General features: G+C 67.5%; 115 protein-coding genes, 1 tRNA gene and 2 pseudogenes. 49 read left to right on the forward strand and 69 right to left on the reverse strand.

Translation table 11 applies throughout. From position 1 onward, the window contains the following. Positions 1-529: 529 nt before the first annotated feature. The 4 genes from AB0J09_RS01070 to AB0J09_RS01085 form a co-directional block, all read right to left on the reverse strand. Positions 530-1,027: a hypothetical protein gene (locus tag AB0J09_RS01070; RefSeq protein ID WP_360683135.1), complete on the reverse strand. Its 498-nt coding sequence runs from the start codon at positions 1,025-1,027 to the stop codon at positions 530-532. Beyond that, positions 1,024-1,524: a hypothetical protein gene (locus tag AB0J09_RS01075; RefSeq protein ID WP_360683137.1), complete on the reverse strand. Its 501-nt coding sequence runs from the start codon at positions 1,522-1,524 to the stop codon at positions 1,024-1,026. Before AB0J09_RS01075 ends, AB0J09_RS01070 begins: the two co-directional genes overlap by 4 nt. 399 nt (positions 1,525-1,923) lie before the next feature. Further along, positions 1,924-2,925, reverse strand: a complete 1,002-nt coding sequence (locus AB0J09_RS01080; RefSeq protein ID WP_360683139.1) for an ABC transporter ATP-binding protein — start codon at positions 2,923-2,925, stop codon at positions 1,924-1,926. A gap of 167 nt (positions 2,926-3,092) precedes the next feature. Then, complete coding sequence (locus AB0J09_RS01085) at positions 3,093-3,602, reverse strand: TetR family transcriptional regulator (RefSeq protein WP_360683141.1); 510 nt, start codon at positions 3,600-3,602, stop codon at positions 3,093-3,095. A 146-nt stretch (positions 3,603-3,748) separates the two neighbouring features. On the opposite strand from AB0J09_RS01085, the gene AB0J09_RS01090 reads away from it, so the two are divergent. Next, positions 3,749-4,141: a nuclear transport factor 2 family protein gene (locus AB0J09_RS01090; RefSeq protein WP_360683143.1), complete on the forward strand. Its 393-nt coding sequence runs from the start codon at positions 3,749-3,751 to the stop codon at positions 4,139-4,141. Positions 4,142-4,526: 385 nt separating this feature from the next. Here the strand turns inward: AB0J09_RS01090 and AB0J09_RS01095 are convergent, their stop codons facing one another. From AB0J09_RS01095 to AB0J09_RS01135, 9 genes are all read right to left on the reverse strand, one after another. Beyond that, a complete protein-coding gene (locus AB0J09_RS01095) occupies positions 4,527-6,497 on the reverse strand; it encodes a glycosyltransferase family 39 protein (RefSeq protein WP_360683145.1) in 1,971 nt (656 codons plus the stop codon). Between the two features lie 264 nt (positions 6,498-6,761). Continuing rightward, complete coding sequence (gene rplL / locus AB0J09_RS01100; RefSeq protein WP_358099763.1) at positions 6,762-7,154, reverse strand: 50S ribosomal protein L7/L12; 393 nt, start codon at positions 7,152-7,154, stop codon at positions 6,762-6,764. A gap of 71 nt (positions 7,155-7,225) precedes the next feature. Beyond that, entirely contained in the window at positions 7,226-7,750 is a 525-nt protein-coding gene (gene rplJ, locus AB0J09_RS01105) for a 50S ribosomal protein L10 (RefSeq protein WP_360683351.1), read from the reverse strand. Between the two features lie 237 nt (positions 7,751-7,987). Then, positions 7,988-8,809, reverse strand: a complete 822-nt coding sequence (locus AB0J09_RS01110; protein ID WP_360683147.1) for an LppX_LprAFG lipoprotein — start codon at positions 8,807-8,809, stop codon at positions 7,988-7,990. 362 nt (positions 8,810-9,171) lie between these two features. After that, on the reverse strand, positions 9,172-9,891 hold the full coding sequence (gene rplA / locus AB0J09_RS01115; protein ID WP_360683149.1) for a 50S ribosomal protein L1: 720 nt from the start codon (positions 9,889-9,891) through the stop codon (positions 9,172-9,174). Positions 9,892-9,955: 64 nt separating this feature from the next. Then, on the reverse strand, positions 9,956-10,387 hold the full coding sequence (gene rplK, locus AB0J09_RS01120; RefSeq protein WP_127939574.1) for a 50S ribosomal protein L11: 432 nt from the start codon (positions 10,385-10,387) through the stop codon (positions 9,956-9,958). Positions 10,388-10,561: 174 nt separating this feature from the next. Further along, the gene (gene nusG, locus AB0J09_RS01125) at positions 10,562-11,326 is read right to left on the reverse strand and encodes a transcription termination/antitermination protein NusG (protein ID WP_360683151.1); all 765 of its coding nucleotides are present in this window, start codon (positions 11,324-11,326) and stop codon (positions 10,562-10,564) included. Between the two features lie 83 nt (positions 11,327-11,409). Then, positions 11,410-11,655 carry a preprotein translocase subunit SecE gene (secE, locus tag AB0J09_RS01130; RefSeq protein ID WP_360683153.1) on the reverse strand — a complete coding sequence of 82 codons (246 nt, stop codon included), beginning with the start codon at positions 11,653-11,655 and terminating at the stop codon, positions 11,410-11,412. Positions 11,656-11,733: 78 nt separating this feature from the next. Further along, positions 11,734-11,806 (reverse strand) — tRNA-Trp (locus tag AB0J09_RS01135). 171 nt (positions 11,807-11,977) lie between these two features. Here AB0J09_RS01135 and AB0J09_RS01140 point away from each other — a divergent pair. Continuing rightward, positions 11,978-13,186 (forward strand): pyridoxal phosphate-dependent aminotransferase, encoded by a 1,209-nt coding sequence (locus tag AB0J09_RS01140; RefSeq protein WP_360683154.1) that lies wholly within the window; start codon positions 11,978-11,980, stop codon positions 13,184-13,186. Between the two features lie 12 nt (positions 13,187-13,198). Here the strand turns inward: AB0J09_RS01140 and AB0J09_RS01145 are convergent, their stop codons facing one another. The 4 genes from AB0J09_RS01145 to AB0J09_RS01160 are packed head-to-tail and all read right to left on the reverse strand — an operon-like array spanning position 13,199 to position 15,698. After that, positions 13,199-13,705: a hypothetical protein gene (locus AB0J09_RS01145; protein ID WP_360683156.1), complete on the reverse strand. Its 507-nt coding sequence runs from the start codon at positions 13,703-13,705 to the stop codon at positions 13,199-13,201. Positions 13,706-13,737: 32 nt separating this feature from the next. Beyond that, on the reverse strand, positions 13,738-14,274 hold the full coding sequence (locus tag AB0J09_RS01150) for a hypothetical protein (protein ID WP_360683158.1): 537 nt from the start codon (positions 14,272-14,274) through the stop codon (positions 13,738-13,740). A gap of 42 nt (positions 14,275-14,316) precedes the next feature. Continuing rightward, positions 14,317-15,201, reverse strand: a complete 885-nt coding sequence (locus AB0J09_RS01155; protein WP_360683160.1) for a PASTA domain-containing protein — start codon at positions 15,199-15,201, stop codon at positions 14,317-14,319. Beyond that, the gene (locus AB0J09_RS01160; RefSeq protein ID WP_360683162.1) at positions 15,198-15,698 is read right to left on the reverse strand and encodes a SigE family RNA polymerase sigma factor; all 501 of its coding nucleotides are present in this window, start codon (positions 15,696-15,698) and stop codon (positions 15,198-15,200) included. The genes AB0J09_RS01155 and AB0J09_RS01160 overlap by 4 nt, the downstream gene beginning before the upstream one ends. A gap of 69 nt (positions 15,699-15,767) precedes the next feature. Here AB0J09_RS01160 and AB0J09_RS01165 point away from each other — a divergent pair, with 69 nt between their 5' ends. After that, the gene (locus AB0J09_RS01165) at positions 15,768-16,790 is read left to right on the forward strand and encodes an adenosine deaminase (protein ID WP_360683164.1); all 1,023 of its coding nucleotides are present in this window, start codon (positions 15,768-15,770) and stop codon (positions 16,788-16,790) included. Here the strand turns inward: AB0J09_RS01165 and AB0J09_RS01170 are convergent. Together AB0J09_RS01170 and AB0J09_RS01175 are read right to left on the reverse strand one after the other, a co-directional pair. After that, positions 16,779-17,573, reverse strand: coding sequence for a hypothetical protein (locus AB0J09_RS01170; RefSeq protein ID WP_360683165.1), 795 nt, complete (start codon positions 17,571-17,573; stop codon positions 16,779-16,781). The genes AB0J09_RS01165 and AB0J09_RS01170 overlap by 12 nt on opposite strands. Continuing rightward, a complete protein-coding gene (locus AB0J09_RS01175) occupies positions 17,560-18,099 on the reverse strand; it encodes an RNA polymerase sigma factor (RefSeq protein WP_360683167.1) in 540 nt (179 codons plus the stop codon). Before AB0J09_RS01175 ends, AB0J09_RS01170 begins: the two co-directional genes overlap by 14 nt. 124 nt (positions 18,100-18,223) lie before the next feature. On the opposite strand from AB0J09_RS01175, the gene AB0J09_RS01180 reads away from it, so the two are divergent. After that, positions 18,224-18,967 carry a methyltransferase domain-containing protein gene (locus AB0J09_RS01180; protein ID WP_360683169.1) on the forward strand — a complete coding sequence of 248 codons (744 nt, stop codon included), beginning with the start codon at positions 18,224-18,226 and terminating at the stop codon, positions 18,965-18,967. 3 nt (positions 18,968-18,970) lie between these two features. On the opposite strand, the gene AB0J09_RS01185 is transcribed toward AB0J09_RS01180, so the two are convergent. The 5 genes from AB0J09_RS01185 to AB0J09_RS01205 form a co-directional block, all read right to left on the reverse strand. After that, positions 18,971-19,855 (reverse strand): carbohydrate ABC transporter permease, encoded by an 885-nt coding sequence (locus tag AB0J09_RS01185; protein WP_360683354.1) that lies wholly within the window; start codon positions 19,853-19,855, stop codon positions 18,971-18,973. Further along, entirely contained in the window at positions 19,855-20,739 is an 885-nt protein-coding gene (locus AB0J09_RS01190; protein ID WP_360683171.1) for a sugar ABC transporter permease, read from the reverse strand. Before AB0J09_RS01190 ends, AB0J09_RS01185 begins: the two co-directional genes overlap by 1 nt. Positions 20,740-20,805: 66 nt before the next feature. Further along, a complete protein-coding gene (locus AB0J09_RS01195) occupies positions 20,806-22,074 on the reverse strand; it encodes an extracellular solute-binding protein (protein ID WP_360683357.1) in 1,269 nt (422 codons plus the stop codon). 207 nt (positions 22,075-22,281) lie between these two features. Next, positions 22,282-24,153, reverse strand: coding sequence for an acyl-CoA dehydrogenase family protein (locus tag AB0J09_RS01200; protein ID WP_360683173.1), 1,872 nt, complete (start codon positions 24,151-24,153; stop codon positions 22,282-22,284). A gap of 67 nt (positions 24,154-24,220) precedes the next feature. Further along, positions 24,221-25,450, reverse strand: a complete 1,230-nt coding sequence (locus AB0J09_RS01205) for an amino acid permease (protein ID WP_360683175.1) — start codon at positions 25,448-25,450, stop codon at positions 24,221-24,223. Positions 25,451-25,531: 81 nt separating this feature from the next. Between AB0J09_RS01205 and AB0J09_RS01210 the strand changes: the two genes are divergently transcribed. From AB0J09_RS01210 to AB0J09_RS01230, 5 genes are all read left to right on the forward strand, one after another. Then, positions 25,532-25,993 carry an Lrp/AsnC family transcriptional regulator gene (locus tag AB0J09_RS01210; protein ID WP_360683177.1) on the forward strand — a complete coding sequence of 154 codons (462 nt, stop codon included), beginning with the start codon at positions 25,532-25,534 and terminating at the stop codon, positions 25,991-25,993. Positions 25,994-26,068: 75 nt separating this feature from the next. Next, positions 26,069-26,395: a PadR family transcriptional regulator gene (locus tag AB0J09_RS01215; protein WP_360683179.1), complete on the forward strand. Its 327-nt coding sequence runs from the start codon at positions 26,069-26,071 to the stop codon at positions 26,393-26,395. Then, positions 26,392-26,748, forward strand: coding sequence for a DUF1048 domain-containing protein (locus AB0J09_RS01220; RefSeq protein ID WP_360683181.1), 357 nt, complete (start codon positions 26,392-26,394; stop codon positions 26,746-26,748). Before AB0J09_RS01215 ends, AB0J09_RS01220 begins: the two co-directional genes overlap by 4 nt. Before the next feature lies 1 nt (position 26,749). Further along, on the forward strand, positions 26,750-27,076 hold the full coding sequence (locus AB0J09_RS01225) for a DUF1048 domain-containing protein (protein ID WP_360683183.1): 327 nt from the start codon (positions 26,750-26,752) through the stop codon (positions 27,074-27,076). A gap of 106 nt (positions 27,077-27,182) precedes the next feature. After that, on the forward strand, positions 27,183-28,574 hold the full coding sequence (locus AB0J09_RS01230; RefSeq protein WP_360683185.1) for a serine hydrolase domain-containing protein: 1,392 nt from the start codon (positions 27,183-27,185) through the stop codon (positions 28,572-28,574). On the opposite strand, the gene AB0J09_RS01235 is transcribed toward AB0J09_RS01230, so the two are convergent. Beyond that, on the reverse strand, positions 28,531-29,685 hold the full coding sequence (locus AB0J09_RS01235; protein ID WP_360683187.1) for an MFS transporter: 1,155 nt from the start codon (positions 29,683-29,685) through the stop codon (positions 28,531-28,533). The two genes, AB0J09_RS01230 and AB0J09_RS01235, sit on opposite strands and share 44 nt — an antisense overlap. A 54-nt stretch (positions 29,686-29,739) precedes the next feature. Here AB0J09_RS01235 and AB0J09_RS01240 point away from each other — a divergent pair, with 54 nt between their 5' ends. Beyond that, the gene (locus AB0J09_RS01240; RefSeq protein WP_360683189.1) at positions 29,740-30,093 is read left to right on the forward strand and encodes a MerR family transcriptional regulator; all 354 of its coding nucleotides are present in this window, start codon (positions 29,740-29,742) and stop codon (positions 30,091-30,093) included. Here the strand turns inward: AB0J09_RS01240 and AB0J09_RS01245 are convergent. The 3 genes from AB0J09_RS01245 to AB0J09_RS01255 form a co-directional block, all read right to left on the reverse strand. Next, complete coding sequence (locus AB0J09_RS01245; protein ID WP_360683191.1) at positions 30,076-30,699, reverse strand: TetR family transcriptional regulator; 624 nt, start codon at positions 30,697-30,699, stop codon at positions 30,076-30,078. The genes AB0J09_RS01240 and AB0J09_RS01245 overlap by 18 nt on opposite strands. 164 nt (positions 30,700-30,863) lie before the next feature. Then, positions 30,864-31,646 carry a MerR family transcriptional regulator gene (locus AB0J09_RS01250; RefSeq protein WP_360683193.1) on the reverse strand — a complete coding sequence of 261 codons (783 nt, stop codon included), beginning with the start codon at positions 31,644-31,646 and terminating at the stop codon, positions 30,864-30,866. Positions 31,647-31,699: 53 nt separating this feature from the next. Beyond that, positions 31,700-33,211 carry a serine hydrolase domain-containing protein gene (locus AB0J09_RS01255; protein ID WP_360683195.1) on the reverse strand — a complete coding sequence of 504 codons (1,512 nt, stop codon included), beginning with the start codon at positions 33,209-33,211 and terminating at the stop codon, positions 31,700-31,702. 220 nt (positions 33,212-33,431) lie between these two features. Here AB0J09_RS01255 and AB0J09_RS01260 point away from each other — a divergent pair, with 220 nt between their 5' ends. Further along, the gene (locus tag AB0J09_RS01260) at positions 33,432-33,929 is read left to right on the forward strand and encodes a DUF3592 domain-containing protein (RefSeq protein ID WP_360683197.1); all 498 of its coding nucleotides are present in this window, start codon (positions 33,432-33,434) and stop codon (positions 33,927-33,929) included. A 719-nt stretch (positions 33,930-34,648) separates the two neighbouring features. Here AB0J09_RS01260 and AB0J09_RS01265 read toward each other — a convergent pair. The 4 genes from AB0J09_RS01265 to AB0J09_RS01280 all read right to left on the reverse strand — a co-directional run bounded on the left by AB0J09_RS01265 (position 34,649) and on the right by AB0J09_RS01280 (position 37,510). Beyond that, positions 34,649-35,794, reverse strand: a complete 1,146-nt coding sequence (locus AB0J09_RS01265; protein ID WP_360683199.1) for an acetyl-CoA C-acetyltransferase — start codon at positions 35,792-35,794, stop codon at positions 34,649-34,651. 81 nt (positions 35,795-35,875) lie between these two features. Beyond that, positions 35,876-36,529, reverse strand: coding sequence for a hypothetical protein (locus AB0J09_RS01270; protein ID WP_360683201.1), 654 nt, complete (start codon positions 36,527-36,529; stop codon positions 35,876-35,878). A 25-nt stretch (positions 36,530-36,554) separates the two neighbouring features. Next, positions 36,555-37,286 (reverse strand): class F sortase, encoded by a 732-nt coding sequence (locus tag AB0J09_RS01275; protein ID WP_360683203.1) that lies wholly within the window; start codon positions 37,284-37,286, stop codon positions 36,555-36,557. A 44-nt stretch (positions 37,287-37,330) separates the two neighbouring features. Then, a complete protein-coding gene (locus AB0J09_RS01280) occupies positions 37,331-37,510 on the reverse strand; it encodes a hypothetical protein (protein ID WP_360683205.1) in 180 nt (59 codons plus the stop codon). On the opposite strand from AB0J09_RS01280, the gene AB0J09_RS01285 reads away from it, so the two are divergent. Next, positions 37,500-38,063, forward strand: coding sequence for a hypothetical protein (locus tag AB0J09_RS01285; protein WP_360683207.1), 564 nt, complete (start codon positions 37,500-37,502; stop codon positions 38,061-38,063). The two genes, AB0J09_RS01280 and AB0J09_RS01285, sit on opposite strands and share 11 nt — an antisense overlap. A gap of 253 nt (positions 38,064-38,316) precedes the next feature. On the opposite strand, the gene AB0J09_RS01290 is transcribed toward AB0J09_RS01285, so the two are convergent. Both AB0J09_RS01290 and AB0J09_RS01295 read right to left on the reverse strand, forming a co-directional pair. Next, the gene (locus tag AB0J09_RS01290; RefSeq protein ID WP_360683209.1) at positions 38,317-39,102 is read right to left on the reverse strand and encodes a class F sortase; all 786 of its coding nucleotides are present in this window, start codon (positions 39,100-39,102) and stop codon (positions 38,317-38,319) included. Then, positions 39,099-40,454, reverse strand: coding sequence for a hypothetical protein (locus tag AB0J09_RS01295; RefSeq protein ID WP_360683211.1), 1,356 nt, complete (start codon positions 40,452-40,454; stop codon positions 39,099-39,101). The genes AB0J09_RS01290 and AB0J09_RS01295 overlap by 4 nt, the downstream gene beginning before the upstream one ends. Positions 40,455-40,639: 185 nt before the next feature. Between AB0J09_RS01295 and AB0J09_RS01300 the strand changes: the two genes are divergently transcribed. The 3 genes from AB0J09_RS01300 (at position 40,640) to AB0J09_RS01310 (ending at position 43,255) form a co-directional block, all read left to right on the forward strand. Beyond that, positions 40,640-41,785, forward strand: coding sequence for an acyl-CoA dehydrogenase family protein (locus tag AB0J09_RS01300; RefSeq protein ID WP_360683213.1), 1,146 nt, complete (start codon positions 40,640-40,642; stop codon positions 41,783-41,785). 38 nt (positions 41,786-41,823) lie between these two features. Continuing rightward, the gene (locus tag AB0J09_RS01305; protein WP_360683214.1) at positions 41,824-41,985 is read left to right on the forward strand and encodes a hypothetical protein; all 162 of its coding nucleotides are present in this window, start codon (positions 41,824-41,826) and stop codon (positions 41,983-41,985) included. A gap of 223 nt (positions 41,986-42,208) precedes the next feature. Further along, entirely contained in the window at positions 42,209-43,255 is a 1,047-nt protein-coding gene (locus tag AB0J09_RS01310) for a hypothetical protein (protein WP_360683216.1), read from the forward strand. 141 nt (positions 43,256-43,396) lie between these two features. Here AB0J09_RS01310 and AB0J09_RS01315 read toward each other — a convergent pair whose 3' ends face one another. Beyond that, positions 43,397-43,825: a MarR family transcriptional regulator gene (locus tag AB0J09_RS01315; protein ID WP_360683218.1), complete on the reverse strand. Its 429-nt coding sequence runs from the start codon at positions 43,823-43,825 to the stop codon at positions 43,397-43,399. Between the two features lie 20 nt (positions 43,826-43,845). Between AB0J09_RS01315 and AB0J09_RS01320 the strand changes: the two genes are divergently transcribed. Continuing rightward, positions 43,846-44,196, forward strand: a complete 351-nt coding sequence (locus AB0J09_RS01320; protein ID WP_360683220.1) for a MarR family transcriptional regulator — start codon at positions 43,846-43,848, stop codon at positions 44,194-44,196. Here AB0J09_RS01320 and AB0J09_RS01325 read toward each other — a convergent pair. The 3 genes from AB0J09_RS01325 to AB0J09_RS01335 all read right to left on the reverse strand — a co-directional run bounded on the left by AB0J09_RS01325 (position 44,186) and on the right by AB0J09_RS01335 (position 47,999). Next, positions 44,186-44,938, reverse strand: coding sequence for an alpha/beta fold hydrolase (locus AB0J09_RS01325; RefSeq protein WP_360683222.1), 753 nt, complete (start codon positions 44,936-44,938; stop codon positions 44,186-44,188). The genes AB0J09_RS01320 and AB0J09_RS01325 overlap by 11 nt on opposite strands. Before the next feature lie 16 nt (positions 44,939-44,954). Beyond that, positions 44,955-47,171, reverse strand: a complete 2,217-nt coding sequence (locus AB0J09_RS01330) for a SpoIIE family protein phosphatase (RefSeq protein WP_360683224.1) — start codon at positions 47,169-47,171, stop codon at positions 44,955-44,957. 123 nt (positions 47,172-47,294) lie between these two features. After that, positions 47,295-47,999: a metal-dependent transcriptional regulator gene (locus tag AB0J09_RS01335; RefSeq protein ID WP_360683226.1), complete on the reverse strand. Its 705-nt coding sequence runs from the start codon at positions 47,997-47,999 to the stop codon at positions 47,295-47,297. Positions 48,000-48,101: 102 nt separating this feature from the next. Here AB0J09_RS01335 and AB0J09_RS01340 point away from each other — a divergent pair, with 102 nt between their 5' ends. Continuing rightward, positions 48,102-48,719: a UdgX family uracil-DNA binding protein gene (locus tag AB0J09_RS01340; protein WP_360683228.1), complete on the forward strand. Its 618-nt coding sequence runs from the start codon at positions 48,102-48,104 to the stop codon at positions 48,717-48,719. 2 nt (positions 48,720-48,721) lie between these two features. Here the strand turns inward: AB0J09_RS01340 and AB0J09_RS01345 are convergent, their stop codons facing one another. After that, positions 48,722-49,957 carry an MFS transporter gene (locus AB0J09_RS01345; protein WP_360683230.1) on the reverse strand — a complete coding sequence of 412 codons (1,236 nt, stop codon included), beginning with the start codon at positions 49,955-49,957 and terminating at the stop codon, positions 48,722-48,724. A gap of 10 nt (positions 49,958-49,967) precedes the next feature. Continuing rightward, positions 49,968-50,621: a pyridoxamine 5'-phosphate oxidase gene (gene pdxH, locus AB0J09_RS01350; RefSeq protein ID WP_360683232.1), complete on the reverse strand. Its 654-nt coding sequence runs from the start codon at positions 50,619-50,621 to the stop codon at positions 49,968-49,970. A 179-nt stretch (positions 50,622-50,800) separates the two neighbouring features. Between pdxH and AB0J09_RS01355 the strand changes: the two genes are divergently transcribed. Further along, entirely contained in the window at positions 50,801-51,907 is a 1,107-nt protein-coding gene (locus AB0J09_RS01355) for a citrate synthase 2 (protein WP_360683234.1), read from the forward strand. 19 nt (positions 51,908-51,926) lie between these two features. Here the strand turns inward: AB0J09_RS01355 and AB0J09_RS01360 are convergent, their stop codons facing one another. Then, the gene (locus AB0J09_RS01360) at positions 51,927-54,536 is read right to left on the reverse strand and encodes a hypothetical protein (RefSeq protein WP_360683235.1); all 2,610 of its coding nucleotides are present in this window, start codon (positions 54,534-54,536) and stop codon (positions 51,927-51,929) included. A 146-nt stretch (positions 54,537-54,682) separates the two neighbouring features. On the opposite strand from AB0J09_RS01360, the gene serC reads away from it, so the two are divergent. Together serC and AB0J09_RS01370 are read left to right on the forward strand one after the other, a co-directional pair. After that, positions 54,683-55,795: a phosphoserine transaminase gene (serC, locus tag AB0J09_RS01365; protein ID WP_360683237.1), complete on the forward strand. Its 1,113-nt coding sequence runs from the start codon at positions 54,683-54,685 to the stop codon at positions 55,793-55,795. 137 nt (positions 55,796-55,932) lie between these two features. After that, on the forward strand, positions 55,933-56,517 hold the full coding sequence (locus tag AB0J09_RS01370) for a TIGR00645 family protein (RefSeq protein WP_360683239.1): 585 nt from the start codon (positions 55,933-55,935) through the stop codon (positions 56,515-56,517). 3 nt (positions 56,518-56,520) lie between these two features. Here AB0J09_RS01370 and AB0J09_RS01375 read toward each other — a convergent pair whose 3' ends face one another. The 8 genes from AB0J09_RS01375 to AB0J09_RS01410 all read right to left on the reverse strand — a co-directional run bounded on the left by AB0J09_RS01375 (position 56,521) and on the right by AB0J09_RS01410 (position 63,672). Further along, positions 56,521-57,141 (reverse strand): rhomboid family intramembrane serine protease, encoded by a 621-nt coding sequence (locus AB0J09_RS01375; RefSeq protein WP_360683241.1) that lies wholly within the window; start codon positions 57,139-57,141, stop codon positions 56,521-56,523. A gap of 126 nt (positions 57,142-57,267) precedes the next feature. Continuing rightward, the gene (locus AB0J09_RS01380; RefSeq protein WP_360683243.1) at positions 57,268-58,032 is read right to left on the reverse strand and encodes a crotonase/enoyl-CoA hydratase family protein; all 765 of its coding nucleotides are present in this window, start codon (positions 58,030-58,032) and stop codon (positions 57,268-57,270) included. A gap of 7 nt (positions 58,033-58,039) precedes the next feature. After that, positions 58,040-58,813 carry an SDR family NAD(P)-dependent oxidoreductase gene (locus tag AB0J09_RS01385; protein ID WP_360683245.1) on the reverse strand — a complete coding sequence of 258 codons (774 nt, stop codon included), beginning with the start codon at positions 58,811-58,813 and terminating at the stop codon, positions 58,040-58,042. 49 nt (positions 58,814-58,862) lie between these two features. Further along, positions 58,863-59,201 (reverse strand): STAS domain-containing protein, encoded by a 339-nt coding sequence (locus AB0J09_RS01390; RefSeq protein WP_091080528.1) that lies wholly within the window; start codon positions 59,199-59,201, stop codon positions 58,863-58,865. 95 nt (positions 59,202-59,296) lie between these two features. Next, entirely contained in the window at positions 59,297-60,046 is a 750-nt protein-coding gene (locus AB0J09_RS01395) for an ABC transporter ATP-binding protein (protein ID WP_360683247.1), read from the reverse strand. After that, the gene (cbiQ, locus tag AB0J09_RS01400; protein ID WP_360683249.1) at positions 60,028-60,783 is read right to left on the reverse strand and encodes a cobalt ECF transporter T component CbiQ; all 756 of its coding nucleotides are present in this window, start codon (positions 60,781-60,783) and stop codon (positions 60,028-60,030) included. Before cbiQ ends, AB0J09_RS01395 begins: the two co-directional genes overlap by 19 nt. 3 nt (positions 60,784-60,786) lie before the next feature. Further along, positions 60,787-61,788: an energy-coupling factor ABC transporter permease gene (locus AB0J09_RS01405; RefSeq protein ID WP_360683251.1), complete on the reverse strand. Its 1,002-nt coding sequence runs from the start codon at positions 61,786-61,788 to the stop codon at positions 60,787-60,789. A gap of 69 nt (positions 61,789-61,857) precedes the next feature. Beyond that, positions 61,858-63,672 (reverse strand): glycosyltransferase family 2 protein, encoded by a 1,815-nt coding sequence (locus tag AB0J09_RS01410; protein ID WP_360683360.1) that lies wholly within the window; start codon positions 63,670-63,672, stop codon positions 61,858-61,860. A gap of 317 nt (positions 63,673-63,989) precedes the next feature. Here AB0J09_RS01410 and AB0J09_RS01415 point away from each other — a divergent pair, with 317 nt between their 5' ends. The 3 genes from AB0J09_RS01415 to AB0J09_RS01425 all read left to right on the forward strand — a co-directional run bounded on the left by AB0J09_RS01415 (position 63,990) and on the right by AB0J09_RS01425 (position 65,889). Then, positions 63,990-64,331, forward strand: a complete 342-nt coding sequence (locus AB0J09_RS01415; protein ID WP_360683253.1) for a hypothetical protein — start codon at positions 63,990-63,992, stop codon at positions 64,329-64,331. 18 nt (positions 64,332-64,349) lie between these two features. Beyond that, the gene (locus AB0J09_RS01420) at positions 64,350-64,715 is read left to right on the forward strand and encodes a ClpX C4-type zinc finger protein (RefSeq protein ID WP_360683255.1); all 366 of its coding nucleotides are present in this window, start codon (positions 64,350-64,352) and stop codon (positions 64,713-64,715) included. Positions 64,716-64,944: 229 nt separating this feature from the next. After that, positions 64,945-65,889, forward strand: a complete 945-nt coding sequence (locus tag AB0J09_RS01425) for a D-2-hydroxyacid dehydrogenase family protein (RefSeq protein WP_360683257.1) — start codon at positions 64,945-64,947, stop codon at positions 65,887-65,889. Here the strand turns inward: AB0J09_RS01425 and AB0J09_RS01430 are convergent. After that, a complete protein-coding gene (locus AB0J09_RS01430) occupies positions 65,883-66,452 on the reverse strand; it encodes a CGNR zinc finger domain-containing protein (RefSeq protein ID WP_360683259.1) in 570 nt (189 codons plus the stop codon). The genes AB0J09_RS01425 and AB0J09_RS01430 overlap by 7 nt on opposite strands. 72 nt (positions 66,453-66,524) lie before the next feature. Here AB0J09_RS01430 and AB0J09_RS01435 point away from each other — a divergent pair, with 72 nt between their 5' ends. The 4 genes from AB0J09_RS01435 to AB0J09_RS01450 are packed head-to-tail and all read left to right on the forward strand — an operon-like array spanning position 66,525 to position 70,518. Continuing rightward, a complete protein-coding gene (locus AB0J09_RS01435; RefSeq protein ID WP_360683260.1) occupies positions 66,525-67,283 on the forward strand; it encodes a class I SAM-dependent methyltransferase in 759 nt (252 codons plus the stop codon). A gap of 49 nt (positions 67,284-67,332) precedes the next feature. Further along, a complete protein-coding gene (locus tag AB0J09_RS01440; protein WP_360683262.1) occupies positions 67,333-68,391 on the forward strand; it encodes a dihydrodipicolinate reductase in 1,059 nt (352 codons plus the stop codon). Continuing rightward, complete coding sequence (locus AB0J09_RS01445; protein WP_360683264.1) at positions 68,388-68,894, forward strand: carboxymuconolactone decarboxylase family protein; 507 nt, start codon at positions 68,388-68,390, stop codon at positions 68,892-68,894. Before AB0J09_RS01440 ends, AB0J09_RS01445 begins: the two co-directional genes overlap by 4 nt. Before the next feature lie 7 nt (positions 68,895-68,901). Next, positions 68,902-70,518 (forward strand): GMC oxidoreductase, encoded by a 1,617-nt coding sequence (locus AB0J09_RS01450; RefSeq protein WP_360683266.1) that lies wholly within the window; start codon positions 68,902-68,904, stop codon positions 70,516-70,518. Positions 70,519-70,618: 100 nt separating this feature from the next. Here the strand turns inward: AB0J09_RS01450 and AB0J09_RS01455 are convergent, their stop codons facing one another. Both AB0J09_RS01455 and AB0J09_RS01460 read right to left on the reverse strand, forming a co-directional pair. After that, positions 70,619-70,939 (reverse strand): multidrug efflux SMR transporter, encoded by a 321-nt coding sequence (locus AB0J09_RS01455; protein WP_360683268.1) that lies wholly within the window; start codon positions 70,937-70,939, stop codon positions 70,619-70,621. Positions 70,940-70,992: 53 nt separating this feature from the next. Further along, positions 70,993-71,337, reverse strand: a complete 345-nt coding sequence (locus AB0J09_RS01460; RefSeq protein WP_360683270.1) for a multidrug efflux SMR transporter — start codon at positions 71,335-71,337, stop codon at positions 70,993-70,995. Positions 71,338-71,513: 176 nt separating this feature from the next. On the opposite strand from AB0J09_RS01460, the gene AB0J09_RS01465 reads away from it, so the two are divergent. Together AB0J09_RS01465 and AB0J09_RS01470 are read left to right on the forward strand one after the other, a co-directional pair. Continuing rightward, the gene (locus AB0J09_RS01465; RefSeq protein WP_360683272.1) at positions 71,514-71,921 is read left to right on the forward strand and encodes a MarR family transcriptional regulator; all 408 of its coding nucleotides are present in this window, start codon (positions 71,514-71,516) and stop codon (positions 71,919-71,921) included. Positions 71,922-72,075: 154 nt separating this feature from the next. Further along, positions 72,076-72,498: an ATP-binding protein gene (locus tag AB0J09_RS01470; RefSeq protein WP_360683274.1), complete on the forward strand. Its 423-nt coding sequence runs from the start codon at positions 72,076-72,078 to the stop codon at positions 72,496-72,498. 15 nt (positions 72,499-72,513) lie between these two features. Here the strand turns inward: AB0J09_RS01470 and AB0J09_RS01475 are convergent, their stop codons facing one another. Both AB0J09_RS01475 and AB0J09_RS01480 read right to left on the reverse strand, forming a co-directional pair. Beyond that, positions 72,514-73,143: a GNAT family N-acetyltransferase gene (locus AB0J09_RS01475; RefSeq protein ID WP_360683275.1), complete on the reverse strand. Its 630-nt coding sequence runs from the start codon at positions 73,141-73,143 to the stop codon at positions 72,514-72,516. A 71-nt stretch (positions 73,144-73,214) separates the two neighbouring features. Continuing rightward, positions 73,215-74,288, reverse strand: coding sequence for a hypothetical protein (locus tag AB0J09_RS01480; RefSeq protein WP_360683277.1), 1,074 nt, complete (start codon positions 74,286-74,288; stop codon positions 73,215-73,217). Positions 74,289-74,465: 177 nt separating this feature from the next. Between AB0J09_RS01480 and AB0J09_RS01485 the strand changes: the two genes are divergently transcribed. The 3 genes from AB0J09_RS01485 to AB0J09_RS01495 all read left to right on the forward strand — a co-directional run bounded on the left by AB0J09_RS01485 (position 74,466) and on the right by AB0J09_RS01495 (position 75,985). Continuing rightward, positions 74,466-74,975 (forward strand): DUF3995 domain-containing protein, encoded by a 510-nt coding sequence (locus AB0J09_RS01485; RefSeq protein ID WP_360683279.1) that lies wholly within the window; start codon positions 74,466-74,468, stop codon positions 74,973-74,975. A gap of 78 nt (positions 74,976-75,053) precedes the next feature. After that, a complete protein-coding gene (locus AB0J09_RS01490) occupies positions 75,054-75,536 on the forward strand; it encodes an RNA polymerase sigma factor (RefSeq protein WP_360683281.1) in 483 nt (160 codons plus the stop codon). Beyond that, positions 75,533-75,985 (forward strand): SRPBCC family protein, encoded by a 453-nt coding sequence (locus AB0J09_RS01495; protein WP_360683283.1) that lies wholly within the window; start codon positions 75,533-75,535, stop codon positions 75,983-75,985. Before AB0J09_RS01490 ends, AB0J09_RS01495 begins: the two co-directional genes overlap by 4 nt. A gap of 84 nt (positions 75,986-76,069) precedes the next feature. Here AB0J09_RS01495 and AB0J09_RS01500 read toward each other — a convergent pair whose 3' ends face one another. After that, complete coding sequence (locus tag AB0J09_RS01500) at positions 76,070-76,414, reverse strand: nuclear transport factor 2 family protein (protein ID WP_360683285.1); 345 nt, start codon at positions 76,412-76,414, stop codon at positions 76,070-76,072. Further along, positions 76,411-76,845 carry a MarR family winged helix-turn-helix transcriptional regulator gene (locus AB0J09_RS01505; protein WP_360683287.1) on the reverse strand — a complete coding sequence of 145 codons (435 nt, stop codon included), beginning with the start codon at positions 76,843-76,845 and terminating at the stop codon, positions 76,411-76,413. Before AB0J09_RS01505 ends, AB0J09_RS01500 begins: the two co-directional genes overlap by 4 nt. Positions 76,846-77,249: 404 nt before the next feature. Here AB0J09_RS01505 and AB0J09_RS01510 point away from each other — a divergent pair. The 7 genes and pseudogenes from AB0J09_RS01510 to AB0J09_RS01540 all read left to right on the forward strand — a co-directional run. Further along, positions 77,250-77,339 (forward strand): annotated as a pseudogene (locus AB0J09_RS01510) (IS5/IS1182 family transposase); the annotation flags it as partial. Between the two features lie 361 nt (positions 77,340-77,700). After that, a complete protein-coding gene (locus tag AB0J09_RS01515) occupies positions 77,701-78,072 on the forward strand; it encodes a hypothetical protein (protein ID WP_360683289.1) in 372 nt (123 codons plus the stop codon). A 116-nt stretch (positions 78,073-78,188) separates the two neighbouring features. Beyond that, a complete protein-coding gene (locus AB0J09_RS01520) occupies positions 78,189-78,404 on the forward strand; it encodes a hypothetical protein (RefSeq protein ID WP_360683291.1) in 216 nt (71 codons plus the stop codon). A gap of 824 nt (positions 78,405-79,228) precedes the next feature. Beyond that, the gene (locus AB0J09_RS01525) at positions 79,229-80,170 is read left to right on the forward strand and encodes an RNA polymerase sigma-70 factor (protein WP_360683293.1); all 942 of its coding nucleotides are present in this window, start codon (positions 79,229-79,231) and stop codon (positions 80,168-80,170) included. Positions 80,171-80,251: 81 nt separating this feature from the next. Beyond that, positions 80,252-81,436, forward strand: coding sequence for an FAD-dependent oxidoreductase (locus tag AB0J09_RS01530; protein WP_360683295.1), 1,185 nt, complete (start codon positions 80,252-80,254; stop codon positions 81,434-81,436). A 342-nt stretch (positions 81,437-81,778) separates the two neighbouring features. Continuing rightward, on the forward strand, positions 81,779-82,198 hold the full coding sequence (locus tag AB0J09_RS01535) for a WYL domain-containing protein (RefSeq protein ID WP_360683363.1): 420 nt from the start codon (positions 81,779-81,781) through the stop codon (positions 82,196-82,198). Between the two features lie 118 nt (positions 82,199-82,316). Further along, positions 82,317-82,892, forward strand: a complete 576-nt coding sequence (locus tag AB0J09_RS01540; protein ID WP_360683297.1) for a YdeI/OmpD-associated family protein — start codon at positions 82,317-82,319, stop codon at positions 82,890-82,892. A 159-nt stretch (positions 82,893-83,051) separates the two neighbouring features. On the opposite strand, the gene AB0J09_RS01545 is transcribed toward AB0J09_RS01540, so the two are convergent. The 4 genes and pseudogenes from AB0J09_RS01545 to dnaE all read right to left on the reverse strand — a co-directional run bounded on the left by AB0J09_RS01545 (position 83,052) and on the right by dnaE (position 88,725). Next, a complete protein-coding gene (locus tag AB0J09_RS01545; protein WP_360683299.1) occupies positions 83,052-83,549 on the reverse strand; it encodes a hypothetical protein in 498 nt (165 codons plus the stop codon). 208 nt (positions 83,550-83,757) lie between these two features. Then, positions 83,758-84,171 (reverse strand): annotated as a pseudogene (locus AB0J09_RS01550) (FAD-dependent oxidoreductase); the annotation flags it as partial. A 652-nt stretch (positions 84,172-84,823) separates the two neighbouring features. Continuing rightward, positions 84,824-85,174, reverse strand: a complete 351-nt coding sequence (locus AB0J09_RS01555) for a DUF6300 family protein (RefSeq protein ID WP_360683301.1) — start codon at positions 85,172-85,174, stop codon at positions 84,824-84,826. Further along, on the reverse strand, positions 85,171-88,725 hold the full coding sequence (gene dnaE, locus AB0J09_RS01560) for a DNA polymerase III subunit alpha (protein WP_360683303.1): 3,555 nt from the start codon (positions 88,723-88,725) through the stop codon (positions 85,171-85,173). Before dnaE ends, AB0J09_RS01555 begins: the two co-directional genes overlap by 4 nt. Before the next feature lie 673 nt (positions 88,726-89,398). On the opposite strand from dnaE, the gene AB0J09_RS01565 reads away from it, so the two are divergent. Further along, entirely contained in the window at positions 89,399-89,629 is a 231-nt protein-coding gene (locus AB0J09_RS01565; RefSeq protein ID WP_360683304.1) for a hypothetical protein, read from the forward strand. Positions 89,630-90,021: 392 nt separating this feature from the next. Continuing rightward, positions 90,022-90,474 (forward strand): cytidine deaminase, encoded by a 453-nt coding sequence (locus AB0J09_RS01570; RefSeq protein WP_360683306.1) that lies wholly within the window; start codon positions 90,022-90,024, stop codon positions 90,472-90,474. A 40-nt stretch (positions 90,475-90,514) separates the two neighbouring features. Here AB0J09_RS01570 and AB0J09_RS01575 read toward each other — a convergent pair whose 3' ends face one another. Further along, complete coding sequence (locus AB0J09_RS01575) at positions 90,515-91,504, reverse strand: zinc-binding dehydrogenase (protein ID WP_360683308.1); 990 nt, start codon at positions 91,502-91,504, stop codon at positions 90,515-90,517. A gap of 232 nt (positions 91,505-91,736) precedes the next feature. On the opposite strand from AB0J09_RS01575, the gene AB0J09_RS01580 reads away from it, so the two are divergent. From AB0J09_RS01580 to AB0J09_RS01595, 4 genes are all read left to right on the forward strand, one after another. Next, complete coding sequence (locus AB0J09_RS01580) at positions 91,737-92,423, forward strand: AraC family transcriptional regulator (protein WP_360683310.1); 687 nt, start codon at positions 91,737-91,739, stop codon at positions 92,421-92,423. A gap of 477 nt (positions 92,424-92,900) precedes the next feature. Next, positions 92,901-93,818: a hypothetical protein gene (locus AB0J09_RS01585; protein WP_360683312.1), complete on the forward strand. Its 918-nt coding sequence runs from the start codon at positions 92,901-92,903 to the stop codon at positions 93,816-93,818. Positions 93,819-94,224: 406 nt separating this feature from the next. Next, positions 94,225-94,740 carry a hypothetical protein gene (locus AB0J09_RS01590; protein ID WP_360683315.1) on the forward strand — a complete coding sequence of 172 codons (516 nt, stop codon included), beginning with the start codon at positions 94,225-94,227 and terminating at the stop codon, positions 94,738-94,740. After that, positions 94,709-95,506 (forward strand): transposase, encoded by a 798-nt coding sequence (locus AB0J09_RS01595; protein WP_360683318.1) that lies wholly within the window; start codon positions 94,709-94,711, stop codon positions 95,504-95,506. Before AB0J09_RS01590 ends, AB0J09_RS01595 begins: the two co-directional genes overlap by 32 nt. 206 nt (positions 95,507-95,712) lie before the next feature. Here AB0J09_RS01595 and AB0J09_RS01600 read toward each other — a convergent pair whose 3' ends face one another. Continuing rightward, positions 95,713-96,312, reverse strand: a complete 600-nt coding sequence (locus AB0J09_RS01600; protein WP_360683321.1) for a helix-turn-helix domain-containing protein — start codon at positions 96,310-96,312, stop codon at positions 95,713-95,715. Between the two features lie 45 nt (positions 96,313-96,357). Between AB0J09_RS01600 and AB0J09_RS01605 the strand changes: the two genes are divergently transcribed. After that, positions 96,358-97,203: an enoyl-CoA hydratase/isomerase family protein gene (locus tag AB0J09_RS01605; RefSeq protein WP_360683324.1), complete on the forward strand. Its 846-nt coding sequence runs from the start codon at positions 96,358-96,360 to the stop codon at positions 97,201-97,203. 769 nt (positions 97,204-97,972) lie between these two features. On the opposite strand, the gene AB0J09_RS01610 is transcribed toward AB0J09_RS01605, so the two are convergent. From AB0J09_RS01610 to AB0J09_RS01630, 5 genes are all read right to left on the reverse strand, one after another. Next, positions 97,973-98,194 carry a helix-turn-helix transcriptional regulator gene (locus tag AB0J09_RS01610; protein WP_360683327.1) on the reverse strand — a complete coding sequence of 74 codons (222 nt, stop codon included), beginning with the start codon at positions 98,192-98,194 and terminating at the stop codon, positions 97,973-97,975. Next, on the reverse strand, positions 98,194-98,685 hold the full coding sequence (locus AB0J09_RS01615) for a DUF2975 domain-containing protein (protein WP_360683330.1): 492 nt from the start codon (positions 98,683-98,685) through the stop codon (positions 98,194-98,196). The genes AB0J09_RS01610 and AB0J09_RS01615 overlap by 1 nt, the downstream gene beginning before the upstream one ends. A gap of 845 nt (positions 98,686-99,530) precedes the next feature. Then, positions 99,531-100,229, reverse strand: coding sequence for a hemerythrin domain-containing protein (locus AB0J09_RS01620; protein ID WP_360683333.1), 699 nt, complete (start codon positions 100,227-100,229; stop codon positions 99,531-99,533). Positions 100,230-100,676: 447 nt separating this feature from the next. After that, positions 100,677-101,051 carry a DUF6461 domain-containing protein gene (locus tag AB0J09_RS01625; RefSeq protein WP_360683366.1) on the reverse strand — a complete coding sequence of 125 codons (375 nt, stop codon included), beginning with the start codon at positions 101,049-101,051 and terminating at the stop codon, positions 100,677-100,679. Beyond that, positions 100,994-101,248: a hypothetical protein gene (locus AB0J09_RS01630; protein WP_360683369.1), complete on the reverse strand. Its 255-nt coding sequence runs from the start codon at positions 101,246-101,248 to the stop codon at positions 100,994-100,996. Before AB0J09_RS01630 ends, AB0J09_RS01625 begins: the two co-directional genes overlap by 58 nt. 379 nt (positions 101,249-101,627) lie before the next feature. On the opposite strand from AB0J09_RS01630, the gene AB0J09_RS01635 reads away from it, so the two are divergent. The 3 genes from AB0J09_RS01635 (at position 101,628) to AB0J09_RS01645 (ending at position 104,426) form a co-directional block, all read left to right on the forward strand. Further along, positions 101,628-102,170 (forward strand): YrhB domain-containing protein, encoded by a 543-nt coding sequence (locus AB0J09_RS01635; RefSeq protein ID WP_360683336.1) that lies wholly within the window; start codon positions 101,628-101,630, stop codon positions 102,168-102,170. Positions 102,171-102,431: 261 nt separating this feature from the next. Next, positions 102,432-102,863: a hypothetical protein gene (locus tag AB0J09_RS01640; protein WP_360683339.1), complete on the forward strand. Its 432-nt coding sequence runs from the start codon at positions 102,432-102,434 to the stop codon at positions 102,861-102,863. A 1,146-nt stretch (positions 102,864-104,009) separates the two neighbouring features. Further along, positions 104,010-104,426: an ankyrin repeat domain-containing protein gene (locus tag AB0J09_RS01645; protein ID WP_360683342.1), complete on the forward strand. Its 417-nt coding sequence runs from the start codon at positions 104,010-104,012 to the stop codon at positions 104,424-104,426. Between the two features lie 295 nt (positions 104,427-104,721). Here AB0J09_RS01645 and AB0J09_RS01650 read toward each other — a convergent pair whose 3' ends face one another. Next, a complete protein-coding gene (locus AB0J09_RS01650; protein WP_360683345.1) occupies positions 104,722-104,934 on the reverse strand; it encodes a hypothetical protein in 213 nt (70 codons plus the stop codon). A gap of 676 nt (positions 104,935-105,610) precedes the next feature. Then, positions 105,611-106,093, reverse strand: a complete 483-nt coding sequence (locus AB0J09_RS01655; RefSeq protein ID WP_360683348.1) for a hypothetical protein — start codon at positions 106,091-106,093, stop codon at positions 105,611-105,613. Positions 106,094-106,679: the final 586 nt, after the last annotated feature.

Genomic DNA, 106,679 nt, shown 5'->3' on the forward strand with positions numbered 1-106,679 from the left:
GAAGGTCAGGAACTTCGAGGGGCTCCTGGATGCGCGCGAATGACACGCGACGGGGACCAGCGGGTACGGCGGAGGCGTTGCGCGAGGCTGCCAACAGATGTCCTTCCGAGGGCTCGCGGCGGACTGACTACACGCACGCCAGACAACCTCGCAACGTGAGCAAGCATCACGGGTCGTCAAAGGGCAGCGCAAAGGGGCAGTGTAGCCGAACGGCACACGCCTGTCCACTTCGCTCTCGCTGCATGCTCCACGTTGGTCGCAGCATCGCCCGTTCAGGCGGAAACGTCAAGCCCACAACCCCGACTTTTAGCCGACTAGGGGCCCGGACGCTGGGTTTTCTCCCCTGTGTGACAGGTCGCCTACCGCCAGGCCCAAGACGATACCCGCGAACGGGGGCGGTTAACGCTCCGTCACACCGGGGGTCGAACCCATGCCGACAACCGGTGTAGCTGTGACTGAAGTACCCGTTCCAAAGGCTTCGCTAAACCTGATTTTTGGTAACAATTGAAAGAAGCGGCGCGCTGAGGCGTCAAGCGGTCCCCAAGAGGGTCGACATGTCGGCGACCAGCCAGCGCGAATCTTGCCGGACCATGACGAACCTGGCCCGGTTCTGGGTGAACTGTTGCTGAAGCCCGGTCTTGGCGGCGGTCTCCTTGACCGTACCCGTGTTCACGAAGAGCAGAACCTCTACTCGGTCAGGCCCGGCCCGCTCGACTCCGGCCCCCGCCACGGCCACGGTCTGCACGATCTTCTGCGCCTTGGCCCGCGACACGAGGGACGTGGTCAGTTCCTTGTAGTGCTTCGTCAGCTCGCCGGTCGTGTGCGTGCCGGCCCTCGCCAGGTCCGCCTCCACCGTCCGGTAGTCGTACGAGAGAAGATCGGGTGCCACCTCCTTGGCCGCCGCCATCGCCTCCGCCCCGGCCGCGTCGGCCGCCCGCAGGTCGCGCAGGTTGAACCACATCGTCGGAACCAGCACGCCCGCCACGACCACGAGGACGCCCAGCAGCACGATCGCGAACGTCCTCACGTCACCTGCACCGCCTTCGACACCAGCCAGACGCCGCCGACCTTGGTCACCTCCATCGACCACCGGTAATACCGTTCCTGCGGCGGGCTCTTGGAGCCGTCCCAGCGGATCTCCACGTCGGCCACCACCAGCACCTTCGCCATGGCGCCCGCCATGGAGGCGAGCCCCGTCGCGCGCAGCACGCCGTGCTGGACGACCTTGTTCTCGACTGTGGTGGTCTTGAGCTTCGCCGCGTTGGCCTCGTACTCCGCCTTGGCCGCCCCGGTCGAGGAGTCGATGATGCGTTTCACGTCGGCGTCGACGGTCTTGTAGTCGAGCGAGATCAGGCTCTTCGCGTGGGTCCCCGCGGCCAGGAGCGCTGCTTGCTTGTCGCCTGCCCTGCCCTGCTCATCGCGCGCCTGCGCGGCGATCCACACGCCCGTACCGACCAGCACCGCGAGCACTCCGCTGAGCGCGGCGATCAGGATGCGAGCGGGCCGGGCGGCAAGTACTGCCACGTCTGCTCACCTCTCCCTCGGCCGGTCCGCCGGATCATAACGCGCTGCCCGCTGCTGGAGCCCCCGAACCAACCGAGGCGGTTGGGAACTCGGAGCGAATCGGTCAAGGCGCCTAGATCTCCGCAAATACCTCCAGACGGCCCTCAGATGCCCGCTGAGCGTCCAGCACGCATCCCTGGTGCCCGAAGCAGCCCCGGAGGCATCCAGCCCGCTCCTCCTGCCCCCGAGGAGCACGACGGCGCAGTCGGACATCGAGCGTCGGAGGCCCGTCGTGGACGCCGCGGTGCCGCGCGCCCGAACGCGCCCAGGACGCGACCGCGCCGATCAGCCCACCCATAAGACGCAGGCCTTCCGCGCGGGATCAAGCAGAGACAACCAGGGGGCCGCCGAGCGCCGGATTCAGCGGATGCCGTGGAGGTAGGCGTTGACCAGCCGGGGGTACTCCTCCAGCCAGTTACGACCGCGTTCGTCCACGAACGACCCCGGCGGCGGGATCACCCCGTTGGCCGCCAGCCACGTGCCCGGCGGCTGCTGCGTACGGCGGATCTTGTTGCCGCTCGGCATGAGCTGCGGCGGGATCGGCGGCAGCGAGCCGGGATCGAGGCCCATCTGAGTCTCGGCCTCCAGCTCGGAGAGGTCCTTCTCCTCCGACATGCCGATCGGGCCGTGCCTCCTGGCGTTGAGGAACTGCCGCACCACCGGCTCCTCGCTCGACAGCAGCATCTCGCGCGGGCCGAACATGACCAGCTCGCGCCTGAACAGCATCCCGATGTTGTCGGGGACCGTACGGGCGGTGTTAATGTCGTGCGTCACGATCAGGAACGTCGCCTCGATCTCGGCGTTGAGGTCGACGATGGTCTGGTTGAGTAGCGCGGTGCGGACCGGGTCGAGGCCGGAGTCGGGCTCGTCGAACAGGATGATCTCCGGATCCAGCACCAGCGCCCTGGCCAGTCCCGCACGCTTGCGCATGCCGCCGGAGATCTCCCCGGGCAGCTTGGATTCGGAGCCGAGCAGGCCGACCAGCTCCACCTTCTCCATCACGATCTGGCGGATCTGCGCCTCGGTCTTCTTGGTGTGCTCGCGCAGCGGGAAGGCGATGTTGTCGTAGAGGTTGAGCGAGCCGAACAGCGCGCCGTCCTGGAACAGGACGCCGAACAGCCTGCGGAGCTCGTACAGCTTGTTCTCGTTGCAGTTGGCCAGGTCATAGCCGTCGATCCAGATGTGGCCGCGCTCGGGCCGCAGCAGGCCGACCAGCGTCTTGAGGAAGACCGACTTTCCGGTGCCCGAGGGGCCGAGCAGAACGGAGATCTCGCCCGCGGGCAGCGTGAGCGAGACGTCCTCCCAGATGACCTGCCGGCCGAACGACTTGGTCAACCCGTCGACCATGACTTCGACTCCCACTGGACACCTTCCGATCGCAGTGAGTATTCGGGAGATAACGTGCCGCATGCCTAGCTCGCGTGGTGTCCTCACCGTAATGGGGCTCCGCCGAATTGGAACTAATTCCAATAACTTGTTACTGCCCGGTTATGAAACCGGTGGTCCGGCTCTCTGGACCTGCCGCGGGATCAGTCCTCCGCATCGCCGGTCAGAGCCCGCAGGCTGGGCCGTAGCAGCCGCGCGATCTCGTCCTGCGACACTCCGCGCAGCTCTTCGAGCTCCAGCAACTGATGCCCGACGGTGACGCCGAGCATGATCGTCGTCATCAGCGCCGCACGCACCCGCGCGTCCTCCCGGGGAATGGCCTCCGCCAGCCGATCGATCTGCCTGCTCAGCACCTCTCGCGCCGACGCGGCCGCCTCGGGGTGAGTCAGCATGGACCGCATCATGGCCAGCGAGCTCTGCGGCAACTCACCCATCTTCACGTTGAGCGTGCCGAGCAACTGCTCGACGAGCTCCTCGGCGGTCAGCTCCCCGTCGCTGATCGGCGTCACCCGTACGGCCTGCTGGAAGAGCTCCTGCTTGCTGCCGAAGTACTGCATCACGAGGGCGGGATCGACCTCGGCCGCCTTGGCGACGGCCCTGATGGTGGCCCGCTCGAACCCCAGCTCGGCAAAGAGCGCCCGGGCAGCATCCAAGATCCTTGCTTCAGTACGGCGCCGCCTCTCGGCCCGCGGAAGCACTCTCTCGCCCACGCTCCGACTCTACATGCGTTGACCAAAGCTTTCCCTTCGCTCTACGCTCGTTGAGTCAACGTTCGTTGAGTGAGCGAGGTGCCATTTCCATGTCCATCGACGAGATCGTCACCGCCTACCACGCGGCCATGCTCCACAAGTCCCCCGACGAACTGGCCGACCTTTACGCCGAGGACGGGCTGCACGAGTTCCCGTTCGGGGGGCTGGCGCCGTACAAGGGGAGAGAGGAGATCCGTGCCGGTTACCACGCGATGTGGGGCGGGGCCACGTTCGAGGCCCAGGAGGTACGCCGCGTGGCGCTCTACCAGACGACGGACCCGGAGGTTGTGGTGGTGGAGCAGAACGTGTTCGCCGTGGCCGCCGGACACCAGATCACGGTCCCTGGCCTCCTGGTGCTCCGGATCAGAAACGGCCAGATCATCCACACCAGGGACTACATGGACACCAGCGCCATAACCCAGGTAAGAGCCGCCGCCTCCTGACCTTCACCCCGCCCGCGATCCGGCCCGACACGCGCCCGGCGAGTGGGCCCTTGGGGAGGCGGCCGGGCCACGGCCGTAACGCGCACCGCCCCCACACACGGCCGGGCGGGTCCGGCGCCGTGCGCGAGCGCGACCGCGTCCTGGCCGCCCGGGCGGACAAGGCAGCAGCCGGCGCGCCCAGGAAGCAATCAGGGTGGTCGGGACAGCGAACGACGCTCTCAGCACGACGGCGCGGTCGGAACGGCGGTCAGCGCCGGTCGGCACCGCGATCGGCGTGATAGGGACGGCGATGGGTGTGGACGACACGGCAGGCCGGGCGGAAGGCATCGCAAGTCGGGGTGGACGGTCCGCCGGGCCCGGGCGGGCGCGTCCGACCGGCCGGGGATCAGGGCTGGGTGAGGTCGAAGACGGTCGTTCCGCCAACGGTGGCGCTGGTGAACGTGTCCTGCACCCAAGCCGCGATCTGGGCCGCATCATCGCTGCCACCCGCGCTGCGACGCCCCCTTCCCATCCCGGCGCCGATGAAGTAGTGGATCTTCTTCTCGGCGACGTACTGCTTGAACTGCTCGAGCGTCGGCGCGGGATCGGTGCCGTTGAACCCGCCCACCGCCATCACCGGCTGACCGCTGGCCAGCTGGTATCCGGCCGCGTTGTTGGAGCCCACTGTCGCCGCAGCCCACGTGTAGGCGGAGGCGTTGGTCTTCAGCAGCGCGGTCAGCTCGGCGGCCGGGGTCCCCGCGTTGAGCAGCCCGCCCATGCCCATGCCGCCGCGTCCCATCCCACGGCCACCGGACCCGTCACCACCTGGCCCCTGCCCACCACCCGGCGGTTGCTGGAACGCCTGACCGTTTCCAGACTGCCCCCACCCGTTTCCAGGCTGCTGACCGGGCGCCCCGCCGTTTCCAGGCGGCTGGCGGAACTGCTGGCCGCCTCCCCCGCCCGGACGCGGGAATCCTCCGCCGAATCCCCTCCCGAAGCCTCCGGTGGAGGGCCCGGCGGTCGGGATCGCCCCGGTGTGCGCAGAAGCAGCCGTGTCAACGGCGTAGGCCGCCGGACCCGCCAAAGCCGCCAGGCAGGCCACCAAGGCAACGGCCACCACGGCCAGGGCCCGGCGCGTGAACAGCATCGCCAGCGCCGCTCCCAGCCCCGCCACCAGCACGGCCACGCCCAGCCACGAGTTCCACTCCGCGCTGCGCGACAGCAACACGTACGACCACACCGCCGTCCCCGCCGTGACCACGGCCAGCAGCCGGAACGACCGCCGCTCCCACAGCAGGGCCACTCCCATGCCCACCAGCACCGCGATGGCCGGGGCCAGCGCCACGGTGTAGTAGGCGTGGAAGATCCCCTGCATCAGGCTGAAGATCAGCCCGGTCACGATCAGCCAGCTCCCCCACACCCAGAGGGCGGCACGGACCGGATCGACCCGCGGCGCCCTCCGGGTGAGCCAGGTGGCGGCGATCAGGAGCGCCAGCGCGGATGGAAGCAGCCAGGAGATCTGGCCGCCCGCCTCCGTGTCGAACATCCGCAGCCAGCCGGCCTGCTGGTTGAGATTGCCCAGCCCGCCGTAGTCGGCGCCGTTGAGCCGCCCGATCCCGTTGTAGCCGAGCGCCAGCTCCAGCACGCTGTTGCTCTGCGAACCCCCGATGTACGGCCGCTCAGACGCGGGCACCAGCGCCACCGCCAGCAGCCACCATCCGGCCGACACCACCATGGCCGCACCGGCCAGCAGCAACTGCCACACTCGCCGCCAGAACGCCACCGGCGCGGTGATCAGATAAACCAGCGCGAAACCGGGCAACACCAGAAACGCCTGCAGCATCTTCGCCAGGAACGCGAACCCGATCGCGGTCCCCGCCAACACCAACCACCGCGTGGCCCCACGCTCCTGCGCCCGCACCATGCAATATCCGGCGGCCGTCAGCAGCAGGACGAGCATCGCGTCTGGATTGTTGAACCTGAACATCAACACGGCCACAGGGGTGAGCGCCATCACGGCCCCGGCCAGCAGCCCGGCCCAGGCGGTGAACAACCTGCGCACGGACGCGTACACCAACGCCACCGCACCGACGCCCATGAGCGCCTGAGGAACGAGCATGGCCCAGGAGTTGAGCCCGAACAGCCGCACGCTGAGCACCATCGGCCACAAGGAGGCAGGGGTCTTGTCGACGGTTATCGCGTTGGCGGCGTCGGAGGATCCGAAGAAGAACGCCTTCCAGCTCTGACTGCCCGCCTGCACGGCCGCCGCGTAGAACGAATTGGCCCATCCGGAGGCACCCAGGCCCCAGATGTAGAGCACGCCAGTGCCTATGAGGAGGGCTGCCAGCGCCCATCGAGACTTCGCTTCGGTAGCCACACCCTGCACGCTAGGCAGGCCGGTTGGCGTGGCGATGAGACGAACATGAGAATCTTCTAAGCCCCACTCCCACCACACGCGCCGGCGAGGCGTGGATCAGCCGGTACGCGCCCATACCGTACGCCGTTGAACCACCGCACTGGAACGAACGCGACCCGGCACGAGGAGCCCACGCCCATTCCCTCCAGGAACGCGAAAAGAGGCGGCACACCCGGCACCAGGGTGTATCCGCCTCTTCCCGAAGAGCTCGCGTGAAGGGGAAAGTTACTTCACGGTCACGGTGGCGCCGGCGCCCTCGAGGGCAGCCTTGGCCTTCTCCGCCTGCTCCTTGTTGACCTTGCCGTCGAAGACGGCCTTCGGAGCGCCGTCCACCAGGTCCTTGGCCTCCTTGAGGCCCAGGGACGTGAGGGCGCGGATCTCCTTGATGACCTGGATCTTCTTGTCGCCGGCGGCCTCGAGGATGACGTCGAACTCGTCCTGCTCCTCAACGGCGGCGGCCTCGCCACCACCAGCGGCGGCGGGGGCAGCGGCGACCGCGACGGGGGCGGCGGCCTTGACGTCGAAGACCTCTTCGAACTGCTTCACGAACTCGGACAGCTCGAGGAGGGTCATCTCCTTGAACGCGTCGAGCAGCTCGTCGGTGCTGAGCTTCGCCATGATGTTTTCCTTACGTTTAGGACTTGCTGAAAACTAGGAACGGGACCGCGGGTGTTGCGGCAACCCCCGTGTTACTCGCCCGCTTCTTCGCGCTTCGCGCGGAGGGCGTCGGCCAGCTGAGCCATCTGCGTGGGCAGCGCGGCGAACACAGCGGCAGCAGCGCTCTGCTTCGCCTTGAGCGCGCCAGCAAGCTTCGCGAGGAGGACCTCGCGGGACTCGAGGTCGGCGAGCTTGGTGATCTCGGTGGCGTCGAGAGTCTTGCCCTCGAGGACACCACCCTTGATCACCAGAAGGGGATTGGCCTTGGCGAAGTCACGCAGACCCTTGGCCGCCTCGACAACGTCGCCGTTGACAAAGGCGATCGCGGTCGGACCGGCGAGCAGGTCGTCGAGACCCGCGAGACCGGCCTGGTTGGCCGCGATCTTGGTCAGAGTGTTCTTCGCCACGGCGAACTTCGCATTCTCACCGAGAGACTTACGCAGCTCCTTGAGCTGCGCGACGGTGAGACCGCGGTACTCGGTCAGAACGGCGGCGGCGCTGCCTTCGAACTCGCTCTTGAGCTCGGCAACCGCTGTCGCCTTATCCGCCCTCGCCATGGGCCTCCTTCCAGATGTGCCACCGGCGAAGGCCAGAAATGAGAACAGCCCCGGGCGCAGGGCGCACACGGGGCTCACACATATGGATCAGACCATATGGGAAACTCGCATCACACCTGCGCGGGCCGTCCACATGACGTGGAACCTTCGGTCGCCGGGCTTTGAGGCACCCGACGACGACCGGCGGTCTTTGGCACGACCAGAGTACGTGCTGGCCGCCGAGTTTCCAAATCGTTCTCAGTTGGTCGTGCCCTTGGGCAGCTCTCCGATCTGGTCGGCGGGCGGGGCCTCGATGGTGACCGGCTCGTTGAAGCCCTTGAAGAGCAGGGTGGCGTCGAGCGTGGTGCCGTCCTTGGAGCCGTTCAGCGCGAGCTTGCGCGGCAGGCCGTCACCGGCCACCCAGATGTCGAACTTGACGTCCTTGAGCTCGGCCAGGTTAGTACGGGCCTGCTCCTGCTTGTCGGCGGGCAGCAACTGCACGGCCGCGTCGACGGGGAACGTGCCGCTGTAGTGAGTGGTGTCGTCACCGTTGACGCTCTCGTTGCCGACCGACTTGACGTCCTGGGAGGCGGTGACCAGCTTGGTCACGTTGCCCAGGTCGAACTGCTGGATCTGAGTCAGGTACTGGTTCACCTGGCTGGAGTCGCCCATCTCGCTGAGCGAAACCTTGATCCACGGCTTGGTGGCCCCGAGAAGGTCCTTGAGCGCCTCGACCTTGACGTAGACGGTGTCGCCCTGCAGGATGGCGCGCGCGCCGCCCGGCAGGCTCCTCCCGCCCATGTCCACGGTGTCCAGGGTGAGGTCAGCGGCCAGCTGGGGCTTGCTCTGGTAGAGCATGCGCCCCTGCACCTTGCCGGTGCCCTCCTGGGGGTGCGTGACGTTGACCACGGCGTCGACCGTGTAGCTGGTGACCTCCGCGGTCTTCTGCGCGGCTTGCGCGAGCACCTCTGAGGCGGCCAGGTTGACTTGGATGGGCTGTGCGTTCGATCCGCAACCGGCGACCGCCGCCACGACGAGGGCGGCTCCGGCCGCGGTGAGACTTATCGTGCGCTTCAGCATGTCTTGACCCTACGTTTAAGTTTCCCCGCCGTAGCGACTTCCCCTCACAATTAGGGGAAAACCCAGGGTTATCCCCCACACACTCCACACATTCCCTTCACAACCCACCCGACTCCCGCGAAGCCCATGGCTGGAACGTCCGTGACGCGGGCGGCCGATGAAGGGTGAGGGGCTCGTGGCGCGAGTTCTCCCCCCACGAGGACGCGACGGCTGACGGGCCGCTCCTGCCGGCGGGCGTCCGACGCGCCGTTCGGTGAAGCCACAACCGCCCGCGAAGACAAAAGAAAGAGCCCCGCCTGGAAACCCGGGCGGGGCTCAATCAGGAAGCCCCCCGGAAACCGGACGGGGCTCTGTCAAAACGACTATTCGCCGAGCTCGGCCGTGAGGCCGCGGGTGACGTTGGGGTCGACCGGGACGCCCGGGCCCATCGTCGTGGAGAACGTGACCTTCTTCAGGTAACGCCCCTTGGCCGCGGACGGCTTGAGACGCAGCACCTCGTCAAGGGCGGCGGCGTAGTTCTCGATGAGCTGGCGCTCCTCGAACGACGTCTTGCCGATGATGAAGTGGAGGTTGGCCTGGCGGTCGGTGCGGAACTCGATCTTGCCGCCCTTGATCTCCGTCACGGCCTTGGCGACGTCCGGCGTCACCGTGCCGGTCTTCGGGTTGGGCATGAGACCGCGCGGACCAAGCACGCGGCCCAGGCGACCCACCTTGCCCATCAGGTCGGGCGTGGCCACCACGGCGTCGAACTCGTTGAGCCGGTTGCCCTTGGAGATGTCGTCGATCAGGTCGTCGGCGCCGACGATGTCGGCGCCCGCCTCGCGGGCTGCCTCGGCACGGTCACCGGTCGCGAAGACCAGGACCCGGGCGGTCTTGCCGGTGCCGTGCGGGAGGTTGACCGTGCCGCGCACGATCTGGTCGGCCTTGCGAGGGTCGACGCCCAGCCGCAGCGCGACCTCCACGGTGGCGTCGAACTTGGTGGTCGACGTCTCCTTGGCCAGCTTCGCGGCCTCGACGGGCGTGTAGAGCTTGTCGCGGTCTACCTTGGAGGCCGCGTCTTTGTGCGCCTTGCTGCGCTTCATTGCTTTGACTCCTGAGTGGTACGGCGAGCCCCTGCGAAGGGCCCTCCCACGAATTGCGAAGAACTTACTCGGCGACGGTGATGCCCATCGACCGGGCGGTGCCGGCGATGATCTTCTCGGCCGCCTCGATGTCGTTGGCGTTGAGGTCGGGCATCTTCGTCTCGGCGATGCTGCGCAGCTGCTCGCGGCTGAGCTTGCCCACCTTGTCGCGGTGAGGGACCGCACTGCCCTTGTCGAGACCGAGGGCCTTCTTGATCAGCTCCGGCGCCGGCGGCGTCTTCGTGATGAAGGTGAAGCTGCGGTCCTCGAAAATGGTGATCTCAACGGGGATGATGTTGCCCCGCTGGGCCTCCGTCGCAGCGTTGTACTGCTTGACGAAGTCCATGATGTTGACGCCGTGGGGACCGAGCGCGGTACCCACCGGCGGTGCCGGGGTGGCCTGGCCAGCGGGGAGCTGGACCTTCACCAACGCGGCGATTTTCTTCTTCGGAGGCATTTGTCCTTCTCCGGGTCCTGATTGCGATGCTTGTCAGAGCTGCGGATTGCGGTCCTGACATGTCGGAGGCCGCCCAGCCAACAAGAAACCCGCCTACCAGACCGCAAGGCCGTGACAGGTTTCCCGTTGGTCGCGAAAGGCGGCCGACCGAACGTCTAAGTGTATGTGATCGTCTTAGATCTTCGAGACCTGGTTGAACGAGAGCTCGACCGGAGTCTCGCGACCGAAGATCGAAACGAGCACCTTGAGCTTCTGCGACTCGGGGCTGATCTCGCTCACCGAGGCGGGCAGCGTCGCGAACGGGCCGTCCATGACCGTGACGGACTCGCCGATCTCGAACTCGACCGTCGGGCCCGCGGCCGTCTTGGCCGCTGCCTTCTTGGTCTCCTCGGTCGGCTCGGGCGCCAGCAGCTTGGCGACCTCGTCGAGGCTGAGCGGGCTCGGCTTGTTGGACAGGCCGACGAAGCCGGTCACACCGGGCGTGTTACGCACGGCGGCCCAGGACTCGTCGGTGAGCTCCATGCGCACCAGCACGTAGCCGGGCAGCACGCGCTCCTTGACCGGCACCTTCTTGCCGCTCTTGAACTCCTGGACGGTGTGCGTCGGCACCTCGACCTGGTAGATGTAGTCCTCCATGTTGAGCGACACGTTGCGGCTCTCGATGTTGGACTTCACGCGGTTTTCGTAACCGGCGTAGGAGTGAATGACGTACCACTCGCCGGGAAGGCCGCGCAGCGAGCTCTTGAACTCCTCGACGGGGTCGACGTCGGGAAGGACCTCACCGTCTTCGACGGCGGAAGCCTCGACATCGGCTGCCTCGTCGCTCTCCGCGACCTCGGCCCCCTGGAGCGCCGACTCGGCGGCCTCCTCAGTGGCCTCTTCCAGCTCGTCGCCCCACTCCTCGCGGGACTCGTCGGCCGGAACTGAAGACTCGGACACGGTGACTCTTCCTCTTTCGTCTTTTCGCGATTCAGCTCGGAAAGAATGGCGACTCCGTCAAGCGACACCGGCGGGCGTCTGGATCAGCCGCCGCCGAAGACCTTGAGGACCGCCCATCCCAGGGCACTGTCAAGCCCGTACACGATCGCAACCATGATCAGAACGAATACCAGGACGACCGTGGTATAGGTGATGAGGTCCTTGCGGGTCGGCCAGATGACCTTGCGGAGCTCGTTGACTGCCTGCCGATAGAAAAGGGCAGGTGAAGTGCGTGTCTTCTTCTCGCCACTCGGCTTGCCTGCGGTCTCGCCGCGCGTGTCGATCGCCACAGTCCTCACCTGAAATCTGTCGTATCCGACGCAGTTTTGCGGCGCGCTTACACGCCATTATTGCGCGGACCGCACTCGCAGGGCACGAGGGACTCGAACCCCCAACCGCCGGTTTTGGAGACCGGTGCGCTACCAATTGCGCCAGTGCCCTATGTCGTTAGACCAGACTACCCTGATCGACCCACTGCCTGGACCGAACCGCGCGCCGACATGCTGTGCGGAAGGACCAGCCGAAAGCATACGGGGGATTGCCTGGTACGTCGAACCGAATACCGATCGCCCAGGTCACGACTGCGCGGAAGCCACGTGGGAGCATGGACGCATGTCCACCCGACCTCGTATCTCCGCGAGAATTTCCGCGATTTCCGAGTCCGCCACGCTCGCCGTAGACGCCAAGGCCAAGGCGATGAAGGCGGCAGGCCGCCCCGTCATCGGCTTCGGCGCCGGCGAGCCCGACTTCCCGACGCCCGGCTACATCGTCGAGGCGGCGATCCAGGCGGCCCGCGAGCCCCGCTTCCACAAGTACACCCCGGCGGGCGGCCTGCCCGAGCTCAAGCAGGCCATCGCCGACAAGACGCGGCGCGACTCCGGCTACGCGGCCGAGGCGTCGCAGGTGCTGGTCACCAACGGCGGCAAGCAGGCGGTCTACGAGGTGTTCGCGACTCTGCTCGACCCCGGCGACGAGGTCCTGGTCGTGGCCCCGTACTGGACCACCTACCCCGAGGCGATCAAGTTGGCCGGCGGCGTGCAAGTCGACGTCGTGACCGACGAGTCCACCGGCTACCTGGCGAGCGTCGAGCAGCTCGAGGCCGCGCGCACCGAGCGCACCAAGGTCCTGCTGTTCGTCTCACCGTCCAACCCGACGGGCGCCGTCTACTCCCGCGAGGAGACGACGGCGATCGGCCGCTGGGCGGCCGAACACGGCCTGTGGGTGGTCACCGACGAGATCTACGAGCACCTCGTGTACGGCGGCGCCGAGTTCACCAGCATCGCCACGGCCGTCCCCGAGCTGGGCGACCGGGTCGTGATCCTCAACGGCGTGGCCAAGACGTATGCGATGACCGGCTGGCGCGTGGGCTGGCTGATCGGCCCGTCCGACGTGGTCAAGGCCGCCACCAACCTGCAGTCCCACGCCACCTCCAACGTCTCGAACGTCTCCCAGATCGCCGCGCTGGCCGCCGTCTCCGGCGACCTGTCGGCGGTGGCCGAGATGCGCACGGCGTTCGACCGGCGCCGCCAGACGATCGTCAGGATGCTCAACGAGATCCCGGGCGTGTTCTGCCCGGAGCCGAAGGGGGCGTTCTACGCGTATCCGTCGGTCAAGGAGCTGATCGGCAAGGAACTGCGTGGCAAGCGGCCTCAGTCGTCCGGTGAGCTGGCCGAGCTGATCCTCGAGGAGGCCGAGGTGGCGGTGGTGCCGGGCGAGGCGTTCGGCACGCCTGGTTACTTCCGCCTGTCGTACGCGCTGGGCGACGACGACCTGGTCGAGGGCGTCAGCCGCATGGGCAAGCTGCTGTCAGAGGCCCGCTGAAACCCGCGTCCGTCAAGGCGCAGGCTTCAGGGTGACGCCGGCGGCGATCTGCTTGATCTGGGCGGCCAGGCCGGGCGTCGCGGCGAGGTAGACCGCGGTGCCCGGCCGCTCCAGCCACATGAAGTTGCGCAGGCCGGTGCGCGTGGTCCAGCGCAGCGCCGGTCTGCCCTTGTACGCCGTCAGTGTCGACCTGGCGACCAGCGTGACGAACTGCTCGACGCTCCGGACCCCGCAGACCACGCCGACGTACAGCTCCTCATCGTTCTTCCGCCAGATCAGGCCCTTGACCTCGAGTTGCCGGGTGAGCGACCCCAGGCGGGCGAACGAGCCCGCCCTGATCAGCCCCTTTGACATGGCCGGCAGCTTCACGTCGGTCGACCCGCAGGCCAGCGAGCGGCCCTCGTGCGGCACGGGCGTGGGCGGCGGCATGGCTTGAGACTCGGGCTCGGACACGGGCGTGTCGCCACTGCCGCACGCCGCCAGCGTGAATACGAGGAGCACCGCTGCCAGACGCCGCATCGGACCCCCCAAGAAATGCACGGAAAAGGCTCCTAGTCTCCTACAGGACCTTTGACGGAAGCGGCAATTGCGACCAGTTCGCGGCTGAGCGACTCGCTGACCCGGATCCACGCGCCCTCGCCTGCGCGCTCCAGCCAGACGATCAGCCGGCCGCCGCTCGGATGCCTGCCTGCCACGGCGGGCCTGCCGCGCACGGTGGTCACGTGGGCGTCCAGCACAGTGGCCCGCTTGCGGTAGCTCGCCCAGTCGGCGGCGGGCTCGACCTGGGCCTCGACGAACCGGTCACCCGAGCCGAACCTGGCCCACGCCCCCTTGGGCTCGATCGCTCCCCCGCCGCTGCGCTCCAGCCCGGCGGGCAGGTAGGTGAGCCAGAAGTCGTGGGAGACCACCGCGAGAGTGGCCTCCGGCGGGGTCCGCACGGGGACGGCGTCGGCCGCGGCGTCGGGCCGCAGGCGTCCGAAGCCCGAGGAGAAGAGCGCGTAGATGATCGAAACCGCCGCTCCGGACGCCAGCACCGCCAGCGCCGCACGCCGTCCCTGTCCGATGCCGGCAGGCTCCTCAGGGATCATGCCTGGTTGATCCCCCGTTCAGCCCCGTCCGTACCACCGGGTTCACCTGATCGCCCGGATGCCCCTCGCGATCTTCTTCAGCTCGGCGTGGTTGCCGACCTCCATCTCGTAGTCGGGGCTGACGCGCAGCTTGACGGCCAGGTCGTCGCGGAGCTTCCAGGCCATCGTGAGCGTGCTCTTGTCTGTGAAGAACGGTACGACCTCGCCCGCTTCGCTGAGGTTGGCCAGTCGGGCCTCCTTGCCGTTGACGTCCACGATTTCGGCCCCCTTCTCGGGGTCACCGGCGTGGACCCCCTTGGCGGCCTCACCCTCGAACACGATCACCTCGATCCAGTAGATCCGATCGCCGGCCGCCGGCTTGTCGAAGCTCGTCGCGTAACTGTGCCCGGTCCTGTCCTTGCCCGACCATCTGCCCCATGTGAACCCGTCCGGCAGATAGCTCAGGCGGATGCCGCCGAACTGCCGCCCGTCACCCAGGTCGCCGAGGTGTTGCGGCGGCGGATCGACGACGATCTCGACGTGGGTGCGGGGGGCGACCTTCTTGCCGGACACCGGGTTCTGCCGGCGGACAAAGCCGTTCCTCATCTCGGCTCCGAGGTTGTCGACCGCCAGGCCGGCGTCACGGAGTGCGAAGATCGCGTCGGCGACGCGCTTGCCCGTCACGTTCGGAACGGTGACGCCGCCGGCCTCCAGCACGTCCTGGCCTCGGCCGCTGGCGGTGTTCGTGGTGCCAGCGAGTTCGGCCGAGTTCAGCGTCATAGGTACGGCCACCGCCAGGGCCGCCGTGACGAGCGCGGCGCCCGCCACGCGGAACCGGACCACGCGGGAGTGGTGCCGGCGCCGTACGGTCCTGCCCAGGTCCGGCGGGGCCTGCACTTCGGCGACGTGCGCCGCCATGGCGTCCGCGAGATCGTCCTCGATCCTCATCCGATCACTTCCTTAGCGAGATTCAGGTTTTCGCGGATCCTGGCGAGCCCCCGTGCCGCCTGGCTCTTCACGGTCCCGACCGAGCAGCCGAGCAGGGCCGCGGTGTTCCCTTCTGACTGGTCCTCCCAATAGCGCAGGACCAGGACGGCCCGCATCCGGGGCGGCAGCCTGCGCAGCTCCTGGATGAGCGTGTCACGCAGGTCGAGGTCGGGAGAGTCGGCGGCGGTCTCCGGCGGTCGGGCGAAGGTGATCTCCTGGACGATCTTGCGCCGCCGCGCTCTGCTGATCGCCGCGTTCACGACGATCTTTCTCGCGTACGCCTCGGGGTTGTCGCCCCTGATCCGCGGCCAGTGCCGGTAGACCTTCTCCAGCGCGTGCTGGACCAGGTCCTCGGCGTCGTGCCTCGTCGCTCCGCAGACCAGGATCGCGGTACGCAGCAACGACGTGCTCCGAGCGGCGAGGAACTCGTCGAACGCCGCTTCGTCGTCATCTGTCATGAGTGAGGGTCCCCTTTCGCCCTCCCCAACGTGCGAACCCCGCCCGAGGTTGAGTGGCAAGATATGTCAATGGCAAGGCCCCTGATCTCGCTACCCAAGGCCCATCTTCACCTGCACTTCACCGGATCGATGCGGCATTCCACGCTGATCGAGCTGGCCAGGGAACAGGGGCTGCACCTGCCGGACGCGCTGGAGGTGGACTGGCCGCCCAAGCTGCGGGCCACCGACGAGCGCGGGTGGTTCAGGTTCCAGCGGCTGTACGACATCGCCAGATCCGTGCTGACCCGGCCCGACTACGTCTACCGGCTGCTGCGCGAGACCGCCGAGGACGAGGCGGCGGCCGGGTCGCGGTGGCTGGAGATCCAGGTGGACCCGTCGGGCTACGCGCAGCGCTTCGGCGGGCTGACGGCCACGCTGGAGCTGACGCTGGACGCGGCGCGCCAGGCCGCCGAGCACGCGGGGGTCGGGATCGCGGTGGTCGTGGCGGCCAACAGGACCCGCCACCCGCTCGACGCGAACACGCTGGCCAGGCTCGCGACCCAGTACGCCGGCAAGGGCGTGGTGGGGTTCGGGCTCTCCAATGACGAGCGCCGGGGCGAGGCCAGGGAATTCGAGCGGGCGTTCAGGATCGCCAAGCGGGGCGGGCTGCTGTCCGTGCCGCACGGGGGCGAGCTGATGGGGCCTCGGAGCATCTCGCAGTGCGTGGACGACCTGGGGGCCGACCGCGTCGGGCACGGCGTGCGGGCGGCGGAGGACAGGCGGCTGATGGAGCGGCTGGCCGACCGGCAGATCTGCTGCGAGGTCTGCCCCACCTCGAACGTGGGACTGGGGGTGGCCGAGCAGGCCGCCGACGTGCCGGTGCGGCGGCTGTTCGACGCTGGAGTGCCGATCGCTCTGGGCGCCGATGACCCGTTGCTGTTTGGTGGGCGGCTGTTGCGGCAGTACGAGCTGGCTCGTGACGTTTACGGCTTCAGCGACGTGGAGCTGGCCGAGCTGGCCCGCCAGTCCGTCCGCTCGTCCGCGGCCCCCGATTCGGTACGCAAGGAGCTGCTCAAGGGCGTGGACGACTGGCTGACGGGCTCATTGGAGTGACGTGGCGATGCGGATGGCCTCTTCCTTGGTCTTGAGGCCTTCCAGCCGGTAGCTCAGCGTGTCCTGCTGCCAGATGAGGGTGGGTCCGGCCTGGCGCAGGGGGACCTCGGTGCCGTCCTGGCGCATGATGTAGCCGAGGGGGTGCGCTCCCGGGACCCACCAGGCGTTGTACGGGCCGACCTTGACGTAGTCGGGCCACGGCGGGCCGAGCTTCTTGAAGAACACCGGATCCACGCCGCCGTCGAACTGGTCGAGCCTGACGCCGTTCGGCCAGAACATCGACACGACCCTGCCGTTGTCGGCGACCGTGACGCTCCTGGGGTCGCCGAGCGCTTTCAGCGTCTTGACCTTGAACTTCACCTGGCCCGGGGCCTTGTCCGGCTCCACGGTGTGCTCGCCGGGCATGGGCGCGGTGGTGGTGACGGCCTTGGGCGGCGTGTCGCCGATCTGGAGCTCGATCCCGGCGAACCGCAGGATCCTCACCACGGCTGCCCGGCCCTGAGGGGTGGCCGCCGTGATGGCGATGACGACGAGGACGACGGCCGCGACGACCTTCCACCTCGCCCGCCGAACACGTCGTACCGGCCCCCGGGGGTGCGGTCGGACGGGGGAATTGACGGGACCATGCGCCGGATCGGGCCCGGCGTCCTCGCCGGGGGCGGGTTCGAGGCGGGCGCGGACGGCGGCGACGACGTCGGCCGGCGGTGGGCTGGGGACGTCCAGGAGGTCCCCGAGCGCCAGAAGTTCGGCCTCCAGGTCGTCGAAAGGCTCACGCGAGTTCATTGCCCACCTCCTCCCTCAGCCGGGCCAGTCCCCGATGCGTGCTGGATTTGACGGTGCCGACGGGCCAGTCGAGCACCTGTGCCGTCTCCGCCTCGGTCAGCTGTAAGAAGTACCGGCAGACGACGGCCTGACGTTCCCGCTCGGGCAGCCGCCGTACCGCCTCCAGAAGGCGGGACCGCCGGTCGGTGGCCACCGCCGCACCCTCGGGGTCATCGGGCGCGGCCACGGAGGCCGTGGCGCCCAGCCGCAGGGTCAGCTCGGAGCGGCGCCCGCGCGACCGGGTCAGGTTGTGGGTCTCGTTGGCCACGATCCGCAGCAGCCACGGGCGGAAGGGCGAGTCCCTGCGGAAGCTCGCCAGGTGCCGGAACGCCTTGACGAACGCCTCCTGCACGACGTCCTCGGCTTCGTCTCCCGCCCCGAGCATGGAGGCGGTGCGGTGGGCGAGCGCGCTGTAGCGGGCGACCAGCACCTCATAGGCGGCAAGATCACCGGCGAGCGAGCGCTCGACAGCCTCGTCGTCGTTCATGGCGAGTCAGATTCCACCCCATTTGCGGCTTCCGCGGAAGAGGCTTTCACGCTTCATGTGACCCCACCCGTGATCGGGGCATTAGACTCGGGCAATCCATGAGCCCCCTCGAAGGAACTGGACAATGTCTTCTGGGTATGACCGTGTAGTGCAACCGGCGGCCGGTGACGAGGCGTTGGAGAACCACCTAGGTGGCGACGAGGCCAAGAACTATCGGCAGTACGAGTTCGACATGGTCGCACCGCATGTCGGCCGTTCGATGCTGGAGATCGGCTCGGGGCTCGGCCACTTCGCCGAGCAGTTCCTGCCGCGCCTCGACAGGCTCGTGGTGAGCGACTTCGACCCCTACTGCGTCGAGCAGCTGGAAAAGCGCTTCGCGGACCGCGACGACATCAGCGTCCTGCAGTTCGGCCTGCCCACCGACATCCCGCTCGAGGACAAGGTCGACACCGTCGTCATGATGAACGTCCTGGAGCACATCGAGGACGACGCCGAGGCGCTGCGCTCGCTGGCCCGCGTCACCCTGCCGGGCGGGCGGATCATCATCTGGGTGCCCGGCTACCCGCAGCTCTACGGAGACTTCGACCGCAAGGTGGGCCACGTCCAGCGCTACACGCCCAAGACGCTGGGCGCGACGGTGGCCCGGGCGGGCCTCGACATCGAGACGCTCAAGCCGATCAACTTCCTGGGCGGCATCGCCTGGTGGGCGGCCGTGCGCCGGGGCGGCGTCGGCTACCCGGACCCGCGCCTGGTCAAGATCTACGACCGCACGGTGGTCCCGACGACCCGCTTCATCGAGCGGTTCATCAGGCCACCGTTCGGCCAGACCGTCTTCTGCGTGGCGAGGGTCCCCACGCCCAAGGCCTGACGGCTACTTGATGGAGCCGGCGGTGAGGCCGCCGACCACCTTCCGCTCGATCAGCGCGAAGAGGATGATCACGGGGATGGTGGCGATCACCGATCCGGCGAACAGGTTCTGCCAGTCCACCTGATACTGACCGATGAACGAGTTGAGAGCCACCGTGAGCGGCTGGTTCTCCGGCGTCGTGGTCAGGGTCAGCGCGACCACGAACTCGTTCCAGGCGGCGATGAACGTGAAGATCAGCGCCGTGATGACGCCGGGCATGGCCAGCGGCAGCGTGATCCTGAAGAGCGCGCCGAAGCGGCCGTTCCCGTCGATGAACGCGGCCTCCTCCAGCTCGCGCGGGATCGAGGCGAAGTACGCGTTCAGGATCCACACCGCGAACGCCAGGTTGAACCCGGCGTTGACCAGGATCAGCGACCAGACCGAGTCCACCAGCCCGAACTGGTAGAACTCGCGGTAGATGCCGACCAGCATGGCCGTGGGCTGGAACATCTGGGTGATCAGCACCAGGATCAGGAACGCCGTGCGCCCTCTGAAGTCGTGCCGGGCGGAGTAGTACGCGGCGGGCAGCGCCACCAGCAGCACCAGCACGGTCGAGCCGCCGGCGACCTTGAGCGTCACCCACAGGTTCCCCGCCAGGCCGCTGCTCCAGAAGTTGGCGAGGTTGGACCAGACCCACTCCTTCGGCCAGAACGTCACGTCACGCAGCGAGTCCTGGGCGCGTAGCGAGGTGAGCAGCATCACCAGGTACGGGAACAGGAAGATGAACGCGATGACGTACGCGGCGGCCGCGATGACGACGGTCTTGAGACGCGGCATCCTGCGCCGCGCGACCGGCCTGACGTGCTGGTGCGGCCTGGTGGCGGCCGGACGCATCGTGTTCAGGGCCATCACGCCACCTCCTTGTTCCAGCGCGAGACCTTGAGGAAGATCGCGGTCAGGATGATCACCATGCCGAAGTTGACGACGGACATGGCCGCCGATTCACCGATGTTCGAGCCCTTGAGGATGAACATGAGGATCGTCGAGGTGGCCGTGGAGTAGCCCGGCTGGCCGTGCGTCATGGCCCAGATGATCGGGAAGCTGTTGAAGACGTTCATGACGTTGATGAGGGCCGCCACGGTGAGCGCGGGGCGCAGCAGCGGCAGCGTGATCGACCAGTACGTACGGAACCGTCCGGCTCCGTCCATCGTGGCCGCCTCATAGACGTCGGCGGGGATCGTCGCCAGCCCGGCCAGCAACGCGTACGTGGTGAACGGCACCGAGACGAAGACGGCCACGAACACCAGCCACGGCATCGCGGTGGACGCGTCGCCGAGCTGGTCGGCCGAGGCGCCGCCCATCGCGTCGATCAGCCCCAGCTTCAGCCGGATCTGGTTGATCACACCGACCTCGGGGTCCAGCATCCACTTGAAGATGATCGCCGTCATCAGCACGGACGCGGCCCACGGCGCGATCAGTGCCCACCGGGCCAGCTTGCGCAGCGGGAAACGCTGGTTGAACAGCTGGGCGAGGGCCAGCGAGATCAGCACGGTGAGCGCGACGACCGCGACCACCCAGATCACGCTGCGGACCATGATGTCGGCGAAGTCCTTCTCGCCGAACAGCTTGTCGTAGTTCGCGAGCCCGTTGCTCCCCTGGACCACCCCGAACCGGCTGATCTTGAGGAACGACGATCTGATCATCTCGATCACGGGCCAGAGCACGACCAGCGCGATCAGCACCACGGCGGGCCCGACCCACGCGAGGGGCTCGAGGGCGCGCAACCTTCTCATGAGCAACCTTCCAAGACGGTGCGGCCGGCACCGGTGAGAGCGCCGGCCGCACGGGCCCCCGATCGATCAGCCGGCAGATTCCGCGGTCTTCTGCAGCTCACCGAGGACCTTGGCCGGGTCGTCCTTGACGGCCCCGCCGATGGTCTGCTTGATCGCCGGGTTCACCTCTGCCCACTTGGGGTCCTGGAAGGGGTAGAAGCTGGCGTTCGGCAGCGCGTCGAGGAACGGCTTGAGCTTCTCGTCGCCCTCGAGCTTCTTGATGCCGCCGTTGGTGACGGGCAGGAGCTTGTAGGTGTCGGAGATCTTCTGCGCGGCGCTGCCGGTGTAGAAGGAGTCGAAGAACTTCTTGATCTCGGCGGCGTGGCCGTTCTTGTTGAACGCCATGATCCAGTCCATGACGCCGAGCGTGGTGTCGAGCGGGCCGGTCTTGCCGGGGATGGCCGCGACGCCGTAGTTCTTCAGCCCGGCCGCGTCGAAGATCGGGATGGACATGGGGCCGCCGTTGACCATGCCGACCTTGCCCGCGCCGAAGTCCTCCCAGACCGTCTTACGGTCCTTGGTGCCCGGGTTCGGGGTGGTCAGGCCCGCGTCGACCAGGCCCTTCATGTACGTGAACGTCTCGACGTTCTGCGGCGAGTTGATCGCCCACTTGCCGGAGGCGTCCTTGTAGCCGCCGCCGTTGCCCAGCATCCACAGGAACGACTCGCCCTGGGCCTCCTCCTGGCCGAGCGGCAGGCCGAACGGCTGCGTGACGCCGGCCTTCTTCAGCTTCTCGGCGTCGGCCTTGAGCTCGTCCCACGTCTTCGGCGGCTCGGCGATGCCGGCCTTCTGGAACAGGTCCTTGTTGTAGAAGAGGGCGCGGGCGGAGGAGACGAACGGGATGCCGTACGCGGTGCCGTCGACCTTGCCGAAGTCGGCGAACTTCTGCAGCATGTCGCCCGAGACGTTCGGCGACAGCACCTCGTCCACCTTGTAGAGCAGCCCGTCCTTGACGAAGCCGGAGTAGTCGCCGGTCTGCAGGATGTCGGGCACCTGGCCGTTCTGGACCATGGTGGCGACCTGCTTGTCGATGTCGTTCCAGTTGATGACCTGGACGTCGACCTTGATGTTCGGGTTGGCCGCCTGGAACTCGTCCACGACGCCCTTCCAGAACGTCTCGCCCGAGTTCGGCTTGCCGGGGCCGTCGCCGTAGTCGGCGGCGACCATCTTCAGCGTGACCTGCCCGCCGCCCGACGCCTTGTCGCCGCCACCGGAATCGCCGGAGCCGCCCGATCCGCAGCTGGACAGGACCAGCATCGTGGCAAGGCCGAGAGCGGCGCCGCCCACAAGCTTCATGTTCACTGGAGATACCGCCTTCTCGTCGGGCGGGTCGCTGGTCCGTACCAGCTGACGGACCCCGCCCTGGGGGATGGGGCGCGCGAGCACGCAGCCCGACGCGTTTGCGCCAGCGTAAGCCTGCTTCACGGAGCCGGTCTATACCGGCTCGTATCAGTTTGAAAACATCGAAGCCGGAAAACACTCACAACCGGTCTAGACCGGGCGTCAGAGGATCTTTCTCCGGACGCTCTCCCCGCCCTCTGGCGCGCCGATCCACGGCCCCTCGATGGACGGGTCGAGTATGCCCTCCTCGAGGAAGCCGTAGCGGCCTTCGAGCACGTACTCGGCCAGCCGCACGTCGTTGGTGTCGGTGTTGTCCCAGAGCTGGTCGAACAGCGACTCCACGCGACGTCTTGCCTGGTGGCAGAAGGTGTCGGCCAGCTCGTACGGCCGGCGCCCCAGGTCCGCTGAGTCCTCCTCAGCCTTGACGCAGGCGGCCGTCATGGCGAACAGCTCGGCCCCTATGTCCACGATCCTGCCGAGGAAGGACTGCTTGTGCTCCAGCCTGCCCTGCCAGCGGGACATGCCGTAGAAGGTGGACCGGGCCAGCTTCCTGCTGGTCCGCTCCACGAAGCGCAAGTGCTGGGCCAGCGGGCCGAAGTCGCCGTACGAGGTGGGCAGGTTGCCGGTGCCGGCCACCAGCGTGGGCAGCCACGTGGCGTAGAAGCGGCTCGCACGGCGCAGGGCCTGGGCGCGCTCCTGGCGGGAGGCCTCCGGGTTGATCAGCTCCCCCGCGGCCGACAGGTGCGCGTCCACCGCCTCACGCGTGATCATCAGATGCATGATCTCCGAGGAGCCCTCGAAGATGCGGTTGATACGGGAGTCGCGCAGCATCTGCTCGGCGGGCACGCCGCGCTCGCCGCGCGCCACGAGCGACTCGGCGGTCTCGTAGCCGCGCCCGCCCCTCATCTGGACCAGCTCGTCGATCGCCTGGTACGACAGCTCCGACGCGAAGAGCTTGGCCAGCGCCGCCTCGATCCTGATGTCGTTGCGCTGGTCGTCGGCCAGGCGGCTGGTGAGCTCACAGACGGCTTCGAGCGCGTACGCGGTGGCCGCGATGAAGGAGATCTTCGTGGCCACGGCCTCGTGCCGGCCGACCTTGCGCCCCCACTGCACGCGCTCGTTACCCCACTCGCGGGCGATCTTGACGGCCCACTTCGCGTTACCCGCGCAGGTGGCCGGCAGCGACAGGCGGCCGGTGTTGAGCGTGGTGAGGGCGATCTTCAGCCCCTGCCCCTCGCGCCCGATCATGTTCTTGGCAGGCACCCTGACCTGCGTGAACTCGGTGACGCCGTTCTCGATCCCGCGCAGCCCCATGAAGCCGTTGCGCCGCTTGACCGTGATGCCGGGAGAGTCGGCTTCGACCACGAACGCGCTGATCTTCTTGCCGGTCCTGGCCATGACCACGAGCAGGTCGGCGACGACGCCGTTCGTCGTCCACAGCTTGACGCCGTCGAGCACGTAGTCGTCGCCGTCGCGGACCGCGGTGGTGGACAGACGGGCCGGGTCGGATCCGACGTCAGGCTCGGTCAGCAGGAAGGCGGAGATCTCGCCCCGCGCGCACCTCGGCAGGAACTCCCGCTTCTGCTCCTCGGTGCCGAACAGCTTGAGCGGCTGCGGCACCCCGATCGACTGGTGCGCCGACAGCAGCGTGGCCAGCGCCGGGCAGTACGAGCCGACGAGCATGAGAGCGCGGCAGTAATACAGGTAGGGAAGGCCGAGCCCGCCGTACTCCTCGCCGATCGTGATCCCGAACGCCCCGAGCGCCGCCAGCCCCTTCACCACCTCGTCGGGCACCTGCGCGGTCCGCTCGATGAGCGCCGGGTCGACGTGCGCGTCGAGGTAGCGCCGCATCGCCCTGACGAACTCCTCACCTCGCTTGGTCGCCTCGTCGGACAGCGACGGCACGGGATACACCAGATCCAGCCGGAAGTCGCCGAGGAAGAGCTGCTTGGCGAAGCTGGGCCGCGTCCACTCCTTCTCGCGGGCCTGCTCGCCGACCTCCCTGGACTCCGCGTACTTGGCGTGCTCGGTCATGGCACCTCCCGACGATGCGCCGTCTAGTGCTAGGAGTACTGCCCGCCTGACGGCGCTCTGCGCTGTTTTATAGCGGGAATTTGTAAGAACGGCGAGCATTCGCTTTCAGCACCCCGAGCGCCACCAGAGCCAGTACGGCGGGAACCACGAGGTAGGCGCCGCAGAACGCCAGCGCCACGAGCGACAGCCCCACGCCCACGACGGCGGTGGTCCTGTGGGGTCCCGCGGGCAACATCCGCACGGCCGCCGCCACGCCGGCGCCCGTGACGGCGGCCAGGCACGCCGACGTGGCCCGCATGAGCAGGTCCAGGTCCACCGCCCACACCAGCACGGGCACGCACAGCACGGCGAGCAGTCCCAGGCTCCGGTACGGCGTCAGGCCCGGCGCCCCTCCCCTGGCGAACCAGCCGGGCAGCGCTCCGTCCCTGGCCAGGGCCGCACCCAGCCGGGCGGCCCCGGCGATGTACGTGTTGACGGCCCCGAACGTCAGCAGCACCGCCACCACCCCGGTGACCGGCCGCGCGGCGGGGCCGATGCCGATCTCCAGCATGGCGGTGAGCGGCACGTCGGGCATGTGGGGGCCGAGCACGCCCACGGAGGTGACGGAGACGCCCGCGTACAGGAGCGCGATCACGACGAGGGTCACCACGGTGGCCCTGACCAGGCCGTTCTTGCCGCCGGCGAACTCGGCCGACAAGTGGCTGGCCGCCTCCCAGCCGACGAAGGCGAACATGAGCACGCCTGCCGCGCTGGCCACGCCCCCGGCGCCGTACGGGGCGAAGGGGGTGAAGTTGGCCGGGTCGGTGTGCGGCGCGGCGGTGATCACCGCGGCGGCCAGCAGGGCGACGAGCAGGGCGACGAAGCCGATCTGCAGCCGCCCCGAGGTGCGCAGCCCGGCGGCGTTGGCGGCGAAGGCCGCTGCCAGGATCAGGCAGGCGGCCAGGGCGGCGTTCACGCCCAGAGTGGCCTCGACGTACTGGCCACCGATCAGCGCGCCCGCGACGGTGCCGATGGGGACGGCGCCGTAGAACCACCAGCCGACCACGGCGGCGGCGTGCCGCCCGAACGCCAGCCCGGCGAAGCTCGCCACTCCGCCGCCGTCGGGATACCTCGCGCCGAGCGCGGCGAAGGTGAGCGCGACGGGCACGCTCAGCGCGAGCAGGCCCGCCCAGGCCAGCACGGACGCGGGCCCGGCGGCGGAGGCGGCGAGGTGCGGCAGCACCAGCATCCCCGGCCCGAGCACCGCTCCCACCAGCAACGCCGTGCCCTGCCCCGCGCCTATGCGATGTTCCGTCATACAGGCGAAATTAGTGCAGTCATTCGGCCGTCACATGGGTTGACCGAACGTACGGCCGGAAGAGCATGCGAACATCCAGTCATGGACGAACTTGATTCGGAGATCGTACGGCTGCTCCAAACGGATGCGCGGCAGTCGAACAGGGAGCTCGCGCGACAGCTCGGAATCGCGCCCTCGACCTGCCTCGAGCGGGTCAGGGCGCTCACCCGGCGCGGCGTCATCCGCGGCTACCACGCCGACATCGATCCGGCCGCGCTCAACCGGAGCGTGCAGGCGATGGTCTCGGTGCAGGTGCGGCCGCTCAGCCGGGCGGTCATCAACGCGTTCAAGGCGTCGGCGGCCGAGATGCCGGAGGTGATGAGCGCGTACGTGCTGGCCGGTGGGGATGACTTCCTGCTGCACGTAGGGGTGCGGGACCTCGACCACCTGCACGCGTTCCTGCTCGACCGGCTGAGCAAGCGCAAGGAGATCGTCGGGTTCCGCACGTCGGTGATCTTCCAGCAGGTGACGAAGGCCGTGCCGGACCGGCTGGAGGACGACTAACCATACCTTTCACTACTCTGTGGTACTGTGTAGCAGTACTTGGTACTACGAGGTACTAGGAAAGGAGGACCCACGATGGACGACCTGACGGAGATGCTGAAGGGCACTCTTGAGGGCTGCGTGCTGGAGATCATCGGCGGCGAGGAGACCTACGGGTACGCCATCACGCGCCGGCTGAACGACCTCGGCTTCACCGACGTCGTCGAGGGGACGGTGTACACCATCCTGCTGCGGCTGGAGAAGAACGGGCTCGTCCAGGTGACGAAACGACCGTCCGGGCTGGGCCCGCCGCGCAAGTTCTACGCGCTCAACGACGCGGGGCGCGAGCGACTCGCGACGTTCTGGGCGAAATGGGAGTACATCACCTCACGGATCGACAGGCTCAAGGAGGGCGGGAGATGAACTTCTGGGAGACCATCACCGGTAGCGATCTCACCAGGGAATGGAAGGCGCTCGAAGTCCGGGCCGCGGCACTGCCGGCCGACTACCGGGCCGCGTGGGACCAGATCAAGGCTCATCTGTCCCTCTACGGGGACTTCACCGGTCGAAACCTGATGCCGATTCTCGACAATGCCCTGGGCCTGCTCGAAGAGACGGCGGCCGATGGACAGAGCATTCACGAGGTCCTGGGTGACGACATCGCCGGCTTCTGCGCGGCGCTGGCCGGCGGGCAGGGGGCGGGGAACTTCCGCGACCGCTGGCGCAAGCAGTTGAACAGGAACGTCGCAAGGAAACTGGGCCGGCTGGGAGGCTGACATGGGCATCCGGGACATCATCGAGGGCAAGAGGCAGTGGCGGGCGCACGTGGCGCGGGTCAAGGCGCTCCCGCCGGACTACCAGATCGTCTACAACGAGATGCAGAGGTACTTCTTCAAGGTCGGACCGATCGACCTGATCGACGGCTCCCTGCTCTCGGGGCTCCTCGACTTCTTCGAGGAGGGCGTCACGTCCGGCAAGGGAGTCCTGGAGCTCATCGGCGACGACGTCGCCGCCTTCGCCGACGACCTGATCAAGGACTCGCGCACCTACGCGGACGTCTATCAAGAGTCGATCGCCAAGAAATCCGGCGAGGCCGGGAAATAACATCAGGTTCGGCGAAAACGCCCGCGAGAGAACCTTACTTTCGTCAGGGCCGGCACTGGACGGTCGGCCGATACGGAAGAGGCCCCGGCGTTTCTAGGTTGCTCGTGTGAAACTCCTCCTGGCCCTCACCCTGATTTTCTGGGCACCCGCACCCGCAGCCACCCCTGAGCCGACCATCGACGCCTACCTGCGTCAGGCGATGGACAGCACGGGGGTGCCCGGCCTGTCCGTAGTGGTGACGCACAACGGCGAGATCGTGCACGCGGCCGGCTACGGCCACGACGCCGACGGCCGGCCGGTCACCGCGGACACCCCCATGCGGGTGGCCTCGGTGAGCAAGTCGTTCACCGCCATGGCGGTCATGACGCTCGTGGAGCGCGGCAAGATCAAGCTCGACGAACCGGTGGCCGCGCAACTGCCCGGCTTCACGATGGCCGACCCCCGGGCGGCGCGCGTCACCGTACGGCACCTGCTCAACCAGACCTCCGGCCTGTCGGACCGGACGGTGGACATCCCCGCCACCGAGAGCGCCATCTCCCTGGCCGACTACGTCACCCGCCTGTCCGGCTCCCGGCTCACCGCCGACCCCGGCACCCACTACGAGTACTGCAACGCCAACTACGACCTGGCGGCGCGGCTGGTGGAGGTGGCGAGCGGGCGGCCGTTCGGGGCGTACCTGCGCGAGAGGGTGTTCGGGCCGCTCGGCATGACGTCCAGCGCCGTCTCCGACAAGGACGTCCCGGTCGCGGAAGGCTACAACTCGCTCTTCGGGGTCTGGCTGCCCCAGCGGGAGCCGGCCGGGTTCCTGGACGACAGCGGCGCGGGCGGGGTCATCACCACGGCCGCCGACATGGGCAAATGGCTGATCGCCCAATCGGGTGACGGCCGCCCGCTGGTCACGCGGCAGAGCCTGGCGACCATGCACCAGCCGACGAAACTCCGCCCGTACGGGATGGGCTGGGGCATCGAGGACAACGGGCTCCTCGTGCACTCGGGAAACCTGTTCACCTACAACGCCGTCGAGGCCATCTCCCCCAAGACCGGCTACGGCTTCGCGGTGATGACCAACAACGCGACCCTGTACGACCCGACGTACGACATCATGCTCGGCCTCACCGCGCTGACCGAGGGCAGAACCCCGGAGGGTCTGGGCGGCGACCGGCAACTCTACGAGGCCGTGCTGGGCGTCTTGGCGCTGGTGGCGGCGGGGCTGGGCGTGCTGGGCGTCGTGCGGGCGCGGCGCTGGGCGGCCAGGCGCTGGATCGTGTTGCGCCTGGTGCCGGCGCTCGTCCCGGTGGCGGTGCTGGCCGCGTTTCCCGACCTCCTGTCGTTCCTGATGAACGGCCGGGAGGTCGAGTGGGCCCAGCTCACCCGTTTCCCTCTCCCCCTGACGATCACCGTGCTGGTCGCGGCGCTGGCGGGCCTGGGGGTGACCATCGCCCGGGTCCTGGCGATCAGGTCGGTACGGACTCCCGCCGCGGAACGGCCGCGTAGCTGATGGCCAGGGCGGTCAGGCTCAGCGCGGCGGCGGCCAGGCCCAGCCAGCGCAGCCCGTCCACCGCCACCAGCCCACCGCCCAGCGCCGACCCGGCCGCGATGCCGATGTTGAACGCGCACACGTTCACCGACACCGCCAGCGTGGGCGCCGGCCCGGCGTGCCGCAGCACCAGGCTCTGCAGCACCGGCGTGGTGGCCGAGGTCAGCAGTCCCAGCACGAGGACGGCCACCACGGCGGTCCCCGCCCACGGCACCGCGAACGGGAAGAGCGCCAGCACCACGGCCAAGCCGACGAACGTCCCGCGCACGGTGGCGCCCAGCGACCGGTCCGCCAGCCGCCCCGCCACCAGTCCCCCGGCCAGGCTGCCGGCCCCGTACACGAGCAGCAGCGTGGACACCGACGCCGGCCCGAAGCCGGTGATCTCGGTCAGCGCCGGAGCGAGGTAGGTGAACACGGTCGACGTCGCGGCCAGCCCGACCGCCGTCGTGGCGATCACGACCAGCACCTTCGGCCCCAGCACAGCGGCGATCTCGGCCCGCACGCTCGTGACCTGAGCCTCCTGACGAGGCAGCACACCGGCCAGCAGCCCGGCCACCACCAGCGCCAGCGCCGCCAGCACCCCGAACGGCACCCGCCACCCCGCGCCCTCCCCGAGCAGCACCCCCACGGGCACTCCCAGCAGCGTCGCCACCGAGAACCCGGATCCCACGGCGGCGATGGCCGTTCCCACGCGGTGCGGCTCGACCACCCGCGTCGCCACCGTCAGCGCCAGGGTCAGGAAGGCCGCGTGGCTCAGCGAGGCGACGACCCGCCCGGCGATCAGCACCTCGTACGATCCGGCCACCGCGCAGACCGCGTTCCCGGCCGCGAACAACGCCAGCAACCCCAGCGCCAGCCCCTTACGCGGCCAGCGCACTGTCATGATCGTCACCACCGGCCCGCCGACCACGACGCCCAGCGCGTACGCCGTCACGGTCTGCCCGGCCGTGGACACGGACACCTCCAGGTCGGCGGCCACCTGGGGAAGCAACCCGGCGATGAGATATTCGGATGTGCCGACCACGAACACGCTCACCATGAGCACGGCCGGCACCAGCAGACTCTTCTTCATGCGGGCACGCTAAAGTCTCACATGCATGTGAGAGTCAAGCCGTGGAGGTGGGGGATGCGGATCGGCGAGCTCGTCCGGCGTACCGGCGTGAGCGAGCGGCTCCTGCGCTACTACGAGGAGCAGGGCCTGCTCAACCCCGAGCGCCTGCCCAGCGGCTACCGCGAATACGCCGAGACGCACGTCGAGACCGTGCGCCGCATCCGCTGCCTGCTCGCGGCCGGCCTGCGCACCTCGACGATCGCCACCGTCCTGCCGTGTCTGGAGACCGAGGGCGAACGCCTGGCGCCCACCTGCCCCGACGTGGTGGCCCGGCTGCGCGACGAACGCGATCGCATCGACCATGCGATGCGCGACCTCCACGAGTCACGCCAGGCCCTCGACCTCGTCATCTCAGCCGCCCGGTTCTGACGTGTCCGGTCCACAGGTCAGGCGGTCGAAGGCCGTCTCGACGGCCTGGGGCAGGCGTTCGGGGGCGGCGCCGGCGATCGTGCGGCCCGCGTAGAAGGCGGCCAGCCCCGCTTCCGCCGCCACGGCCGCGGTCTCGCGATCGGCTCCTCTGCTGGTCAGCAGGTCCTTCAGCACGTCGGCGTACCTTCGCTGCTTGGCGATGCTACGCGCTGTCAGCTCCGGATGGCTGGCCACCAGCCGCTCGTGCCGTTCGTACGCGTCGGGCTCGGCGGTGAGCTGGGCGACGTAGGAGAAGACCACGGCGCGGACCGAGGACCAGTGCCGCGGCATCGAGCCGCCGATGGGGCCTTCGGCGGGGATCTGTTCCACCTCGCCGAGGAAGGCGCCCGGTTCTCCTTCGTCGGCGAACACGACCTCCTGTTTGTCGCCGAAATAGCGGAAAAACGTCGCCCGCCCGACCTCGGCCCGCTCGGCGATGTCGGTCACCGTCACCCGTTCGAAGCCGCGCTCGGCGAACAACGTGAGCGCGGCCTCGATGATCGCATCCCGGGCGCGCCGCTGTTTGCGCCGCCTGAGCGAGCCTCCGGAGCCTTCCTCCCGATCCACCACCTGCGGTGGCGCGGGGACCGGATCGTGGCGATCGCGGAGTACGGCAACCCCGTCACCTTCTGCAAGACATTCGGCGCGCCCGGCTGTTGAGCCCGAGCAGACCGTGATCCTCCGGGTGCCGGGCAGGAGGCTCGCCCGCCAGGAGCATGGGTACGGCGTGATCAGTGGGTGTCCGGTCGGGGGATGCGGATGCCGGCGGCGCGGAGCCTGGTCTCGACGAGCGCGACTCCCCGGGCCGCCGCCGAGTCCTGCTCCTCGCCGTGGAGGGCGATCAGCCTGTACCGGGTCGCGGCCTCGGTACGGGCTTGCAGACCGGTCACGATCTTCAGGTGTTCGGGGTTGGCGAGGAAGTGGTCGGCCATGGCGGTGGCGAGTTCGGTGACGCGCGGGTCGTCCGGTGCCCAGGTCGCGGCTTCGGTGCCGCGCTTGATCAACGCGACGAACCGGGTGTCGTCGAGGGCTTGCTCCACATGGGTGAGGTAGTCGCCGAACCCCTCGGGGACCAGGGCCCTGGCCAGCACCCAGCCCTCCCTGGTGGCCGCCACCTCCGCCGCGGGGAAGCCGAGGCCGGACAGCCGCTCTAGCAGCGCCACGGCGCGGTCGGGCAGCAGCGCCCGGTCGCCATCGGCGAGCCGGCGCAGCGTGTCGCGCCGCGCGATCAGCTCCTCGATCCGTTCGGTGAGCTGCCGCTCGACGTCGGTGAGCGCGGTGGCGAACAGCTCGGGGTCGGCGTCGAGGAGCGGCGCGATCTCGGCCAGCGGCACCCCGGCGGCGGCCAGGGTACGGGCCTGCACGAGCCGCAACAGCTCGGCCGATCCGTACCTGCGGTAGCCGGAGCTGTCACGTTCCGGCTCCTTCACCAGGCCGAGCTTGTGGTAGTGCCGCACCGTCTTCACGGTGATGCCGACGAAGGCCGCCGCCTGCCCGATCGTGACTCCGTTCACCCGCATATTCCTGTTCTTGTTGCTCGCGCTCGGCGACCAGGGGTACCACATGCTCAGCCCGTCGGGCCCTGCCCACCCAGGAACACCTCGTTGAGGAGCCTCTGCTGGGCGTTCTGGAACGCCGCTCCGATGGACAGGTCGGCGTCGTCCACGCAGTTCAACGCGGCGGTCAGGGTCCTGCGCCCGTCGGGTGTGCTGTACATCAGCGCCGCGTGGCCCACGGCGGCGCCGTTGTGGGAGATGAGCGTGCCACCGTCGTCCGTGGTCACCACGAACACTCCCAGGCCGTAGTCCATGTTCGGGATGCCCGTCGGATGCGGGGCGCACATCTCGGCCAGCAGCGGGGCCGGCAGGAGCCTGCAGCCGAGCAGCGCGGAGATGAACGTGGCCAGGTCCTGGGTGGTCGAGATCATGTCACCGCCGGTGGAGATCCAGGAGGGGTTCTGGCGGGTGATGTCGATCGTCTTCTGCTCGCCGGCGTCCTCGTACCGGTAGTAGGCGTGGGCGTGCGGCGCGGGGATCTCCGGCGAGGCGTCCGGCACCACGGTGCCCGTCAGCCCGAGCGGCCCCAGGATCCGCCGCCGCATCTCCTCGGCCAGCGAACGGCCGGTCACCTTCTCGATCAGCAGCCTGGCCAGCACGTAGTTGGTGTTCGAGTAGCTCCAGCCGGCACCGGGCTCGAACCGGGCCGGCTTGGACAACGCCAGCCGGACCAGTTCCTCCGGCCGGTAGGTCTTGAGCCGGTTGTCCACCCACTCCTTGCCCGTGGGGCCGTAGGGGATGGTGATGCCCGGCACGATCGTCCCGTCACCGTAGACCTCGCCGCTGAAGTTGAACACCCCGCTGGTGTGCCGCAACACCATCCGCACCGTGATCCGCTCGTCCAGCCCGAACTCGGGCAGATAGCCCGCCACCGGGTCGTCCAGCCCGACCTTGCCCTCGGCCACCAACTGCAGGACCAGCGTCGCGGTGAAGGTCTTGGTGTTGCTGCCAATCCGGATGTGCCCATCGACCGGCGGCTCAGCGGCCCCGCCCAACTCGGCCGCCCCGGCGCTGCCGGCCCACTCCCCCCGCTCATCACGCACCCGCACCGCCACCCCGACGAACCCGGAATCAACGATCTCCTCCAGCACCTTCCGCAGCCCCGGGCGATCCTGCCCGGCGGCGTCGAGGGCGTCAGTGATCTTGCGAATCATCTCGGCCGTGGCCGGGCTCGGCCGGCCCTGCTGCATCTGTGCGGTTTCGACGGCTATGAGAACGGCACCGCGGAAGTTACCGGCCTCGGCCGGATCCTGCCTCATCAGCAGATTCATGCCCGCGGTCAGGGCCGGCAGCACCCGGTCGGCCATCTCGGCCACGGACTTGCCGACCAGATCCTTGGGGTCGGGGTGATCGGCGAGCACATGCCCGACCAGCCCGGTGGCCGAGCCCAGCGCGATGCTGCCACTGGCGGCGCTCTTCTGAGGCTTCCCAGTGGCGGCGCCCGCGGCGGCCATCAGCGACACCGCGCCGTACGCGGCCACTCGCAGGGTGCTTTTGTCCTGGTCGGAGAGGGTGATCGTCATGGTGAGTGATCCTTCGAATCCGTTCAAATCCGGTCGGCGTCGCGCCGCTGCGCCGAGCCTCCACCCTGACCCGAGGTCAACCTCAACCGTGATCTGACTCACAGCAATGTGTGCTTCAAGTGCAGGCCACCGCCCCCGCCCGTACCCGGGGAAGCCGACCACGGGAACCTGCGGTCCGCCGAAACGTTCTCATGTACAGGCCGGTTTGAGGAGACCCGCGTTGAGAGACCTGTTCCAGTACCTCCCGCTGTCATTCGTGGCGTTCGGATTAGTGATCATGTTGCTTTCGATCAGAGGGATCATCAACGGCAAGCGGTTCGTACGGCACGCGCACCAGGTGCAAGGCGTGGTCACCGATGTCCGAACCAGGTTCACGGGACAGGGCGAGAACTTACGGGCGAACCAGTGGCCGGTCCTGACCTTCACCACCCTGGAGGGGCAGAAGATCATCACCGAGGCGGCGACCACCTCCGGCCTCGGCACCGGCGACGAGACCGACGTTCTCTACGACCCCCACGACCCGACCACGGCCATACCCGCACAGAACGCCCACGGCAGCTACAGCGGCGTGGTCGTCGGGCTCATCGCGGTCGTGATCGGCGTGGTCTTCTTCTTGGGCTTCTGGGACGGCGGGAGCAAGAGCGGGTGCGAGATCCAGCGCCCCGACGGCTCCTTCGAGAGCGCCCCCTGCCCGCCCGGCATGAAAATCGGCGGATGACCGCCACCTCCACATCCACGCCACCGCAGCCCCTCAACGTGGTAGCAGGTTTGGTGGCTAAGTAACCCCCTGCCTGGTTTGGTATCAGGCGGTTGTGATCACGACCTTGCCGAAGGCGCCGCGTTCGAGGTGGGCGAGGGCGGAGGGGAGGTCGTGCAGGGCGTACTCGGCCGCGATCCACCTGCAGCTGATCTCGAAGAATGTGGTCCCACATGCCCTGACCGTAGGTGCTTCGATCGGGCGGGTGAGAGATCCGAGTTCTTAGGATCCGGCCATCGGGGAGATCCAGCTCGTATGTGACGTGATGGTTTCCCGTTCCTCCGAGAGCGTTCCTTACCGGACGCCAGCCTTCGAGCCGGCAGAATCGATCATGATCAACACGTGTGGGCTGGGGCCAGGTCACCGGGCCTTCCCCACCAGCCACCATGCACCCTCGTAACCTCAGGGACATGCGCCTTTACCAGTGATTCGCGAGCAAGCAATCGTCATCCGCCGACTTCCGAAACCAGGTAGAGGGGCTTCGTATGCGTGCCCGTTCCAGCAAACAAAAAGGCCGCCCCACGCTGCCCGTGGTGCGACCGATGCCCAAGATGCCGCAGCGGCCCATCGCGCCGCCGCGCCGCATCCCTCCGAAGGGCCGATGAAAGCAACTACCAGGATGGGTAGTTAGACGAGCGCCGCCTCCCCCCGTTACGCCCGGGAGGCGGCGCTCGCGCTGTTCAGAGTCGTTCGATGATGGTGACGTTGGCCTGGCCGCCGCCCTCGCACATCGTCTGGAGGCCGTACCGGCCGCCGGTGCGCTCCAGCTCGTGCAGGAGCTTGGTCATCAGGATCGCGCCCGTGCCGCCGAGCGGGTGGCCGAGTGCGATGGCGCCCCCGTTCGGGTTGACGCGGGCCGGGTCGGCGCCGAGCTCGTGCATCCAGGCCAGCGGCACCGGCGCGAACGCCTCGTTGATCTCGACCACGTCGATGTCGTCGATCGACATGCCGGCCTTCTTGAGCGCCCGCTGGGTGGCGGGGATCGGCGCGGTCAGCATGTAGACCGGGTCGTCGCCCATGAGCGCGAGCTGGTGGATGCGAGCCCTCGGGGTCAGCCCGTGGTCGCGTACGGCCTGCTCGGAGGCGATGAGCACCGCGCCGGAGCCGTCGGAGATCTGCGAGGAGGTGGCGGCGGTGATCTGGCCGCCCTCCTTCAGCGTCTTCAGCGAGGCCATCTTCTCCAGCGTCGTGTCGGCCCGCGGGCCCTCGTCGTCCTCCACGCCGCTGACGGGGGCGATCTGGTCCTTGAAGTGGCCGTTCGCGATGGCCTTGGCGGCCCGCTGGTGGGACTCGAGCGCGTACTGCTCCAGCATGTCCCTGGTGTAGCCCCACTTCTCGCACATCAGCTCCGCGCCGCGGAACTGCGAGATCTCCTGCTTGCCGTACCGCTCGACCCACTTCTCGCCGAACGGGAACGGCATGCCCTTCTCCAGCGCGGCCGTGATCGAGGAGCCCATGGGGACGATGCTCATCGACTCGACACCGGCCGCCACCACCAGGTCCTGGGTGCCGGACATGACGCCCTGGGCAGCGAAGTGGATCGACTGCTGCGAGGAGCCGCACTGCCGGTCGATCGTGACACCGGCGGTGGTCTCGGGCAGCCCTGCCGACAGCCAGGCATTTCGCGCGATGTCCATGCTCTGAGGGCCGAACTGCATGACGCACCCCATGATGACGTCCTCGACCGCCGCGGGGTCGACGCCGGTGCGGTCGATCAGCGCCTTCAGCGTGTGAGCTGCCAGGTCAGTGGGGTGGACGGTGGAAAGGCCGCCCTTCTTCTTGCCGACCGGGGTGCGGACCGCCCCGACGATGTACGCCTCTGCCACAGTGCCTCCTGAAACCGAGCATTATTCGGTTACTAAGGGCAGACTACAACAGAACGACGTTCTGCTCACGTGGGCGGGACCTCAGGCGGGCGGGTTCAGGTCCTCCGCGGCGTCGACCCTGAACCGCCACCGGTCCACGACCAGCCCGTTCAGCGCCTCGGCCAGCTCGAGGGCCAGCGCGCCGAGCTTGGCGGGCTCGTCGCCGCGCAGCTCGATCGCGGTCAGCTCGGTGGCGAAGGGCAGCAGCTCCTGCACTGCCGGCGGCTGCCCCTTCTGCGGTACGAGCCCGGCCCGGATGTCGCCCGCCGTGAAGGTGAACTCGTCCTCCTCGTCCGGCTCCAGCAGCGGCGCCAGCTCCTCGGCGGTGGGCCGTACCGGAAGGATGACGGCGGGGCCGCTCCCCTGGTCGTCGGCCGGATCGCTCACCTCACCCCGGCACACCGCGAGCCCCTTGAGCCGGAAGGCCAGGCCCTCGGCGAGGTAGCGGTCGAAGTAGTCCAGCGGCAGCGGCCCCTCAGCGACCACCCGGACCGCCCACACCTGCTCCAGCTCGCCGCCGGTCAGCTCGCTGTCGGCCTCCACGGGCGCGTACACCCGCACGTCGGTGGCCACGATGTCGTCGCCGTCCTGCCGCGCGCCCGGGTCCGCTAGCCGTACGATGCGCAGCAGCTCGTCCGGGTCCGGTTTCGCGGGCAGGGCCGCCGTCGGGCCAGTACGCAGTCTCCGCTTCGCCATCCAGCCCATAGCCCGCCTCCGCGCGTCAGCTTCGATAGGAGCTCGTCATCGTCGCGTAGACGATGATGTTGTCGGTGTAGTGCCCGATACGCCGATCGTAGGTGCCACCGCAGGTGATGAGGTGGAGTTGGGCGTTCTCCTGGGCCCCGTAGACACGCTGGGTCGGGAACGTCTTCTTGCTCGCCTGCTCGACGCCGCCGACGGTGAACACCGCGGTGGTCTTGTCCTGGCGCTTGACCTCGATGGTGTCGCCGTTCTTGATCTCGAACAACCGGCTGAACACGGCGCTGCGCGTCCTCGTGTCCTTGTGCCCGAGCATCACAGCCGGGCCCGCCTCTCCCGGGGTGGACATGTTCCGGTACCACCCGACCAGGTTGGGGTCGTCCCCCGGAGGCACCTCGATCGTCCCGTCCTTGGCCAGCCCGATGGACTTGACCGGCGCGTTGATCCCCAGCCTCTTGATCACGATCCGCACGGGCGTGGAGGGCATCATGGGAGGCGCGGGGTTGATCTGCGGCAGCGGCGGCGGCACGTCGGGAGCGGCCTGGAAAAGCGCCTGCTCGGGCTGCCCGCTGGCCTTCCCGTTGGGCTGCTGCGGCAGGGTGAGTGCGTCGCGGTTGCTGGCCAGGCCGTATTCGTCGGGGGACTTGAGCACGATGAGCAGCCCGGCCACGACGGTGACGACGCCGGCGATGGCGGCCACGATCAGCACGGTCCTGAGCGCCACGCTGCCCTTGTCCTGCTGAGGCGGCGGCACGGCCCCGCCACCGCCTCCATATGGATAGTGCCCCGACATCTGCGTCAACTCCGGATGGAACGACGGCGCATGATCAGACCGCCTACGGCAGCGGCCGCGATCAGGGCGGTACCGGTCAGGATGAACAGCCGCCCGTCAGGCCCCATCTCCCCGCCCTCGCCCGTGTCGGCTCCGGCCTTGGGCGTCTTGGACTTGCTGGTCTTGCTGGAAGGGGTGACGGTCACCGTGTGGGTGCTCGTCTTCGTGGGCTTGGGCGAGGTGGTGGTGGGGGTGGGGGTGGGCGTCGGCGTGTTCGACGGAGTGGACGAATTGGACGAAGACGAAGTGGCGGTCCCGACTACCAGGTTGGCTGAGGGGCCGCCGGAGGTGCCCGGCTGGCAGCTGTACCAAGAAGTGCCGTTAACCAAGAGCGAGAAGGCACCGCCCTTGAGAGCAACCGTTCCGGTCGCGGTCGGCGTGACCACCATGGTCATGGTTGGCAGCGGCATGGGGGCGCCCTGGGTGACCACCGCATACGGGGTGGCAGTCGCGCCGACGCTGACCGGCGTCGAAGGCATCGGACTCCCGCTGGGGCTGATCGTCCCCTGGGCCACGACGGTGCTGCTTGCGGTGATCTGCGCGGTCGCGAGCAACTGGCTGGGCGTGGCGGTCGGCTGCTGGATATCCCATGTCACGGTGACGGTCGAGCTGGGTGTGACAGCGACTGCCGGCGTCCTCAGCTCCATACGAAATGGGACGGCCTGGGGCTGCCCACCCGGCGTCGCCGTGCAGTTGTAGGTCACATCCACCGGAGCCGCCATCGCGGCCACCATGGGTATGGCACCGAAGATCCCTGCGCCTAGGACGGCCATGGCGGATGTCTTGAGGGCGAGGCGGCGCCGCGCCTTGGACGTCAGCACTTCCATCTCCATTTCAGCGCAGTATGAACAGTCGTGCCAGAATTCCAGCCGTTGGTCACGGTTAGGTTGAGATCTTACGAACTGTCCCTGTCAACTTCCCGTAAACAGCCAAATCGGCCAGAACTTATCTCTCAGCCCTTCTTCTTCGACAACGTTGCGTACACGACGATGTTGTCCGTGTAACTGTGTGCCGCCTGGTTGAAGACCCCACCACAGGTGATGAGCCTCAGCTGAGAGTCCTTCGTGTTCCCGTACACGCGAGATGTCGGGAACGACGTCTTGCTTGCCTGCTCGATCCCGCTGACCGTGAACCGCGTGACCTTGCCGTCCGACCGGTACACGTAGATCTGGTCGCCCTTGGCCAGCTCTCGCAGGCGGTCGAAGACGGCGGGGCCCTTGCGGGTGCTCACGTGGCCGTTGATGATCGCGGGGCCGACCTCACCCGGCACCGGCGAGTAGCGGTACCAGCCCGTCTGGCCGGGCTTGGTCAAGGGCGGGGTACCGAGCTTGCCCGTCTTGTCCACGGTGACGGCGCCGATGGCCGAGTTCACCTTGATCTTGGGGATCTTGATGCGGGTGGGCCTGGCCTTGGCGGTCTTGGTCTTGGCCGACGGGATCGGGGCCACGGTCGGGACGGCCGCGAGGGGTGGGGGCGCGTCGAGGCGGGCCGGGGTCAGGGGGACGTTCTTGCCGCCGGGGCCCACGGTGGGCGGGAGGACGAACGCGCCCGCGTTCGCCATCTCCACCTGCGTCGGCGTGTCCTGGGCCGCCGCCAGCGAACCCGAGCCCGAGCCGTCGTCCGCGGTGGGCACCAGCGAGAGCAGGGTCACCATGACCAGGCCGACGCCGCCCAGCGAGCCGGCGATCAGCAATCCGGGCTGCGCCCGCTGCATCGGTGTCTTCTGCTGTTCGGTCATCGGTGAACTCCTCCCGCGTGCGCGGCCCTGCGTCGGCGCAGCAGCAGCCCGCCGCCCGCGCCTCCCATCACGAGCGCCGCCATCAGCCCGTACGGCTGGGCTTGACGATCCGGCGCCTCACCGCTGTCCACGCCGCCCTTGGGCGTCTTGGGCACCTGCGCCTTGTAGTACTTGGTCGCGGTCGGCCCGGTGGTCTTGGGCGTGGCCGAGCCGGAGCTGGTGCCTGTGGCGCTGGGCAGCACGACCACGTGTCCGAGACCGCCGTCGTTGGAGCCGCTGTGCGGGGTGGTGTTGGTCGCGGTGGGCGTGGATGTCGGGGTGTTCGTCGGGGTGTTGTCCGTGGGCGGGTTGTCCGTGGGAGTGCCCGTCGGCGTTGGGCTCGTCGGGGTGCTGCCGGGGACGGTGATGTCGATGGCTCCGGGGTCGCCCTGGAGCGCGCAGGTGGCCTGGTTGTAGATCGGCGGCTCTTCCACGTCGCCGGTGGTCACCCTGAAGGCGTCCAGATAGGCGGGCTTGTCCTCGACGTTGACGATCTCGATCGTGTGCGGGCCGTAATTCAGCTTCGTCGGCGACTCCCAGAGGACCACCTTGGTCTCTGTGCCTATCACAGGCTTTCCGCTACGGTCCTTGCCCGGCTCCACCAGGGGGTCGGTGACGGTATGCCCGTCGAGGATCACGCGGATCGGCCCGAGTCCCGGCGCGCGCCTGCCGATGTAAGCCACCTGGGTGCCGATGAACTGGAGCTTGGCGATCTCACCCTGCGAGCTCGTTTTTTGCACGTCGTTGAGGTGGTCGCCATACTCCTCCGCGGTGTACTCCCACTCCCAGCCGCTTGTGTACTCCACGTTGGTCTTGTTGTTGACCATCACCTCGCCCTCGGCGGGCGTGAAGCGGACGAACAGCTCGCCGGGCTTGAAACGGATCTTGCCCGAGCGGCTGATGGAGCCCTGGTCGGACAGCCCTTCGGGAAGGTCAAGGTACTGGCCGGGCACCAGCTCGGGCTGGTCCTTGCCGCCCCTGGGCCGGAGCTGGCCATTCCAGGCGCCGCTGATGTCCACGACGCCCTCCAGGTCCAGCGAGGACCCCGCGGGGAAGAAGCCCGGCGAGCCAAACTCCCGCCCGCCCGTCTTGTACGACATGTCCCAGCGGACGTTCATCAGCCCGCCTGCCTCGACCTGTGGGGTCATGCGGGCCTCCAACTCCACGCCGGCGCCCGCAATGCCGCCGGTGCACCTGTAGTTGGCCACCAACGAGGCCTCGGCCTGGCTCGGGATCGAGAACGTCCCAACTAACGCCGCCGACGCGGCCACCCCCACCGATGCGGCGATCCACGCCTTGCGCCACCGACTCACGGGAGACTCCGATCACGCCACAAATAGACCGAAGGTAGATCCTAGAGTCGAAAACACCTGCAACACATGCCGAACGAGGCAACGTACGGCACTTGTGATGAAGCCGTGTCCACAGCCGCCCCTCGTACTAGAAAAGGGGGTATACCTGCCAGTAACAGAACCCTATTCGGGAGGCGAGGCGACCGATGCGGCGAGACCTCTTCGACGAGGAGCACCTGCTCTTCCGCGAGACCGTGCGCGAGTTCATGGCCCGTGAGGTCGTGCCGCACCACGCTCAGTGGGAGAAGGACGGCATCGTCCCGCGTGAGGTCTGGAAGAAGGCCGGGGCGCTGGGGATGTTCGGGTTCTCGGTGCCGGAGGAGTACGGCGGGGCGGGGATCAAGGACTTCCGGTACAACGCGGTCATTCTCGAGGAGATCACCCGGCACGGCGCCTCCGGGCTCGGGTTCTCGCTGCACAACGACGTCATGGCGCCGTACCTGGTGGATCTGACGAACGACGAGCAGAAGCAGCGGTGGCTTCCCGGCTTCGTCAGCGGCGAGCTGATCACGGCGATCGCGATGAGCGAGCCGGGGGCCGGGAGCGACCTGCAGGGGATCAGGGCCACGGCCATCCGCGAGGACGACCACTACCTGGTGAACGGCCAGAAGACGTTCATCACGAACGGCATCAACGCCGACCTCGTCGTCGTGGTGGCCAAGACCGATCCCGGTGCGGGCGCCAAGGGGACGACCCTGGTCGTGGTCGAGCGCGGCATGGAGGGCTTCGAGCGCGGGCGGAACCTCGAGAAGATCGGGATGAAGGCGCAGGACACGGCCGAGCTGTTCTTCGAGAACGTACGGGTGCCCGTCGCCAACCGCCTCGGCCCGCGCGACGGCGAGGGCTTCTTCCAGCTCATGAACAACCTGCCGCAGGAGCGCCTGTCGATCGCCGTGGGGGCGGTGGCCGCGGCGGAGGCCGTCCTGGAGGAGACCATCGAGTACTGCAGGACCCGCAAGGCGTTCGGGCGGAGCATCGGTTCGTTCCAGAACACCCGGTTCGTCCTGGCGGAGCTGGCCACCGAGACCGAGATCGCCCGTCACTACGTGGACAAGTGCATCCTGGCGCTCAACGCCGGCGAGCTCACCGCGGTGGACGCGGCCAAGGCCAAGTGGTGGACCACCGAGCTGCAGAACAAGGTCATCGACCGCTGTCTCCAGCTCCACGGCGGGTACGGCTACATGATGGAATACCCCGTCGCCAAGGCGTGGCTCGACAGCCGGGTCCAGACGATCTACGGCGGCACCACCGAGATCATGAAGGAGATCATCGGCCGTACCTTCGGATTCTGACCGCGCGGGAAGGCGGCTCGCACCCCATACTGGAGACCATGGACAGCGGCCTGATCCTCCTGGTTTTCCTGGCGTTGCTGTTCGCCTGGGGCCTCAACCGCGTGCGCCGGGCGTTCCGTCTGGGCCCGGTCGGTTATGCCGGCGTGATGATCGTCTTCATCATCGCCATGCTCCTCGTCTGGGGCCAGACCAAGCTCTGAGACGTCTCATCGGGCGCAAGTCGCCGTAGGAACGCATCCACGAACGATGCCATCGGGCATCGGCGGGACCTGCCCGCCCCTCGACTTGTCATTTCACAGTGGTTTACAGGCGACTCACAAAACCGTTGATCGTCATGAGTTCGGCAGGTAGCGTCTACCCCCGGCGGCGATCACTTGTTCGAATTGTCGCCAACAGCACCCGAGCACCTCTGGAGATGGCGAGATGAAGCGAACACTTGGTGTATTAGTCGTCGGCCTGCTGGCCTCCGGTCTCGTGGCCGCGCCGGCCGAGGCCTCCAGCGTGTGGACCGACCCCCTGGTCTCTTCTCAAGCGATCGCTGTTGAAACCGCGGCGTTCTGGCTTGGCAATGGCGGCGCCAACCTGAGGAACGCCACTCCGTACAACGTCCAGACCGCCGTCGACAAGGTCTTTTCCGCCGGCGGTGTCTCCCCCGACACAAAGCCCGGCTCTGTCCCGCCATTGGCCCCGACCACCTCCGGCGAACCGAACGCCAAGACGCCCACCACCTGGGGCAAGGTGTTCTTCATCGGCGCCGATGGCCAGCCACACTGGTGCACGGGCACTGCCGTACAGTCCCAATTCCGCAACCTCGTCGCCACGGCCGCTCACTGCGTCTACGACACCCAGGGCTCTGACGCCACACTCGGGAAGTGGGTCTTCGTTCCCGGCTACGCCGACGGCACGACCCCATGGGGTCTCTACGTCGGGAAGCAGGCCTTCACCCACTACGACTTCCCCAGCTACAACGACTACGACCGCGACTACGCCTTCGTCAACGTCTACAGCGGCGTCATCCCCTCAACCTCAGGTGAATTGACCAACTTCGGAAGTCTGGTCGACAACGTCGGCGGACAGGGCCTAGCCTGGAACCAGCCGCTGGACTCCTCAGTAGACGTCTTCGGCTACCCCGCTGGTCCTCACCCCGACGGCACGCGGCCTTACACAGGTGAGACCCTCGAATCTTCCAGCGGCCGCCCAACCCCCGCCCTGGTCCCCAGCTTGAAGGCCGAGGAACTCACCGCCGTCGATTCCTCCTTCACCGGTGAAGGCGCCCTCGGCTCCTCCTGGTTGATCCGTTACCACAAGAGCAGCGGCATGGGCTACCTCAACGGCATCACCATCAGCGTCGCCGACACCGATGGCAACCTGCGTTACGACACAAGCTTCTCTCCGTACTTCGACGGTGAGACCAACGGCGTCTACAAGGCCGCCGCAGCCTCGTGGAGCGGCTCGCTCCTGCTCGGGTAACCGGGTCCGGCATACGCCCCCCCAGGAGGGACATCAGGCCCCCGCGGACTTCCGAGGGCCTGGCAGTGGCCGAACACGGGATCTCTCGTGGGGCAACAGTGCGCGACGAGCGACACTCCCGAACCCCACAACAGGATGTCCCTAGCCGGGCATGCCCTCGACGAAGCGGGTGAGCAGCCTGGCGAACTCCGTCCGCTCCTCCGCCGACCACCCCTCCATGGCCGCCGCGAACGCCACCTGCCTGCCGCGATGGGCCTGCTCCAGCGCCGCCCGCCCGGCCTCGGTCAGCACCAGCCAGGCCCGGCGCCCGTCGGCCTGGTCGGCCTCCCGCCTGACCAGGCCCGCCGTCACGGCCGCCGCCACGAGCCTGCTCGCCCTCGGCTGATCGACGCTGAGCGCCTGCGCGACCGTGGACACGGTGGCGGGCTCGCCGGCGCCCTCGATCACGTCGAGCACCTCGAACTCCGGCCCCACGGCTCCCTGCTGCCGCGCCAGCGCCCGCCTGCTCTGCCGCCGCCTGATCGCGACCATCGCCCGCTCGATCGCGGCAATTTCCTTGTCTTTATACATATAGTTGCTATCCTACATCTATGGACAAACCGATCGGCCACTGGCTGAAGCATCTCGACAACCTGCTGGAAGACGCCATGGAGCAGGCGCTCCAGACCACCACCCGCCGAGAGTGGCAGGTGCTCAACCAGGCGGCCCAAGAAAGCACCTACACCATGCCGTTCACGGGGGTGGACGAGGCTGTGGAGCGGCTCACCGCCAAGGGCTGGCTGGCGGACGGCAAGCTCACCGACGCGGGCAGGGCCGCACATGAGGAGATCTCCGAGAAGGTCGGGCATTTCAGGCAACAGGTGCTCGTGGGCGTGAGCTCGCAGGAGTATCTGGCCACCATCGACGTGCTCCGCCGCATGTCCGCCAATCTCACGAAATAGCGCTTGATTCCAGGATGATGCGGGCCACGAGCTCGGGATCGTCGCTCATCGGCACGTGACCGCAGCCCTTCAGCAGCTTGACTCGCTGCCCCGACCAGCGGGCCGCGCGTACGGCCTGGCGGCGCAGTAGCAGCCGGTCGTGCTCGCCCCACGCGATCGTGATGGGCGACTTGGGCGGCGCGGGCGGCATCAATCCGGAGAACGATTCAAGCGTCTCGTCGAAGCCGCTCGCCTCGCTCAGTGCCTGCGCGGCCGCCGTCAGCGCCTGCGGCTCCAGCCTGGACGGGTGGGCGACCAGGATCCCGGTGGACGCGCTGCTCAGGAGCGGGGTGGCGCCGAACCTGGCCCCCGCTCGCAAGGCACGCAGCATCGCCTGGGCGTAGAGGAGCTCGGGGCGGGACCAGAAGCCGGCGGGCGACAGGGCCGTCGCCGTGCGTACGACGCCGCGCGAGGCCAGCTCGAGCGCGATGTAGCCGCCGAGCGAGTTGCCGGCCATGTGCGGCTCGCGCACGCCGAGCCGCGCGCAGAACGACTCGACCGCGTCCGCCAGCGACTCGGCGGTGTAAGGGATGCCCTCAGGGAGCCCCGGCGAGACCCCGAAGCCGGGCAGGTCGATCGCGATCACCGTGCGCGCGGCGGCGAGCCGGTCCATCACCGGCAGCCAGGCCTGCCAGTGGTGACCGATGCCGTGAATGAGAATCAGCGGCGCACCGGTGCCTCGTCGCTCGAACGCCAGCTCCATATGGCCAGCTAACCACTCACCTGCCGCGCGTGGGAATCTCGAACCAGACGGCTTTGCCTTCCCTGGTAGGACGCGATCCCCAGCGTCTGGCCAGCTGGTCGACAAGGTAGAGGCCGCGTCCGCCCTCGTCGTTCTCCCCCGCGCTGCGGATGCGTGGCAGGCGCAGATCCTGGTCGAAGACCTCGACCCAGACCGCCTCCTCGCCTCTGCGCAGCCTCAGCGTGAACTCCTTGTCGCCGACCACTTCGTCCTCGAAGCCCGGCATGTCCCAGGACTCCTCGAACGGCAGCGGCGGCCCCTCCACGACCAGCTCCCTGCGCGGGATGCTGGCGGTGGCCGCGTGGAGCACGACGTTGGTGACGACCTCGGAGACGAGCAGGCAGGCCAGCTCGGCCCGCTCCTCGGGGACGTTCCAGCTCGAGAAGGCCTCCGACGCCATGCGGCGCGCCTCCCCCACCATGATCGGCTGGGCCGGGAACGTGCGCTCCTCGACGTCGAGGTCGACGTCGCTGGAGCGGACGACCAGGATCGCCATGTCGTCGTCGATCTCGCCGGGCACGGCCACCGTGGCGGTGTCGGCGATGCGCTCGACCTCGGCGCCGGACATCTTGGCGAGCTTCTCGCAGAGCACGCCGAGCGTCTCTTCCTCGCTCGGCATCCGGCCGTCGCGGCCCGGCCGGCGGTCGACCAGCCCGTCGGTGTAGAGCAGCAGCGCGGCGCCCGGCGGGAGGGTGCGCGTCTCCTCCTTGTAGACCAGATCGGCGTGCAGGCCCTTGGCGCGGACGCCGAGCGGCTGGCCGACCTCCTCGATGTCGAGCTCGACGCACTGGCCGTCGACCAGCAGCAGCGGCGGCGCGTGGCCCGCGTTGGCGAACGACAGCTGGCGCGACCAGGCGTCGTAGACCAGGTATTGGCAGGTGACGATGGGCGGGATGCTGACCTCGGCGCCGTTGTCGTCGTGCTCGGGCGTGGCGATGATGCGGGTCCACTCGTCGAGCCTGGCCAGGATGTCGGCCGGCGACTTGTCGTCCTGGGCGAAGGCCCGCAGCGCCGCCCTGAGCTGGCCCATGATGGCCGCCGCCTTGGCGCCCCTGCCCTCGACGTCGCCGATCACGATGCCGACCCGGCCGGCCGAGAGCGGGATCACGTCGTACCAGTCGCCGCCGACCTGGGTCTGGATGCCCTGCCCGTGGGAGGCGAGCGGGGCCGCCGGATAGTAGCGCACCGCGATCTCGAGGCCGTCGAGCTGCGGCAGCGCCCGGGGCAGCAGGTATTTCTGGAACGACTCCGCCGTGTGGCGCTCTTCCTCGAACAGCAGCGCGTTGTCGATGGCGAGCGCGACCCTGGTGGCGATGGCGCCCACGAAGTCGCGGTCGAAGGCGTCGTAATGGGGGCTGCGCCGCTCGGTGAGGTTGGACAGGCCGAGGTACATCAGCCCGAGCGTCTCACCACGCACCAGCAGGGGTGCGACGATGGCGGAGGTCATGCCGATCTCGCCGCACAGCTGCGCGCTGCCCTCGCTGGGGGCCGGGTAGCTGCTGGAGGCGAAGCTCTCGACGAGGATGGTCTCCTGGCGGCGCAGCGCCGTGTCCGCGTAGTGGCCGATGGGGTAGCGGATCTCCGCGCCCACCGGCATCCATGTGCCCGGCGGGGGCGTCCACCCCTGCACGTGTTGTGAGACCCGGCGGACGAGCCTGTCGCCCTCCATCAGCTCGATGAAGCAGTGGTCGGCGAACTGCGGGACCAGCATCTCGGCGACCCGCTTGAGCGTCTCCTCGACGTAGAGCGAGCCCGCCAGCCGCTCGCCGATGCGCTCGAGCAGGCCGAACCGGTCCTTTTCTCGCTCGTTGCTGCGCAGCGCCTCGCGGGCCGTGATGACGATGCCCGTCACCGAGCCCGAGGGGTGGCGCAGCGGCACGGCCTGGGCGCGCACGTAGACGATGGTGCCGTCGCCGCGTCTGACGTCGAACGTGCCCTCCCACACGCCGCCCTTGAGCACATGCTTGGCCAGATCGATGGCGAGCGGGTGGTCCTTCTCCAGAATCCCGAGGGACAGGACGGGCGTGTCACGCGAAGGCGACTTGCGGCCGAAGAGCTTCTCGGCGAACGGGTTCCAGTAGAGGAGATTGCTGAAACGGTCGGTGACGACCACCGCCATCTCGGCGTGGTCAAGCACAGATCCGGCATTAAGGTGATCAGCCGTTTCTTGTGACAGATCCCCCCAACGGTTCATCCGGAGACCACTCCTCGGGGTGGCATGCACGCAAAGCGGACCACGGGCGCTCCTGCAACAGTCTTGGCCAGGGGGGAGTGGAGGGCCTCCCAGGAGGGATTCAACCAAGCAGCTGCGCGCGCGTCAGCGCTTGGAGACAAATACGTGCGCGGCGACATCGCGCGGAAGCTCCGCGGGAGTGTCGTTTGCGTCACCGTCACCTGTCACCCGCACACCGTCGTCGCTCGCCGCGAGCGTCACCTCGCGTCCGGGTTGTATCCCAACTTGCTTGAGTTTAAGCATCACAGCAGGATCGCTTTGCACTTGTTCGCTAATTCGCCGCACGACGACGGGTGTGTCTCTGGGACCTGCCAAGTCCGACATCGATGTCAGCACGTTCGCGCCGCCCTCGGCGGCCTCCTTGGCGCCCAGCTCGCCCAGCCCGGGGATGGGGTTTCCGTGCGGGCAGACGGTGGGGTTGTCGAGCAGCGTCACCAGGCGCGTCTCGACCGACTCCGACATGACGTGCTCCCAGCGGCACGCCTCGATGTGCACTTCTTCCCACGGAAGGCCGATCACCTGGGTCAGCAGGCACTCGGCGAGCCTGTGCTTGCGCATCACGCGGGTGGCCAGCGTGCGGCCCAGATCGGTCATCGACAGGTGCCGGTCGCCCTCGACGCGGACGAGGCCGTCGCGCTCCATGCGGGCGACGGTCTGGCTCACGGTGGGCCCGCTCTGCTGCAGACGCTCCGCGATGCGGGCGCGTAGGGGGACGATGCCCTCCTCTTCGAGCTCGTAAATCGTGCGGAGGTACATCTCCGTGGTATCGATCAGGCCGTGTGCGGTCAAGGCAGTCCTCCCAAGTAAATGGTACGCCGGTCGAGGTGGGGACTGAGCCCGTCCGCAGCGGGCACAGGAGTCACAGGAACCCTATGGGGAGAACGACCGACGATGGTTAAGGACGGCAACAAGGGAGCGGCCGAGTTCCTTCCCGACCAGCTCGATCTCGACTCGCTGCGCCGCGCGGCGGCCTGCTGCGAGGGTTGCGATCTTTACAGGAACGCCACGCAGACCGTGTTCGGCGAGGGCCCGAAGCAAGCCAGGTACATGCTCGTGGGCGAGGAGCCCGGGGACCAGGAGGACCGGCAGGGGCACCCGTTCGTGGGCCCGGCGGGGCGCATTCTGGACAAAGGGCTGGAGGAGGCGGGTATCGAGCGCGATGAGGTATACGTCACCAACGCGGTCAAACACTTCTCCTTCACGCTGCGAGGCAAGAGGCGGATCCACCAGAAGCCGACGGCCGCCGAGATCACCGCCTGCCGGCCGTGGCTCGACGCCGAGCTGGCCGTGGTGCGGCCCGAGGTGATCGTGGTGCTCGGGGCGACTGCGGCCAGGGCGCTGCTGGGGCGGGAGTTCCGGGTGACCCAGCACAGGGGCGAGCCGGTGCCGCTCGGGGACGCGCTCGCCGTGGCCACGGTGCACCCGTCGGCCGTGCTCCGCGCGCCCGACCGGGACCTGGCCTACAAGGGCTTCGTGGCCGACCTGAGGGTCGCGGCCAGTGTGGCGTGACGCTAACGGGCCCGGAAGTTACGGAAGCCCGCCACAGAGAGGCCGACGACCAGCACCGTGACGGCGCAGGCGATGCCGCCGCCCACCCAGGCCCCGGTCAGGCCCAGCCCGGTCGCCATGGCCCCGGCCCGCAGGTCGCCGAGGCGCGGCCCGCCCGCCACGACCACCATGAACGCCCCTTGCAGCCGCCCGCGCATCTCGTCGGGCGCGTACAGCTGCAGGATGGACTGCCGCCACACCGACGAGATCACGTCCGCCACACCTCCCACGGCCATGAACGCCACCACCAGCCAGAGCTCGTGCACGAGCCCGGCGACGGCCACGGCCAGGCCCCAGACGGCGATGACCACGACGAGCGCCACGCCCTGCCGCGAGACCCGGCCCACCCAGCCGGAGAACAGCGCCCCGGCGGCGGAACCCATGGCCATGGCGGAGGTCACCAGGCCGAGCGAGAGGGAGGAGCCGCCGAACCGGTCGGCGGTCAGCTCGGGGAAGAGCGCGCGCGGCAGAGCGAACACCATCGCGATGATGTCCACCACGAACGACATCAGCAGCACAGGGCTCCTGACGATGAAGCTGAGCCCTTCAAGCACCGCCCCGGCCCCAGGACGTCTCACCTCGCCCAGCGGGGGCAGTGAGGGCAGCCTGAGCGCCGCGTAGAGGCTGCCGGTGAAGAGGAGGGCGTCCAACGCGTAAGCCGCCGCGAACCCGCCGGTGGTCAGCGCGACCGCGCCGATCATCGGGCCCAGCACCGCGCCGATGCTGAAGACGAGGGAGTTGAGCGCGTTCGCCGCGGGCACCAGCTCCTTCTCCAGGAGCCTGGGGATGATCGCACCCCTGGCCGGGCTGGTGATCGCGAAGCCGGTCGCGTTCACGGCGACCGCGGCGAAGATCAGATAGATGTTTCCGATCTTGAGCACGGCCTGGGCGAGGATGAGCAGCGTCGCCGCCCAGGCGATGAGCGAGCCGACGATGAGCAGCTTGCGCCGGTCCACGGCGTCGGCGACCGCGCCTCCCCAGAGTCCGAAGACGATCAGCGGGATCAGGTTGGCCATGCCCAGCAGCCCGACGTAGAACGAGGAGTGGGTGAGCTCCCAGACCTGCTGCCCGACCGCGACGACGGTCGCCGCGACGCCGACATGAGAAACGGACTGGCCAAGCCATAGCCGCCGGTAGTCGGGCACACCGAGCGGCCGTGTATCTACCAGATGACGCTTGACCAGCTCCGCGATTGCCACTCAAGGAACATTAAGGCGCGAGCCTTTCCAGGGCCCAGCCGGGTCTCGTCCGCCGGTAGCGGAGCCTGTCGTGCATCCGGTCGAGCTGCCCCTGCCAGAACTCCACCTCGATCGGATAGACCCGGAAACCGCCCCAGAAGTCAGGCACCGGCGGATTCTCCGGCCAGCGCGCCGCCAGCTCCGCGTAGCGGTCGTCCAGCTCCTCCCTGGTGCGCACGACGGCCGACTGGCGCGAGGCCCAGGCCCCGATGCGTGAGCCGTACGGGCGGGAGTTGTAGTACGCGGCCGACTCCTCGTGGGAGATTCGCGTCACAGTGCCTTCGATGCGTATCTGGCGGCGGATCGGGTGCCAGGGGAAGAGCAGCGACGCGCGGGCGTTCTCGGCCAGATCGCGGCCCTTGCGCGACTCGTAGTTGGTGTAGAAGACGAAACCGCGTTCGTCATAGCCCTTCAGCAGGACCGTCCTGGCACTGGGCCGGCCGCCCGCGGAGGCGGTGGCCAGGACCATGGCGTTGGGTTCGGGCAGGCCGGCTTCGAGCGCGTCCTGGAACCACATGGTGAATTGCTCTATCGGTTCGGACGCGAGGTCTGATTCGAGCAGCGGCTCGCCCTCGTAGGTACGGCGAAGCCCAGCCAGCACGGGCGGGCGCGGGGTGGCATCCACGAGACGGTATTCTTGCGCGCTTGTGTGGTAGATCCCATGCACCCCCTCTCACCAGCGGGTTTGGCCTTACAGCGGGTCCCGAGACCGAGCACGACCTGGGAAGGGGTTAAATTGACCCGCCGGTATCTCGACATCAAGGCATTGCCCAAACATGGCAAGGGAAAGGGAGGCGGCCGAGTATGTCCGACTTCAAACCCGGACTCGAAGGCGTCGTAGCTTTCGAGACCGAGATCGCGGAACCGGACAAAGAAGGGGGCGCCCTTCGATACCGGGGCGTCGACATTGAGGAACTGGTCGGCCGTGTCCCGTTCGGGGCGGTCTGGGGCCTGCTGGTCGACAACAAGTTCCAGCCGGGCCTGCCTCCGGCGGAGCCGTACCCCATCCCTGTCCACTCCGGTGACATCCGCGTAGACGTGCAGAGCGCCCTGGCCATGCTGGCTCCGGCCTACGGCTTCAAGCCCCTGCTCGACATCAGTGACGAGGAGGCCCGCGACCAGCTCGCCCGCGCCTCCGTCATGGCTCTCTCGTTCGTCGCGCAGTCCGCGCGTGGGCTCGGCCTGCCGATGGTGCCGCAGAGCCGGGTCGACGAGGCCAAGACCATCGTCGAACGCTTCATGATCCGCTGGCGCGGTGAGCCTGATCCCAAGCATGTCAAGGCCATCGACGCTTACTGGACCTCCGCTGCCGAGCACGGCATGAACGCCTCGACGTTCACCGCCCGCGTCATCGCCTCCACGGGCGCCGACGTGGCCGCCGCGCTCTCCGGCGCCGTCGGCGCCATGTCGGGCCCGCTGCACGGTGGCGCCCCGGCCCGCGTCCTGCACATGATCGAGGGTGTGGAGCAGCTCGGCGACGCCAAGAAGTACGTCCAGAGCGAGCTCGACAAGGGCAACAGGCTCATGGGCTTCGGGCACCGCGTCTACCGCGCCGAGGACCCGCGCGCCCGCGTGCTCCGCCGCACCGCCAAGGAGCTCGACGCGCCCCGCTACGAGGTCGCCGCGGCGCTGGAGCAGGCCGCGCTTGAGGAGCTGCACGCGCGCAAGCCCGACCGCGTGCTGGCCACCAATGTCGAGTACTGGGCGGCCGTCGTGCTGGACTTCGCCGAGGTGCCGTCGCACATGTTCACCTCGATGTTCACCTGCGCCCGCACGGCCGGCTGGGCCGCGCACGTCCTGGAGCAGAAGCTCACGGGCCGGCTCGTCCGGCCGAGCGCCAACTACGTCGGCCCCGCCTCGCGTCCCCTGAGCGACGTGCCCGGCGCCGCCGAGGTGGCCGGGAAGTTCTGACGCGATCGGCCCCGGCACGTCAGCCGAACGAGCACTTCACCTCGAGTTCGGCAGTGCCCGGGGCCTTTTCGTCGACCGTGCAGCTGCCCCGCGACACCGGGCCGTTCTGGAAGGAACCCGCGGCGGGGTCCGTGGAGAACAGCCAGAGGCCGCGAGGGAGCGCGGCGTGCGACTCCGCGTCCTCCGAGAAGTAGAACTTCCCGCTCGCGCCTTGGATGAGGCCGCCAACGCCGAGCCCACGCAGGTTGTATGCGACGCTCTCGGCGATGTTGACCGACTCGTCGACGTCCGAAGCCTTGATCTTGTTGATCGCCGAGGTGACGGCCAGCAGCGCGTCGTAGCCCATCCACGCGTGCACGCGTGACACGCCCTTCGCTTTGACGCTCGCGATCCAGTTCTCGATCTCCGTCTTCGTGCGGTTGCCCTGCCCCGGTCGCATGTCGTTGAGCGCGACGAACGAGATCGCCGGCTTGTTGATGAAGTCCTCTCTGGCGAGGAGCTCCACCAGTTTCTCTGTGACGTCGTCACCCGCCAGGATCTGCACCTTGTCCGCGCACTCGTGCTCGCGCGTGTCGGCGACGGTGTTCAGGAAGGTGGACCTGCCGGTGTAAAGCAGCACCTCCGCACGCTCCTGGCAGGCCAGCGCGACCCTGCTGGCCAGCTCGTCCGCGTTGGCGAACTGGTACCGCCTGGCAGGCGCGTACGGGCCCTTGGCGAGCCCTTCCGCGAGGTCCTTGCTGTAGAGCTCGTAACCGTCCGCGTCGACCTCGACCAGGACGGCGACCCGCTGCGGATCGACCGGCTTCCTGCCGGGCAGCCCGTGCGCGAGCCACAGCTCGAACGCCCGCGCCTGCGCGGAGTTGGGAGCCGCCATGCGGAAGAAGTACGGCGAGGGACGGTCGTTGTAGACCAGCGGCGTCACGTCGGCCGAATTCGTGGTGCTGAGCATCGGGATGTGCGCGTCGCCCAGCACCCGGATGGCGTCCTGCGTCTCGGTCCTGCTCCACGCGAGCCCGATCACCCCCGCGACGTCCGGGTCGCCGGCCGCGCGCTGCCTGATCATGTTGGCGGCGAACTCGGCGTATCGGAAGTACTGTCCGGTGTTGGCCAGCTCCACCTTGATCTGCCAGCTGCCGAGCCGGTTGTACGCCCCCTGGCGGGCCGCGATGCCGGACAGTTCGCCGGCCGAGCCGCCCACCTGATCGTCGCCCGGATGCGACGTGGTGAGCGGGCCGAGATAGAAGACCGTGATGACCCGCTGCCTCGTGTCGATGTCCTCGTTCTGCTGCTTGATGCGCTCGAGGATGGGGAGCAGGGCCGGGCTCGGGGCGATCTCGGCGAGATTGTCACTCAGGCCGACGCACTGCTGCTCGGCCCACATCATGCCGGGGCCGCAGCCGAACCAGTTGCCGCCGTAGACGGCCAGTGGCGGGGCGAGCAGCAGCGCCAGCATCGCGAGCCAGTAGCCGACCGCACGGACCCTGACCTTGCCCAGCCGCGGCCGGTAGGTGTCGCTCAGCCTCAGCCTGTCGCCGGCGAGAGGCAGCCGCGGCTCCGGCCCGCGCAGCGCCACGCGCGAACGCCAGACCTCGACGTCATCGGCGATGGTCCCGTGCTGCTCGCCGACCCGCGTCGGGCCCGGCTGCCCCGCCGGCCCCGACTGCCCCGGGTCCTCGGCGATCACCAGCAGCGGCGGCACGATGCCGGTGTCGTGCAGGACCTCCTCATAGACCTCCAGGAACCGCGCGTGCCACTGGTCGGCTGCGTTGAGCACCAGCAGCGCGTACAGTCCGCGCCCCCAGCTCGGCCAGGGGATGCGCGGCCACTTGCGGTACGCCTGGCGCAGGTCCTCCAGCATCGCGTAGACCAGCAGCCGCTCGATCTCCGGCTCTGACGCGTTCATCAGCTGCAGCGCGTACTTCTGGCGGCTGTCGCCGACCTTGCGCCGTAAGTCCTCGTACCGGTGGCGGCGGAACCACCGGGAGAAGGCCGAGCCGCGGATGAAACGCACGGCCTGCAGCCCGATCGCACCGGCGCCCAGCAGCAGTGCGAGCAGGCCGGGCGCCAGCGGGATCAGGTCGGTGATCCCGGCGTCCAGCCACCAGGCGAGCACGGTGGCGACCGGCACGAAGAAGACCGCGGCCCGCACCAGGAAGTCGCCGGCCGCCCACCGCTTGCGGCTGTCGGCCTTCAGGCTGGGGCGCACCCCGAACCTGGCGCTGAACCGATGTCTGAGCTCCTCCTGCCCGAGACGCGAGTCGGGGCCCGGCGGCCACCCCTCCCTCTGTGGCCACTGCTCCGGCTCGCATTTCTCGCCGCGCTGTGCCCAGGCCCACAGCACGAACTCCGTCAGCGGGAAGCGTGGCGCGGGCAGCAGAGTGTTCCTGACCCAGTTGCCGCCGAGGGCGCCCTTGGGGCCGGCCAGCCCGTCCACGAGGTCGGCCAGTGATTTGTGCGCGCCTTCGACCGGCTTCGCGTACGGCAGGCGCCCGTTGAAACGCTCCGCCAGCTGCCCGGCATTACCGGCCGGCGCTCCGGTGACGACCAGCACGGGCAGCGGGAGGTCCCGCCAGAAGGGCCGCAGCAGCAGACCCTCCACCACCTCGCGCGAATCCCGTTCAGTGGGCATGGAGCCACCGCCGCTCTCACATCACGAACATGGCAGATCCCCCGGCCCTTTCCATTCTGCGGCATGGACGATCTTTGGTTGTGGGGTTCTTCTCAGTTTCCAGCCCCGGTCCCGGATCATCCGCGCGGGGTCAGTACCCTGGTCACGTGGCTGACATCGTGATTCCCGCTGACATCAAGCCCGCCGACGGCCGATTCGGCTGCGGGCCCTCGAAGGTGCGCACCGAGCAACTGGCCGCGCTCGCCGCCTCCGGCGCGAGCCTCATGGGCACCTCCCACCGCCAGAAGCCGGTCAAGAACCTGGTCGGCCGCGTACGCTCCGGGCTCGCCGACCTCTTCTCGCTCCCCGAGGGCTACCAGGTCGTGCTTGGCAACGGCGGCACCACCGCGTTCTGGGACATCGCCGCCTTCGGGCTGATCCGCGACAAGTCTCAGCACCTGTCGTTCGGCGAGTTCTCCTCGAAGTTCGCCGCGGTCACCAAGAAGGCCCCGTGGCTGGCCGAGCCGAGCGTCATCAAGTCCGAGGTCGGCACCCACCCCAGCGCGGTGGCCGAGGAGGGTGTGGACGCGTACGCGCTCACCCACAACGAGACCTCGACCGGCGTCGCGATGCCCATCAAGCGCGTGGGCTCCGACGACTCGCTCGTGCTCGTGGACGCCACCTCCGGCGCCGGCGGCCTGCCCGTCGACATCACCGAGGCCGACGTCTACTACTTCGCCCCGCAGAAGAGCTTCGCCTCCGACGGCGGCCTGTGGATCGCGATCATGTCGCCGCGCGCCCTGGCCAGGGTCGAGGAGATCGCCGCGACCGGCCGCTACGTGCCGGAGTTCTTCAGCCTGCCCGTCGCGATCGACAACTCCGCGAAGGACCAGACCTACAACACGCCGGCCGTGGCCACGCTGTTCCTGCTGGCCGACCAGCTCGACTGGATGAACTCCCAGGGCGGCCTGGCCTGGACCACCGCCCGCACGGGCGAGTCCAGCCAGCGCCTCTACACGTGGGCCGAGAAGTCGTCGTACGCCACGCCGTTCGCCGCCCCGGAGTTCCGCTCGCAGGTCGTCGGCACGATCGACTTCTCCGACACCGTCGACGCCGCGGCCGTGGCCAAGGTGCTGCGCGCCAACGGCATCGTCGACACCGAGCCGTACCGCAAGCTGGGCCGCAACCAGCTGCGCATCGCGATGTTCCCGGCCGTCGACCCGGCCGACATCGAGGCGCTCACGGTCTGCGTCGACTACGTGGTCGAGCGCCTCGGCTGACCCGACAGCTCCTCCGGGAGGGCGAGTGCGTCCTCCTCCTCGACGCTCTGCGCGAACCTGGCCAGCACCGGCAGCCTGTCGTTGCTGGCCGTTCGTCAGTTGACCCATCCTCCCGGCTTGACTAGTAGGAAACCTTCTTGCCCGAAAAGCTCAGCCCCGGCCAGGCGATGACCCGGTCGAAGAGCCTCGGTTATCTCATGTTCGCCAGCCGATGGCTCCAGGTCCCCCTTTACCTGGGCCTCATCGTGGCTCAGGCGGTGTACGTATGGCAGTTCGCGCTCGAGCTCTGGCACCTGATCGAGACGGTGCTCCTGCACGCCGAGCCGGCCACCGCGGCGACGCCGTCCGCCGAGGTCGTGGTCATGCTAACCGTCCTGGCGCTCATCGACGTGGTGATGATCTCCAACCTGCTGATCATGGTGATCATCGGCGGCTACGAGACCTTCGTCTCCCGCATCAACCTCGACGACCATCCCGACGAGCCGGAGTGGCTCTCCCACGTCAACGCGAACGTGCTGAAGGTCAAGCTGGCCACGGCCATCGTCGGCATCTCGTCGGTGCACCTGCTGCAGACGTTCATCAGGGCCCAGTCGACGCCCAACGACAAGATCATGTGGCAGACGATCATGCACCTGGCCTTCGTGGCCTCGGCCATCGGCCTCGCCTACATCGACCGCCTGCTGTCCTCCTCGCCCGCGGAGCACACGCGGTCGCACCTTTAGCCGCTAGTACGCGGGGATCTCGCGCTTGCGGCGCAGCACCCAGCCGGCCACGACGCCGCCGATGAGGCCGAACAGGTGGCCCTGCCAGGAGATGCCCTGCTGGTTGGGCAGCAGGCCCGCCAGGATCCCCCAGTACGCGATGCCCACGCCGACGGCGATGACGATGTCGAGCAGCCTGCGGTCGAACAGGCCGCGGGCCAGGATGAAGCCGAAGTAACCGAAGACCAGTCCACTCGCCCCGACCGTGTAGACGCCGGGGCTGGTCAGCCAGGTGCCGAAACCGCCGATGAGGATGATCAGCACGCTGGCCCACAGGAACTTGCGCAGGTCACGCAGCCCGGCGAGGAAGCCCAGGATCAGCAGCGGCAGCGAGTTGGCCATGAGGTGGCCGAAGCCGCCGTGCAGGAACGGGGCGAACAGGATGCCGATCAGCCCGTCGGGCTCCCACCCGATGATGCCGAACTCCCGGTCGAGCGTCCCGTTGAGGAAGAAGTCGACGCCCTCCACGACCCACATGACCGCGAGCATGGCGACCACGACGAGGAGAGCGCTCAGCGCACCGGACAGGAGAGACCCAGCGCCGCGCTTGGCCGACTCGAACCTGGAACCCGAATAGTCGCCCATGCGCCTCTCCCGGTACGTCGTTTTCTCTTTCTTTACCGTAGCCAGGAACGCTTATGCGCGCGCTAAAGGCGGAAGACGCGCCCTCGGAGGTGGTGCGGGAGGGCGCGGGTGGGCGCCCTCCCCCGGTTATTCGCCCTTCCACTTGGGCGGGCGCTTCTCGGCGAAGGCCGCGGCGCCCTCCATGGCGTCCTTGGAGCCGAAGACCGGCCCGACGATCGCGCTCTGCTTGGCGAACATCTCCTCCAGCGACCAGTCCGCGGACTCGATGACCACCTTCTTCGTGGCGGCAAGGGCCAGCGGCGCGTTAGCGGCGATCTTGCGGGCCAGCTCCAGCGCCCCCTCAAGCGCCTCCCCGGGTGACGTGATCCGGTTCACCAGGCCCAGCTCGTACAGGCGCGAGGCCGGGTAGTGGTCGCCGGTCAGGGCGATCTCCATGGCCACGTGGTACGGGATCCGGCGCGGCAGCCGCATGATGCCGCCCGCGCCCGCCACAAGACCACGCTTGGGCTCGGGCAGGCCGAACGTCGCCTCCGACGATGCCACGATGACGTCGCACGACAGCGCCAGCTCGAACCCGCCGGCGAGCGCGTACCCCTCCACGGCGGCCACCAGCGGCTTCTTCGGCGGCGACTCGGTCAGCCCGCCGAAGCCGCGCCCCTCGACCACCGGGAAGTCGCCGGACAGGAACCCCTTGAGGTCCATGCCCGCGGAGAAGGTCCCACCGGCACCGGTCAGGACATAAGCGGAAATGTCGGGACGAGCGTCCAGCGTGTCCAGCGCCTCCGCGATCCCCCGCGCCACCGCCCCGTTCACAGCATTACGCGCTTTGGGGCGATTTATCGTGATTACGGCGACGTTCTCGGATTCCTCGACGAGCACTTCGTCAGACAACGAGACCTCACTTGGGCTGGAAGCGGATGCCGCCGTCGAAGCGGATGACCTCGGCGTTCATGTAGTCGTTCTCGATCAACGACCGCACCAGGTGCGCGAACTCGTCGGCCCGCCCCATGCGCTTGGGGAACACCACAGGCGCCACCAGCTTGGCCTTGAACTCGTCCGCGTTGGCGGAGAAGCCGTAGATCGGCGTGTCGATGATGCCCGGGCAGATCGTGTTCACCCGGACGCCGATCGCGGCCAGGTCGCGCGCCGCGGGCACGGTCATGCCCACGATGCCGCCTTTGGAGGCGGAGTACGCGAGCTGCCCCGTCTGGCCCTCCAGCGCGGCCACGGAGGCGGTGTTGATCACCACACCCCGCTGCCCGTCGGCGTCGGCCGGCTCGGTCTTGGCGATCGCGGCGGCGCCGATGCGCATGAGGTTGAACGTGCCGATCAGGTTGACCTCGATCACCTTGCGGTAGGAGGCCGGGTTGTGCGGGCTGCCGTCGCGGTTGACGGTGCGCTCGGCCCAGCCGATGCCGGCGCTGTTGACCACCACGCGCAGCGGCTTGCCGGTGGCCACGGCGGCGTCCACGGCCGCCTGCACCTGATCGTCGTCCGACACGTCGGTCCTGACGAACACCCCGCCGAGCTCGTCGGCGATGGCCTTGCCGCGCTCCTCATTGAGGTCGGCGACGACCACGGTGGCGCCCGCGCGGGCCAGCTCACGAGCTGTCGCCTCGCCGAGGCCGCTGGCGCCGCCGGAGATGATTGCTGCAGATCCGTTCACGTCCATATCCCGGACCTTAACCCGCAGACCGAATGAAGTTCTACTCGGGGTGCGGTCAAATCTCGCCCACGGCGCTGTCGACGTCGGAGTACACCTTGATGCGCCGGTCGAGCCCGGTCGTGCGCAGAATGCGCGCCACAGGCGCTTGGGGCGCCGCCAGGGACACGCCGCCGCCCTCGCCCGTCGCCAGCCGCCAGGCCTCGATCAGCACCGACAGCCCACTGGAGTCCATGAACGACAGCTGCTGCAGATCAAGCACGAGCTTGGCGCTGTCCTGCTTGATGGCGTCACGCACCTCGTCGCGCAGGAACGGCGCGGTGAACAGGTCGAGTTCTCCCTCAACGGCCACCACCACGGCATCGCCAAGAGCGTGTCGTGCAAGCCGCAGCTTCATTTGGCCCCTCCTCGATGAGCCACTGTACTTCGACATCCCCGGGTACCGGGCATGCACAAACTACGAAGATGCGGACGAGGTACCTGAAATAGGCCTCATACCGCAGGGATGGCGAAGCCGTACGGAAGCTCCAAGCGGTGCTCGGCCAGCAGTTCCGTGTTGGAGAGCAGCTCGCGCGTGGGGCCGTCGGCGGCGATCACGCCGCCGGAGAGGATCAGCGAGCGTTCACACAATTCCAGCGCGTACGGAAGGTCGTGCGTGACCATGAGCACCGTCACGTCGAGAGAGCGCAGGATCTCGGCCAGCTCCCTGCGGGCGGCCGGGTCCAGGTTGGACGAGGGCTCGTCGAGCACCAGGATCTCCGGCGACATGGCCAGCACCGTCGCCACCGCCACGCGGCGCCGCTGGCCGAACGACAGATGGTGCGGCGGCCGGTCGATGGCCTCCAGCATGCCGACCCGCTCCAGCGCGTCCTTGACGACGCGGTCGAGGTCCTCGCCGCGCACGCCCGCGTTGGCCGGGCCGAAGGCGACGTCGTCCCTGACCGTGGGCATGAAGAGCTGGTCGTCCGGGTCCTGGAAGACCAGGCCGACGCGCTGCCTGACCTCCTTGAGCGTGTCCTTGCGCACCGGGGTGCCGGCCACGGTGACAGTTCCGTGCCCAGGGGTGAGGATGCCGTTGAGATGCATGACGAGGGTGGTCTTGCCCGCGCCGTTCGGGCCGAGCAGGGCCACGCGCTCGCCGCGGGCGATCGACAGGTCCACGCCGAACAACGCCTGCGTGCCGTCGGGGTAGGCGTAGGCGAGCTGCCTGACTTCGAGAGAGTTCACCAGGAGAGTCCCCATACTGCGAGGGCCATGGCCGGGAGGGCGAGAGCAATGCCCCATTGGCGTACGGAGGCTGAAAAATCTTGAATAATAGGCATCCGTCCCGAGTATCCCCGACTGAGCATCGCCAGGTGCACGCGCTCGCCCCGCTCGTACGACCGGATGAACAGCGCCCCAGCGGACCGGGCGATCACCGGGATCTGCCGCAAATCTCGCGCTTCGAACCCACGGGACTCCCGGGCCACCCGCATCCGCCGCATCTCATCCACGATCACGTCCATGTACCTCAGCATGAACATGGCGATCTGCACCAGCAGACTCGGCAGCCGGAGCCGCTGGGCCCCGATGAGGATCACCCGCGGCTCGGTGGTGGCCGCGAGCAGGATGGAGGCGATCACGCCGAGCGTGGCCTTGGCCAGGATGTTCCACGCCGCCCAGAGCCCGGGCACGCTCAGCGAGACCCCCAGGACGCTGGTCCGCTCCCCCAGCCCGATGATCGGGATGACGAACGCGAACAGCACGAAGGGCACCTCGATCACCATCCGCCGCAGGACGTACGGCATCGGCACCTTCGCCACCACCGCCACGATCCCCAGCAGAGCGGCGTAGGCCGCGAACACCCAGAACCGCTCCCGCGGCGTGGCCACCACGACGATCGCGAACGCGAAGACGGCCAGCAGCTTGCACTGCGGCGGCAGCCGGTGCACGACCGAGTCGCCCGGCAGGTAGAGCTGGTGATGGTGCCCCGCACTCATGAGTCAGACCTTGACCTTCGTACGGCTCCGCGCGGCATAGGCCACGCCTCCGGCGACGAGCAGCACCAGTCCGACACCGACGATCCCGGCCACCCCGACCGGAACGCCGCCCACCTCGCCGTAGTCGGCCAGCGCCCACGACCCGAACAGATGGTCGCTCGCCTGCGAGAGGAAGCCCTTGTTCTCCGCGACCGCCTCCAGCCCGTCAGGCGAGGAGGAGGCGAAGAACGACACGATCCCGGCCAGCACCAGGGTCAGGCCGACACCCCCGAGCAGGAACGGCCTGAGCGCGCCGGGGGCGGCCGCCGGCTCCTGCCCGCCCACTGTCGTGGTCTCACCCTCAGCCCCCCGCAGGACCAGCGGCTTGGCCAGGCCGCGGGCGCCGTACACGAGGTCGGGCCGGACCGCGAGGACCGCGCCGACCGTCACCGCGGTGATCAGCGCCTCGCCGATCCCGATGAGCACGTGCACGCCACCCATGGCCGCGGCCACCGCGCCCACCTCGATCGGCGCGGTCCCCCCGACCCAGAACAGCAGCGCGAACACCAGCGCGGCCGAGGGGACCGAGACCAGCGCGGCCAGGAACGCCGCCACCACGATCCGGCCCCTGGCGACCCTCGCCACCAGCCGGAAGACCCCCCAGCCGACCAGCACGGTGACAATGCCCATGATCGTGATGTTGATGCCGAGCGCGGTCAGCCCGCCGTCCGCGAAGAGCACGCACTGCACGAGCAGGACCACGGCCATACACAACACGCCCGTATAAGGCCCGACGAGTATCGCGGCCAGCGCCCCGCCCAGCAGGTGGCCGCTGGTGCCGGCGGCGACGGGGAAGTTGAGCATCTGGACGGCGAAGATGAAGGCCGCGACGAGCCCGGCCATGGGAGCCGTCCTGTCGTCGAGCTCGCGCCGCGCCCCGCGCAGACAGACCGCGACACCGGCGGCCGCCACGACGCCGGCCGAGACGGATGTCGCCGCGTTGAAGAAGCCATCGGGTACGTGCACGCCAAACCTCCTGCAAGAGCAAACGTCCCTACTTTAGGACATCGTCTTGCACCTGCACATAGATGGCAATTAGCGCATGATCTTTCTGATGATCGTCCGCGCCGTCAGCCGCCGCACCACGGTGCTCAGCCTCCCCTTCCCCGAGGTCGCGTACGGCCGCACGGTCCTGAGCAGGGCCGCGCCCCACCACCTGCGCGGCGCCGCGACAGTCTCAGCGTCGGTCTCGATCCTGAACCGGGCGGGCGGCCCGCCCAGATCGAGCTCCAGGTACGCGTCCCAGGTCCCCGGCGGGAGCCAGCCGACCGCGACCCTGGCCGCGAACCCCCCGCCGGGCAGCGCCAGCACGCGCTCGGTCCGCTCACATCCGGTCCGCCGCTCGCGCCAGACGATCCGCTTGACCGCCGAAGCCGCCGGAGCGGTGCCGACGACGCTGACCTCGCCGTCGATGAGCAGCCGGTGCCCCAGCGCCCACCTCGTCCTGATGAGGTGCACCGTGCCGGGCACCGCGACCACGTGGCCGCCGACGTCGATGCTGAGGTTGCCGTTGTCCCGGGTGAAGTACGGCAGTGCCACCACGCCGTCGATCAGCCGGGGCGGCGGGAGATTGATGCCGCTGTCGCGCTCGCCCCCGAGCCTGCCGAACCGCACCACCCCCTCGAGCTCGACCGCCACCCGCAGATCCCAGATCCCCGAAGCGAGCGCGGCCACGTCCACCCGTACGGTGAACTCGCCCCCCTTGCGCTCGGCCGGGATGACCAGCTCGGTGGCCGGGTCGTGCCGCGCGCGCAGCACCACGGCCAGGCCGTCGTCCCTGCTAATGCCGTCCAGCCGGGCGGATCCCGTCACCACCAGGCGGTCGCCGTCCCAGCGCAGCCCGGTCAGCCTGCGCCGCACGGTGGCGTTCTCGATGCGGGCCAGGCGCACCAGACGGTCGATGTCGCCCAGCGCGGTCGCCCGCTGCCTGTCGATGCTGTTGAGCAGCTCGTGCACCCCGGGCGTGTACCACTCGTCGCAGAGGGCGGCCACCTCCCGGGCGATGTCCTTGCGCCGTACGTCGTCGCTCTCCAGGAACACTGCCCCGAGCTGGGCGAACGCGTCGAGCCTGAAGTGCCTGCGCAGCAGGTGGTCGCGGAGTGGGCCGGGCTCGATGTGCTCGGCCATGAGCTGGATCGGCTGCCTGATCATGGCCAGCCAGGCCAGCGGGTCCCTGCTGCCCTTCTGCTGCATGATGCTGCTGCCGTCCGGCCTGGACACGAGGTGGTAGCAGTCGTAGTCGGCCACCACGGAGATGACCGCGGCGTGGCAGTAGGCGTGGACGGTGAAGATGATGTCCTCGCCGACGAGCATGCCCTCGCCGAACCTGATGTCGTGGCGTTCGAGCAGTTCCCTCCTGAACAGCTTGAAGCAGCACAGGCTGTTGTAGACGTTGCTGTCGCCGAGGCCCACGCGGTCGGCGCTCTGCTGGAACATCGACACCGGCGCCCGCCGGCCGTGCCCCACGATCTTGCCGAGGACGATGTCGGAGCCGTTCCTGTCGGCCATGGCGACCATGCGTTCCAGCGCCTCGGGGCCGAGGTAGTCGTCGGCGTCGCAGAAGAACACGTACCGGCCCGTGGCGTGCTCGATGCCGACGTTGCGCGGCCGGCCCGCGCCGCCGCTGCCGTCGATGTGGACAACCTTGACGCTGTCCTTGTGGTACGTGGCGTAGAGGTCAAGGAGCTCGCCGCTGCCGTCCGTGGAGCCGTCGTCGACGACGATGAGCTCCTTCTTCACGCGCTGCACGAGCGCGGAGGTGAGGCATCTGTCGAGGTATGCCCGGCAGTTGTGTGCGGGGATGACAACGCTTACGTCAACCGCGTCGTCATCGTTCCCGGTTGCCGACATCGCCACCACCGCCGCCTGTGTCACGTTGCGCTGCTAGTTGGTTTCAGTATGTGACGGGCGCCGGTCTCCAGGGGGGCCAATCGGGCATCTTCATCCCCTGCTTTTGCCAGCAACGGAGATTTACGGCATTCCGCTGATAGCCGCTGAAGTGCCACATTTAGCCTGGACCGAACGAGTTTCAGGGACGAGGTTTTCCTACCGGGGAATAGAAACCTCTCCACCAGGATCATTGAGATACCCCTGGCCGTTCGCCGGTGATCCGCTCCCGAGAGTTGCGCGTCTACAGTTAGGCAACCTTGACCGGGAGGTGGCGGTAAATGGGATCGGATCTCCGCAGGCGGGCGGCGCACGACTCGCCCACGCACTCTGCTGAGTTCATCGCCTCGGCGGCTCGACTGGAAGAGCTGCACGAGTGCTCCGCACTGCTTCGCCGCACGAGGATGCGAGCCGAAGAGATCGTGGACGAGGCGCGTGCCCTGTTGATGGAGGCCGAACAGCGCGGCGAGGTGGACCGCGTCCTGGAACTGCGCGCCCAGCTGGAGCAGGCGCGCGGGTTGTACCGCAAGGTGCTGAACGCGTACGTGACGATCTGCCACAGGATCACCGAGGAACGCCAGGAGATCTTGCAGGAGCACATAGGGTTGTCAGGTGCGGCCTGACGGGAGTACTGTCAGGCCATGCCTGACTGGAAGGACAAGATCCGCTGCTCTTTCTGCCACAAGAAGAGTGCGGAGGTGAACAAGATGATTGCCGGTCCTGGTGTGCACATTTGCGATCAATGTATAGGGCTGTGCAATGAAATCCTCGAACAGGAACGACTCGCATCCTCCACCGAGCCCCGGCTCCCGACGTGGGAGACGATGACCGAAGAGCAAATACTCGAGCACCTCCCGAAAATCGCCGCCGTACAAGCACAGGTGGACGACAACCTGCGCGACTGGGTGGCGAACCTGCGTGGCAGGGACGTCAGCTGGGAACGCATCGGCGCCTCGCTCGGCATGACGCGGCAATCCGCGTGGGAACGTTTCAGGAGCGAGACCTGACCAGTGAACCGTTGTGGCGCGTGGGACGTCCTATATCCAGGGAGGCCCAACATGCGCGTGCTAGACGGTCTCGCGGCGCCCGATCTCGAGGAGCTCCACCTGGAGCTGGTTCTCATCCTGGCGCTGCACGAAGAGGCAGAGCGACTGGCTGCCCAGTGAGCGGGCTCCAGCTCCCCGGACCGCAACCCGGGGAGCTGGAGCAGGGGGACGCCTCATAGGATTGCCGACCATGCTGCGTTGCGCCGTGCTTGACGACTACCAGGGAGTGGCGCTCGGTCTGGCCGACTGGTCGAGAGTGCGGGCGACGAGCTTCCGCGACCACTTCGGCAGCCAGGACGAGCTCGTGGCCGCCCTCCACGACTACGAGATCGTGGTCGCCATGCGGGAGCGCACGCCGTTCCCGGCCGAACTGCTCTCCCGGCTGCCCAACCTCCGGCTGCTCATCACCACGGGCATGCGCAACGCCGCCATCGACCTGCACGCCGCTCGGGAGCGCGGCATCACGGTCTGCGGCACGGGCAGCAGCTCGACCCCTCCGGTCGAGCTGACCTGGGCTCTGATCCTCGGCCTCGCCCGCCACCTGCTGCCGGAGGCGACGGCCATGCGCGCCGACGGCCCCTGGCAGAGCACCCTGGGCACGGATCTGCACGGCCGCACGCTGGGGCTGCTCGGGCTCGGCAAGCTAGGGTCCCGGATGGCGGAGATCGGCCGGGCGTTCGGCATGGACGTCGTGGCGTGGAGCCAGAACCTCACCCAGGAGCGTACGGACGCCCTCGGCGTGCGGCTCGCCCCAGGCATGGACGTGCTGCTGTCCGAGGCCGACATCGTCTCCATCCACCTCGTGCTGAGCGACCGGACGCGGGGCCTGATCGGGGAGCGGGAGTTGTCGTTGATGCGGCCCGGCGCGTACCTGGTGAACACCTCGCGGGGGGCGATCGTCGATCAGAAGGCGCTGGTCGCGGCGTTGAAGGCGGGACGGATCGCGGGAGCCGGGCTGGACGTGTTCGAGACGGAGCCGCTGCCCGCCGGCCACGAGTTGCGCACGCTGCCCAACGTGCTGGCCACCCCGCACCTGGGGTACGTGACGGAGCTGAACTACCGTACGTACTTCCGCGAGGCCGTCGAGGACATCGACGCCTTCCTCGACGGCGCTCCGATCCGCCGCCTTCAGTGAGTTCTGCCCCTGGCCCGGAAGGCTGCCGTCTTGACGCGGTTCTGGCAGGCCGTGGAGCAGAACCTGCGGGTGCCGTTGCGTGACACGTCCACGTAGACGCGGTCGCAGTGCGGCGCCGTACAGACTCCCAGGCGGTCGCTGAACTCGCTGCCCAGCACGATCGCGAGCCCGGTGGCGCAGCCCGCCCCCCACTCGCCCGCCATCGTGCCTTCGTGGCCGTGGAAGTGCAGGTGCCACGGCTCGCCGTCGTGCCGCTGGAGCATCGGCCTGGCGTGGGTCTCGTCCAGCAGCGCGTTCACCTGTGTGGCCGCGGTGTCGATGTCGCCGTCGGCCACGGCGGCGAAGACCGTTCGCAGGCGGGCGGCCACCTCGGCCAGCTCGGCGCCCTCCGGATCGGTGACCTCGCGGCGATCCGGATAGACGGCACGCAGGGCCTCAGTGGCGGCGGCCCCGAGGTCGTCCGGCGCCGGATGGTCGCGTCCCCGCCGCTCACCTGGGGTCAGCGCGTTGACGAGCGCCACCGCCGCCCTGACCACTCCATCGGTGTGACTGTTGAAATCCAATTGACCGGTTACACTTTCATGCTCTAGTTTGTGACTGACCAAAGCTTAAACGACAGTCACAAGGAGACGTTCGTGCTCACTCACGATGCCGCATTGGAGTGGATGTCGCGCTGGGACCGTCAACAGGAGGGCTACCTGCCGGATCGCGAGGAGCGGTTCACCGCCCTGATCGACGCCGTCGAGGCGCTGGGACGGCCGGATCCGGTGGTGATCGATCTGGGCTGCGGCCCCGGCTCGCTGTCCGCCCGGCTGCTCGACCGCCTGCCGAAGGCGAAGGTGATCTCGGTGGACGCCGACCCGCTGCTGCTCGGGCTCGGGCGTGCCGCGTACCCGCGGCTCACGTTCGTCTCCGCGGACCTCCGCGCCGGCGGGTGGACGGAGTTGCTCGGACTGGACGGGCCTGCCGACGCCGCAATCAGCACGACGGCGCTGCACTGGATCTCCGCCTCCGACCTCAAGGGCGTGTACGGCGAGGTCGCGGCCGTCCTGCGCCCGGGCGGGCTGCTGCTCAACGGCGACCACATGGACACCGACGACGCCACCCCGTCCCTCGCCCGCCTGGAGCACGCCGTTCACGACCGGGAGACGGAGCGGACGTTCGGCGCGAACCCGCCGGAGGACTGGCGGGCCTGGTGGGACGCGGTCGAGGCGGACCCCGCCTTCGCCGAGCTCAACGAGGAGCGGCGCACCACGGCCGGGGCCTCGCATCACGGCTCGGAGTCCCGGCTCCTGTCGCATCACGTCGAGGCACTCCGGGAGGCCGGCTTCTCGGAGATCGGCACACTCTGGCAGCGGGGCAACAACCGCCTGCTGTGCGCCGTACGAGACTGACCGCATTCGACCTCTATACACTCAACCAAGCGCTTGCTACGCTCCGCCCATGATGTCCACGGTCGTCTGGGGCACCGGCAACGTCGGCCGCGCGGCCATCCGTGCCGTCGCGGCCCATCCAGGATTGAAGCTCTCGGCCGTACTCGTCCACGACCCGGGCAAAGTCGGCCGGGACGCCGGCGAGCTCGGCGGGCTCGGACACGATCTCGGGATCGTCGCGACCGACGACGTCGACGCGGTGTTAGCCGCGAGCCCCCGGGCCGTGGTGTACGCGGCCTCCGGCGACCTTCGCCCCGACGAGGCACTCGCCGACGTCACCCGAGCGATCCGGGCGGGGGCCATAGTCGTCACCCCCTCGCTGTACGCGCTCTACGACCAGCGCAGCGCACCGCCCGAGCTGCGCGAGCCGGTGCTGGCCGCCATAGAGGACGGCGGCGGCTCGCTGTTCGTCTCGGGAATCGACCCCGGCTGGGGCAACGACGTGCTGCCACTGCTGATCAGCGGGCTCGGCACCGCCATTGACGTGATCCGCTGCCAGGAGATCTTCGACTACTCCACGTACGACCAGCCGGACTCGGTCCGGTACCTGGTCGGCATGGGCCAGCCGATGGACTACGAACCGCCCATGATCGCGCCGACCGTCCCGACCATGGTGTGGGGCGGGCAGGTGCGCCTGATGGCCAGGGCTCTCGGCGTCGAGCTCGACGAGATCCGTGAGACCCGGGACCGGCGCCCGCTGGACGCCACGGTGGGCGAGTTCGAGGCGGGGACCCAGGGCGCGGTGCGGTTCGAGGTGCAGGGCATCGTCGGGGGCGAGCCCCGCATCGTCATCGAGCACGTCACCCGCATCCACCCGTCCTGCGCCCCGGACTGGCCGACGCCCCCGAACGGCGTGGGCGCGCACCGGGTGATCATCGAGGGCCGCCCGCGCATCGAGGTCACGGTCGAGGCCACGGACGAGGGCGGCAACAGCTCCGCCGGCGGGAACGCCACCGCGGTCGCCCGGCTGGTGGGCGCCATCGGCTGGCTCGCGGACGCGGAGCCAGGACTGTACGACGCGCTCGACGTCCCGCTGAACCCCGGCAGACTCGGAGGGAACCGGCCGTGAACATCGACATTCCCCAGGGCAAGGACCCGATCGCGTACGTCTGGGGCGAGATGGTGCCCGGCATCGGGATCGCCGCCTCCAAGTTCTCGATGTCGGTGTACGCCCACAGCACGCTGGGACTGCGCGAGTTCGAGGCGGCCCGGCTGCGCATCGCCCAGATCAACGGGTGCGCCTTCTGCCTCGACTGGCGCACGGAACGGGACGGGGAGAAGGTCGAGGAGGAGTTCGACGAGGCGGTGACGCAGTGGCGCACCACCGACGCCTTCGACGAGCGCACCCGGCTGGCCGCCGAGTACGCCGAGCGGTACGCCCTCGACCACCACGGGCTCGACGACGAGTTCTGGACGCGGATGACCGCGCATTACAGCCAGCTCGAAATCGTGGAGCTGAGCATGTGCCTCGGCTCATGGCTGGCGTTCGGCCGCCTCAACCACGTGCTGGGCCTCGACGCCGCATGCACGCTGACCGGCGGCTCCTCACCCACACCGCAGCGCAGGAAGTGAGGACCACATGAGCAGCACCGACATCCCCTCGGGCAACGGCATCTCGCGCCGCGGCTTCCTCGCCGGAGCCGGCTCCATCATGGGGGTCGCGGCCCTCGGCGGCCCCGCCGCCGCGGCCGCTGGCCCGATCGCGAACGGGGCGCACGTGCCGGTGCTGGTGATCGGCACCGGGTACGGCGGCTCGGTCGCCGCCCTGCGCCTGGCTCAGGCGGGCGTCGACGTGCACATGGTCGAGATGGGCATGGCCTGGGACACCCCCGGCTCCGACGGCAAGATCTTCTGCAACACGCGCGAGCCCGACTACCGCTCCTACTGGCTCCGTACCAGGACAAAGGCCCCGCTCAACTACTTCCTCGGCTTCCCCATCGACCGGGACATCCCCCGCTACACCGGCGTTCTGGACGCGGAGGACTTCAGCGGCATCACGGTCTACCAGGGCCGCGGCGTCGGCGGCGGCTCACTGGTGAACGGCGGCATGGCGGTCACCCCGAAGCGCGCGAACTTCGCCGCCATCCTCCCTTCCGTGGACCCGGCGGAAATGTACGACACCTACTACCCCCGCGCGAACGCCGGCCTGGGAGCCGCCACCGTGGACCCGGCCTGGTTCGACTCCACCGACTGCTACCAATACGCCCGCGTCGGCCGCAAGCAGGCCCAGCGCTCCGGCTTCCCGTTCGTTTTCGTGCCGGACGTGTACGACTGGAACTACATGAAGCAGGAAGCGGCGGGAACGGTCACCAAGTCCGCCCTGGCCGGCGAAATCCTCTACGGCAACAACTACGGCAAGAAGTCGCTGCAGAAAACGTACCTCGCCCAGGCCAAGGCCACCGGCAGGGTCACCATCTCGCCCCTGCACAAGGTCACCTCGGTCGCGCCGGCGACCGGCGGCGGCTACACGGTCGTCATCGACCAGCTGAACACCAACGGCGGCACCACGACCACCAAGACCGTGACCGCGGACCGCGTGTTCTTCGCCGCCGGCAGCGTGGGCACCAGCAAGCTGCTGGTCAAGCTGAAGGCCACCGGGGCGCTCCCCAACCTGAACAACGAGATCGGCAAGGGCTGGGGCGACAACGGCAACGTCATGTGCGGCCGCGCCAATCACCTGTGGGACCCGACCGGCGCACTCCAGTCGGCCATCCCGTGCTGCGGCATCGACAACTGGACCGCGGGCGGCGCATTCGCCGAAGTGGCCCCGCTGCCCACCGGGATCGAAACCTACGCCTCGTTCTATCTGTCGATAACCAACACCCCGAACCGCGCCCAGTTCTCGTGGAACGCCGCGACCGGCCAGGTGGATCTGAGCTGGCAAACGTCGTGGAAGCAAGCGTCCATCGACATGGCCAAGACCATCTTCGACAAAATCAACGCGAAGGAAGGGACGATCTACCGTACCGACTTGTTCGGCGTCTACAAGATCTGGGGCGACCAACTCACGTACCACCCGCTCGGCGGCGCGGTGCTGAACAAGGCCACCGACAATTACGGCCGCCTGACCGCTTATCCCGGCTTGTACGTCATAGACGGTGCGCTGATCCCCGGAAACACCTCCGTGAACCCGTTCGTCACCATTACCGCGCTCGCCGAACGGAACATCGAAAGAATCATTTCCGCCGACCTTTAGCGGATGACCCTCCACTTGCGGGGCAGCCTCGCGAGGCAGTGCTTCGCGGGGCTGCCGGCATCCCGGCGGCGCAAGGGACCGCCGATACCGATCTGACTGGTCAGGCTCCGGCGGCCAGCTTGAGAGTGATGGCGCCGAGGATGATGGCGGCAAAGGACAGCAGCTTGGGCAGGGTGATCTTCTCTTTGTAGATGAGAGCGCCCAAGAGGACGGTGCCGATGGAGCCCAGGCCGGTCCAGATGGTGTAGCCGACGCCCACATCCAGCGTCTTGAGTGCCAGGCTGAGGGTGAAGATGCCGCCGCTTGCGGCTAGCAGGGTGAATACCGAGGGCCACAGCCTTGTGAAGCCCCGGGTGGCGTTGGTGCCGATCGCGAAGGCGACCTCGAAGACGACGGCGAGCGACAGATAGAACCAGGCCATGACGGTGTGCTCCTTGCGAGAACAATGGTTGATCGATGTGAGGACCGGGCTGGTCAGCCGGCGGCGGCCGGCTTCTTGGTGAGCTTGTCGGCGAGCTTGAGCCCCAGAACGCCGCCGATGATGAGGACGAAGGCGAGCGCCTTCCAGATGTTCATCGGCTCGTTGAAGATCACGGTCCCGAGCACCACCGTGCCGACCGAGCCGATGCCTGTCCACACGGTGTAGCCGACACCCACGTCCAGGGTTTTCAGCGCCTGGCTGAGGAAGAAGATGCCACCGGCGGCGGCCCCGGCCGTGAGGAGGGACGGACCGAGTTCGGTGAAGCCGTTGGTGGCGTTGGTGGCCAGGGCGAACACCACCTCGAAGACTGAGGCGATCAGCAGGTAGATCCAGGCCATGGGGAGTCACTCCAAGGTAATTGTATGTATATGCAAACACTTTCGAAGAGTATGTATGTACAAGAAGCTTGTGTCAATATGACTAGATCGTCCGCCGGAGTCCCGGTACTGCCGAAGGAGACCACGTGATGACATCAACGGCCCCGATCGCCACGAGCGCCACCGGGGATGCGCACATGTGGAACCAGATGCTGACCTTGCACGCACATGTCGAACATCGCCTCGGCACCGCACTCCAGCGCCAACACGGCCTTGGCTTGTCCGAATATCGCGCCCTTGAGCTCCTGGCGGGCGCCGACGACGGCGAACTTCGCATGCAAGACCTGGCAGCCCGCCTGGGACTGAACCAAAGCTCGGTCACCCGCCTGGTCAGCCGTCTGAACGCCGCCGGGTTCACGTACCGCGACCTGTGCCCCGAGGACAAGCGAGGCGTCTACACCGTCATCACCGACGCCGGCCGCGCCCGCCACCAGGAGGCGCGGGGCACCTATGCGGGAACGCTGTCCACCGCCCTGGACGAAGCCGGACAACAGAACGCACTGATCAGCACCCTCCTGACCACGGCCCGTCCCCTGTTTCAATGACCGTCGTACGTGCGTCCCCCGCTACAGTGACCATCCGCAGGGAAGCCGAGCACTCGACAGCGACTTGTAAGCGGATTGACGGTACGTTCTGACATGCTCACCTCTAGTCAACTGCGGGCGGCGAAACGCTCGTGGAGAAGCGAGAGGACAGCAGTTGTACGACGATCTTCGTCTGCTGGAGGCCACGACCGTTCAGCAGGCGCTAGAGCGCCGGTTGGCGGAGTGGTCAGCGTGTGCGGGTATCGCCGTGGAGGTGTGGGCCCTTCCCAAGGGCGACGTTCCTGATCTCGTCGCCCATGACCTGTACGCGACGGTGTGCGAGGCGCTGGCCAACATCGAGCGGCACAGTCGTGCCCGTACAGTCTCGATTGCCCTCACGCTGGGAAAGAACGGCCTGCGCCTGACGGTCAGCGACGACGGGTGCGGCTTCCCCTCCGGGACGACCGGTCGGGGACTGAACGCGATGGAGACATACTTCGCCGGAATCGGCGGATCTCTCACGGTCAGCGGCGTGCCCGGCGGGGGGACCACCGTCAGCGGAGTCGTCCCTCCCAGAGCCCTCGCGCAACGAGCATGAGCCCGCAGGGCCAGGTCATGCAGAAGGTGGGACGAGCAGTGCTTCGGCGCCGATCGCGGCGTAACCGGCGGCGAGGAACGCCCGGACGCTCGCCGCGTTGCCCGGGGCGATCTGAGCCCAGAGCGGGTGTGTAGTGAGATGCCTGGCCGCGCGGGCGAGCGTCCGGCCCAGGCCGCGTCCTCGGCTGGCCGGATCGACCTCGATCGCGACCTCCCACCGACCGGCTACGCCTCGTCCGATGACCAGTAGTCCCCCAGGACAGGTCCATACGCGTACGTCGTCACGATAGCGGCGGGCTCGCTCGACGCGTGGATGGGCGGTGTCCGTGACCTGGATCAACTCGATCGCCGGCGGGCCGGCGCAGGGGGCTGCCAGGGCGAGCATGTCGATGTTGTTGATCCGGCGTCCCATGCGTTCTTCCAAGTCTCTGAGGAACGGGGGGTTGAGTGGCGCCGAGAGGTCGCCGTCGGGAAGCCGGGATCTGATCCACTCCTCGTCGAGGTCGGCGAAGATGACATTGTGCGCGGTGAAGGCGATCACTCCTGCGTCACGCGGAGAAGGCTGCGGGACGATGGTGGGACCGGCATCCGGCTCGGGCATATGCCCACGGGCCGCATGGGCGAGGAGATCAGACAAAGCGATCATTCAGAGACCGTAGTCACCCAGCCGATGCGCTTTCAAATGCAGTCTCCGGGCCACCCGAGCGTCTTCGGCGGCTACTGTCCGGCGAGCCGGGCGAGGAACGGCGTCAGCGTGTTCAGGAAGGTGTTCTTCGCGGGGGCCGCCAACAGCGGGTCGAGGCTGAGCCGGTTCGGCCAGTACCACTCGAACAGTGAGGGCACGGGGCCGGCCAACGCGCGGGCCAGGGCGGCGGGCGAGGTGTAGGCCGGGTTCACGCTGAGGTCCGGCACCAGCGGATGCGTGACGAACAGCCACTCGACCAGTCCTTCGTTGGTCACCTGGGCCGGTGGCCGCAGCCCGGCCGGCAGGTGACCGGCCACCGCCGAGGGCTCGTCTGGGAGGGCCGCCGCGTACTTGCCCGCAAGCTGCTGCAGGATTGCGAACGTCTCGGTCCGGCCCATGGTGAGGGACTCGTCGAAGACCTCGCCACCCGCGATCTCGGCGAGCCGGGCGTCCGCCTGGTCGGTGGTGAGCCGGTAGGTGTAGCCCTCCCCGGCGAAGGCGTCGTGCACACCGCCATCGATCAGCACCAGACCTGACAGGTCGCGGTATCCGGGGTGGCCGTCGAAGTCCCAACCGGCGTAGGCGAGCGCGGTGGTCGCGCCCCACGAGTGCCCGCCCAGGATCACCCGGCGGCGCCCGCCGTCGGCTGCCGCCAGCACCACCCGCCGCAGGTCGGCGAGCTCGACTCCGAGACCCCACTGCCCGACGTATGGCACGGTCTGTGGCGTCTGCGCCCGGTAGTGCTCACCGAGGTAGTAGTCGGCGGCCCGGTCCGGTGAGCGGCGGAACCCGCGCAGGTCGGTCAGATTCTGCTCCCGGCGATCGACGGCCCAGATCTGGGTGCCGGGCAGCCGGGCGGCCAGCTCTCGGGCGAGCGGCGCGAGGCCACCCGCGGCGCCGAACTGACCCGGCACCAGCACCACGACCTGCCGGGCGCCGGGCGACCCGACTTTCAGCACATGGACACGGTCATCTGCGGCCGGGCCCGGCGCATCGGCCCCGGGCATCGACACATAGGTCTCCCGAACTGCGGCGGCCCCGGCGGTCGCGCCGGCGACAGCCAGGACGGCCGTGATCGCGCAGGTCATGCGCTTGAGCGTTCTCATCGCTTCCTCCTTGCGGATGTCTCGACTCGGAAGAGCACGCGGACCGGCCGGACGTTCCATGTGCTCTCCATCACAGGGCGAGGCGACGAGCGGTGACCGACGTCACAGGGAACGTGGGCCGGGTCCCGGCCCTCTTCGGTCATGAAGTGACCTCACAACCATCAGGAGGCGGTAGCTGTGAAACACCAGACGCGAGCACGTGCCGGGATCGCGGTGGTCACGGTCCTGGCGGCGGACGCCGTCGCGCACCTGTACTGGATGACCGGCAGCACCTGGCCGGCCCGGGACGCCGGCTCGCTGTCCCGGGCTGTGCTCAACTTCGTGGTTCCGTTCACGCCGCGGGTCCTGCTCGTGCCGTTGGCGCTGCTGCTCGCCGCGGCGACGCTGGTCCTCATCGCCATGGACCGGCCTGCCTGGCTCGGCCGCCGGATCCCCGGCGCGCTGAAGAGGCTGGGCGCATGGGCGGTCGCCACCGGACTCCTGGTCCGCGGCGTCGCGGGCCTGGTCTGGGCGTTCGGGATCGGAGCGAGCCTCGACACCCCGTTCTACTGGCTCAATCTCCTCGTGTACGAGCCCGTGTGCCTGGCTCTCTTCGCCGGCACGGTCATCGTCTCCCGGCTGCCCCGGGCAGTGAGCCGCACGGATGGCATGGAACGTTCGCGGCCGAGCGCTCCTCTTCCTTGGTGACACAGGTTTCAGATCCCCGGGAGAAGCAGTGTTTCGTCACCGCCCGTCGCACGTCACCTTGCTGACAGGATGCTTCAGATGAACGATCTGGTGAGAGCGGCGCAGCGGGGCGACACCATGGCGATGAACGAGCTACTCGACCTGCTCACTCCGTACGTCACCCGGATCTGCGGCCCCATCGCGCTGGCCGATGGCGCGGACGCCGCACAGGAGGCGCTGATCGCGATCTTCAAGGGCCTGCGCGGCCTGCGCGAGCCCGCCGCGCTGTACGGCTGGGCCAGGGCGATAGCGGTACGTGAGGCGGTGAGGGTGGCCAAACGGAACGGACACACGGTCGAGTTCGAGGACGACCTGCCCTCACCCGCCGACCTGGAGCAGGCGGCGGACATCAGGGACATGCTCGCCCGGCTCTCGCCGGAGCACCGGGCGGTGCTGATGCTTCGCGACGTGGAGGGACTTGACGAGCGGGCGGCGGCCGAGCTGCTGAAGGTGCCCGTGGGGACGGTCAAGTCCCGGCTGTTCAGAGCCAGAGACAACTTCAGGAAGGCGTGGTCGGCATGAGTGGTTCGTGGCCGGTGGCCGAGCTTGACCCCGTCCGCAGGCTGCACGTGCTCGCCTCGGCGATATCGGGGGCAGCGGTGGCGACCCGGGTCATTCCCGCGCCGTTCGAGCAGGTGTGGCGGGTGGCGAGCGATCTGGAGCGGGGGCTCGGCACGTTCGAACCCGATATGCGATCCGTACGCGTCGAGCAGACCGAGTCCGGCCTTGTCGCCCACGCCCGCAGCCGGTACGGCTTCCGCGCCTGCTTCGAGGTGGACCTGCGGCCGGGCTTGATCTGGATGCAGAGCAGATTCCTGCTGATCGGGCTCGCGGCCGCACCCGTCGCTGAAGGCACGCTGTTCGCGGCAACCGGCGGCGTACGCCTGCCCGGCCGCGCGGCCCTCGTCCCCCTCCTCGTACGGCGGGCCAACGAGCGCGCACTCGAGCGACTGGCCGCCCGATTCGGCTGAACGAGCGCCCTGTTCTGCACCACTCAGACCATGCGCCGATCATGTCCCATCTACCGAATTTCCGTTTGAAGTCAGAGGCCGACTTCAGGAGTCGCGGCGCAGGGAGGACAGGCCCCACAGTTCGGCAATGCGCCCGTCGCGTACCCGGAAGATCTCCAGCATGGTCGGCGGCTGCCGGCCGGGAATGCCGCGCACGCTGGTGCGGACGGCGGCGGTGTCTCCCTCGACGACCATGTCCTCGACGACGACCTGGACGTCGGGGAACACCTCGTGGAACTGCTGCCAGGACCGGGTGACGCTTCCTGGTCCGGTGGTGCCCAGGGGGTGGCTGTAGAAGTCCGACGTGAAGATCTCCTCTGCGGCGGTGTGGTCGTGGGCGTTGAACGCGGCGTACATGCGCTGCGCGGCGGCCCGCACGTGGTCTGTCATCGGCTCTCCTGTTCGGTCGCGTTCGCGTGGACGCGGCGTAGGACGTCCAGGACGATCTCCTGCTGCTGGGCAGTGGTGCCGGAGAGCAGCCGCTCCTGGTACGCCTGGTGTGCTCGCTCAAGGTCGGCCGCCACCCGCTCGCCGGCGGGGGTCAGCGCGGCCAGGGTGTAGCGGTTGTCGGCCGGGGCGAGTCGCCGGCTGACCAGCCCTTCGGCCTCGAACTCCTTGACCAGCCGGGTGACGCTCGCACCGTCGATGCCCAGCGCCTGGCGCAGGTCGCTGTGACTGGTCTCGCCGTCGCGCCGCAGCCGGACGAGAACCTGTACGCGTTGCGGGCTCATGCCCACGTGCCGGGCGAACGCCTGGCGCAGCTCGGCGCAGACGCTGCCGAGCTCGCGGAAGAACGTGTCCTCGGAGGTCTCTTCATGCACGAATCTCTTTATAACCTCAACTCTTGATAGAATCAAGAGATCCGGACGGGATGGTCAGCTGACTTGCTGGAGGTGTTCAGCGACCTTGGGGCGCCATCGCGGCCGGGTCGGTGCGCACCAGGTCCTTCCATAGTCGGAACTGGAATGCCATCTGCGGATCGGGCCTGACCCAGCTGCCGACCTGGCAGACCGTGTACTGGTACCTCCAGCAGTGGGAGCAGGTCGGCGTCACCGAGAAGCTGACAGGACCGCGACGGCGCCAAGACCGCCCTGCTGTCGGCATACCTGACCACCCCGATCCGGCACGTCTTCGCCGACCAGGGCTTCGCTGGACGCCTGGTGGACTGGGCACGTGACACCCTGCGCACCACGTTGGAGATCGTGCGCAAGCTCGCCGACCAGCGCGGCTTCAACGTCATCTCCCGCAGGTGATGGTAGAGAGGACCTTGGCCTGGCTGACCGCCTGCCGCCGCCTGGCCCGCGACTACGAGCGCGACCCCGCCGTCTCCGGGGCGATCGTCCGCTGGGCCGCCATCGCCGACATGGCTCACCGCCCCACCCGGGGCGGACTCGCCCGACGCCGACCTCGCTACGAACATCTGCAAATAACGCGCAGCAAAAAGAGAGCCTTTCAATCACGCCCTTAACACGAACCCGTTACTGTGGCATACTTCTTATCCGTCGTGATCAACACTTTTGGGGCGGAATATGCGACAGAGTTTATGGCGACTGATTAGCGGCATATTCGCTCTGCTTCCGACGCTGTATTCCCCGTGCGGCTGGGCCGGGACGACGTCCGGCTACTGCGAGATCGCGAGCTCAGACGCCGGTTTAGGGTTCGGCGCCCTCGCCTCAGTGGCGTTCAGTGGGAATGTTCTGTTTTGGCTGACGGTTATCGAGTCCACGCTGCTGATATTCGCATTTCCTGCGCTGCTCGTGGCACTGACGGGCAAGTGGCCTGGACGCCGGTTCACCCAGGTCGTGATCGGGCTGCTGATCGCCGGTGGGGTGGTGAACGTACTGGCGAACGCTCTGGGCAGGGTGCTAAGAAGCGAGGATTTCTTGCTCGTCGCCTTCGAGGCGCTGCCCTCAGGTGGCCGGGAGCTGCCGTCCATCTGGCTCGGCTTCGCGCTTATGGCCGCCGCGTACGCCCTACGCCGAGCCGCCTGCCAAGAAGACAAAGAAGTCGAGGCTCCTCACCGCACGTCAATTGGGTCCGAGCGGTAGCGATCAGGGTGCGTCGCAGGGTCGGTCTGGTTGCGGTTGTGGTCGCTGGAGGCTTACTTGGAGGCGCGGGGTGTGCAGCGGAGGCGCCGTCGTTGCGGGGGCGGCTCGTTCAGGAGATGAGGTCGAACCCCGCATACAAGGAGTACTCCGACAAGCAGGTGGAGTGTTTGGCTGACGTGGAAATCAAGTACGCCACTCCCGAGGCAATCGAGCAGGTCCTCCAGGGCAAGACGCCTGCTGGGAGCGGCTGGAAGGATGGTGTGGACGGCAAGGCGGTCACCAGTGCGCTAGCCGCCTGCAAGGATCCCATTGTGCCTTCGCCGACTGGATGACTCCTCCGGCCGACGGCTCCTTCGCCACGTGGACCTGCTCGACAGCTGCGCCTCAGGTACACCGTGTTTCGTGCGGGCGTGAAAGGCTTCGAGCATTGCGGCTCGGCACGGATTTCGTCGCCGCGATCATGGTCGGATCAGGAATGCGCATCATCGTGCGCCAACCGAGCGAGTCGGAGCCCAGAATTTGATCTATCCCAAGACGGGCTTCCTGCTAAGCGGCTGGAGATACCCGGCCCTGAGTCCTCACAGCTCCCCATCACACAAGCCCAGACGGTTTAGATCTTCCGCAAGGGCTGTGATCAGACCCAGGATAACGTGGCTGACATGAGCGTATGGCTAGCCGGGGCGCCGAACATCGGCGTCGCAGAGCTCCTCGTCATCCTTATCGTGCTAGCCGTCGTCGTCGGCGGCGTCACAGCAGTCATCATCGTCATTGCCAAAGCTGCCCGATCAACCCGGCCGGTTCACCCCATGACACCGCCGCCCAACGGCTTCGCACCCGGACCGGCGCCGCAGCAGCCCACATTCGCTGCGCCCCCGCCTTCCAGCCTCGGCAATCCCAGGACGATCTCGCCACCCGCGTACGACGTCTCAAGCAGGAAGGCCGCACCGACCAGGCCATCCACCTCGTCATCGGCGAGACCGGCATGGGACAAACCGAAGCGACACAGTTCGTCAACAGCCTATGACGGTTCCGCCACCGAACTAGCGGCCTGTCGCTCACGGGGACTCCTCCGCCGCTTCCTGGTCGCCCTCGGTTGCTTTACGTCTGACTGACAGGAGGCACACAGCGTGCGCTGACACGCCGTTAGGATCGGGTCATGCCTTTAACGGTGGATGACGTCGACCGGTTCGAGCTGTCGAGGCCCCGCCTGGAGGCCATCGCCTACCGTCTCCTCGGTTCCGCGGACGAGGCAGAGGACGTCGTGCAGGAGACGTTCCTGCGCTGGCAAGCCGCCGACGTCGACCGCGTCGAGGTCCCCGAGGCTTGGCTGACGAAGGTCCTCACCAACCTGTGCCTCAACCAGCTCACCTCCGCGCGGGCGCGCCGCGAGACCTACGTGGGCCAATGGCTTCCCGAGCCGCTGCTCGCCGGGGATTCGATGCTCGGCCCGGCCGACACCGCTGAGCAGCGCGAATCGGTCTCGTACGCGGTCCTCACTCTCATGGAGCGCCTGTCCCCCAACGAGCGGGCCGTGTACGTGCTGCGGGAGGCCTTCGACTACCCGCACCGGGAGATCGCCGAGATCCTCGACATCACCGAGGCAGCCAGCCAGCAGATCTTTCACCGTGCCAAGAAGCATCTCGCGTACGGAAAAGCTCGCACCGAAATCGACGAGGCCGCCGCCCAGCGGATCGTCGAGGAGTTCCTCGCGGCCGCCACCAGTGGCCAGACCGATGAGCTCGTACGCCTGCTCACCAAGGACGCCATCTCCATCGGCGACGGCGGAGGGAAGGCTCCGGCACGTACCAAGGCGTTCGAGGGAGCCGTCGCGGTCGCGAAGTTCGTGTGGGGCATGTTCAAGCCCGCCGAGGCCAAGCGCGCCATCGTCGGCGGCTCGCCCGAGGTGTACGCCTGGACCGCCAATGGCGAACCCGCCGTTGTGGCCGTCGTGGAGGGCCGGGTCGTCGCCATCATGTGCCTGGAGGTCACCGCCGAGGGCATCACCGCCTGCCGTACCCAGGCAAACCCCGACAAGCTCGAACGCGCGACCGAGCAATGGGCGGCGGCCAGCCATGGGGAGCCCCTGCTCGTGATGTGACGTGTCTCACAATGCGCTCCTGTCAGGAAACGGCGGGCCATCCGGTTCAAGTGACATATCCGAACCGGACAGGAGCCTGAAATGCAGCACCGCATCATCGTTCTCGGAGCCGGATACACCGGAGCCAGCGCCGCCGGCCGCCTCGCCAAGCGGCTGCGCCGCGAGGACGTCGCCATCACCCTCGTCAACGCCGAGCCTGACTTCGTCGAACGCGTCCGCAACCACCAGTTGGCGACCGGCCAGGACCTCAGGCCCCGGCCACTCGGCGAGATCTACGCCGGCACCGGCGTCGAACTGAGGCTCGCGAAGGTCACCGGCGTCGACGTCGACCGCAAGACCGTCGCCATCACCGGCGCGAACGGTGCGGAAGAGCTGGAGTACGACACCCTCGTGTACGCCCTCGGCAGCGGCTGGAACAGCCAAGCCGTACCCGGGACCGCCGAGCACGCCTACCAGATCGCCGGCCGTACCGGAGCACTCGGGCTACGCGAGCGCCTGGCGAGCCTCGATGCCGGGCAGACCGTGGTGGTGGTTGGCGGCGGGCTCACCGGCGTGGAGGTCTCAACCGAGATCGCCGAGGCCCGCCCGGACCTCGACGTCGCCCTCGCCGCCAGCGGCAGCCTCGGCGACTGGCTCTCACCCAAGGGCCGCGAGCATGTACGGAAGGTCTTCGGCAAGCTCGGCATCACCGCGTACGAGCACACCGCCATCACCGGGGTCGAAGCCGACCACGTCACCACCGCCGACGGCAGGGTCATCCCCGCCGCGGTCACCGTATGGACCGCCGGTTTCGAGGTCCACCCGATCGCGAAGGCGACCTTCCTGGAGGTTTCCGGCATCGGCCAGATCGTGGTCGACCGGACCTTGCGCTCGGTTTCACACCCCGATGTGTACGCCGTCGGCGACGCGGCCATGGCGATGGGCGCCGGAGACAAGCCGCTACGGATGTCGTGCGCCTCGGGAATTCCAACCGCTTGGCTGGCCGCCGACGTCATCGCGGCGCGCCTGACCGGCCGGAAGGTCCCGAACAAGACGATCGGCTACTTCAACCAGTGCATCTCACTGGGCCGCAAGGAGGGCCTGATCCAGTACGTCACAGCCGACGACCGCGCCAAGCAGATGGTCCTGCGCGGCAGGCTGGCCGCCGCCTACAAGGAACTGATCTGCAAGAGCGCCGCATGGAGCGTCGCCAACCCGACACTTGGGATGCCGACCCGGCGCCACCGCGTTACGCATGAGCAGACGCTCAAGCAGGAGACTGTATGAACATCGTTGTGGACGACCTTTCCGGCCCGCAGATCGCCGAGTTCCTTACACAGCACGTCCAGGAGATGCGATCCATCACATCCCTGAGAGGGTGATACGCGAGCTGATGCCCGGTTCATCCCTCGCGTTGCCGCAGGCGAACTGGTCGCTGGTCCAGTAGGGACCCGGCTCGCGTGGGCGTGGCCACAAACGCTGGGACCGTCTGGCGGAGGCGCTCACCCGCACCGAATTCATGGCCGTATCACGGGCGTCATGTTCACCCAGCGACATCTTCGACGGCCGATCCTTGGCGCGACCATCCCCGGCGCCTGCTGACTCCACCGATCACGGATTGCGGCCGGTCTGGTCTGTCTCGGGCGCCGCTGGTATCTGGTCGCCTACGACCTCACCCGGCACGACTGGCGCAGCTTCCGGGTCGACCGGCTCACCGCGCCGAAGGGCACCGGCTCCCGGTTCCGGCCTCGCGACCTGCCCGCCGCCGACGCCGCCGAGTTCGTCCGCGCCGGCCTGGACAACCTGACCCACCCGTACCGGGTGGAGGTCCTGGTCGACGCCCCGGCCGCGACCGTGCGCGAGCGGATCGGCAGGTGGGGAACGGTCGAGGAGGTTGACACCGAGCACTGCCGGATGCGCATGACCACCGACTCCCTGGACTGGCCGACCATGGCACTGGGCGCGCTCGGCGTCGACTTCCGCGTCCTCGACCCGCCCGAATTGCTCGACCAGATCCACAACTGGGGGGCCCGGTTCAACCGGGCCTAGTTCAAGGAAAGGATCGCTACCAGGTGGTCACGGCGAAACCATCGGAGGCGAGAGGCGGCCTGAGGTACGCGGACCCGGCTCCCCCGTGCCGGCATCGGCGATGTGGTTCACTGCTGGTGTGGCTGAAGACTTGACGCCCCTTTCATTCGAATCCACCGAGGATTTCGAGGCCTGGCTCGACGGAAACCACGCTTCCTCACCTGGTATCTGGCTGAAGCTCAGGAAAAAAGCGCCGGGGGTTGTGGCCCTGGACTATGCCCAAGCCCTCGAGGTCGCGCTCTGCTACGGCTGGATCGACGGGCAGAAGGGCAAGTTCGACGACCAGTACTGGCTGCAGCGGTTCACCCCGCGGCGGCCGAAGAGCAGGTGGTCGAAGGTCAACCGCAGTAAGGCCGAGGCGCTGATCGAACAGGGTCGGATGCGACCGCCGGGGTGGGCCGAGGTCGAACGCGCGAAGGGGGACGGTCGCTGGGACGCCGCATACGATGGCGCGAAGACCGCCTCAGTGCCAGACGACCTGGCCGGGGCACTCGCCGCGAACCCGGCTGCGGCGGAGTTCTTCGCGATGCTGGACAGCCAGAACCGCTTCGCGATCTTGTACCGCATCCAGGACGCCAAGAAACCTGAGACCAGAATTCGGCGGATCGAGAAGTACGTGGCGATGCTGGCGGAAAAGAAGAAGATCTATCCCTGAGCCCACGCCCCAGGCCGGTTCTGCCGAGCCGATCACGCACTGAGCCAGAACCGGGGCAACGCAGAAGGTCAACCCTGCGGATCCCCCTCGGGCTCGAACTCCGCCGGGCAGGCAGTGGGAAGCGCCCCACCCGATCTGTCACAGGCGGACCAGCCGGCGCTACTGGCCTGAGCGGTCGATCGCCTGGTCCACGAGCTGTGGGTTGACAACCGGAAACGAGCCGTCGCCGAACAGGATTCGCGCTGCCAAGGCACGACCAGCACGACCGCGCAGCAGGGTCACCGCCGCCTCTGCCGCGGCGGGTGATCGGATGCCGGCGAACACGCGGCGCAGCAACAGCCGGCCTCGGAATCGGCTCCGCAACGCGTGCCCGTCGTACCGGCTTAACATGCGTTGATCGCCAGTACGCACATACCCGGCGGCGACCGCCGCGGCCAGCTCGGACATGCGTAAGCAGGGGTCCAACCCACCGGCCGTCAGCGGCGACACCGCGCTCGCTGCGTCTCCGACGAGCAGCCCGGCGGGGCACGCCAACCGTCGCAGCACACCACCGACCGGGATCGGACCACCTCGACGCTCGACCGGACCGGTCGGCGCCGCGCGGCCGGGCGCGTCCGCGGCGAAAGCGTCCAGCAGGTGGCGGATGCCGGTGCGCATCGCGTCCGGATATCCCGCGACGCCAACATGCGCATGCCGGCCGTCGTCTATGACCCACCCCAGGTACCAGCACGCAGTGGAACGCCGGGGTGGTCGTGCCCGACGCGATCGGATGCACGATCTCGGCACCGACGAGCAAGCGCCGGTTGACATCAAGGCCGAGATCACGGGCTACCCGGGAGCGAGCACCGTCCGCACCGACGATGAACCGGGCCGTCACCGGTTCCGCACCCGCGAACCGTACAAAACCCATCGACGCGTCGACATACCGTACGCCCAGGACGACCCGTGCCCCGGCCGACTCCGCCGCGCGACGCGCGTGCTCGTAGACGGCCGCCATGTCGGCCACGCGGTACTCGTCCCGGTCACTGGTGAGTCGGATCGGTGCCCGCCGCGACGGCGGATACAGCAGCACGTCCCGGACGCCGGGCCCGAGCAAATGGTCCGGCAGGTCGAAGTCATCGAGGGTGCGACGCACGAAGATCCCGGTCGTGCGGATGCCCGCCGACAGCGACCTGCGGCGGTCGACCACCATCACATTCAGGTCCCGTTGCGCGAGCAGGCGTGCTGTGCGCAGGCCGGCCAGGCCCGCGCCCACGACCAGTACATCCACTGTCTGCATATCCTGCGACGGTAGGGGCGATGCCCACCCGTGCGACCGTTTGCACGCGACCCGCCCAGTACCTCCACACCGTCGCCACACTCGGGACTGTGGAGTGCTCGCTATGGAACCAGCGTCACGGTGAACTCGTCGGCGGCTTAGCACGCCGGCCCCACACGGGCGCCCCTTCAGCGGGGAAGATGATCTGCGGTGTCCGAACGCGGCGTCGGGTGCGACCCCAGCCCTGGACGATGATCAGCCATCGACAGGCGATCGTGAGTGTTGTACCGGGACCCATGCTTGCCCGGACTGCCTCGAACGACATCCGTCCGGACCCGTACGACCCGGACACCTTCTCGCATTTGTTCTCCCGGTTGGCCAAGAAGGCCAGCCTGGGCCACTGGCACTCGCACAAGACCCTGCGGCTCGAAGGGCCTGCGCTGGGCCTTGGCCTGGAGCAGGGGGAGGTAGGTCACTGCCTCGACGTGGTCAGCAAGGGCCTGGTCATCCCGAAACGCCGCGCGACATGGGGATACAAACTGGGCGCTGCATGCCATGCTGATTCGGCTGTGAAGGCACAGAGACACGGGCGTGCTCCACAGTTCGCAAGCCCCGCCTCCAGCATTTCCCGGGGGCGGGGCTCCAGTCTGTTTCGGCTACCCGGCTCCGGGTGTCAGAGGCTTCCGCTGCGCCAGAGGCTGATCTCCTCGTCCAACCTGCCTTCATCCAAAGGCGGAACGGATGCATTCTCGGCCCATGCCACCAGCAGCCGGACGAACTCCTCGCTGGTCTCGCGCTCTACGTTGCTGTTCACGTGGAACCACGTGAACAGCGGAGCGGGGTGCGGCGCCTGGGCGTCGCACCCCGCGCACAGCACGACACCAATACGACCGTCCACTGCTGTGCCTACCGCGTTCGTCCAGCCGTACGGCACGCGCACGAGCAGCAACCCCTCTCGACGGCAACGCGGACAGGACGAGGGCCCCCGGGCGGTCACGATGTCAATCCGCCGCCGTTCGGTCACAGCGAGATGGCTTCCGGGCCGAACAGTTGCTTGACGTCAGCGGCGAAGCTCGGTTCAGCGTTGACCGAGAACTCCGGCACGGCACACACCACGGTCTTCCCAGACAACTGCCGCACGTTGATCCGCAATGGCACGCTGCCCTGGTGCAGCTTCAGCACGTTGCGAAGCTCCTCCACGGCCTCCTGCGTGAGACGTTCCTCCCGTACCTGGATCGTGACGGGATGCCCGGACTCGCTGGTGATGCCGGACACGTCGATCAGCGTCAGGTCCTGGGCAAAGATCGAGATGGCGCCGTCGCGGTTGTTGATCTGCCCGCGCACCGCCATCACGGCGTCCTCGCGCAGCTCCGGCCCGTACAGTTCGTACGACTTCGGGAAGAACAGGCACTCCACCGCGGCGTCCATGTCCTCGACCGTGACGATCGCCCACACGTTGCCGGCCTTGTTGACCCGCTTGTCCACCTTCGTGATCATGCCGCACACGCCGACGTCGCCGCGGTCGTCCCGGCCGCTGTCGAGCAGGTCCGCGATCGTGGTGTCCCGATTGCGGGCCAGGAGCCGTTCCGTGCCGGCCAGCGGGTGGTCGGACACGTACAGGCCCAGCATCTCCCGCTCGAAGTCGAGCTTGGTCTTCTTGTCCCACTCCATGTCGGGGATGGCGATCGTGAACGCCGTGTCGTCGCCGGTGTCGTCCATCCCGCCGAACAACGAGTCCTGGCCGTGAGCCTCGTTCTTCTTGATGTCGATGACCGACTCGACGGCCTGTTCATGGACCATCAGCACGCCCTTGCGCGGGTGTTCAAGGGAGTCGAACGCTCCCGCCTTGATCAGCGATTCGATGACCCGCTTGTTGCAGACCGTGAGCGGCACCTTGGCCAGGAAGTCGTTGAAGTCGCTGTAACGGGTCTTCTCTTTGCGAGCCTTGACGATGCCCTCGACGACATTCGCGCCGACGTTGCGGACCGCGCCGAGCCCGAACCGGACCTGGGTGTCGCCGACCGCCACGAAGTCGAGCTGGGAGTCGTTGACGTCCGGAGGCAGGACCTGGATGCCCATCTTGCGGCACTCGGCCAGGTAGACCGCGGCCTTGTCCTTGTCGTCGCCCACCGACGTGAGCAGAGCCGCCATGTATTCGGCGGGGTAGTTGGCCTTCAGGTAGGCGGTCCAGTAGGCGACCAGGCCGTACCCGGCGGTGTGGGACTTGTTGAACGCGTAGCCGGAGAAAGGCACCATGACGTCCCACAGCGCCTTGATCGCGTCCTCTGAGTAGCCATTGGTGCGCATGCCGGCCGAGAACTTGTCCCACTCGGCGTCCAGGACCTCTTTCTTCTTCTTACCCATGGCTCGGCGCAGCATGTCGGCGCCGCCGAGGGTGTAGCCGGCCAGTTCCCGGGCGACGGCCATGATCTGCTCTTGGTAGACGAGCAGATGGAAGGTGGTACCCAGGATCGGCTCCAGGGCATCCTTCAGCTCGGGGTGGATGGGCTCGATGTCCTGGCGCGCGTTCTTGCGGTGCGCGTAGTTGGTATGCGCGTTGGCCGCCATCGGCCCCGGCCGGTACAGGGCGAGCACGGCGGCGATGTCCTCGAATCGGGTCGGCTCCATCAGTTTGAGGAGCTGCCGCATGGGGCCGCCGTCGAGCTGGAACACGCCGAGAGTGTCACCACGGGCGAGTAGCTTGTAGGTTGTTTCGTCGTCGAGCGGGATGGTCTGGGTGTCGAGTTCGACGCCCCGGTTCTGTTTGATGATCTTTATGGCGTGGTCGATGATGCCCAGGTTCCGCAGACCCAGGAAGTCCATCTTGACCAGGCCCATGTTTTCGCACGACGGGTAGTCGAACCCGGTGATGATCACCTTGTCCTTGTCCCGCATGTGCATCGGGATCAGGTCGAGCAGGGGGTCCGAAGACAGGATGACCGCCGCCGCGTGCACACCGGTGCCGCGGATAAGTCCTTCGATGCCGCGGCCGGTGTCGATCACCTTGTGCACGTCGTTGTCGGACTCGTACAGGGCGCGGATCTCGGTGCCCTCGTTGTAGCGGGCGTGGTCCGGGTTGAACATGTCCGCCAGCGGGACGCCCTTGCCCATGACATCCGGCGGCATCGCCTTGGTGATGCGGTCACCCATTGCGAAGGGGTAGCCCAAGATCCGGGAGGCGTCCTTGACAGCGGCCTTGGCCTTGATCGTGCCGAATGTGTTGACCTGCGCGGTCATCTCGCTGCCGTACTTCTCGGTGACGTAGGCCACCATGCGGTCGCGCTGACGGTCGTCGAAGTCGAGGTCGATGTCCGGCGGATTGATGCGCTCGGGGTTGAGAAACCTCTCGAACAGCAGGCCGTGCTCCAGCGGGTCGAGCTCGGTGATGCGGGTGGCATAGGCGACGATCGAGCCGGTGGCGCTTCCTCGGCCGGGGCCGACCGGGATGCCGTTCTCGCGGGCGTAGCGGCAGATGTCCGCGACCACGAGGAAGTAGGAGGAGAACCCCATCGGGCCGATGACCTTCATCTCGGTCTCGTACCGGTCCCACACCTCCTGGGGGATCGGCGTGCCGTACCGCATCGCCAGCCCGGCCTCGACCTCTTTCCGTAGCCACGACTCCTGTGTCTCGCCCTCGGGCACGTCCGGGTAGTCCGGCATCCGGTCGACCAGCTTGAACACGTCGCTGTAGTCGCTGACCATCTCCGCGACCAGCAGGGTGTTGTCGCACGCCTCGGGCAATTCGGGGAACAGCGCCCGCATCTCATCGGCGCTCTTGAGGTAGTAGCCCGATCCGTTGAACCGGAACCGGTTGGGGTCATCCTTGTTCTTGCCCACACCGACGCACAGAAGGCTGTCGTGAGCGTCGGCCTGGTCCTCGGTGACATAGTGGGAGTCGTTGGTGACCAGCAGCGGAATGTTGAGCTGCTTGGCAAGCTTGAGGAGATCGGCCCGGACCTCCCGCTCGATGTCGATGCCGTGGTCCATCAACTCCAGGAAGTAGTTCTCCTTGCCGAAGATCTCCTGGTACTCGCCGGCGACCTTGACCGCCTCGTCGTACTGACCGAGCCGCAACCGGGTCTGAACGGCCCCGGACGGGCAGCCGGTGGTGGCGATGATCCCTTGCCCGTACTGGGCGACCAGCTCCTGGTCCATGCGCGGCTTGCCGTAGTAGCCCTCGAACGAGGCAAGCGACGAGAGCCGGAACAGGTTCCGCAGCCCGTCCGCGTCTTTGGCCCACATGGTCATATGGGTGTACCGGCCGCCGCCGGAGACGTCCTTGCCGCCTTCTCCATCGGCCACACCGGTCTCCGCTCGCGAGCCCCAGAAGACCGGCTTCTTGAAGAACCGTGACCCCGGCGCCACGTACGCTTCAATCCCGATGATCGGCTTGACACCGCTGCCCTTGGCCACCGACTGGAACTCGTACGCACCGAACATGTTGCCGTGGTCCGACATCGCGATGGCTGGCATCTCCAGCCGCTCGGCTTCTTTGAACAGCGGCTTCATCTTGGCCGCTCCGTCCAGCATGCTGTACTCGGTGTGCACGTGCAGATGCACGAAGGACTTGCTCACCCGTTCCCCTTACCTTGCGCCCCGGCCCGACTGCCGCATGAGCCTATTCCGTCCGATGGGCTGTTGGGGCTTAGGGCGCGAGCGACAGACACCCTGTTTCGGACTGTTGCCAGCCTGCAATGCCGCGCGTTGTACCAGCCCAAACGCGCAATGGAGCCGCCCCGTCACCCAGAGAAGGTGCCGGGGCGGACTACATCTCACGTCCAGCGAGTACGCGAGAGTGCAGGCTCTCTCGACAGGGCGGGGCCAAGGTCGATCCGAGCAGCGGCCACGCCGCTTGGGAGTCATTGGTTGTTCCACAGGCGGCCGGGAAGTAGATGAGCGCGGCGCCGGCGCAGACGAGCAGACGTACGCGCTGCGGGCCAGGGTGACCGCCACCAGGGGCGAGATGTCGACGCTCGGCCGGCGGCGGCCCCAGCCCCAGGCGTCGCCGAGCGGCCGTATGAGTAGGTCCTGACCTGCGCGTCCAGCCACACCCCGCTCAGCCTGCTCTTCCGTCTGCCGTCGACCCGCCTGAAGGGGAAGCGGGCCAGGGTCGATGACGAGCGGGAGAGCAGGCCCCACCTCAGCGATTTACGCACCGCAGGGGCCCAGTGGTGCTGCTCCCGGAACCGGAGATCCTTGCCGGAGTCTGGCCTTGGATGTGATGTACGCGGCAAGCCATAATCGCCGCGTGTCCCTCTTCAAGGCGTTTGCCGCCTTCGCAGTAATACAGCTCCTTGTGGTGGGTACCGCCTTCGAGTTGCTCGCTTTGGCCCGCGCCGACGGTGAGGACCCCTTCGAGGTAGGACCGTACAAGATGGCCGCGTACGTGGCCCTTGCGCTGAGCTTCGCGCTCACGGGCGTCCTTGCTGCTTGGTCCATCAAGCGGCGGGGGAAGGGCCGGGGCGGCTCCCGTGGCTGAGATTTTCTTCCTGTTGCTGAACTGGGCTGTCCCGGCAGTCGCGCTCTTCTTCATCATTTATTGGTCGGTTCGGCTGGCGATCAGGCATGAGAAGCGCAGGCAACCGAGTGCAAGGGAGTTGGATCGGGCACGGCACGCACGTGTGACAGCGGAGCGAGCGGCGCAACGCCGTGAGTGGAAGGAAAGGGAGGCTCGACGGGGTGAACAACCCGAGCTGTAGCGTCTTGATCACCTGAGCGCTGACACCCCCAGCGCGGCCACCGGCACCCGCACGAGCTTCGGCACTCCGGCGCATCGCTCATGCTCGCCCAGGAACTAGTGCCGCATCAGGCAACGTTCGCCCCGTTGTGACGTATTGTCTGGTCGCCCCGGCGAACGCCGCCTGACACCGCATGAAGGCAGAGAAGATGACTACACAGCTCAACCACGTCGACCATGAACTGATCCAGGCTGCGGCGCATGTCGCGGCCACACGCTGCCGGGGCGACAACCACACCATGGCGGCCGCCGCCCGCAACCAAGACGGCCGGATTGTCACGGCGGTGAACGCCTACCACTTCACCGGCGGCCCCTGCGCGGAGCTAGTCCTCATCGGTACGGCTGCCGCGCAGGGTGCTTACGACCTGGACACCCTCGTTGCCGTGGGCGACCGCGACCGAGGCGTTGTGCCCCCATGCGGCCGCTGCCGCCAGGTCCTTCTCGACTACTTCCCAGCCCTCAAGGTCATCGTCGGCACAGGTGACAGACTCCGCACTGTCTCCATCACCGACCTGCTTCCCGAAAGCTACGTCTGGGCGGACCATCAGCTCGATGCCGAGGAAAATGCACCACTCAGCACGAGCTGACACCCCAGAGATTACAGGGCAAAGGTTGCTTGACGCGGCACTAGGGCACCACGACGAGCTTCCCGGTGGCTTGGTCGTTCTCCATGTACCGGTGGGCCGCAACGATGTCGTCCAGGCCGAAGACACGGTCGACGTTGGGTCGATAGACGCCGGCCTCGACCTCGTGGACGATCCGCTGCAGCACGGTCGTGCCCGCGCTGCCCTTGAAGTCGTCGCTGTGGAAAGCCGTGAGCCTGGTTCCGGACGGGATCATCGCTATCGGCTCGAAGTCGGGGATCAGCCACCCACTGAGGGAGCCCGACACACACACCGTCCCGCCGCGACGGACCAGGTGCAGCGAGTCCACCGCCGTGCGCGCCCCGACGAGATCCAGAACATAGTCCGGACCCTCGGGCCAGACCGCGTGCACGCTCGCCGTCAGCGGTCCCCCGGCGTCGACGAGCACGTGGTCGACGCCGGCCTCAGTCAACGCGTCGACCTTGCCTTGCCGCCGGGTCGTGGCCGCGGTCTCGACGCCGTAGCCGGCCGCGATCGACGCGGCCGCCATCCCCACCGACGACGTCCCGCCACGGATCAGCAACCGCCCCTGGCCACCCGGCACGACTCCCAACGCGTCCAGCGAGCCCTGCGCGGTCAGGTACGTCTCAGGTAGCGCGGCCAAGACGTCCCAGGGCAACGTGGTGGTGACCGGCATCAGCAGCGAGTTCGGCAGCAACGCGTACTCCGCATAGCCGCCGTCGAACTCCCGGCCCATCTCACCCATCACCGCCGCAACGGTCGTCCCATCCGGCAACTCGGGATCGGTCGAGGCTGCCACGATTCCCACACATTCGATCCCGAGCACACGCGGGAACGTCACGCTCGGGGAATGCCCCTGGCGGGTCCTCAGTTCCGACCGGTTCAAGCCCGCGCCCTTCACCTGCACCAGGCTCCAGCCCTCCCGAACCGCCGGTACCGGCAGCTCACGGATCTCCAGCACCTCCGGTCCACCCGCCCTGACACAGACCGCCGCTCGCATGGTCATACTCATCTCACCCCACCTCGGAGACATGGGTTGTCGCGATACCGAAGATCTCATCGCGCATGCATCCACTGTCGCGAGAAAGCGCTGTGACCGGCCACCGGTAGAATGCCAAGTTATGCCTGTTGGCCGCCAACTTGCCCGATCCGGTCCGACGTCACATCTATGGCCGTCCGGAGGCGTACATCTATGGCCATCGGGGGGAACAAGCTCGGTGGATTCCCATTCACGTGGACATCTGGTGTACGCGGCCCGTGGCGTCCTGTCCGTGCACACCGAACGTGGCACATCGATCGTGCCGGCCAATCGAGTCGCGTGGACCCCCGCCGGGTTCACGCACTACCACCGCGCACACAGCCACACCGATATGCGGATCCTCTTCCTACCGGCGTCCCTGGCCCGGCTCGTGCCCGGCCAGCCTGCCGTGTTCACGGTCTCCGACCTCGCCCGCGAAATCCTGCTCACCCTCACGGGCCCACGCAACTACGACCGCGCCGCGGGCGACCACGACCGGGCCGCGAGCGCTCGCCTCCGTCGAGTCCTCGTCGACGAACTCCACGAAGCACGCGAGCAGCCACTGCAACTGCCGGAACCGCACGACGACCGGTTGCAAGCCATTGCCCAGATGATGTACGAGCAGCCCGGCGACAACACCTCACTGGCCGAACTCGGGCAGGCGATCGGAGCCAGCGCCCGCACTCTCAGCCGGCTGTTCCACAACGAACTCGGCATGACCTTCTACGAATGGCGCACACAACTACGCATTTATCACGCACTCGTCCTTCTCGCCGACGGACACGACACGACCCACGTCGCCCACGCCTGCGGCTGGGCGAATCCCAGCAGCTTCATCTCAGCCTTCACCAACATCATCGGCACCACCCCGGGCCGCTACCGATCCGGGCACCAGCGCCCCACCACCCCGTGACCTGAGCCATCGGCGACGATCTCGCGGCGCGCTCCGCAACTGAATGTCGACGGTTCAAGTGCCAACTCCAGTGAGCTGCCGTGATCACGCAACTCTATGGCTAACGAATGCCGCGCCCGCAAAGCCATGCAGGTGCACGCGAACGCGGCAATGGGCCTGCTGGAGCAGCGCTGACTCGTCGTGTGGGCCCGACGCCATCGAGTCGATGGCCGAACCAACTGCCCGGACTCGTCGTCTTACCAAGTAGTTCCGAACCCCGGGGGGACTGTCATCGAAGATGACGGAGCGGCGGAAGGCGGCACAGCATTGACGGAATCCCGACCAGAGCCCACTTCAGTCGCACTCCGTCTATTACACCGGGCTTGGCGGCCTTCGGCGCATTCCGACCGGCCCCCGCCCATCTGGAACTGGCCCCCGCTGCAGCGGAGATTTTTCCCGGAAAGGCCTTCCCTCTTCCCCAACAGGCTCATCCCTCTGTTGCTCCTGCTGGTGGTTTTCGTGGCCGCGCGGTGGCTCCTCTACCTGCTGGCGCTGTACTACTTCTTCCGCAGCGCCCGCCTCCTCGTCTGGCGCCTTTTCGGCGACGATGCCCCTCCGGATGTGCACGACCCGATGGTGACGCGCATCAAGAGACTGCGGACGTGGACGGCGCCCACGGTGTCGCTCGTGCTCCTCGTATCGTTCGCCACCCCAGAGGACGTCCTCCGCGAGAAGATCTCTGAACCCTTTCTGACACTTATCGTCGCGCCCTGGCTGCTCGTCGCCACCGCGACGGTCGTCATCGGGATACTCATCCGCTGCGCGCCGCCCCAAGAGCGCCCGGTTATGCGGACCGCCCTGCGAAGCCCGCTGCGCAAACTCGGCTATTACGCCGGCACATTGCTCCTCGCCTACGCTCCCCTTCTCGGCCTCATGGTGTGGCTGCCTGACGGCGAGGTGAATTTGAACGACGCCAGCTGGCCAGTCAAGGCGGCCGTGGCGACGTTCATTTGGTTTGCGCTCGTATTCCTGTTCGCCTCCGGCAGGGTCGTACGGACCGGCTTCGGCCTGGGCACCGTCCACCCCGCGCTCCCGGCCTTGCTGACCGGCGTCCTGGTCTGGGAGTGCTTCGCCCTCAACGGAATGCCTGGAGGACCGCCGGCTATCGCGTGCCTGCTGTTCCTCGGCGGCCCGATCATGGTGAGCGCCATCGTGTGGTGGGAACTCCACCGGCTGCGCGTCTGTCACGGGGTTACCCTGCGGGGAGGTTGGCCGGCCCGCAGCGTCCCGAATCAGTTCGAAAGCGGCCGAGTGGGAGGTGGAGACGCCGATCTCGTCGGGCAAAGTGCGCGGCAGTCGGAGCCAGACGCCCCCATGTACCACTCTGCGGAGCAGCGTGGTGTTCGGGACGGCTGAGCACGATCGGAATGGCCGGGTCGCTCCTCCCGGCTCCCCGACAAACCGCGCCGCGCCTGCGGCGTCCCCGCGCTCCTTGGCGCGTCAGCGGAGGGCGGCCCAGCCGCGCAGGGTCTGGGGCCCTCGATCACGTGTTACGAAGGCACTGCCCCGGCGTGCCTTCACCAATTTTCGAGTTCCACCGGATCCGGGTAGAGCTCACCAACCCTCCTCGCAACGTCCGGCCTCGCCGTCTGGACATCCCACGAAGTGCTGTCGAAGTTCAAGGCACTCAACCGCCTGAACGCTAGCCTCGATAGTGCGCACATTCCCTGACTGACAATGAGATTCAGAAGGCCCTCGGGGATGCCCGCAGGGCCTTCACTCATTCGCAGACGCCTCAAGTGGGCCACTATGCTCCGGCATCGTGACAGCGCTCGCCATCATGGCTCTATTCGGTGCAACAGGCGAGATCGGGCCCTTACGCTGCGGCGCATCTTTGAACAGCATCGCCGAAACCCTCGGCCCGCCATGGGACATCGGCCGTATCAGCCAGCGGACAAGGTGGCCCCGTCTCTTCTCATACGGACACGTCGAACTATGCGTCTGCCACTGCCGCACCGTGACGATGATCAGCATTCAAGCTCGACACGACCCCATTGAGCTCCCCGCGCCAGGAATGAACGTACTCACCACCTATTCCTCTCACATGACCTTGAGGGCGATCACGGAATCGTTGAACAAGGCAGGCTGTCGTTGGCATACAGACCCGAATGACTCGCCCGACAGGCTTGAGCTTCGCACCGAACCAGCGGGGGTCGGCTTCGTGTTCCGCACCGGCCATGCGCCCGAACCCCTCCTAGAACAGGCTGGCCTCGGGATCAACGAGCACGAGTGCGCTTCCCTCCCACATGGACTCCCCGACGAACGCTTCGGCATGTGACGAGGACGGCTACAAGGTTCACCTCACCGAGATCTGCGACACCGACGCCCCGCACGTGATCACCAACGTGATCACCGCCCCGTCGCCCGGCAGCGACTACGAGGCCACCGACCAGGTTCAGGAGGCCCTGGCCTCGCGTGAGCTGACGCCGGCGGTGCATCTGGCCGACAAGGGTTACATGAGCGCGCACAACCTCGCACGCGCCGATCGCCGCGGCATCGAACTGCTGGGACCGATGATGCCCGACAACGCCTGGCAAAGCGCCGAGGGCAACGGCTTCGCCGTCAGCGACTTCACCATCGACTGGGACAACCGCGCCATGACCTGCCCCACCGGAGCCACCAGCCTGCCCTGGGCCAACGAAACCGACCAAGGCGGAACTCCGGTCATCCGTGCGCGTTTTTCAATGCGCGACTGCAAGCATTGTCTCCGCCGGGACCTGTGCACCCGCGGGGCCAAAGGCCGACGCATCACCCTGCGCCCACGAGAGGAGCATGAGGCCCTGCAACGCGCACGACAGAGGCAAAGCACCGACGAATGGCAGCAACGCTATTCCCACCGGGCAGGCGTCGAGGGCACCATCGCCCAAGGCGTCAAAGGCTTCGGCCTGCGGCGGTCCCGCTACCGCGGGATCGCCAAGACCCATCTCCAGCACCTCCTCATCTCCGCGGCGATGAACCTCGCCAGGCTCGACGCATGGCTCGCCGGAACACCTCTGGCCCCGACCCGCACCTCGCATTTCGCCGCTCTGCGTCCAGCAGCATGATGAAAAGACGTTCTCGATCCCGAGTTGCCTTAGAGCCTGCTGACAAAGGGTTTGGTCGCTGAGCCCGGGACCACGGAGGCCGTCCCCCACCGTGCGGACACCAGTCACTTGGAGTGATACCCCCGTTGAACGAGTCCTTGGGTGGTGCCGGCGGTGGGCGATCGGCGAGTACCCGCGAGTGCGGAAACCCGGCCATAGCAAACAAATCAGGTTGGCTGGATGGGGCGGGCTGCCAGACCCTCGATGAGGAGTGATAGGAACCGGTCCCCGGCGTCGGCTGTCCAGGATGCCTGGCGTGCCGCCCAGGCCATGGCGTTGACCGCGGCGAGCAGTTGGTCGGCGTCAAGGTCGGCACGTATATGACCGGAGCGCTGGGCCCTGGCCAGCAGGTTGCCGGCTGCGGCGCGGAGTCCGGCACAGGAGGAGTGCAGGGTTGATCCCGGATCGTGCAGCGCCGCCATGACCGAGGCGGGCAGCCCGTCGTAGCGGGCCGATGCCACGGCCAGTTCCCGTATCCAGGCAACAAGGGCCTGGCCGGGGTCAGGGGAGGCGATGAGGTCGGCCGCGCGGGCGCGCAATGTGTCGAACCCGTGCCGGAGCAGCGTCTCAAGCAGCGCCTCCCGGGTGGGGAAATGCCGGTACAGGGTCGCGACGCCGACCCCCGCCCGGCGTGCCACCTCCCGAAGGGATGCGTCGGTCCCCTGCTCCGCGAAGGTCGCCTGGGCCGCGGTCAGGAGGCGCTCGTGTGTACGCCGGCCATCAGCGCGGACGGGACGTCCGGCCGGCCAGGGGTCCACATCGTTCATCTCATGCCCTTTCCGGTTGCGAGGGTTGCTAACCGAGATGTACGGATGCCCAAGGAACTCGATGAGTGGCATGCCCGGGCCGGAGGCTATGTGGGGCGGCCGAAGTTCGAGGTCTACGCCGAGAAATATTCGCGCTACTTCGTCATGCGTCGCCGTGACGGGATCATCGAACTACGGATGCACACCGACGGCGGTCCAGCCCGATTCGACTTCGCGGTGCACAACGCCTGGGCCCAGGCCTGGCAGGAGATCGGCAATGACCCCGACAACGAAGTGCTGATCGTCACCGGCACCGGCGACCAGTGGCTGGGCACCCCGGAGACCATCGCCGCCGATCCCGCAGAGGCGGCGAACGGGCTGATGAACAACCCGCGCCCTAAGGACTTCGCCTACGAGCACGCCTACTACGACGCCACCAAGCTGCTGGAGAACTTCGTTTTCGGCATCGACATCCCCACCATCGCGGCGATCAACGGGCCCAGCCCCGCGCACACCGAGTTCGCGCTACTGTGCGACATCACCCTGGCTGCCGAGACCGCGACCATCATCGACCCGCACCTGCTGGCCGGCGTCGCGCCCGGCGACGGGCAGCAGCTCACCCTCCAGGAACTCCTTGGCACCAAGCGCGCCGCCTACCATCTCTACACCGGCAAGCCCATCGACGCCCGGCAAGCCCTCGAACTCGGCCTGGTCAACGAGGTGCTGCCCGCCGACCGTCTCCTGCCACGCGCCTGGGAACTGGCTGAAACCATCATGAAAGCCCCCCGCACCGCCCGCCGCTTCACCCACGCCATCGCCCAGCGGCCCTGGAAACGGCGCCTCACCCAGGATCTCGGCTTCGGCATCGCCCACGAGATGTATGGCATTCACGCCGACCAACACCTCGGCTAGTGACTGGTGTCCGCACGGTGAGGGACGGCCCCCGTGGTCCCGGGCTCAGCGACCAAACCCTTTGTCAGCAGGCTCTTAGAGCCTGCCCCTGACGATATGCATCAGCCGGACAACGTGTAGACCCAGGAACCTCGCTTGAGCCCCGCACGTTCCCTGCATGTCACCTCTCGGCACAAGGAGAACCATGAACTTAGGCCTCCCGGAACTCATCCAGCTGCTTGTGATCGGCGGCGTGGTGTTCCTCATCGTGCGGCTGGTAACCCGCCGCCGAAAGTAGAGGCGCTCGATCAAAGAACTTCTGTGCTGGCCTGCTTGGCGACGCCGTCAACAGGCACGAACCCTCCAATGCCACCTCCAGAGAAGATCCCAGCCATGACCTCAAAGTGCCACAGGAGTGTAGCTAGGCATCATCCCGGACCTGGTCGTCACCCTATCCTCGGAGGCGTATTGGTGGTCTCAGCGGCGAAGCTGGCCAGGCTCAAGTCCCCCAACACGTGATACGGCCCCGTGATCACCTTGGTGATCACGGGGCCGTACCTGTCTTATCTACTTCGCCAACAGTGTCTCCGCGGTGGAAGGGCGGGGGTGCGGTGGGAGGTCACGTTCGCAGGTCGCAATCGTCGACCAGGACGGTTCGGTGCAGGTCAACCGGAATCTACCCAACGGGGTCGGGACGGTGCTGCGGGTGATCGGCGATCCATGTCCATGCGATCCACGTGCCGTGTCAGGCCGGTGGTGCCAGGCGTTTTCACGCCCGCTCTGGGGCACGTCATCCGCCCACGGCGTCCTCGGCCTCCCAGCGCAGCAGGTCGCCCGGCTGGCACTCGAGTACCTCGCAGAGCGCGGCGAGCGTCGTGAAGCGCACTGCCTTGGCGCGGCCGTTCTTGAGTACCGCCAGGTTGGCGGGCGTGATCCCCACGCGGTCCGCGAGGTCGCCCACGGACATCTTCCGCCTGGCCAGCATCACGTCGATGTCGACGACGATCGGCATCAGATCATCTCGTCCAACTCGGCCTGCATCTGCGCCGCTTCGACGTCGCGCGCGACGGCCTGAGCGAGCAGCATCCGCAGCACGAGCACGATGAGCGCGACCCCCAGGATGGCCAGGCCAACCCCGCCCATGATGACGGTGACGCCCGGGTCGTCCCGCTGGCCCGGCGCGTTGAGGGCCGTGACCGCGAACCACAGGAGGGCAGCCGCCACGATCGCGCCGATCACGGCGTCCACGTACCGGAAGGCGGCGTGGGAGAACACGGTTCCGCGTCGCACCATCGTCACCAGCCGCCATACGCTGACCAGGGCGACCTGGACCGACACCATGCCCAGGATCGTGATCACGCGCAGCGGGGTCAGCGGGAGCGACCCGTCCTCCGGGTCACTCCCGCTGACCAACGCCCACGCCATCAATGCCTGTACGAACACGGTGCCGGCGAGCACCACCACGAGCACGGCGCGCAGCGCACGCACTGTCAGCTTTCCCATGGTCCATCCCTCCATCGAATCGCGATGGAAATCTATCGAATATCGATAGGTTAAGCAAGGGCTGGAGCGGAGGGTGGGCGGCGGTTTCGCCCCGTGGGGGGACGCCGCCGCCACCTCCCATGGCATGGCGTTCGCGCGAACCGTCTTGATCTTGTGGAAGTCGGCCTCGCTTGAGCACAAATCGGACGCCACCCGACTACGCCAGAGAGGGAACTGCGACGAACCTCGCCGTACAGATTCCGGCTGCTACAGCCGTTGCTACAGTCGGCCTCTGGAGACGACTCAGGGAGCCCCTTGCGATCAAGGAACTCCCTGGTCAATACATAGAGCCGACGAGGGGAATCGAACCCCTGACCTTCTGTTTACAAGTGGAAGATCACCGCATTCCGAATCTGGCCTTGACCTGCATAGACAAGGTCGGCTCTCCAACGAGAATGGCGCATCGGGAACGTATTGGGAACGATCAGACCCCACACCGCTTCTTCCGAGGCTTCGGTGCCGCCAGCACAATGCCCAGTCGCGCATGAAGTTCCATGCAGACAGCCTGGACGGCCGTAACAGCACCTACACCTGTATGTATGGGACTATATGGGCGCCGTGAATCACTGGAAGTGGCCTTTGACCTGGGTGGAGATGAGGGGATTCGAACCCCTGACCCCTTCGATGCGAAGCATTCGTATCGGTCGGTTGACGTGAGGTTTGAGCTGGTCAATCGGCGTTTTAGTGTGCATCGACGTGCACGATTGAGCCGTGTGAGGCATCTCTGATGTCACTCAGTCTCTCGATACTTCGACGCTGTGCCCTCAGTGTGGTCATCGGGCCCTGTCGTGATCACCATCGGTTGCTTAGGCGTTCGTCGGGGTCGTCGCCGGCCCATACGTGCCGGGACCCCAGACGGTCGTCGCTCGGCGCCGGTACCTGCGAGCAAAGCCACGCAGCACGATGAACCGTGGAATGGCTGGGAGCAGGTGGATGACGACCTGGTACCGGACGGGATCGATGCCGTCGATCACCCAATGCGCCTCCTCGCCGAGCTGCATGAGCGGCTTCGGCTTGATGTTGTGCTCCTGGTCCCAGGCATCCCACTCGGCGGCCGTGATGCTGGCAGACACGACCGGCATGGCCTCGTCCTCCTCGCGACGCAGATGCGGCAGCACCACTTCGCACAGGTTGTCCAAGGCGGCGAGCAGCTCGGTCCGGGCGGGCGCAGCGTCGTCACCGGCATACCCGGCGGCAGCCGTGGTGACCGTCTCCATCGCGGGCGTGATGCGCGCGTGGTCGGCGTCCATCGCCTCGAGGATTGCGGTGGAGTCCGGATTACGCCGGAGCACCAGCGGCCACAGCCCGTTGTCCTCGCCGGTGTGGTGGTCATGAAGGAGCCGCATCAGCCAGGCCACGTGCTCGGCAATCGCTTTGCGGCGAGGTCCGTTCGGGTACGGCGGGGTGGCCAAGGCGTGCCGAGCGCGCTCGAAGTCACGGCGGTACGCGTCGTGGACGACGCCCATCATGGTGGTGTCGGCGGGTCGTTGCGGATCCGGTTTCATCGTGGTGCTCCGATCGGTCAGGTCAAGGAATGGTGGACTGTAGTCGGCGCGGACCCCTGGCGGTCAGGGCGTGACTCCAGTCCGTTTCCATCTCCCATTGTCGCGCTCGCCAGTCGAGGAGATATCTAGCTTTTCAAGAACTTCTTTAATACTCGTCGCCAATGTACGATTTCCGCCCTTGCGCGCGCGATCCTTGCTAGAGCAAGACGCCGTGGGGGCTGCAGTGGTTCACCGTTAAGTACGGAAATAAATGGCCTCTTTGCGGACAAGCCGGATCATTTGAGCCTTTTTCATCCTCCCAGCCGGCCAACTCGGAAGCGGGTAATGTGGAGTTGCTTGGACTGGGCGGACCGCCCGACGACCTGCCCGGTGGCGGCCGGAGTGTTCACCTCTACCGGTTCCTCTGAGCTGCGACTTCAGGAGGAAAAGGCTCACTGTCGGCCAACGTTACGACTTGGTTGGTTCTGGGATGACACCCCACATGAACGTGGAGCCCTTCAGCAGTTGCTCCGTCGGTCTGATATCGGTCAGGTGCTCGACGAGTAGGAAGGCCAGCCCTTCGTAGAGCCGGGGAAGCGATGGGTAGAGCCTGTCGATCTCTGCCATCGTGTCTACGAGTTCGTCCGGGGTCCCTAACAGATAGCCGTCGTCGCCGCCCCAAGCGAATCTGATCTCGCCGTCCTCGCACCAGTAGAAGTAGTCCATGTCCTTGATGCCAAGTGCGGCTTGGGAGACGAGGCGGGTGCCTTCGGAGAGTTTAGTGATCACGTCTTCGCAGGTGCCGAGCCAGTCAGGGTCGAAAACGAACGTCCAATCGCTGATGGAGGTGACGCCGAGAGGCTCCCCAGGGCGTGGTAGTGATCCGGGTCGTCGGGGAAGGGGCCCGGCGTGAAGTCCTCCCATCGACCGCCGAGGCGGGCAACGACCTGTTCAGGCGTGGCACGGATGTAGATGAAGCTGTAGCACTCCTCGGAGTATTCGCCGCAGAGCCAAGAGATATCGAGGGGCTGCATGGTCATGTCGCCATGGTGCCAGCCGCCACCGACAGGCACGGATCCCGCTCGTCACGGGACGATGGGGCCGGGCGCGATGCGGCGTGGCGCACCCTGGCCGGCGTGAACTCAGGATTCTAGTGATCAGTGAACCCTTTTCACCGCCGGGCAGGCCGCCTGCTGACACAGAGCCTCTTCATCCTCCCAGCCGGATGGCTCGGGAGCGGGTGATGTGGAGTTGCTTGGACTGGGTGGGATCGCCCGACGCCTTGCTCGGCGGCGGCCTGAGTGTTCGCCTCTACCGGTTCACCCGCCCTGAGCTGCGCCTTCAGGGTGAAAAGGCTCCGTGATGCCTGCCTCCGAAACCGGTGTGCGGCTGATCCGAGTTGCGGTGAATGATGAGGGCGTGGTCACCAAGGAGCGCGCTGTCGAACTGGTCGAAGATCTGCTGCTGTGTAAGCGGCGAGAGTCGCCATGGATGCCCGAACTAGCTGTCCTTGACGTGGAGGAACATGCTCTCGGTTGGCTGGTCTCCTTGCAGTCGGTGGAGTACATCCGCACCCGTGAACATAAGAAGATGCTGGTAGGCCAGGGCCCTTACCTGGTGGACCGGCAAGACGAGACCATCCACCACGTCCCCGTCACCACGTTCGTCGGTGAAGACTGGGAGGAGCTGTACCTCCGACACGTCAAGGGCATCCGACCACCTGATCTGCTGCTCGCGGCTGTCCGAGAACACCTGCACTCCGAGGGAACCATGGCCGCGATACGCCACCTACGCAAGCAAGCCCCGCGGCTTGGACCACGGGAGGCAAAGACCTACGTCGTGGCCGTACGGGACGGTGCCGAGCCCCCGGAGGAACTCGTGGCCCTCACCCAGAAGCCGGAGAAGTGCCCGCCGCTGTCCATCGAGACGCTGACTGGACCGAATCGGCAGTGTTCGAGCTGACGTGACGGAGGTCCTGGCCGTGGTGCTATCCGCCGATCGTCAGGAACTGATGACGCGTAGAGCCTCGCTTGTAAGAGTAGCTATTCGATCACTGGAGCTGGCGTTTCCGCTGCTCAGGTCTACGTTCGGTGTGCACTCATGTGCATGGTCGCGCTGCGGTGGGCGTCCCTGATGTCACCCAGTTTGCCACTCAAGCTCTCGATGTCCCGAGCGTCAGAAACCCTGCGGCTAAGAAACTCCAACATCTTCTGGGTGCTAGGGATGAACAACAATTACTGGGAAGAGACCGTATATGCCGTGTCGCCGCTCGGCGGGCTGGAGCGTAGCGATATGTCGGTTATCTTCAACTGGCTCAACCTTCACTTTCCGGCCGATGGAACCAAGATTGATTGGGGGCGTGTACAGGGACGGCACGTGCACTGGAAAATCACCGATGACATGCGGCTAGCAGCGATGGCATCCAAACAGATATGTCGGTGCATTCAACCTGGTTCCGTGGTCGAGCACGTCGGAGATGGGCTCTCGCCTTATGGCGTACGCTTTACCGATGACAATGCTCCTTCGGTTGTAGCTGCATTGCTTGAGATACCAGAACACCACTATTTCCTCGCTGAAGACCGATCATGGATTGTAGTCATCACCACAGAAGGAGATCTAGATGTAGTAGATCAACTCTATTTTGGATCGCGGTAGGAACCACCCTTGCAGGCGTGGCGCCTGGCGAGGAGGCGAGACGCGCGGCTAGTGTCTGGCTGCGTGCCCGGTGTCAAGCTGGTCAGTGGCTGGTCTGCCTGTCTTCAACCGGTGGTGGACGGTAGTGATCACTCCGCTGTGAAGCCTTGCTGAGAAGTGCACGGTGAGGTTGGCGCGCTAGCAATACTTCGCGGTCGCTTGTTGGCGGAATTCATCGTCTGAAAGTATCTTGCCGTCGAAATCGCGTACCTGGCCACTCCCGGCGAACTGTTTCGGAGTCTCGTTCAGCAGAAATCCGCGCCCGACAGAGACGCCACTTGACAGTTCCACGCTAACACTGATATTTGGCGGCAGTGGCTCCTGTGGCGGCGTCTGCTGATCGGCGAATCCGCCTACGTCTCCAAAGATGATCGTCCCGTTCCGTACTTCTGGCCGAGTCGGTTGCGACGCCTTCCACACTAGACGTCTCGTCTGATGCTCCTCCACCTCGATGGAAGAGACCGTCTCGCCGTCACACAGCGGAATCACGAACCTGAATCGCCCGTCGTCCGTACGGCCGATCGCGACAGGCCGGGGAAGGGGGTCGCCGAGGACGGGTATGCACCCTGTCGACGCCGTCAGGCAGATTGAAAGAACGAGTCCTTGCGCGGCTAGCAATCGAATGCGTCCAGATTTGCTCATCGATCCTCAACATGGGTAGGTCTGGGCTCATTTTCTCGGCTTGCCGCTTGTAGACGTTGTCGCACCCCTCAAACATGCCGATCAAGAGGTTAGACGAGGAACGTGGGCCAGAAGTTGACGCTCTGGCAGTAACCACCGGTAGTGGTTCAGGTGGCGCCGGGGTGCCAGGGGTAGCGGGCCGCCGGCGGAAGGCCGGTCCGCCCACGAGCCAAGTTCGATATGTGCTGCCACTGATAGACGTAACGTGACGAATCGGCCTGTAGGCCGGGTTCTAATTCGGCACGATCGTGACCTGCGATGGATTACGCGAAACGTCGTTTGACCTGCAGAAACGCTATGGTCGCTGCCGTTGTCTGACATCGTCTTGTGTGCGATGTGCCCTGAAAGTGCCCTGCGAGGAGGCGCGGTCCTGCCCCGGCCGTGCGCCCGGTGCCCGGCGCCCGGTGCGTGATGGAGTTTTCTGCTTTGATCGAAGCCATGGAATATGAAGCGGCAGCTTACGAGCCGATGACTCCGGCGCATCATGCGGTCGAGCACGGAGACCTGGCGGAACTGACTCGGTTACTCGACGCCGGTACCGATCCAAATGAGGTGTGGTCCAACATGACCTTGCTCTTGCATGCGATCGACGTGGAAGCTGATGGAGCAGCCCAGACCGGGCAGTCGCTGGACGCTGCATGTACCGCCGTGCTTTTGGCCTATGGCGCTGATCCCGAACGTCCGGGCCCTAACGGGGAGGTCCCGCAGCTCTTCGCCTTCCACTACGGTCACGGACTGGCCGTTCGGTTACTTGAGGCTCACATCGCTCGCCTTCATGGCGGCACGATGCCGAGCCCCTGTCCCGAGCTTCCTCCAGCGGAACCACGTCGGTGGCCAATTTGAACCTGCGACTTCTTGCTCCCAAAGCATTCGAGTCAAGCGCCAGACCTTGGGTTTTGGCTGGTCAACCTGTCCGATCGTGTGCAACATAGTGCACAGTTGGGGCGTCGCGGGCGCCTTCGATGTCACTCAGTTTGTCACTCGTGCCCGCGATTGGACTCGAACCAGACTCTCCCCGTGTCGATCAGTTCACGCTGATCCGGATGCGAGGTCAGGCCGGTCAACTGAGTCCAGACTCGTTCACACTGGTCCACCGCGTGTGGCTCTCGACTTGGCTCCCCTTCGGGCTCTCAGCCAATCACGCTTCTCGACGCTCAGAACTAAGAGTCGCGATCTGCCCGTACTTCATTCCGAAGGAGTATCGAGCGCCGTCGCTATGAAGGCCGGTGAACTTCAACCCGTTAGCGCGGAACTCGACCAGAGTCAAACGGATGACTTCTGGACCAAACTGAGTGGACAACTCAACAAGATCGCCAACCTTGAGGTTCTCGGCAACAACCTCTGTACTCATGCCGCCTATCCTCTCCCGAGCACACCGTTCAACGTCAGCTTTTGACCTCGCCGCAGCAACCACGCGCCTGGCCTGCCCGTCTGCCGTCGTCCCACCCACGGGGTAGCGGGCGAGCCGCGGGGCTGCCCCGGCCGTGCGCTCGGTGTCAGGGCCGTGATGGAACGTGGGCGGCCCCGCGGCTGGTCTGCTAGGGCTTGCCCTGGGACGGTGATAGGCGGGCAGGCTTCCACGGCAACCCACTCAGACGCCCAGGGGAACGATCGTGCCTGCCCGGAGCCGGAGCGCCCCCGCCGGAGGCACGCAGTAAGGCCGGCCTCGTGACCGCGCACGCGTGCGCTGATTACTCGCCCCTCGTGACCGGAGAAGTGCGCTCCCCCTGTGATCACTCTGTACCGTCGCACGGCGGCCCCTTCCACTCGTCCGCGCCAGCCGTCCGGCGGTGCTTTTAGCCGTCCGGCGGTGCTTTTAGCCGTCCGCCGGGAGCGTCAGCGGGAGGCGGCGGCGTGCCGAGACGGCGGCGCGTGCGGCCCCCCTTGGGGCCGCCTTGAAGACGTACAGAAAGTTCTCACAGAGGCTGGTCGGGCTTGCTGTGTCCTGTCCCGGGACATGCTTGACACTCGCGTCCTACCAGATACTTGACATGATCACAGTCGGCAGAGCCTTCGTCGCCGCTTTGCTAAGCGACCGACGGCTTCCAGCGCTTTAACACAACCGGTTCACCAGTCGGGGCAGGCCACACCTGTACCCGCAGCCGCTCCATCGTCTGTTGGGCCTCGTCGGAGTCAAGCCCTAAGCGCTCTGCCTCGGCTAGGTTGCTACTCGCTACCCGGACACGAACCGGCCCCACGGGCACCCTGAACCTTGCAGCGTCCGGCTCGTAGTCAGTGCAGCCCATGATCACGATTCGGCCTGACGGAACCTGCATACTTCCCTCGACTACATGGTCGAAGTCGGCGAAGTCGTCCGCAGGCGGAGCGTCCAACACCTCGACTCTGACGGCGACCGTCACGTTGACCGACGTGCCGACCGCTATCGCGTCAGCGGCTACGGCCAGTCGGTCAACAGACGCCTCGCCAGTCCATGCCTCGCCAAGGTCGCTCGTCGAACCGTCGTCGATCAGGTGAATCTGGTGGTAGTCCGCGAAGAGCTCCAAGTCCAAAGAATCCACACCGTCCTCCGCAACATAGCCGATCCGAAGTCTTGCGCATCAAGGTCAACTGTCAAGCATCAGGTGGGACGGATCCGTCAAACATGTGGTGGGACTAGACACTGGTCGGGCTTGCTGGTCGGGCTTGCTCCTCGTACGTCGCGGCAAGCGCCGGCCACAGGTGGATATCTTCCACGGCGTTGAGGGTGGGGTGCTCGCCACGAGCACGATCCGGCGGGCATGGACCCGCGCCCGCAAGCGAGCTCTGTCCGAGGAAGAGTATGCCTCCCCCCTGGCCAAACGGCCCTACGACCTCCGACACGCTTGTCTGTCCACGTGGCTTAACTCGGGGGCGTCCGCGAAGCAGGTAGCCGACTGGGCAGGCAACAGCCCCAAGGTCCTTCTCAGCACGTACTCCAAGTGCCTCGTGGGAGAAGCAGAAGCTTCCCTCCATCGGATCATCGACGCACTCGGCGGAAGGTCGTGGGAACGCATTGGGAAAGCGGTAGCTGTCAAACCGTATGAGACGTATCAGGCGACTTGTTCTGTATCGGAGCTGGGTTCCTCCTTGGCGGGTTCGTTGATCCAGACTGCGGTG

Origin of the sequence: Nonomuraea sp. NPDC049784 (assembly GCF_040659615.1) — a bacterium.
GTDB lineage: Bacteria > Actinomycetota > Actinomycetes > Streptosporangiales > Streptosporangiaceae > Nonomuraea.

Coding starts and splice junctions, on each gene's coding strand:
- AB0J09_RS01090 (WP_360683143.1), top strand. CDS start 3,749: ATGTCCATCGACGAGATCGTCACCGCCTACCACGCGGCCATGCTCCAC.
- rplL (WP_358099763.1), bottom strand. CDS start 7,154: ATGGCGAAGCTCAGCACCGACGAGCTGCTCGACGCGTTCAAGGAGATG.
- rplJ (WP_360683351.1), bottom strand. CDS start 7,750: ATGGCGAGGGCGGATAAGGCGACAGCGGTTGCCGAGCTCAAGAGCGAG.
- AB0J09_RS01110 (WP_360683147.1), bottom strand. CDS start 8,809: ATGCTGAAGCGCACGATAAGTCTCACCGCGGCCGGAGCCGCCCTCGTC.
- rplA (WP_360683149.1), bottom strand. CDS start 9,891: ATGAAGCGCAGCAAGGCGCACAAAGACGCGGCCTCCAAGGTAGACCGC.
- rplK (WP_127939574.1), bottom strand. CDS start 10,387: ATGCCTCCGAAGAAGAAAATCGCCGCGTTGGTGAAGGTCCAGCTCCCC.
- AB0J09_RS01140 (WP_360683154.1), top strand. CDS start 11,978: ATGTCCACCCGACCTCGTATCTCCGCGAGAATTTCCGCGATTTCCGAG.
- AB0J09_RS01145 (WP_360683156.1), bottom strand. CDS start 13,705: ATGCGGCGTCTGGCAGCGGTGCTCCTCGTATTCACGCTGGCGGCGTGC.
- AB0J09_RS01150 (WP_360683158.1), bottom strand. CDS start 14,274: ATGATCCCTGAGGAGCCTGCCGGCATCGGACAGGGACGGCGTGCGGCG.
- AB0J09_RS01155 (WP_360683160.1), bottom strand. CDS start 15,201: ATGAGGATCGAGGACGATCTCGCGGACGCCATGGCGGCGCACGTCGCC.
- AB0J09_RS01160 (WP_360683162.1), bottom strand. CDS start 15,698: ATGACAGATGACGACGAAGCGGCGTTCGACGAGTTCCTCGCCGCTCGG.
- AB0J09_RS01165 (WP_360683164.1), top strand. CDS start 15,768: ATGGCAAGGCCCCTGATCTCGCTACCCAAGGCCCATCTTCACCTGCAC.
- AB0J09_RS01170 (WP_360683165.1), bottom strand. CDS start 17,573: ATGAACTCGCGTGAGCCTTTCGACGACCTGGAGGCCGAACTTCTGGCG.
- AB0J09_RS01175 (WP_360683167.1), bottom strand. CDS start 18,099: ATGAACGACGACGAGGCTGTCGAGCGCTCGCTCGCCGGTGATCTTGCC.
- AB0J09_RS01180 (WP_360683169.1), top strand. CDS start 18,224: ATGTCTTCTGGGTATGACCGTGTAGTGCAACCGGCGGCCGGTGACGAG.
- AB0J09_RS01185 (WP_360683354.1), bottom strand. CDS start 19,855: ATGGCCCTGAACACGATGCGTCCGGCCGCCACCAGGCCGCACCAGCAC.
- AB0J09_RS01190 (WP_360683171.1), bottom strand. CDS start 20,739: ATGAGAAGGTTGCGCGCCCTCGAGCCCCTCGCGTGGGTCGGGCCCGCC.
- AB0J09_RS01195 (WP_360683357.1), bottom strand. CDS start 22,074: ATGAAGCTTGTGGGCGGCGCCGCTCTCGGCCTTGCCACGATGCTGGTC.
- AB0J09_RS01200 (WP_360683173.1), bottom strand. CDS start 24,153: ATGACCGAGCACGCCAAGTACGCGGAGTCCAGGGAGGTCGGCGAGCAG.
- AB0J09_RS01205 (WP_360683175.1), bottom strand. CDS start 25,450: ATGACGGAACATCGCATAGGCGCGGGGCAGGGCACGGCGTTGCTGGTG.
- AB0J09_RS01210 (WP_360683177.1), top strand. CDS start 25,532: ATGGACGAACTTGATTCGGAGATCGTACGGCTGCTCCAAACGGATGCG.
- AB0J09_RS01215 (WP_360683179.1), top strand. CDS start 26,069: ATGGACGACCTGACGGAGATGCTGAAGGGCACTCTTGAGGGCTGCGTG.
- AB0J09_RS01220 (WP_360683181.1), top strand. CDS start 26,392: ATGAACTTCTGGGAGACCATCACCGGTAGCGATCTCACCAGGGAATGG.
- AB0J09_RS01225 (WP_360683183.1), top strand. CDS start 26,750: ATGGGCATCCGGGACATCATCGAGGGCAAGAGGCAGTGGCGGGCGCAC.
- AB0J09_RS01235 (WP_360683187.1), bottom strand. CDS start 29,685: ATGAAGAAGAGTCTGCTGGTGCCGGCCGTGCTCATGGTGAGCGTGTTC.
- AB0J09_RS01240 (WP_360683189.1), top strand. CDS start 29,740: ATGCGGATCGGCGAGCTCGTCCGGCGTACCGGCGTGAGCGAGCGGCTC.
- AB0J09_RS01255 (WP_360683195.1), bottom strand. CDS start 33,211: ATGACGATCACCCTCTCCGACCAGGACAAAAGCACCCTGCGAGTGGCC.
- AB0J09_RS01270 (WP_360683201.1), bottom strand. CDS start 36,529: ATGGCGAAGCGGAGACTGCGTACTGGCCCGACGGCGGCCCTGCCCGCG.
- AB0J09_RS01290 (WP_360683209.1), bottom strand. CDS start 39,102: ATGACCGAACAGCAGAAGACACCGATGCAGCGGGCGCAGCCCGGATTG.
- AB0J09_RS01300 (WP_360683213.1), top strand. CDS start 40,640: ATGCGGCGAGACCTCTTCGACGAGGAGCACCTGCTCTTCCGCGAGACC.
- AB0J09_RS01305 (WP_360683214.1), top strand. CDS start 41,824: ATGGACAGCGGCCTGATCCTCCTGGTTTTCCTGGCGTTGCTGTTCGCC.
- AB0J09_RS01310 (WP_360683216.1), top strand. CDS start 42,209: ATGAAGCGAACACTTGGTGTATTAGTCGTCGGCCTGCTGGCCTCCGGT.
- AB0J09_RS01315 (WP_360683218.1), bottom strand. CDS start 43,825: ATGTATAAAGACAAGGAAATTGCCGCGATCGAGCGGGCGATGGTCGCG.
- AB0J09_RS01320 (WP_360683220.1), top strand. CDS start 43,846: ATGGACAAACCGATCGGCCACTGGCTGAAGCATCTCGACAACCTGCTG.
- AB0J09_RS01325 (WP_360683222.1), bottom strand. CDS start 44,938: ATGGAGCTGGCGTTCGAGCGACGAGGCACCGGTGCGCCGCTGATTCTC.
- AB0J09_RS01330 (WP_360683224.1), bottom strand. CDS start 47,171: ATGAACCGTTGGGGGGATCTGTCACAAGAAACGGCTGATCACCTTAAT.
- AB0J09_RS01340 (WP_360683228.1), top strand. CDS start 48,102: ATGGTTAAGGACGGCAACAAGGGAGCGGCCGAGTTCCTTCCCGACCAG.
- AB0J09_RS01355 (WP_360683234.1), top strand. CDS start 50,801: ATGTCCGACTTCAAACCCGGACTCGAAGGCGTCGTAGCTTTCGAGACC.
- AB0J09_RS01360 (WP_360683235.1), bottom strand. CDS start 54,536: ATGCCCACTGAACGGGATTCGCGCGAGGTGGTGGAGGGTCTGCTGCTG.
- AB0J09_RS01375 (WP_360683241.1), bottom strand. CDS start 57,141: ATGGGCGACTATTCGGGTTCCAGGTTCGAGTCGGCCAAGCGCGGCGCT.
- AB0J09_RS01385 (WP_360683245.1), bottom strand. CDS start 58,813: ATGGACGTGAACGGATCTGCAGCAATCATCTCCGGCGGCGCCAGCGGC.
- AB0J09_RS01390 (WP_091080528.1), bottom strand. CDS start 59,201: ATGAAGCTGCGGCTTGCACGACACGCTCTTGGCGATGCCGTGGTGGTG.
- AB0J09_RS01395 (WP_360683247.1), bottom strand. CDS start 60,046: ATGGGGACTCTCCTGGTGAACTCTCTCGAAGTCAGGCAGCTCGCCTAC.
- cbiQ (WP_360683249.1), bottom strand. CDS start 60,783: ATGAGTGCGGGGCACCATCACCAGCTCTACCTGCCGGGCGACTCGGTC.
- AB0J09_RS01410 (WP_360683360.1), bottom strand. CDS start 63,672: ATGTCGGCAACCGGGAACGATGACGACGCGGTTGACGTAAGCGTTGTC.
- AB0J09_RS01415 (WP_360683253.1), top strand. CDS start 63,990: ATGGGATCGGATCTCCGCAGGCGGGCGGCGCACGACTCGCCCACGCAC.
- AB0J09_RS01420 (WP_360683255.1), top strand. CDS start 64,350: ATGCCTGACTGGAAGGACAAGATCCGCTGCTCTTTCTGCCACAAGAAG.
- AB0J09_RS01425 (WP_360683257.1), top strand. CDS start 64,945: ATGCTGCGTTGCGCCGTGCTTGACGACTACCAGGGAGTGGCGCTCGGT.
- AB0J09_RS01440 (WP_360683262.1), top strand. CDS start 67,333: ATGATGTCCACGGTCGTCTGGGGCACCGGCAACGTCGGCCGCGCGGCC.
- AB0J09_RS01450 (WP_360683266.1), top strand. CDS start 68,902: ATGAGCAGCACCGACATCCCCTCGGGCAACGGCATCTCGCGCCGCGGC.
- AB0J09_RS01455 (WP_360683268.1), bottom strand. CDS start 70,939: ATGGCCTGGTTCTATCTGTCGCTCGCCGTCGTCTTCGAGGTCGCCTTC.
- AB0J09_RS01460 (WP_360683270.1), bottom strand. CDS start 71,337: ATGGCCTGGATCTACCTGCTGATCGCCTCAGTCTTCGAGGTGGTGTTC.
- AB0J09_RS01465 (WP_360683272.1), top strand. CDS start 71,514: ATGTGGAACCAGATGCTGACCTTGCACGCACATGTCGAACATCGCCTC.
- AB0J09_RS01475 (WP_360683275.1), bottom strand. CDS start 73,143: ATGATCGCTTTGTCTGATCTCCTCGCCCATGCGGCCCGTGGGCATATG.
- AB0J09_RS01480 (WP_360683277.1), bottom strand. CDS start 74,288: ATGAGAACGCTCAAGCGCATGACCTGCGCGATCACGGCCGTCCTGGCT.
- AB0J09_RS01490 (WP_360683281.1), top strand. CDS start 75,054: ATGAACGATCTGGTGAGAGCGGCGCAGCGGGGCGACACCATGGCGATG.
- AB0J09_RS01495 (WP_360683283.1), top strand. CDS start 75,533: ATGAGTGGTTCGTGGCCGGTGGCCGAGCTTGACCCCGTCCGCAGGCTG.
- AB0J09_RS01500 (WP_360683285.1), bottom strand. CDS start 76,414: ATGACAGACCACGTGCGGGCCGCCGCGCAGCGCATGTACGCCGCGTTC.
- AB0J09_RS01520 (WP_360683291.1), top strand. CDS start 78,189: ATGAGGTCGAACCCCGCATACAAGGAGTACTCCGACAAGCAGGTGGAG.
- AB0J09_RS01525 (WP_360683293.1), top strand. CDS start 79,229: ATGCCTTTAACGGTGGATGACGTCGACCGGTTCGAGCTGTCGAGGCCC.
- AB0J09_RS01530 (WP_360683295.1), top strand. CDS start 80,252: ATGCAGCACCGCATCATCGTTCTCGGAGCCGGATACACCGGAGCCAGC.
- AB0J09_RS01545 (WP_360683299.1), bottom strand. CDS start 83,549: ATGCGCACCGGCATCCGCCACCTGCTGGACGCTTTCGCCGCGGACGCG.
- AB0J09_RS01570 (WP_360683306.1), top strand. CDS start 90,022: ATGAAGGCAGAGAAGATGACTACACAGCTCAACCACGTCGACCATGAA.
- AB0J09_RS01575 (WP_360683308.1), bottom strand. CDS start 91,504: ATGAGTATGACCATGCGAGCGGCGGTCTGTGTCAGGGCGGGTGGACCG.
- AB0J09_RS01595 (WP_360683318.1), top strand. CDS start 94,709: ATGGACTCCCCGACGAACGCTTCGGCATGTGACGAGGACGGCTACAAG.
- AB0J09_RS01600 (WP_360683321.1), bottom strand. CDS start 96,312: ATGAACGATGTGGACCCCTGGCCGGCCGGACGTCCCGTCCGCGCTGAT.
- AB0J09_RS01605 (WP_360683324.1), top strand. CDS start 96,358: ATGCCCAAGGAACTCGATGAGTGGCATGCCCGGGCCGGAGGCTATGTG.
- AB0J09_RS01610 (WP_360683327.1), bottom strand. CDS start 98,194: ATGCCGATCGTCGTCGACATCGACGTGATGCTGGCCAGGCGGAAGATG.
- AB0J09_RS01615 (WP_360683330.1), bottom strand. CDS start 98,685: ATGGGAAAGCTGACAGTGCGTGCGCTGCGCGCCGTGCTCGTGGTGGTG.
- AB0J09_RS01620 (WP_360683333.1), bottom strand. CDS start 100,229: ATGAAACCGGATCCGCAACGACCCGCCGACACCACCATGATGGGCGTC.
- AB0J09_RS01630 (WP_360683369.1), bottom strand. CDS start 101,248: ATGACCATGCAGCCCCTCGATATCTCTTGGCTCTGCGGCGAATACTCC.
- AB0J09_RS01640 (WP_360683339.1), top strand. CDS start 102,432: ATGAACAACAATTACTGGGAAGAGACCGTATATGCCGTGTCGCCGCTC.
- AB0J09_RS01650 (WP_360683345.1), bottom strand. CDS start 104,934: ATGAGTACAGAGGTTGTTGCCGAGAACCTCAAGGTTGGCGATCTTGTT.